Below are 115,343 nucleotides of genomic sequence, written 5' to 3' on the forward strand. Positions count from 1 at the left end.
CGGAACTTTCCTGTCAAACGCCGGCGTGCTGCAGGTCTTCGGCGTCAACGATTATGACAGCGCCCGCCTCATCTCTGATTTGCTCGGACAGGAAACGGTCGTGTTCCAGACGATGGCGAGAGCGCTCGATTCCGATAAGACCGGAATTTCCTATAGCCAACAGCATACCGGCCGGCCGCTGCTCACCCCTGATGAGGTGCGCAATATGCCCGCAAAAGGACAGCTGCTGTTCCTGGCCGGGCAACGACCGGTTTTTGCTGAAAAGCTTGTCTATTTTTCCGATCCGGAGTTCAGGGGTATGTTCGACCCGGTCTAACGGGAAGCGTGACGAAAAGGCAGTCCGGCATCTGCATCGGACCTTGTATCGCAGGCCCTTGGATATCTTCGGAGCAACGAGAAGCGGATAGATGAGCCTTCGTCCAAATTGCAGCCCTGCGGCGACGGTGGTATCGCGGCCGATGGATCGTTTTCGATCGCCCTAACAACGGAGTAATGACCTTGACAGGGCACCATAGGAGTCTAGACGGGGCTTCGTGATCATCTTGGGAGTATAGACATGAAAACGCTGGCAGCCGTTTCGGCTTTTGTAGGCAAGACCTTTGCCGCCTGGGTCATCCTGTTCGCCGTGCTCGGCTTCTTTTTTCCGGATACGTTCAAGCAGATTGCGCCGTGGATCGTCACGCTTCTGTCGATCATCATGTTCGGGATGGGCCTCACACTTTCGGTCGATGACTTCAGGGAGGTCGTAAAAAGGCCGTTCGATGTGACGATCGGCGTGCTCGGCCAGTTTCTCATCATGCCGCTTCTGGCGGTGCTGCTCACCCGCATTATTCCCATGCCGCCGGAAGTCGCGGCGGGTGTCATTCTGGTCGGCTGCTGCCCCGGCGGCACATCGTCCAATGTCATGACCTATCTCTCCAAGGGCGATGTCGCCTTGTCCGTTGCCTGCACCTCGGTCACCACGCTTGCCGCGCCGCTGGTGACGCCGTTCCTCGTCTGGCTGTTTGCGAGCCAGTTCCTACCGGTTGACGGCTGGGCCATGTTCCTCAGCATCGTCAAGGTCGTTCTGGTTCCGCTCGCCTTGGGCGCCGCCCTGCAGAAGCTGCTGCCCGGTCTCGTCAAGACCGCCATTCCGGCATTGCCGCTGGTGAGCGTCATCGGCATCGTCCTCATCGTTTCGGCGGTGGTGGGAGGATCCAAGGCGTCCATCGCCCAGTCCGGGCTGATGATTTTTGCCGTCGTCGTGCTGCATAACGGGCTTGGCTATCTCCTCGGTTACCTCGCGGCAAAGGCAACGGGCCTGTCGCTTGCCAAGCGCAAGGCCATTGCGATCGAGGTCGGCATGCAGAATTCGGGCCTTGGCGCGGCACTTGCCACAGCCTATTTCTCGCCTCTCGCTGCGGTTCCGAGCGCCATTTTCAGTGTCTGGCACAATATTTCCGGTGCAATACTGGCAAACTGGTTTTCCGGCCGTGTGGACGCAGGCTCCGCCAACAAAGCCGCCTGAAGCTCACCATCTGTCAGGCCGCCTGTCGTTCAGGCGGCCTGACCCTGCCTTAGAAAGGCATAGTCTGGCGTGTTACGGCCGGTGGATTAAGCCGGGCAAACCCCTCCTGGCGCTGATACGGGAAGTGCGGATAGGGAGCAGTCGTCGCGCTTGCCTCGTCCAGCTTCGCTACCTGTGCGGACGTCAATTCCCATCCCACGGCATCGAGGTTCTGGCGAAGCTGTTCCTCATTGCGTGCGCCGATGATGACCGTGGAAACAGTGGGGCGTCTGAGCAGCCAGTTGAGGGCGACCTGCGGAACCGTCCTGCCGGTTTCTTGCGCGACAGCGTCGAGCGCATCGATTGCGCGGTAGAGATGTTCATCATTAACCGGCGGGCCGAAGCTGGCGGTCTCATGCAGGCGGCTGCCTTCGGGCAGCGGCGTGCCACGACGGATTTTTCCAGTCAACCGTCCCCAGCCAAGCGGGCTCCAGACCATTGCGCCAAGACCCTGATCCGCGCCGAGCGGCATCAGATCCCATTCGTAATCCCGGCCGATCAGGGAGTAATAGACCTGGTTGACCACATAACGCGGCCAGCCATATCGGTCCGCGACGGCAAGAGATTTCATGATCTGCCAGCCTGAAAAATTCGAGACGCCGGTATATCGCACCTTGCCGGAGCGGACGAGCGTATCGAGCGTCGACAGCACCTCCTCAACCGGTGTGAAGGCATCGAAGGCATGGAGCTGAAGGATGTCGATATAGTCGGTCTTTAGGCGGCGGAGGGCGTCATCCACCGCGCGCAGCAGCCGGAAGCGGGACGAGCCCGCCTCGTTCGGCCCGTCGCCCATCGGCAGGCTGGTCTTGGTCGAGATCAGAACGCTGTCGCGCCTTCCCTTGACGGCTTCGCCGAGCACTTCCTCCGATGCGCCATTGGAATAGACATCGGCGGTATCGAACAGGTTGACGCCGGCTTCCAGGCAAATATCGATCAGGCGCCGGGCTTCCTTGGCGTCTGAATTGCCCCAGTTGCTGAAGAGTGGGCCGGAGCCGCCGAAAGTTCCGGTGCCGAAACTCAAGACCGGCACTTTCAGGCCGGATTGGCCGAGATGGCGATATTCCATGGGGCGTTCCTTTGTTGCTTCGAAATGGTCGCGGGCGGGGCTCTGGTAGCGCCGCGCTCTGTCCATCCCGTCATGATCTGGCAGATGAAGATTGCGATGCGTTTCAATCGCTGTCTGAAGATAGACGCTCGCTCTTCAATGAAATAGAATGCCGAAAATACTATCACTTGTGAGATGAAGTCATCATGGCGCGACTGGAGATCAACAGGGCAGGGGAGATGGAAATCTTCGTGCGGGTCGTCGAACTCGGCGGTTTTTCCCGCGCGGCCGCGGCGGCGAACATGACGCCTTCGGCGGTGAGCAAGCTCATCGCACGGCTGGAAGGCCGCCTGGGCGCGCGCCTGCTCAACCGTTCCACCCGGCAGCTTCAGATCACGCCCGAGGGCTGCGCCTTCTATGAAAGGGCCACCCGTATCCTCGCCGATCTCGAAGAGGCCGAACGCGCCGCCGGTGAGGGGGAGCAGCCTGTCGGCCGCGTGCGGATCAACACCAGCGCTTCTTATGCAACGCATATTCTTGCGCCCATCCTGCCACGGTTTCTGGCGCTTCATCCGGGCATCAGGCTCGATATCGTCCAGACGGATATGGTGGTTGATCTTCTTGCGGAACGCATGGATGTGGCGGTGCGCGCCGGGCCGCTCAAGAGCTCAACTCTCGTTGCCCGGAAACTCGGTGAGACAGGGATGATCATTGCTGCCGCCCCGGATTATCTGGAGCGCTGCGGCGTGCCGCAAACCATCGCCGATCTGGAAGATCACAATCGGCTCGGATTCGGTTATGCCCGGTCAGTAGACGGGTGGCCGTTGCGCGATGCCGGAAAGACCGTCGTCATTCCGGCGACGGGGCGCGTGCAGGTCAGCGACGGCGAAGGCCTTCGCTGTCTTGCCCTTGCCGGTGTCGGGCTGGTTCGCCTTGCCGCCTTCACAGTGCGGGAGGATATCGCCGCCGGCCGGCTCATATCGGTCCTTGATCACCTCGATACGGGTGAGACGGAGATGTTTCATGCCGTTTATGTCGGCCAGCGCGGACCGCTTCCCGCCCGCATCCGGGCCCTGCTCGATTTTCTCGGCGAGCACGGGCGAGTAAAATGACCTTCCGATTGCATAGCAAGTCGCGGCGGGGATGAAGACGGCAGGAGGCTTAAAAAAAGAACTTCCGGCTGACCGGACGCCTATGGTCTCGAACCGGACAGCGTGAAGGCGCCAACCGATTTCAGCGCTATGTGCGTCTCGCCGGCAAGTGTGCTCGGTATCGCGCCGCAAAGGCTGCCCGTCGTTACAACATTGCCCGCCTTGAGCATCTCGCCGGTGTTGAATGCCGCATTGGCAAAGGCGACCAGCGGCGCGAGCGGATCGCCATTCGGATGTCGTACCCCGGCATCGAACAGCGATACCGACCCCTCGGTAACGGTGAGCTGCGGCAGGTTCTCCCCATTTCCGGCAAAGACATCCACGATGTGCTTATCGATTTCCGGGCCGATGACGAAGCCGTGGTTTGCGAGGCGATCCGCGAGAAAAAGCGGAAACGGCACCTGATTTTTCTCCACCAGCCTGTAGCGGAGAAGTTCAGCACCGAGGTGAACCTTGTCAATAAATCCTATCAGGTCCTCCCTGGTCAGCGGTCCCGCCGCCGCCGCAGGAATATCTGACGAAAGCGTAAAGCAGATCTCGACCTCGATGCCTTCGGTGCCGTCATGCGGAAAAGAAGCGGCATTGGCTTCATCGACCCGCACACAATCGAACATGGGCGCCCCAATGGCCTCGCCATCCGCGCGGATCGCCAGTTTCCAGCCGGCAACCGGTTCGGCCCGGCTTTCAGCAATAGCCCGCTGGACCGCCATAGCCTCTCCAAGCGTAGCAGGAATGAGACCCTCCGCCTGCACCGCCGCCAGAGAAATCTTCGCCCCCTCGCGGCCCGCTGTCGTGAAGCTTTCCGCCAGTTTTTCGATTGCTACCATTGCGTTCATGGCCCCCGTTGTTCTCGAACGCCAAAATGTTGTCATGATTTGGCGCTCACTGCCAAGGCCATCGATGCCGGGTTTGACAACATCGCCGACATAAAGGATGTGCGGGCGAGGGGGCATTGTAGAGCCAGCCTCGCATGCCGCGGGCTTTATGAGAGAGCAAATTATAGTGTTTATGGTTGACAGCGTCACAAAACATAAATTCAAGCGTTTGCTTCTGGGTTTCCTTAGCGTATTCGTCCCTACCACGACGTAGAACAGAGAGTTGACTCATGACATTGCAATTTCCGAGCATCGCGCAGACGCTTGCCGAAGAGATCGGAAGATTACGCAAATGGCTGGATGAGGACGCCCTGCCCCTGTGGTGGGAGGCGGGTTCGGCCCGGCCGGATGGCGGCTTTTACGAACGTCTCGGTCAGGATGCGAAACCGGTTTTTTCCGATGACCGCCGCGCCCGCGTGCAGCCGCGTCAGGCCTATTGTTTCGCCGCCGCCGGCCAGCATGGCTGGCAGGGACCGTGGAAAGACGCGCTCCTGCACGGGCTTTCCTGGTTCGAGAAGGTCTACCGCCTTGAAAACGGCCTTTACGGCAACCTTGCCGACCAGACGGGCAGGCTGATCGACCCCTCCTTCGATCTCTACAATCAGGCCTTTGCGCTGTTTGCCGCCGCACAGGCGGCTGCAAGCCTTCCCGAGCGCCGGGACGAGATGCGCGGCCGGGCGCTCGATATCCTTGCCATCCTCGAACGCGACTACAGACATCCGGTCGCCGGCTTCGAGGAAGCGAACCCGCCGCGCACCCCGCTCTGCTCCAATCCGCACATGCATCTCTTGGAGGCGATGCTGGCCTGGGAGGTGCAGGACCCGGACGGCCCGTGGTCGGCGCTGGCCGACGAGATCGCCGATCTTGCGCTTAACCGCTTCATCGATGGCGGCAATGGCGGCTTGCGCGAATTCTTCGCCCATGACTGGACACCGCATGACAGCGACAAAGGCCGGATCATGGAACCCGGCCACCAGTTCGAATGGGCGTGGCTTCTGGGGCGCTGGGGCAGCCTGCGCGGGAATGATGAAGCGATCAGCAAGGCAAAACGCCTCTTCGAGATCGGCGAAGAACACGGCATCTGCCCACGCCGCAAGGTGGCGGTGATGAGCCTCTACGACGATTTTTCGGTGCATGACGGGCTGGCACGGTTATGGCCGCAGACGGAATGGCTGAAGGCTTCGGTGCGGCTTGCGAGCGTCACGGGCGGTGAGGAGCGTCAGCGTTACCTCGCCTCCGGTCTCAGCGCCATCGGCGCGCTGCAGCCTTTCCTCGACACGCCGGTCAAGGGCCTGTGGTTCGACAAATGGCCGGCCGACAGGCCGATGCTCGACGAACCGGCGCCGGCAAGCACGTTTTATCACATCGTCTGCGCCATATATGAGGCAGAGGCCGTGCTGGCGGTCAGTGGGTGGAGATGATGCCCATAGCCGTAGAGGAATAGCAGAAATCTGATTTTTGAATTGGGTTTTCATTTTATTCTCAGGCTTTAAATGGGATAGCGATTTTACGCTGTCGATCAGCTAAAAAGACAATACTGGGGGCACAAAAATTATGGTCACTCTTTCGAAAGGCAAATAATGGCCCTTGATCTTCTGAACCACGAGGATGAGCTAAAAACTGCTAAAGAACTCAACCACCTGTTGGCTTCAAAGTATGCCCAGGAGGTAGTTAACCGTGTTGCAAATGACGTTATATCGGCACAATCGAATGGTGTCCGAATCGGCGATGGAAAAGTGAAAAGCGACAGTGGTTTTAGGGCGACGCTTCGTTCGCTTAATCCCGAGCGCATGATACGAAGAGCGATACGGAAGCGCTTTCCAAAGCAAGCAACGGTCTCGAGGTCACCTGAAGCTCTCGATAGTCCTGAATATTTTCCCTTATGTGTTCAGGGACTTAATATTCAGTATAGTACTGCGACTTTCGTTGACAGGCGAGGTGTTGGTAGAGTTGCTCGTGAAATATTGAAGGAATTAATAAAGCGAGAGGCACTCTCAACGTTCGATGTTAGGCCGGTTTGCGAAAAACCTATTCATTTTTTCTCGTCTGTCCACTGGTGCCCAACCGAGTTACCTTCTCGATCCGTCGTTATGGTGCACGACGTTATTCCTTTGCTATTTGAGAGCATATTTCAAAAATCAACTATTAGCGAATGGAAACAAAGATACGTCCATACGATTAGAAGCGCTGATGTCATCGTGACAGTTAGCGAAAGCAGTTCGAAAGATATTTCACGAATTATTGGTATTCCAGAGGAAAAAATACACGTCGTTTATAATGGCGTTGATATTTTGGACTGGCATGAAGACGAGAGTGTGGATTTGCTTACGCCTGATGCTCCATACTTCGTCTGTATAGGTTCTAACGATTACCACAAAAATATTGACGTCGTAATTAAGGCGATGGGTTTCAGGGATGTCAGAGATTATCATCTGGTCGTTGTCGGAAAATCTCCGAAGGGATTTTCCGCGGAGTTGGCCTCTGATAGCGGAGATAGAATACATCCGATCGGTCGCCTGACGGACGGACAGTTGGCTAGAGTATTGAAGCGATCCAAAGGGCTGCTTTTCCCCAGTTTATATGAAGGTTTTGGTTTGCCTCCCTTAGAGGCGTTGACGCTTGAAGTTCCCTGCATATGTAGTGCGAGACCTGCCATGACAGAATTGCTGCCTGGTATGGTGGTTTTTTGTGAGCCGGATAAACCGCAGGATTGGGCGAACGCCATGTATCAATTGGCTAACTTCCCACCGGACATGAGTGTCCGAAGCCGAATAGCGAGCGAAATTCGGGACCAATTCAATTGGGAGAGATCTACGGACTTGCTTTTATCTGTACTTAGTAGACTTGAAGATGCTGAAAGCTGAAAATATTACGGGTGGCAGTCGGCGTGCACCTATATATTGAATATGCATACAACGGTGGTTCAACGATCAGGTTTTTCCGCCTTGACCTGCGGAGCGGAGCCGGACGCCAGTAACTCGAATGCCGTATAAATTATTACCGGCAATTCGAAATTCCCAGCTGCCCTGATCCTGCTGCCCGATTGTGAATTCGAGGCGGGTCGTGGTGGGATGGCCGTGTGGCCCGCGCAGCAGGGGCGCTGAGGTGACGAGGCCGGTTGTTGTACTGTATACCTCGACTACCGCCTCGTCGGCGCGCTCATCGAAAATTAGCGCATCCATTTCAATACGGTATTCGCCTGGTGACAGCACCATTCCGGGGCCATACAACTTATGTTTTCTTCCAGTCCCGGCCAGATCGAGAATGGGGTCTTTCACAGGACCATAACGCGTTTTCATTAGCGGTAACAGGTTGCTGTCCATCACGGGCTGCAATGATAGACCAGTACTTTCCAGTTGCTGACGCGGCAGATGTGAGGCGAGATAGAATTGCGTTCCGGCAATCCAATACAGCGTTTCGGCTTCAAAGTTTACCAACTGGTGGCGTATTTCGGCGATGCTGATACTGTTAGTATGCCAAATTAGAGTTTCGGGTGGGTTGTTGTCACTATTTGGATTATCAAGGTCGTCTTCCTGCGAAAATGCGCGTGGCCGTAGCGAAAGCATTGCCGGATCGACCTTAATGCGCCCCAAGAGAGGACGGTTTCGCTCGATGTTATCCGCCGCGCAATCTGTGGCCCTCACTACATTGCCATTCCAAGCCGGGAGAAGGGTACTCCAAGGAAAGCTTATGGCAATACCGGCTATCAAAAATAGCGGAACCAATATCTTTATGCTTGCCTGCTGCCGAAGCGTAATGGGTGCCGTAAGGTCTGATATTCGCGCTGTTCCGCTCCACCACAGAAACCAGAAAATGGCGATTTGAAAGGGAAAGGGGTAATAGACGTCCATTTGGCCAGCAGCATCACTCAATGCAGTGAAGTTGAGAAGCGACCATGGAATATAGGCCGCGTAACCGAAAAGAGGTATGGGATTACGCCAGGCGATCGTTGCCAGCAAAGCAATGACCGCAGGCTGCACTAGATAGAGCCGCTGTGTAAACAAGATGGCAATACGCTCCTGCATCAGTGACCACGTCAGGTGCGCGTAAGGTGGCGTACCACTGTAAATGCGGGTAAATGCGCCATCGGCAGGGAATTGCGAGTTGCGTATCAGCACGGCTGCCAGCGACAGACTAAAGGCCGGCAGTAGTAACGTCAGTATATTTCTTCCTGCTGTCAAACGGCGGTTGTTCCACATGGTCCATACCCACAAAAGCCCAAGAGGTGCAACGATATGGAAACCCATATCTTCGCGCACCGATAGCGCTAGCAGCAAAAACAGTGCCGCCAACGGCCGCTTGCCGCTAAAGAAGGCCGCGAGACACGCGCAGGCCATTAGTGCGCCGAACCCCTCGATATGCGGATATGCCAGAATAAACATGGCTAAACCGTTGAAGGCGAAAGCCAGCGCCAGAAGAACTCGCCAAAGCGGTTTATCCGCAAAATATGATATTCTGCCCAGAACAATCCACGCCATCAGGCCATTGCCACCGAGAATCACACCCTGAAAGCCGGCAAACCATGTTATCGGTCCCCATGGCCAGAAAAAGCTAAGCAGACCGATGGCGTAAAGTATTGGCGACAAATGCGTGCTGTAGAAAGAATTGTCGTCAATAACAGATGGATTGGTGAGGTTAAGATCTTGTGGGTGCCACATCAACGCGGCGAACCAACCGCTATCGTGTAGATAGCCACCTGATACATAGAAATGGTTCATTACAAAGCTGAAACCAGCTAGAAACGGTGCCAGAAAGGAGAAGACCGCAGCCACGCTTCCCATTACTGGCGCGCTCTTAGGCGCTTTCGGTCCAGTTGTCTGCCAAATCATTCCCATTGGTTGTTTCTCCGTCGCCGTTCCAGCGACGATCTCTTAATTGCTAGGTAAGGGCTGCGCCGGTATTGGCCTGATTGCGATCAGGTGTGTTATCTTCGCGAATAAACGTATGAGTATATGATCTTTATATCTTCATCTTTTTAAAAAGACGCTCGGGGATATTGCGGATGATTAACATGATCAGCCGCCAAACAGGACGTACGTAGACGATGTTTCTTTTGCGCAGAACGGCGCGCTCTATCGCAACTGCGACCTCATTTGGACTGGCTGTCAGGACCGCTGGCAAATCCATCCCCTCTGTCATTTTGGTCGCCACAAATCCCGGTAAAACTGTAACCACATGGACGCCGCGATTGGCTAGGCGATTGCGCAAGCCTGAAAGAAATGCGGTGAAAGCAGCTTTAGCGGAGCCGTAGATATAATTAGTTGCGCGACCCCGCTCCCCAGCAACAGAACTAATCCCGACCAGCGTACCCGAAGCACGTTGTTCGAAGCGGTTGGCAAGAAGGGCCAAGATGCTAGCCGGGCCCTCATAGTTACTGCGCATAATATGGCTTGCAGTGATGGGATCGGCTTCGCTTTCTTTCTGGTGCCCCATCAGCCCGATGGTAGATATCGCAATTTCAGGCAATTGGGGAAGGTTGTTTAGGAATTCTTGATGGGTTTCTATGGAAAGTGCGTCAAACTCATGCAACGTGACCCCAACACCGTAACGAAGTTCGATATCGCGTTTCTCAGTGTCGAGACTTTCGGCATTACGTGCTGCCAGTTGGATAGCATATCCCTTTGCGGCAAATTTATGAGCTACAGAGTTGCCAATATCCGACCGAGCACCAATAATGAGTACAGACGGTTTCGTCATATGGAGAGCCTTTCTGCCTGAGATGAAATAAAGCGGTTTCTCCAGCCATTCTCATCCCTATTCTGTACGAATTTTTCTACGCGTGCATCCGAGGTGTGTAGTGTTTGGGCCGACATACGGCTGTCTTTTGCCAGATAGAAACGCCCGCCATTTTCAACGGTGATGTCATCCAGACGGTGCAGCAAACGAAGATTTTTCCTGGATATCGGGAAATCAAGGGCAAGGGTGTAACCTTCCATGGGAAAGGAAAACTTGCTGTTTTGCGGACCAAGTCTCTTGAGAACGGCGAGGAAAGAGCCGGCTCCGGCAACGGAAATTGCGTCAAGCAGGGCGAAAATACCTTTTTCGGAAGAATCAAGAGGCAGTACGCATTGAAACTGCGCGAAGCCGCTCCGACCATAGATTCGATTCCAGCCAAGTACCGCATCTAGGGGATAAAAATATGAATCGCAATCGACAAGGTGATCGCCGTTCTTTCTGGCTCCATTTTTATAGTAAAATTGGTTGAATAGACTTACACTTACTCGATTCAAGATGCCGGATGGCAAAGTGATAGGTAATTTGATTTGACGTTTCTGCGGTTGCGCCAATGGTTTGCTCGCATGCTCTGCAGGGAGGTCTGATATCGACGCATGTTCACCCAACATAATCAGGGACCGTCCCAAATTCTTTCCGCGCCCAAGGCAATCGATCCAGGCGACTGAATAAGTGGCATCCTTGTGTTTTTCGAAGACTTCCATTGCCGCCCCCAGGTTCTGAGCAGGCACGGTTGTTTGCCTTATCCACGATGTTTCGACGTGTCGGAGGCGCAGCGCTGCGCGCAGAATGATCCCGGTCAGCCCCATGCCGCCCAAAGTGTGTTCGAAGAGGTCAATATTCATATCTCGGGAACATCGGATAATCTCTCCATTCGCGTCTAGGACATCTATCCAATCGACACACGTTCGAAAGCTGCCTTCTTTGTGGTGGTTTTTGCCGTGGACGTCAGCGGCGATCATGCCCCCCAAGGTAACGAATTTGGTTCCTGGCGTCACCATGGGGAACCAACCCCTCGGTAGAAATGTCTTGATCACGTCGCTCAGCAACACTCCGGCCTCGGCCACAAGTTGACCAGTCCGGGTTTCGAAAGAAAGCATGCGATTAAAATACTTCATTGAAATGGTGCTGAACGGATTAATCGCGCTATCGCCATAGGCACGGCCATTCCCTCGCGCTATTACGCTGTGCTTGGAATTCAGCAAGCCGCGCAGCGTTTCCACATCGCGCGGAAAATAAAGCCGGGTCTCTATCAACGGGTATCGACCCCAGCCGGATATTTTCATAGTGCGATTTCTTTGTTTTTGTCATTGAAGACAAAACGCTTGTCGAGATTGTACTTAATAATGTATCCCAAGATTAATCCCATAATAGCTCCGACTTCGCGCATGAAATTGGTTTGCCAGACTAGCCAAAAAACCGTTTCAGCCCCCCAGAATATTAGAGTAGTAAGAAGCCCCATGACTGTGTAAAGAGTGAATTTTCGGCTGTTGTTCTTCAATCCCATATTTTGATCGTAAAATATCCAATGCTTGTCGAGCGCATATTTTATAACAAGACCTACGATCGTTCCCATTCCGATTGCTGCGAAAAAATGGATTTCTGTAGTTCCAGCCTGAAGAACAATCCGTTGCGTTGCAAGGTTTGAGAAAATGGCGATAACGGCAAATATCGCATATCTGAGAGTCAGGATGCCGAGTGTCATAACAATGCACCTCCCAGCGTGAAGGCCAATATTATCGCTGCGCATATTTGACTGGTGCCGTCTTTAGCTGCGTAGACCACTGGATCGTCATGCATCAAGCCTCGGTGTGCCATCATCACGGCGCGAGTGATCCAATAGAGCAGTATCGCACAGACCCCCCACAGCGCCTCCGGACAGGCATACAACCGCACTACGGCGGGAGAATTGACATAGAGCGTCATCACGAGCACGGACACGTAACCAGCAGCAATCGCTATCATTGAGATTATAGGCAAATCATCGACGTGATAGCCTCTGCCACTCGGTTTCAGATCGCCCCGCGCTGCGCTGTCGATTAACTCGGCCTGCCTTTTGATAGCGGCTAGCGACAAGAAGAAGAAAACAGAAAACGCCAGCAGCCAGATTGAGATGCCAATCGACGTTGCTACAGAACCGGCAAAGATCCTTATCGTATAAAGTGCGGCAAGCATGCAGATATCAACAACAATCAATCGCTTAAGGTGGAGCGAATAAGCGGTCGTCAACAAATAATAGCCGATCATGACCGCCAGAAATTTCAAGCCTATAAAAATTGCGAGAAAAGAACCGAAACCTACAAGCGCTCCCGCCATCAAGGTTCCATGTGCGATGGGAACGGTGCCTGCGGCAAACGGTCGGTTTCGTTTTCGCGGGTGTGCTCTATCTGCAGAAAGATCAAGCAAGTCGTTCAAGATATACACGCCGGAAGCTATAAGGCTAAAGCACACAAAAGCCGCTATCGAGGAAGCAATTGTCGGCCCATCGAGCTGATGCGCGGCAAGCATTGGAACAACTACGAGGAGATTCTTTAACCACTGATGAGGCCTGAGGGCCTTGATGTAAGGCCTAATAATCTCTTTCTCGCTTTGGAGATGCTCAACTGTGTCGCAAAGGGCCTCGACTTTTGTGCGTACTTTCCTAGGTACATCCACCGTGATCGCTTTTTCTGCGCGTTCCCAGACGGGAAAATCAGCAGCAGTGTCCCCCATATAGAAGAAGCCTGTTTCACCGAAACGTTCTTCCAAAAATGCAGCTTTCGTGGCGCCTTTCAGATTTCGCTTGCCGTCAGAGCCGTGAACCTCATCAAAGATACCCAGGTGGTCGGCTATCCCTTGTGCAATTTGTTGGTCAGAAGCGGTGACAAGAGCGGTGCGCCCGCCTGCACGTCGCCATTTTTTGATATAGGCCAGTACCTTCGTGTTGTAAGGAAGGAAACGGGCATCGACCGTTGCCGCACATGCTAGGTGACGTTTCAAGTGGGCACGCCCACGCGGCAATGCCGAGATCGCGCTGAAAAGACACCGCCAATCCGAGCCAAAAGCCGACCAGAAGTTCTCGTATAGCATGTCAGTTCGGAGAAGGGTTCCGTCTAGGTCAACGACGAGAATTTTTCGAGTGTCGAAATTCAACGGTTCATCGCTCTTTTGTAGCACATTTTTTGCAGCGGGTCCGGATAGAAGAGGGCGCTATCGTGCATTTATGCGACCTTGGATGCCGTGGGGCGCCGTTTTTTCTGCTCGGGGCGTCCTACCGCATAGGGCGGGATCGCGCAATCAATTGATGGCCGGTTAACGCAGAAACATTCTGAAAAGATCGAAAATAATCCGAAACCTATTGAAAACTTCCAACATAATCTGATAGCTCCTGCGGGCGCATAATTGCGGATTTTTCTTGTTGGGAAGAGACACATGAAAACGGCACTCGTCTGCGGAGCAGGTGGATTTATCGGCGCACATCTGGTCAAGCGCCTGAAACGCGAAGGTTTTTGGGTGAGGGGGGTTGACCTCAAATACCCGGAATATGCCGCAACGGAGGCTGACGATTTCGTCATCGCAGACCTTCGGGAGCAATCCAATTGTCGTGCGGTGATCGATCGCAGATTTGACGAAGTATACCAGCTTGCTGCCGATATGGGCGGCGCGGGGTATATTTTTACGGGCGAGAACGATGCCGATATCATGCATAATTCGGCTACCATCAATCTCAACGTCCTGGATGCCTGTTTTCGCCGCAATATAAAGCGGGTCTTTTACAGTTCCTCGGCCTGCATGTATCCCGAACATAATCAGACGGACCCGAATGCTCCAGTAACGCGGGAAGACAGCGCTTATCCGGCAAATCCGGACAGCGAATATGGCTGGGAAAAACTGTTTTCCGAGCGTCTTTATCTCGCTTACAACCGCAACCATGGCATGGAATGCCGTGTCGCGCGTTATCATAATATCTTCGGTCCGGAAGGATCCTGGGTCGGAGGACGCGAGAAGGCGCCGGCCGCGCTCTGCCGCAAGGTCGCAGAGGCTGAATCCGGCGGTGCAATCGAAATTTGGGGCGACGGCCTACAGACACGGTCGTTCCTCTTCGTTGATGAGTGCCTCGAGGCGACTCTGCGGCTGACTCGATGCGAAACTTTCGCTGGGCCGGTGAATATTGGCTCGGAAGAAATGGTTTCGATCAATGAACTTGCCCGAATTACGATGCGGGTTGCCAACAAGAATCTCGAAATTCGCAATATCCCTGGCCCGCAAGGTGTACGCGGGCGCAATTCCCATAATGACCTCATTCGGGAGAAGTTGGGATGGGAGCCAAGCCTTACGCTTGAGCAGGGCCTGGCCCGCACCTATCCCTGGATTGCGCGCCAGGCCGAGCTTGCGCGTGGAAAAAACAAGTGACGGCCAACGGCCCGATCCGTAGCGAGATATGAAGATGAAGCCGAAACTCTCCGTTATAGGCCTGGGCAAACTTGGTGCGCCCATGCTCGCCGTTTTTGCCAAAAAGGGCTTTGACGTCATTGGTATGGATTTGAATTCCGCATTCGTGGATTCAATCAATCGTGGTGTAGCACCAGTTCCCGAGCCGCAGCTGCAGGAGTTGATCACCGAGCATGGTGAGCGCATTCGGGCAACGACTGACATGCGGGAGGCAGTGCTTTCGTCGGATGTCACTTTCATCATCGTACCGACGCCAAGTGGGCCGGACCGATTTTTCCGCAATGATTATGTGATCTCCGCTCTTGAGAGCATCGGCGCTGCATTGCATGACAAGATCGGTTATCACAACGTGGTTGTCACTTCCACAGTTATGCCTGGTTCTACGGGCGGTGTTCTGAGGCAAACGCTTGAACGTGCATCGGGTCGCACAGTGGGTTCGGATCTCGGCTTGTGTTATAATCCGGAGTTCATCGCGCTCGGTACCGTCGTTCGCGACATGCTTTATCCAGACATGATTCTCATTGGCGAAAGCGACCCCAAGGCCGGGGATATGCTCGAGACCGTCTACCGTGGCTCGACGGAGAGCGGTCCCGAATTCCAGCGCATGAACTGGGTCAATGCGGAACTTTGCAAGATCGCCGTCAACACCTACGTAACCACCAAAATCAGCTATGCGAACATGATCGCAGACATGTGCGACCATCTCGATGGTGCAGATGCAGACGTGGTGACGGATGCTCTCGGTGCAGATAGCCGTATAGGAAAGAAATACATCAAGGGAGCCATCGGTTATGGTGGCCCTTGTTTCCCGCGTGATAATAAGGCATTTGCTGCACTTGGACGCAGCCTGGGTGCACGTACGGACCTCGCAGAAGCGACGGATGTAATCAATGATCATCAGACCGAACGACTTGTTCGGGCCATATCGGCATCGGCTGATCCAGGGGCGCAGGTTGCCATTCTCGGCCTCTCCTATAAGCCGGAAACGCCGGTGATTGAGGAAAGCCAGGGACTGGCGCTCGCCCACAAGCTGATTAGCATAGGTTATCGTGTGCGGATTACGGATCCGCAAGCGCTTGTCAGCCTTCCGGATCAAATTGCCGACGGCATTGTGATCAAGATGGATGCGGAAAGCGCCATGGCGGGAGCAGATGTGGTCGCCATTGTGACGCCGTGGAAAGCCTATCGCAATCTCGATATCGCGGCAGCAGGGCCCAAGGCGGTCATTGACCCGTGGCGCGTCGTTGACGCCGCAAAGCTCTCAGCCGCAATAACGCTGATCAGGCCCGGTTTGGGGGATTGGCTCTTAGATGCCGCAGCGGCGAAACACAACCGGGTAATGCCATGATATCGATCGTCCTCTACGGAAGGAACGACAGCTACGGCTATAATCTCCACAAGCGGGCTGCTCTCAGCCTGAATTGCATGGCGGAAGTGTTGACTGATGAAAATGATGAAATTCTTTTCGTCGATTACAACACGCCGGACGATTTCCCTACCTTCCCGGAGGCGATCTGTGACACGCTGACGGATCGTGCGAAGCGCCTTTTGCGGATTATCCGCATAAGGCCCAGTCTTCACAATCAGCTTTTCGCATCACGTACGCATCTGAAGGCCCTTGAACCCATTTCGCGCAACGCTGCCGTCAGACGGTCCAATCCTGCAAATCGCTGGATATTGTCGACCAACACGGACATGATATTCGTTCCGCGGGGGTCGCAATCCCTCTCGGAGCAGTTGGCAGCGCTGAAGGACGGGTTTTACTGCGCGCCGCGTTTCGAGATACCTGAAACACTATGGGAGAGCTTCGACCGGCTTGATCCGGCCGGGGTTATAGCTGAAACCCGCGAGGCGGGAGAAAAATTTTATTTGAATGAGGTTGTGTACGGGATGGACTCCATCCTCTACGACGCTCCCGGTGATTTTCAGCTGATAAAGCGGGACGACCTTTTTTCCATCCACGGTTTCGACGAAAGGATGCTCTTGGGTTGGCATGTGGACGCGAATATTTCAAAGCGTCTCGTTATGCGCCATGGCAAGATTGAGGACGCTTTACCTTTCGTTCTTGGCTATCATTGTGATCACACCCGTCAGACCACTCCTGCTCATGCACACAAGAGCGTTGAAAATAGTGCTGACGATTTTTACCACAATCTCCAGCAGCAGGAGATACCGGATCAATCAGAAACTTGGGGCCTCGCTGGCATTGATCTGGAAGAGATCAGGCTCACTGACACCGTGAATATGGCGTATCGTCAGGCGCTTGGCAAAGCTATCGATCAGCCTCTGAAGGGGTTAATTGAAGCAAGATATCGACCGGAATCTTACGATCTGGAACTTGGAACGCCGGAGCATGTACTTCCATTTCTTGTTGATCTATTTGCGAATGCTCCGAGAAATACTAATCTCGTCTGGCTTGGCCCCAAGGATAGGATATACGACCTCTTCACGAGCTGTTGGCGACATTTGGGATTTCTGACTGATGTGTCTCACTGGCAAGACGATGGGGAAGCTATCGGTCAAGCAGACACTTTTATAATCAACTTTGGGCTCCCGAAAAAAGTAGAGGGCGACGCGGCGGCTGCGTTGATGGAGCAATTTTATACCGTCGTGACAAACGAGCGGGATCACTTGGAAGGAAATAAAGAGCCGCGCCGAATTATCGGCGTGAATGCGATTCATAATAGTTTCGAATCGCTTATGCAGCGCTTCGTTGGCTGCAGCAGAACGCCTTTTTCTGCTAGGCTGCGGCACGGTTATTTGCTTAGGTCAGCATTTGTCGACTCTCAGGATTGGACTACCGAAATGTTCCCGGGTTCTGCTGGGAAGAAAGATGGGAATATAATTCGTTCAACGGGTGCTAGCGGACATATATTTTATGGGCCTTATGCTAATTTGATGCCCGGTAATTATAGAGTTGATATAAGTCTTAGTAGAAGTTGGAACCACTCTCCAACATCGAAGCTGCACCTAGAAATTATGCAGGGCGAAAGAACGATCGAAGTCGTAAAAATCAAATTGTTTGGCCCTAGAAAAATTATCTCGCTACCGCTTCAAATTGCGGCGCGAGATTTGTCTCTTCCTATTGAAGTGCGTCTTCACTCAGTAGGAAAATCCAACGTCGCCCTCGAACGTGTAACTGTAAAAAGGGTTCGACTTGCTGATGCGTAGCCTGGTTGAAACACACCTAAGTAACTGAACTGCTATCATCATTCAATAAAAGGATTCACCTGTGACCGACCATGCAACCATTGATGACGTAAAAGAGTACTGGAATCGTCGCCCTTGCAATGTTCGACATTCAAAACTCGAAGTGGGCACGAGAGAATATTTCGATGAAGTAGAAGCCCGGAAGTACTTTGTTGAACCACACATTCCCGGATTTGCAGAATTCTCGCTTTGGAATGGCAAGAAGGTACTGGAAGTTGGGTGTGGCATCGGTACTGATGCAGTCAATTTTGCACGTAGCGGTGCGATATACTCTGGTATCGAGCTTTCGGAAGCCAGCCTTTCTATCGCCAAGACACGGTTTGAAGTGTTTGGACAAACCGGAAGTTTGCAGCAATTGAATGCGGAATCGCTCACGGAAGGTTTTCCAGAGGACAATTTCGATCTGGTATACTCTTTTGGTGTTATTCATCATACACCCAATCCGCGAGGTGTAATCGAGCAAATCCGAAAAGTTATCAAGCCGGATGGTGAGTTGAGGATAATGCTTTATGCAAAGCGGTCTTGGAAGGCTGCTATGATTGAAGCTGGTCTCGATCAACCGGAAGCACAGTCAGGGTGCCCGATTGCTTTTACGTACGATGAGCGCGACGTTCAAGAGCTTCTCTCTGGCTGCTTTGAAGCAACCGAAATTCGGCAGGACCACATTTTCCCCTACCAGATTGAACAATATGTCAAGTATGAATATGTGCGGCAACCTTGGTTTGAAACTATGCCGCCGGAATTGTTCCGTGCGCTTGAGCAGAGTTTGGGATGGCATTTGCTGATAACTGCTAAGCCCATTTGAGTCTGAGTAAGATTGACGCGAACTCTTTGAAAGTCGTTTGACAATTCGGGGTGCGGAAACAGCAATGAATAACGCCTGGTCCGTCAAAAATCGGAGGGAGCTCTATGTGTCTCCCTTCGTAACGCTCTCAGTCGAGGCTGTATCGCTACCGGATGGCCGCATTGTCGACGACTATTACCAAGTTCACTTGCCTGATTATTCGATAGCCGTGCCCATTCTGGCGGACGGCAGTATTTTAACGTTGTGGCAATATAAGCACGGCGCGCGTTGTTATTCCATGACCTTTCCGGCTGGCCATGTGGAGCCCGGTGAAGATGCCGTCGGGGCTATGCTACGGGAGCTGCGAGAAGAGACTGGTTATGTTGCGGAGCAGGCAATTGGCTTTGGCAGTTATACAGTCAGCGGAAATCAGGGCTGCGGGCGCGCGCATCTTTTTGCCCTGACGGGTTGTCGTCCTGTAGGCGTCGCTGATCATGACGATCTTGAAACTTTTGATCTCAAAGTTATGACAGTGGAGGAAATAAATGCGGCGATCGATCAGGGACATTGTACAATCCTTCCTCAGCTCGCCGTCTGGCTCGCGACCCGAGCACACTTCGGATTTTGAACAGCAACACCCCGCCGAATCTCAACCGGGTCTGGATGTTGAAGCTTCGGCCCCTGCTATCCAGCTCGATCTGGCTCCGATCTGGACGATGGTTCCCGAGGCGGAGCCAATTCGTCTCGGATCCTATTACGCGCATATGCGAGGCTACTATCCCTATTGTGAGATGCAGACAAAACGGTGGTGTGTCCGCAATATCGGTCGCGATTGGCGGATTTTTGATGTCGGGGGCAATATCGGTTATTACTCCGCCCTTTTTGGCCGTTGTGCGCCGGACGGTTTTGTCGTCGCGTTCGAGCCGACCGAAACACATCGGATGCTCAGGCATAATCTCGAGCTTAATGGGATTTCAAATGTCGAAGTCCGGCAGATCGCTATGGGAGAGACGGAAGGGAACCGTCGAGATGCGATATTCCGCGTATGGGGCAGTCCCGCGGAGGTAGAGGAGTTTCCTTTCTCTACAGTGGACGCGGAAATGCAGCGTCTGGAGTGGGACAGGCTTGATCTTCTCAAGGTTGATGTCGACAGTTTCGATCTCGAAGTGTTGAAAGGGTCTCTTCAGACACTCGATAAATTTAACCCTTGGGTTCTTGTAGAACTCAACCACGCGTTGGCGGAAAGAAAGCAGAGCGTCTCGCAAGCACTCGAGTGGTTGGCATCAGTCGGCTATCACGAGGCTCTCGTGATGGATGGCGAAAATTTCCTCTTGCGTCGTCCTGAAGGCGTACCCGTTGCAGTTGATGGTCTGAGGCTTATACATGAACGGGAACCTGTCTATGTTTCGCCGGTTCTTGTCGCGACGGCTGCATCAGCGGCTGACGTTGCTGCTACGTTCGAGTCGGCTGGTGCGGGTGTTGTAGATGAGGAAACTGGTGATCTGATTATTGATGCACCTGCCTGGGGTTATGGCCTGATCTGGAAAGTGCAACCAGTTTGTGAAGGGCCGGCAGTCGTGCGCCTGTCGGTCGGCGTGTCCGGAGCAGATATTGGAGTTCTTTGCGTAAGAGAAGGTTTTTCAGAACTCATCGGATCGGAAGCTTTTGTGCTCCCAGGTGGGGAAGCGACCATTGCTATAGCTCTTGATAACGTTGAGGACCTGCGCGGTATTGTTATCAGAAAGGGTCCTACGCTGCCTGGCGTGGCAAGAGTACGTTTCAGTGAGCCAGTTGTGCTGCAAGCCGAAGCTCGACGCAACGCGACACCGTCGCCTTCGATGAATCCTTTACAAAAAGAGATCGCCTTGAGTGAGGCCGCCAAGGGTCTCCCGTCATCGAGTTTCGATGTGCCTGAAGACAAGCTCGAAATCGTTGACGCTCATATGTTGGGAGAACGCCTCGGTTTGGATTGCTCGTTCCGCGCTCCGATAAACCTCGTTAACATGCCGCTCACGCAGTTTCGCATGGAAGTGCATGATGCGAAGGTGTTGCAGCAACTCTACCGCGCCTTTCGCCCAAAGCATCACCTCGAATTTGGAACCTGGGAGGGGTTTGGTGCGCGGCTTTGCTTACAGCATTCCGAAGCACACGTGTGGACACTCAACCTTCCCGAAGGGGAAAAGGATGCCGAGGGGCGTTCTTTGTATTCAGACGCATCGGGCGTTACGGATGGTGGAAATCGAATTGGACGCCTTTATCGCGAAGCAGGACTGGCTTCACGGGTCACGCAGCTACTGATCGACAGCAGAGAGTTTGATACCTCGGCTTTCGATAGCGATTTCTTCGACACCGCCCTGATCGACGGCGGTCACACGGCTGATGTCGTGGCCAACGACACTGAAAAGGCCTTGCAGGTGGTTCGGCCCGGTGGGCTTGTCATGTGGCATGATTTTTGTCCGGATCCTTCGATCCTGGCGGAGCAAAGTGCTGCGCAGGGCGTCGTCGAAGCGGTTTTGCTGAATTGGAAACAATGGCGTCCGCGTTTTTCTTCCTTATTTTGGGTGCGCCCCTCCTGGCTTCTCATTGGAGTGGTTGCTGATGGTGGCATGAATGCAAGTGAACACGATGACGCGTAATAAACAGGTGACACCAACGACTTTCTCTTCGGCTTACGCGCAGGGCTTTCTTCGTTGTGCCGTTGCTTCGCATCTGGTCTCGCCCGCTTCGCCTCTGGCGAATGCTGCAGCCACGATACCGCTATTGGAGGCAGCAGACGAACAGTCGGTTGGTCTTCTTGTCCTCCCCGAGCTCGGCTTGACCGGTTATTCGATTGATGATCTGCTGCATCAGCAAACGCTGCTTGATGAGGCGGAAGCAGCTCTCGAACTGCTGCGAAAGCGCACCGAGACGCTCACGCCTCTGATTCTGGTAGGAATGCCGGTGCGCTGGCAGGGACACCTTCTTAATTGCGCGGTCGTGGTGCACCGCGGTCGTCTTTTGGGTATCGTCCCTAAAACCTATCTGCCGAATTATCGCGAATTTTATGAGGCAAGGCACTTCGCATCAGGCGCAATCGTTGAAGGAGGTGCGACGATTGAGCTTTTGGGGACGACGGTTCCGATCGGAACGGACCTCTTGTTTGCTGCGCAGGATATAGAGAATTTCGTGCTGGCGATTGAGATTTGCGAGGACGTCTGGGTGCCGACGCCACCTTCGTCCCTCGCTGCCCTTGCGGGCGCCACTGTTATTGCAAACCTTTCAGCTTCCAATGCAATTATCGGCAAGTCCGCCGAACGTCACGCGTTATGCCGCGTGCAATCCGCTCGCTGCAATGCCGCATATCTCTATTCCGCGGCAGGATTTGGTGAATCAACCACCGACCTCGCTTGGGACGGCCATGCAATGGTCTATGAAGCTGGAACTCTTTTGGCAGAATCTGAGCGTTTTTCTACCAGCGCCGGCATGATCGTCACGGATATCGACCTTGAACTTCTCGCAGCGGAAAGGTTGCGGAATGGTAGCCTTGTCGCGAATCGGCGCGATCTTGCACCAAAAGATTATCGGCATATTGGTTTTCATCTTCAGCCCTCCGCAAACGATATTGGCTTGCAGCGAAAAATTGCCCGCTTTCCTTTCGTTCCAGATGACAAAAGTCAGCTTGATGCTCTCTGCGAGGAAGCTTTTCAGATACAGTCTCAAGGCCTTGCCCGTCGTTTGAAGGCCAGTGGGATCGAACGCGTGGTTATAGGCGTTTCCGGTGGATTGGATAGTTCTCACGCCCTTCTGGTTGCGCTCCACGCCATGGATTTGTTGAAGCTACCTCGCTCCAATGTTCTTGCCTGGACCCTCCCAGCTTTCGCGACAACCAACACCACGAAATCGAATGCATGGCGCTTGATGCGGGCTTTGGGAGTGACGGCGGATGAAATCGACGTAGGTCCAGCTTCGATGCAGATGTTGAGAGATATCGGTCATCCTGCCGCCGAAGGTGAAAAAATTTACGATATCACCTTTGAAAATGTTCAGGCGGGAGCCCGGACCTCGCTTCTTTTCCGGCTGGCAAATCGGCACAACGCAATTGTCCTTGGCACGGGTGATCTCTCCGAGCTTGCTCTCGGGTGGGCAACATATGGCGTGGGTGATCATATGAGTCACTACAATGTCAATTGCTCGGTTCCCAAAACCCTTATTCAACATCTTATTCGATGGGTGGCGGCGCGCGGTCTTTACGGTGAGGAAGCTTCCGAAGTTCTTCGGAATATATTGTCGACCGAAATCAGCCCAGAATTGGTGCCAGGTGATGCAGATGCACCAAGTCAGAAGACTGAAGATTTCGTCGGGCCCTATGCGCTCCAGGACTTCAATCTCTTTTACACGGTACGATATGGAATGAGGCCGTCCAAGATTGCCTTTCTTGCGTGGCACGCCTGGAGGGATGTCAAAATGGGTAACTGGCCATCCGACTTCGCGGATACTGACCGACGGGATTATGATCTGGAAACCATCAGGTCGTGGCTGAGAGTCTTCATAAGGCGCTTTTTTCAAACGAGCCAGTTCAAGCGTAGCGCCGTTCCGAATGGTCCGAAAACGAGCTCCGGTGGCTCGTTGTCTCCGCGTGGCGACTGGCGCATGCCTTCGGACGCATCGGCAGATGCCTGGCTACGTGAACTTGACGCGGCGCTTACGCCGCCCCCCAGAGGTTAGAGGGCGCAGAAGATCGTTCTGCCAGAAGGGCGCTGATTTATCGGGGAGGGGAAATCCAGATCGCCGCTTTTATCCGCAGCATATCCGCTCGTCACTTCCTTTTATAATCGTCCTCGATGCGGATGACATCATCCTCGCCGATATAGGCTCCGGTCTGGATTTCGACCAGTTCGAGCGGGATCTGCCCCTCATTGGCAAGCCGGTGCGGCTGGCCAATCGGGATATAGACCGACTGGTTCTCCGTCAGCAACTTCGTCTCTTCGCCGATCGTCACCGTCGCCGTACCCTTGACGACGATCCAATGTTCCGAGCGGTGATAATGCTTCTGGAACGAGATGCGGTGGCCGGGATCGACCGTGATATGGCCCACCCTGTAACGCTCGTCCACATACATGTGCTCGATATAACCCCAGGGGCGATATACGCGCTTGTGGGTCTGCGTCTGCGGTGCGTGTTCGCCGTCCTTCAGCGTCTCCACCAGACCCTTCACGTCCTGCACCCGGTTCTTCGGCACCACCAGAACCGCATCCTTGGTGGCCACCACCACCATGTCCCTGGCGCCCACCACCGTCGTCAGCAATTGCGTCGAATGGATGAGGCAGCCTTCGGAATCGATGAAGACGCCGTTGCCTTCCAGCGCATTGTCGTTGCCGCGCTTGTCGGCGATTTCCCAGATCGCATCCCAGCTGCCGATATCCGACCAGCGGAAATGGCCATGCACCACCGCCATGCGTTTGGTCTTCTCGATCACGGCATAGTCGATGGAGTTTTTCGGCGAGGCCTCGAAACTTGCCTGATGCAGGCGCACGAAACCGAGGTCGCTTTCATATTGCTCGACCGCCTGCGTCACCGCCGCCAGGATTTCCGGGGCGAAGGCCTTCAGTTCGGCGATCATCACATCGGAGCGGAACAGGAAGTTACCGGAATTCCAGAGATAACCCTTTTCCAGATAGGAGATCGCCGTCTTCATATCCGGCTTTTCCACGAAGGCGTCGACGGTGCTGAGGTCTTTTTCGCCGTCGATCGCCTCGCCCGGCTTGATATAACCGTAGGAGGTGCGCGGTTCGGTCGGCACTAGGCCGAAGACGACGATATTGCCCTGATCGGCGGCTTTTGCGCCGAGTTTCACGGCCTGTGAAAACTTGTCGGCATCGAGCACCACATGGTCGGCGGCAAGCGCCAGCACCAGGCATCCGGGCTCGCGGCGCTCGGCCAGCACGGCGGCGGCGGCCATGGCGGCGGCGCTGTCGCGGCGGGCGGGCTCCAGCACTACCGTTGCCGGCAGATCGATCTCTTCGGCCTGACGGCGGGCGAAGAACCGGAAATCCTCATTGGTGATCACCAGCGGCTCGGCGTAAAGGCCCTTGTCGCCCACCCGCTGCAGCGTCTGCTGATAGGTCGAAAGATTGCCGACCAGTGGCTGGAACTGCTTGGGCAACTGATCGCGCGATACCGGCCAAAGCCGCGAACCAGCACCGCCAGCAAGAAGAACCGGCGTGATCTTTCGAGAGTGTTCCTTCACAACAAAACCTTTCCAACGCGGCCTTATAGATCTGCTAAGTTTAAGCTACATCCGCATCGAACTGAATGCTGTGCAGGCGCTTATAGAGGCCATCCGCCGAGAGCAGTTCACGGCGGCTACCTTGTTCTACAACTTCGCCATTGTCCATAACGACGATCTTGTCTGCCCTGTTAATAGTGGAAAGACGATGAGCGATGACGATTGATGTCTTGTTGAGCGTGAGGCGCTCCAGAGCATCTCGGACAAGCGCTTCGGACTCGGAATCCAGGGCACTTGTCGCCTCGTCAAGGATCAAAATATCCGCGTTTCTAAGCATGGCTCGCGCGATCGCGACGCGCTGCCGCTGACCGCCGGACAGACCGGAGCCGTTTTCACCAAGCTTGGTATCGTAACCCTCGGGCATCTTCATGATAAAGTCGTGTGCATTGGCGGCCTTGGCCGCAGCAACGATTTCCTCTTCCGTAGCGTTGTCACGACCGACGGAAATATTGTGCTTTACAGTGCCGGAAAACAGGAATGTTTCCTGACCCACATAGGATACATGCTCACGCAGACTGGCGAAGGACACGTCGCGCAAATCCATGCCGTTGATCTCAACCAATCCATTTTGCGGGTCATAAAGGCGCATAATCAGATTTATAATTGTGGATTTGCCGCTTCCTGAAGGCCCAACGAGTGCCGTCATCTTTCCACCTTCGAAAAGGACACTGACGTCTTTCAAAACGGGCTGACCGGAAACGTATTCGAAGCCAACGTTTTTCAACTCCACATCGCCGCTTGCTTTTGGCAGCGGTGCGGCGTCGCTTTTCTCGCTTAAAGTCAGTGGAGCATCGAGAACCTCAAACATCATACGCACACCGATCATGCCACTTTCGATCTGGACGCGCATGCGTGCAAGACGCTTTGCCGGTTCATAAGCAAGTAGCAGGGCAGTGATGAAGGCCATCAAGTCGCCCGGAGAACCGCCTTTTTCAAGGACTGTGTAGCCGGAAACGGCGATGACAACTGCAATCGCCAGGCCAGAGAGCGTCTCCATGATCGGGCTTGTCGCCGCTTCAAGTTTCGCTATGCCATTTGCGCGATGCTCGACATCCGATACCGCTTTGTCCATGCGTTGGCGCATCAGTTTCTCGAGCGAGAACGCCTTGATAACGCGCACGCCTATGCTGGTCTCCTGCACGACATTGACGATTTCACCCAACGAGGCAAGTTCCGCCTCCATGATTTTGCGGACGCGCCGCAGAACAAGGCGAACACTGAAAATCGCAAGAGGACCGATAATCATTGAGATCGCACTCAGAAGAAAGTTCTGGGCAAACATCACGATTATGAGTCCGATAAGCGAAAAGAGATCGCGGACAAACGACGTTACGATCGTGTCGATGACGCTACGCGCAGCTTGAGCGTTATAGGTGACTCGAATGAGTAGCTCGGAGGACGGCAAGTTCTGAAAAAAAGAAACCCCCTGTTTCAGAAGCCGGTCGTAAATCTTGCGCTGTTGCTCCGCTACGATGCTATTACCAGCCTTGCTTAGATAATAGCTCTGCACGAAGGTGGCGAGCCCCTTGACGATGAAGATCGCGGCGACCGCGAACGCAATCTCAAGAACGACATCGAAGCCACGCTTCAGGTAAACGCTGTTAACGATATCGCGCATGATCCAGGCGCTAAGAGATGTCGTCGCGGCAACGACAACCATGGCCGCGATTGCCATGGAGTACCAGCCAACATGCTTCTTGAAGTTCTCTTTGAACAGTCGTACCAGCAGCTTCTTGTCGTTTTGCGACAAAAATGATCCGATCACAGCGATATTCCTAATTGGTGCAAAAACTGCAGTTGGCGAGTGTTATCACGTCAGGCAAACAAACCCAAATCAGCGGCGTGATGTTCTGTGTAACGCTCATATATGATACGCCCAAGTTTCATATTCAGAAAACTCAAAGCTTAACACCGGTTCCAAATGCCGAGGCACGTCTAATCCGAAATTGGTGTAGTGGACTTAAATGGGTGATCGTCAAGTGTCAATCTCCCTCCGGTGGTGGTGCCCAAGGACACTGGTCTTGCTGGGCGCTAGATGTGAGTAGTTCTTGGATTGGTTGTTGGTGTGAAACATCTAGTTTTGCACAGCCCGAAGGTTCTTGCCGTTGACAAGTGCGCTGTTCAAAATCTATATCCCGAACTAAGTGGTGGGCGATCGACAATGGCGCGGCATATAAGCCCGTAAGCTTTTGCAATCCAATGTTTTTTATGACGGATACGTCCGTCAGGCAGGACGGTAAATGCCCCAAGTTTTTTTTGATCTGTCGGAACTGTTCCTGAATTCAGGAGTGAAATTCAAATATTACGGAATTGCAAGAACCGTGATGGAGGTCGCTTATGAGCTGACCTTGCTGGATAAATCCGTGAGATATGTCATCTACTCACCGTTGCATCGTCGTTTTTTTGAAGTGTTTCCGCGCACCGGTGACGCGTCGCCAACGGGTGTTCTGGATCCAAACGTTCCTTCAAGCGCGACCCCTTTGCGCCTGCGGCAGAACCTTTTCGACACGAATTTTCTAAAGTCTCTGTTCTACGGTGTTGTGCGCACAATAGTTGAGCATCGCAATCGCAAACGCTGGGCAACCATTCCGGCGGGGGCCGTCCGAGAGGTCGACGTGGACGGACAGATTCTGGTCTCGCTAGGGAGGCCGAAAATCATGTCCGACTACCTCATGGCATTGAACCAACGCGGTGAAAAAGCCATCTTTATTCCGATGCTCCATGATATGATTCCGTTGCATGATTTCACACATCGGAATCAGTTTTCATTTCCGCGGAATTTCATTCACGATAACAAGGTCGCTATCGGGGCATCCGCACTGATTTTGACAAATTCTGAATTTACGGCGCGGGAGGTAGCGCATTTTTCAGATGTTGGCACATTGCCGCCAGTACCCGATGTGGTGGCTGTACCGCTTTGCAACGAGCTTCGTGAGACAGTTGAGCCGATCAACAAGAAGCCACCTCAAGATCGCTATCTGCTGGGTGTCGGCATTTACAATGGCCGCAAAAACTTGGAGTGCGTTGTTGAGGCCATGCTGGAATTGCAGGAATCAGGTGTTATTCCGCCCGCACTGGTGTTAGCTGGCGCGAGGCGGAAAAGGGTTGAAAAATTTTTAAAGCAAGAGAAGTTCCGGCCAATAGCCGACAAATTTCACTTCGTGCTTAATCCTAATCAGGCGGAATTACGCTTACTGTACGAAAATGCCTACGGCTTGGTCTTGCCGAGCAGGATGGAAGGATGGGGTCTGCCGATCAGTGAGGCTCTATGGTGCGGGACGCCGGCGTTTGCCGCGGATGTACCTGCCTTGCGGGAGGCAGGTGGAACGCTCGCGCTTTACTTCGACCCGGAAAAACCTGAGGAATTGGCGAGTCTGGTTCGCAAACTCTTGTTGGAGCCGGGTGAATACGCTTCTCTGAAAGCCAAGATTGCTGAATTTAAGCCGCAAATGCGAACATGGCGAAACGTTGCATCAGAGATACTTAAGACAATTCAAGATAGCAACAAAATAAGGGTACCGACTTAACGGTACATCGACATTCTGAGCTTGACAGTGTCGTTGTAATTTAAACCCGCTTATGCGGCCTGATCGACGCCCGCAGCTCCACCAGCCGCTCCAGCGTCTCAAGGCTTCGCTCGGGGCAGGCGGCGGAGAGGGCAAGGGCCATGGTTTCCATGGCGATGAAGGTGGGGGCGTGGAGCGCCACGCCTTCGTTTTTGGCGCGGGGCAGGAAGAGGCTGGCGTTGGCGTGTTTTTTGAGCACGCTGTCTTCCTGGCCGAGCAGCATGATGATCGGGATGTCGAGGCGGCCTGCCTCGGCTATGGCGGTCTGGGCTTCGCGGTGGGCGCGGCCGTGCAGGAGCATGATGAGGACGTGGCCGTTTTCAAGCGCGAGCAACTGTTCGGCAAGCGCGATGCCGGTGGCGTTGAGCGCATAGGAATGGACGCCCGAGCGTTGGAACAGCCTCGCGGCATAGGTGGCGATGATGCCGGAGGCGCCGATGCCGAGCACGCCGATGCCGCGCGCTTGCGAGAGGAGCCGCACGGCCGCCGCCATGGCGTCGCGGTTTTCTGCGCTTGAAAGCATCTCCAGCGTGTTTTTCTGATTGTCGAGCACGAAATCTATCGCGGCATCGCAGTTGCCGGATATGGATTTTGTCGTCGCCGCCATTTTTTCGACGGGCGAATCCGTCACGCCCAGATAGGCCTCCAGCGTTTCCTTGAGATCGACCAGCCCCTGGAAGCCAAGCGCCTGTATGGCGCGGATGACAGTCGCATCGGATGTATTGGTATCGAAGCCGATTTCCAGCGCCGATTTGGCGAGAACGGCATGGCGGTGGCCGTCAATATATTCGGCAACGGCAAGCATCCCCGGCGACAGGCGGTCGCGGCGTTTGCGAAGTTGCTCGCCGAAACGATCGGTGCGCCGGAGCCTTGATATGTGCGTTTCGCCAGCGGGCATGGATTCTTCCGTGAAGCTGAGTTTCTTACTCTTCTTCAGGAATTAGCAGCGCGTCACGCCGGGAGACAAGCGCTTTTATCAGGGGTGGTGGTGGTTGCCGTCACTTTTCGTGCGTTGGCCGCATCGTCAAATGGGACTGGACAGCAGAGACCATGAGGCTGAGCGCAGCATAGGAGTTGGAAATCGCTTCCTCGCGCGGCAGGAGGATGTACCGACCGTTGCGGCAGGCCTGAAGAAAGTTGCAGAAGCCCGGTATCACGGCTTCCATCATGTCGATCTCCGCCTGCGGCGAAGCGCCGGTATCGGAGCGATAGGGATCGAAGATGATATCGGCATCGAGTTCCGGCAAGCGTTCGGCGCTGATCTCGATACGGTCGCCATCCGGAATGGCGTCGATGATGGCGGGGAAACGAAACCCAGCGTCCCGCAGCACGCGTCCGAGCGCGCGATAGGTGTGGTAGACACTGATCTTGCCGTTGAGTGGCTGGAACACCGAAACGGTGATGGCGTCGGTATCGACAGATGCCTTCAGCGCCTCGATCTGTGCCCGATAGCGCCGGTCCAGCACGGCAAGACGCGCCTGCGTGCCCGTCAGCTCGGCCAGCACTTTGTAAATATGCGGTGCGCCGTCTTTGGTATTGTCGATGGCGACGGTGGGTGCGATCTGCGTCAGTTTTTCAACGGGAGTGGGGCGATCAGGTTCGGTCAGGATGAGATCGGGCTTGAGGGCGATAATCGCTTCCAGATCGGCATTGATGGAGCCGATATAGGCGATGTCGCTATTGTCGAAATCAACGCCGGTCAGAATGGCGCTGGAGCGCAGATAGGGTTTGCCGTCCGCCCCCATGCGACCGTGACTGCCCACCGGCGTCACGCCCAGTTCGATCAGCGGAATGGTGAGGTCGATATCGTGCAGCGTCACGATGCGCTTCGGCTTTGCCGGAATGGAAACGCTGCGGCCGAGGTCGTCGGTAAAGCTTCGGCTGGTCTCTTCGGCTTGGGCCGTGGCTGTCCCGAGGAGAAAAGCGGCCGAGAGAAGGGCAAGAAGTGTTTTGCGCATGGGGAACCTATAGGCGATGCCGGTGAAACCAGAGAAGGGCAAGGAGCGTGGGTGCGCCGACGGCGGAAAGAAGGAGGCCGGTCGGCAACTCCAGCGGCGAAAAGGCGGTTCGGGCGATGGTATCTGACGCTGCGACCAGAATTGCGCCTGTCAGACCTGCACCCAAGACAAGCCCGGGATAGGAGCCGCCGGGCAACAGAAACCGGGCGATATGCGGACCGATCAGGCCGACAAAACCGATGCTGCCGGTGAAGGAAACGCAGGCTGCGGTGAGGCTGACGGCAAGCGTGACATGAAGCATCGAAAGGAGACGGCTATGGACGCCAAGCGCCGTCGCCGCATGATCGCCGAGCGCCTGCACGTCGGCGGCGCGCGCTGTCAGGAGGAGAAGGCCAAGGGCGATGACGAGGATGACGGAGAGGATTGAAACGGCGGTCCAGCTTGCGCCCTGCAGGTTGCCGGCCATCCAGATCATCGCTGTCTGCAAATTGCGAATATCGAGCGATGCCATGAGGATAAGCAGCAAAGCTGATAAAAACCATGAAAAGCCGATGCCGGTCAGCACGAAGCGCAGGCGCGAGGTGGCGCCGGAGAGCGTGAGAACGATTATGGCACTTGCCATGCCGCCGGCAATGCCCGCAACGGGGCACAACATGACCGGCAGGGAAGGCAGCAGGAACAGGCAGCCCAGCACGGCAAGGGATGCGCCTTCGCGCACGCCGAGCAGGCCGGGATCGGCAAGGCCGTTGCGGGTCGTGGCCTGCATGATGGCGCCGGCAATGCCGAGCATGGCGCCGGCCACCATCGCAAGCGCCAGACGCGAGAGCCGGAAGTCGAGAACCACGACCGCGTCGGTCATGGCGGCATCGGTGTTGGTTGCGGTGAAAAGCGACCACAGGGCGGAGGCGGGAATATGCTGGCTGCCGGCGGTGAGAGACCACAGGGTGACAAGCATGAGGCAGAGGAAAAGCGCCAGCAGAATGGTGAGCCGCGACGGCATGACGCGGACGGAAAAGCGCCCCAGTCGGAGAACCCGGTAACGGTTCATTTCAGCACCCTGCGCACCAGCCAGAGAAACACCGGCGCGCCGACAAGGCCGGTCATCGCGCCGGTGGGCAGTTCTTTCGGCAGGAGAATGAGGCGGGCGGCGAGATCGGCGGCGATCAAGAGGACTGCGCCGCCGAGTGCTGCGATGGGTATGGCAAGCAGAAGCCGCCCCGTTTTCAGGCGTGCGACGAGTGGCGGCACCACCAGGCCGACGAAGCCAATGGGGCCGACGACGGCGATGGCCGCGCCGCAGAACAACGATATGGAGACAAGCGCCAGAATCCGCGTCGAACGGACCGGCACACCGAGCGCTGCGGCAGCGCTCTCGCCCAGCCCCAGAAGATCGAGCCGGGGAGCGACGGCGAAAGCTAGGATAAGCGCGATCGCGGCCGCGGGCAGGGCGGCGGCGATGATTGTGATCGAAACGCCGGCCGTATCGCCCACCAGCCAGAAACGCATCTGCTGCAATGTTTCCTCATTGAGAATGAGGATGGCGGAGGTGAGGGTTGCGGCAAGTGTGGAAAGCGCAATGCCGCAAAAGACGAGTTTTGCCGGCGTCAGCCCCTGCCGCCCGGCGGAAGCAAGGAGAAGCACGAGCGAGAAGCTGATGCCAGCGCCCGTCGCTGCCAGCAATGGGCGGAACAGCGGCGTTGCGATCAGCCCGAGCGGCAGTACCGTCGCCAGAACTACAGCGAGGCTTGCCCCGGCATTCAAGCCCAGAATATGCGGCTCGCCGAGCGGATTTCGAAGCAGGGTTTGCAGCAGAAGCCCCGCTGTTCCAAGGCAGGCCCCGGCCTGCATCGCAGCCAGCAGACGCGGCAGGCGCAGGCGCATCAAAACCTGCTGGTCGAAATTGCGGGCGTCATAAGCGAATATCAGGTCGTGCAGAACGTTCGGCGCGATGGGGCGCGGGCCGGTGGCCATATGCGCCAGCACCAGAAGCAGCATGGTGAGCAGCAGGAGAAGTGCTGCCGCGAGCGTGCGGCCATAGGCTCGCTCTCTAAGGGCAAGGGTGCGTCCGCTGGTTCCGTTGGGCATCATACAGCGCTGGCCCGTCCGGGCAGGGGAAGAAATACCGGCCGCGCCGTCACCGGATGTGTGAGCTGGGCAACTGCCATGTCGAAGACATCGGCAATGATGCCGGCATCGCACGCCGCCGCTGTTTCCAGCCGGTGCCGCAGCCGCCCGTCCTTCAGGAAAATCAGGTGATCGGCATATTGCAGGGCAAGATTGATGTCGTGGAGCACCGCCACGATCGTGCGGTTGTGGCGGGTGACGAGGCCGGCCAGCATGTCCAGCACCTCTATCTGGTGGTGCAGATCGAGAAAGGTCGTAGGCTCGTCGAGAAGAATTATATCCGTCTGCTGCGCCAGCGCCATGGCGATCCAGGCGCGCTGGCGTTGGCCGCCGGAAAGGCTGTCGACTACTCTTTCCGCCAGCTCGGACATGCCGGTCACGGAAAGCGCCTCTTCCACCGCGCGGGCGTCTTCCTCGCTCCATTGCTTCAGAAATCCCTGATGCGGGTAGCGGCCACGAGAGACGAGATCGAAAACCGAAAGCCCTTCCGGCGTATGGTTCTGCTGCGCCAGCATGCCGAGCTTTTTCGCCACCTCCTTGGTCGGGTGGCGGAAGATATCGCTGCCGTTGAGAAGAATATGGCCCCGCGCGGGCCGGTGCAGGCGGGCAAGCGCGCTGAGAAGCGTGGATTTTCCAGAGCCGTTCGGGCCAAGCAGAACGGTGAAGCGGTTCGGCGCGACATCGATGGACATATCCGCAAGCACCGGCGTGTCGCCATAGGCAAGCTCGATTGCCTGCGCCGCAAGGCCTCTATCCGTGCTTATGGGTCTCATGCCGTCGTTCAAATTCGTCACCGTTTAAATGCGTTGCCACCAGAATTATTGATGACTGTAGTAGTCAAGTATACAGCGTTCGAAAAAGCGGTTTTTGCCGGTCGATTTGAACAAAAAGCGGCTGTCATGGGCTGAAATGACACGCCAGGAAGCGCGAATGCACCCTTGGGTGCCGACGTTTTGCCGCGCTGAAGCGGAAATAAAGTTGACTACTACATTCATCAATTGAAAGAGCGGTGCATCGTCGCGATGACGATTTGGGACAGCCGGGGACAAGATACGATGCATGACGGTTCGATGATCATTGGGGTGCGCTCGCGGGCGCTGCTGGCGTTTCTTCTGGCCGGGGTCGCCCTGCCTGCTTATGCGCAGGAGAGTGCGGCACCGAAGAAAAATGCCGACGGGACGACCGTGCTCGAAACCATAACCGTCAATGCCGATGTCAAAAAAGGTGCGCGGGGCTATCAGCCGGTGACGACTGGCACGGCGACCCGCACTGAGACGCCGCTCCTCGACATTCCGCAATCGGTCAATGTGGTGACGGCCGAGGTGCTGCGCGACCAGCAGGCACGCTCGCTGGATGAAGCGCTGGCCAATGTCAGCGGCGTCACCCAGGCAAATACGCTCGGCGGCACGCAGGATGCCGTTATCCGCCGTGGTTTCGGCGATAATCGCGACGGCTCCATCCTCGTCAACGGGCTGAAGACGGCCTTGCCGCACTCCTTCAACGATACGGTCGAGCGGGTGGAAGTGCTGAAAGGTCCGGCCTCCACGCTTTATGGCATTCTCGATCCCGGCGGCATGGTGAATGTCGTGACGAAGAAGCCGGAAGACACGTTCACGGCGCAGGTCTATTCGCGCTTTTCCGCCTATGGGGCGGGTAAATATGGCACATCGGGCGGTTTCGATGTGACCGGCCCGATTGCGGGCACGGATTTTTCCTATCGCCTGATCGGCGAGGAGGAAAACAGCGATTATTGGCGCAATTTCGGTGAGAAGAAGAACTGGCTGATCGCGCCTTCGCTGAAATGGAGCGGCGAGGACACCGATATTTCGGTTTCCTATATGCATGAGGACTACAGCGTGCCGTTCGATCGCGGCACGATCTTCGATCCGGCGACCGGCAAGGCGATCAATGTCAGCCGCCGCCTGCGCCTCGATGAAGCCTATAACATCACCGACGGTAAATCCGATCTCGCGAGCATCGCCATAGACCGCCAACTCTCCGATGACTGGAAGCTGTCGCTGAATTACGCCTATAGCCGCAACGAATATTCGGACAATCAGGCGCGCGTGATGGGTTATAATTCCCGCACCGGGCAGGTGACGCGACGGGCCGATGCGACGCAATATTCGACGATCTACAATCACGCGCTGCGAGCGGATCTGACGGGCGAGGCGGAAATCGGCGGGCTGCGCAACGACCTGCTGTTCGGCGCGTCCTACGATTACAGCGATACCTTGCGCACCGACATGCTGCGATGCGCGAATTCCACGAATTTCAACATCAACAATCCGGTTTATGGCCGCCTGCCGGTCTGCACCACGGTAAGGGCGGTCGACAGCGACCAGACGGAACAGCTTTCCACCGCCTCGATCTATATGCAGGACGCCCTGCATCTTAACGATCAATGGATCGCGGTCGGCGGTTTGCGTTACCAGTATTACGACATCTATGCCGGCAAGGGTCGTCCTTTCGTCGTCAATACCGAGAAGGATGGCGGCGAGCTCATTCCCAATGCCGGTCTGGTTTACAAGCTCACTCCGGATGCCTCGCTCTATGCCAATGTGGCCAAGACCTTCCGTCCGCAATCATCCATCGGCGCCTATTATGGCGGGCTCGATCCGGAAGAGGGCATTTCCTACGAAATGGGCGCGAAGTTCGATCTTTTCGCCGGGCTGAACGCCAATATCGCCCTGTTCAATGCCCGCAAGCGCAATGTCGCCTATTCGGAAGATGTCGGCGGCGTCTCCACGGTGAAGGCCGCCGGCCTCGTCCGTTCGCGCGGTGTGGAGGTCGATATTGCCGGCAGCCTGACCGACGATCTCGATCTCATCGCAAGCTATGCCTATACGGATGCGCTCGTGCTCGAAGATCCCACCTATGCCGGCAAGCGTCTGCCGAATGTGGCGCGCCACACTGGCTCGCTCTTCCTTGCCTATGATGTCGGCGAGGTCGGTCCGAACGGCAATACGCTGCGCGTCGGCGGCGGTGTGCGGGCGGTGGGTGAGCGCGCCGGCATCAACGACAATTCCTATAATCTGCCGGGCTATGCGGTCTTCGACGCCTTCGCCACCTACACGCTTCAGTTCGAAAAGCCGGTGACGCTGCAGCTCAATCTGAAGAACATCTTCGACAAGACCTATTATACCTCGTCCATTGGCTCCACCAGCTATGCCAATGCCGTGGGCGAGCCCTTCAATGTCAGCCTCACGGCCAGCGTGAAGTTCTGACATCGCCAGTCATGAGAGCGGGGTGAACGCCCCGCTTTTTACTTCCACATGGCCCGCATCCGAGCACCCACATCGATGCGGATCTGCTGCGCGCTGCGCTCGGAAGCGGCGGCCGACACCAGTGGCCAGGTTGCCGTTTCGAAGAATTGCAGCAATGTAGCCGGGATGAAGCGGGTTCTTGCGGCGTAGACATGCCTGTCGCCCTGCTGGTTCTGCCCGCCGGTGAAGAAACGTTGCGGCGTGATCAGCGCGAGACTGTCCTTGGCGCGCGTCATGGCGACATAAAGCAGCCGGCGTTCTTCCTCCAGTTCCTGCGTGGTGCCGACCCCGAGATCGGAGGGAATGCAGCCATCGACCACATTCAGGATAAAGACTGAACGCCATTCCTGGCCTTTTGCCGAATGGATGGTGGAGAGGCTGAGATAATCCTCGTCAAGAAGCGGCACGCCGGCCTGATCGCTGGTGGCGTCCGGCGGATCGAGCGTCAGCTCGGTCAGAAAGCGCTCGCGTGAGGGGTAGCCGCCGGCGATCTGCTCGAGCTGGAGCAAATCGGCCTTGCGGGTGTCCGCATCCTCATGGATGCGTTCCAGATGCGGTTCGTACCACAGCCGCGCCTGCCCGATCTGGCCCGGCCAGTCGTTCGGCGCCTGTCGCAGGCCCACCAGCATTTGCGTGAAGGTTGTCCAGTCGTCGCCGGTCTTCGGCGGCGGCGGAATTTCGGCAAGGGCAAGCAGCGGCTCGGGGTCTGTCGCAATCGCATCGAGAATATTGCCGGCCTTCTTCGGTCCGATGCCGGGCAGCATCTGCAGCAGCCGAAAACCGGCGACGCGGTCGCGCGGGTTCTGCGCGAAGCGCAGCACGGCCAGCATGTCCTTCACATGGGCGCTGTCCAGGAATTTCAGACCGCCAAACTTGACGAAGGGGATGTTGCGGCGGGTCAGTTCCACCTCGAGCGGGCCGCTATGGCTGGAGGTGCGGAACAGCACGGCCTGCTGTTTCAGCGTCATGCCGGTTTCGCGGTTGGCGAGGATCTGGTCGATGATGAAATTCGCCTGTTCGGTCTCGTCCTTCACCGTCACGAGTTTCGGGCGCTCCAGCGACTGCCGCTCGGTCCAGAGGTTCTTGGTGAACCGCTCGCGCGCCAGATCGATGACGCCGTTGGCGGCCGCAAGGATCGGCTGCGTCGAGCGATAGTTGCGGTCAAGCGTGATGATGTCGGCAGCAGGGCTGAAGGACGCCGGAAAATCGAGGATGTTTCGCACCGTCGCTGCCCGGAAGGAATAGATCGATTGCGCATCGTCACCTACCACGGTCAACCCGCGGCCACCGGGTTTGAGCGCCATCAGCACCGAGGCCTGTAGCCGGTTGGTATCCTGATATTCGTCGACCATCACATGGTCGAAGCGGTTGCCGATATCATCAGCAAGGACGGGATCGCTCACCATCTGGGCCCAGTAGAGCAGAAGATCGTCGTAATCGAGCACGTTCTGGACCTGCTTGGCCTCCACATAGGCTGCGAACAGCTCTTTCAGTTCACTCTCCCAGTTGGCGACCCAGGGATAATGCTGGCGCAATATCTCCTTGAGCGGCGTCTGGGAATTCACCACGCGCGAATAGATCGCAAGACACGTACCCTTCGTTGGAAAGCGGCTTTCGGTTTTGGAAAAGCCCAGCTCATGCCGTGCGAGGTTCATCAGGTCGGCGCTATCCTCGCGGTCGTGGATGGTGAAATCGATGTTGAGCCCGATCTGCTCGGCATAGATGCGCAACAGGCGCGCGCCGATGCCGTGAAACGTGCCGGACCAGGCCAACGCGTCTGTCATGATTGCCGAATTCGCCCCGATAACGTGTTTGCAGATACGCTCGACCCGTCGCGACATTTCCGTGGCGGCACGTCTGGAAAACGTCATCAGCAGGATGCGGCGGGGATCGGCGCCATTCACAATCAGATGCGCAACACGGTGGGCGAGCGTATTGGTCTTGCCCGAACCGGCCCCGGCGATGATCAGCAGCGGCCCAGCCGTGTGCCCGTCTGCCAGCCCAACGCCATGCTCCACCGCCCTGCGCTGCTGTTCGTTGAGCTTTTCCAGATAGGCAACCGCCATGCCAGCAATCCTTAGATAACCTGCCTGTCCTCAGGGGTGAGAACCTTCTTGTTCAGAGATGGCAGTCGTCGGAATGTCCGGCCATTGTCTGCCCTGTCGTCGCAATGATTAGCAAAGACTCAAACAGCAATCCAGAACAAATGCTGAACGCATTGTTCCGGTGGTTTGCGCGCAGTCGGTGGTGAGATTTGTCGGCCCAAAAGGTCGCCCGTCCCCTGCCTGCGATTGGCCACTGCCGGGCAGGCGAAATCCCCGAAATTGCGCCACGGGAGAAGGCGGGGCGGCCGTGGATGGGCCGCCCGGTGTTGCCGTCGGGCGGTGATCGTTACAGGAAACTGCTTTCGAACAGCTCGCCTGAATAGGCCGAATGGGTAACGCCTGCTTCAAGGTCGGCCTTGGTCAGCTCATCGACAAAATCGCCGTTCTGCATGACCAGCACCCGGTCGCACATATGGGCGATCACCGCGAGGTCGTGGCTGACGAGAACAAAGGTGAGGTCGCGTTCTTCGCGCTGGTCGGCAAGCAGGTTCAGGATTTCCGCCTGGATGGAGACGTCGAGCGCGGATGTCGGCTCGTCGAGCAGCAGGATCGGCGGTTCGAGGATCAGCGCGCGGGCGATTGCCACGCGCTGGCGCTGGCCGCCGGAAAGTTCATGCGGGAAGCGCTCGGCGAAATGTGCGGGCAGGCCCACCTGTTGCAGGGCGGCAGGCACTTTCGACCAGCCATCGCCAAGTCCCATGGCGCGGATCGGTTCGGCGAGCGCCCGGCCGATGCGGTGGCGCGGGTGCAGCGAACCGTAAGGGTCCTGAAACACCATCTGCGCCAGTTTCAGTTCGTCGCGACTGCGGGTCTTGCCAACCGGTTTGCCGTTAAAGCTGATGGAGCCGGTCCAGCCGGCCTCCAGCCCCGCCAGCGACCGCAGCAAGGTCGACTTGCCGCAGCCGCTTTCGCCGACGATGCCGAGCGTTTCACCCCTGTTGACCGTGAGGCTGACGCCGCGCACGACGTGATTGCGGTTTTCCTTCGCGCCATAGACGACGTCGAGCTTGTCTACCGTGATCATCGCATCACCTCCGCATCGATGGCCTGACGGTCCAGCACCTTGAGACGCCGCACCGGATTGCGGGGATCGGGCATCGCCGCGATCAGGCCCCGCGTATAGGGATGTTGCGCATCCTCCAGCTTCGTCAGCGTTTCCACGACGCGCCCGCCATACATGACCAGCACGCGTTCGCAGAAGGCCGCGACCATGCGGATGTCATGGCTGATGAGGATCAGGCCGGAATTATTCTCCCGCACCATCTCGTCCAGAAGCAAAAGCACATCCTTGCGGACGCTGACATCGAGGGCCGAGGTCGGTTCGTCGGCAATGACCAGCTTGGGCTTTGCGAGCAGCATCATGGCGATCATCACGCGCTGTCCCATGCCGCCCGATATCTGGTGCGGATAAAGCGCCATCACGCGGTCGGGATCGTTGATGCGCACGCGCAGCAACATGTCCCGTGCTGCACCTCTCGCTGCCTTTCCGGTCAGCGCCAGATGCAGTTCGGCGGCCTCCGCCACCTGCTTTCCGATGGGCAGCACCGGGTTCAGCGAATAACGCGGGTCCTGCATGATAAGCGCCATCTCGCTGCCGCGGATTGCGCCCATCTGCCGCTCGGATTTTTCCAGCAGCGGCTCAGACAGGAAATCCATCCGCTCCGCCGTCACCGTGGCGCTTTTCGGCAGGAGCCGCATGGCAGCCCGGCCGGTGGTGGATTTTCCGGAGCCGGATTCACCGACGATGCCGACCCTTTCGCGCCCGACATCGAAATTGACATTGGACACGGCGGGAATGGTGTTGCGGCCGAAACGGACATTGAGGTCGCGGACCGAAAGGATGGGGGAGCTATCAGGAACGGGCATGACGCGGATCCAGAAGGTCGCGCAGCGTATCGCCGGCGATGTTGAAGGCAAGGCTCGTCAGCAGGATGGCAATGCCGGGCATGACGGCGACCCACCAGTAGTCGAGCATGAACTTTCGGCCGCTGGAGATCATCGCGCCCCATTCCGGCAGCGGCGGCTGGGCTCCGAGACCAAGGAAGCCGAGTGAAGCGGCGGTCAGGATGATGCCCGCCATGTTCAGCGTCAGGCGAACGATGACCGAGGGAATGCACATCGGCGCAATGTACAGAAACAGGATGCGCAGCGGCGAGGCGCCATAGAGGCGGGCGGCGGCGACGTAGTCGGTATTGCGCACGACAAGCGCTTCCGCACGGGCAAGGCGCGCAATCGGCGGCCATGCCGTCAGCGAGATCGCGATGATCGCCGTGCCGAGGCCGGCGCCCATGGCGGCCGCAAAGGCAAGCGCCAGCACGAGCGAGGGGAAGGACAGGACGATATCGGTCGCGCGCATGAGGATCGCGTCGGTTCGTCCGCCGAAGAAACCGGCCATCACGCCAATGGCAAGGCCGATAGGACCGACGATGACCGAGACCGACAGTACCGTCTGGATGGTGATGCGGGTGCCGTATACGAGCCGGCTGAAAATATCGCGGCCGAATTCGTCGGTTCCGGCCAGATGTGTCCAGCTGGGTGGTTGAAGCGCGTTTTCGAGCGCCTGGCGCGCAGGATCGTAAGGCGCGATGAGCGGTGCGAAAATGGCGACCAGAACCAGAATGGCCAGAATGGCGAAGCCGAACATTCCAAGCGGTTCGTCCGCGAGCTTTCGAAGTGTCCGTGCGGTGGTATTCGAGATGCGCGACAGGGCGCTGGGACGATCAACGGTATTGTTGTGCGCGATATCGGTCATCATGCGGCCTCCCGTGTACGGGGATCGAGCGTGGTGTAGGCCAGATCGGCGAGGAAGTTGAGCAACATGAAAATGAAGCCGATGACGATCGTGGCGGCCAGAATCGCATTCATGTCGCCGATGAGCAGCGCATTCGTCATGTATTGGCCGATGCCGGGCCAGGAGAAGACGATCTCCGTGACCACGGCGCCTTCCAGCAGGTTGCCATAGGAGATCGCCAGCACGGTGATGAGCTGCACGGCGATGTTGGGCAGCACATGGCGCGTTATGGTGCGTGCGGGGCTGACACCCTTGGCCCTTGCGGCGATGACATAATCCTGGCTGAGCTGTTCGAGGGTGAAGGCCCTCGTCATGCGGGTAATATAGGCCATGGCCATATAGGCGAGGATGATCGCCGGCAGGATGATGTGTCCAAGCGCGTTCCAGAAGATTTCCGTCTCGCCCGCAAGCAGGGTGTCGACGAGCATCAATCCCGTTTTCGGCTCCACGAGGCCTTCGTAGAAGACGTCGACCCGGCCGGGGCCGGCGACAAGGTTGAGGTTCGCGTAAAAAATCACCAGCCCGACGATGCCGAACCAGAAGACCGGTATCGAATGTCCCACCAGCGCAAAAACGCGCGCGAACTTGTCGATGAAGGTGTCGCGGAAGAGGGCGGCGGCGAGACCGAGTGGGACGCCGACGACCGTTGAGATGATGATCGCCAGCGTGGCGAGTTCGAAAGTGGCGGGGAAAGCCTGCGCCAGATCGCGGGTCACGGGGTTGCCGGTCAGGATCGCAATGCCGAAATCGCCATGCAGCAGGCCGCGCAGATAGATGAAGAATTGCTGGTAAAGCGGCAGGTCGAGCCCCAGCCGCGCTCGCATGGCCTCATAGGCCTTGGGATCGGCAAGTTCGCCGACGATTGCCCCGACCGGATCGCTCGGCATGACCCGGCCGATGATGAAGGTGATGCAGAGCAGGATGAAGAGGCTGACGATCAGTTGCAGAAAGCGATGTCCAAGCCCGCGCAGTGAGATTTCCGTCATTGCTGGCCGCACTTCCCTGTGAGAACGCTGTCGGCAGTGGAGCCTTTGCACGCTGCTCGCCGCAGACGCGCAATTCTCCTTTGCAAAAACTCTTGATGGTACTTCATCCCAACTCCTCCCTGAGCTAACATGAAAACATATGATGTGCGGCCGTGTCATCATATGAGTAGCGAAGGGATTCGTATTCTGCAAGGGGGAAGAGTGGCATGATGGGCGACAAAACGAGGCCGCGGGAGAGGCGGGCACAACAGATCATCGATAATCTCAGCGCAGAAATTCGCAGTGGAAAACTGAAAAACGGTGATCAAATTCCCACCGAACCGGAGCTTGAACGCAGCTACGGCGTGAGCCGCACCGTGGTTCGCGAGGCGATCGCGGATTTGCGTTCCGCCGGCTATGTCGTTCCCATCCAGGGCAAGGGGGTTTTCGTCAGCAATGCCAGTGAATGGGCCGGCGTGAAACTGACGCAATCCGAAGTCGGAACCATTGCGGAAACGCTGGAAATGCTGGAGTTCCGGCTTGCGACGGAAGGGGAGGCGGCGGCAATCGCCGCCTATCGCCGCACCGCCCAGCAGGAAGCCGCAATCTCTGCGGCGCACCGGAAAATGGCCCGCGCCATCGATGCGCGTGAAACCACCGTCGATGCCGATTACGAGTTTCACACGGCCATCGCGATCGCCACGAACAACCGCTTTTATCTGGAGGCTCTGCGTCAGTTCGGTTCGCGCTCAATCCCGCGCGGGCAGTTCCCGACGCTGCCGGAAACCGGTGATGCGAATTATCTTCGCAAAGTTCAGGCCGAGCACGAGGCAATCCTGCGCGCCATCGTCGAACAGGATCCGGAAGCGGCACGAAAAGCTATGCGCGAACATATGCTTGCGAGCCAGCGGCGATACAGGTTGCTGTCAGAAGCGCAATAGCATCTCGACACTCATCTTATTTCATGCGATGTCATATGATGACTTGCATGGAGAGAGGAGAGAATCGATGTATGTCGGCACCCAGGTTGCTGCGCGCGATGACGAGGATTTTAAGGTTTGGGCGCAGCTCGGCGTCAAAAATATCAACGCGGATCCGCCCGGAAAGCCCGCGAGCTGGACTTTCGAGGATTTTGAGCGCCACCGTGACAAGGTCGAAAGCTTTGGCCTCGTTCTCGACATGGTGCAATTGCCGCTGCCGTCGCGGCCCATCGAACAGGCGTCGTATCCCGATATCCTGCTTGCCGGCCCTGATCGCGACCGGCAGATCGATGCCGTCTGCACGATGATAGAGAATATCGCCAGGGCCGGAATCCCTGCGGCGAAATACAATCTCAACCTCATCGGCATTCCGCGCACCGAAATGGAGCGCGGCCGCGGCGGCTCCCTCAACGAGGCCTGGCGCTGGGACAAGGCGGACCATGATGCAGCGCCGGGTCTCGCGGGCGTTCTTTCCGAAGACGAGAACTGGGGACGCATCGATTACTTCCTCGAGCGTGTGGTGCCGGTTGCCGAAAGCAACCGTGTGCGTCTGGCATGCCATCCGCATGATCCCTATACGCCGCCGGGCTACAGGGGCGTCACCCGCGTTCTCGGCACGGTCGAAGGGCTGAAGAAATTCGTGCAGATGCGCGAGAGCCCCTATCACGGCCTGAATTTCTGCCAGGGGTCGATCGGCGAAATGCTCGACAATCCGCGCGAGGAAATCGACGACATCATCAGGTGGTTCGGCAGCCGCGACAAGATCTTCAACGTCCATTTCCGCAATATCAGCGGCGGCAAACTCTCCTTCATGGAAACATTCCCCGATGAGGGCGACATGGACATGGTGCGTTCGCTGAAACTCTATCACGAATTCGGCTATCGCTACATGATCATGCCAGACCATGTGCCGACGATTGCCGGGCGCGATGCCGTCGGTGTCGCTTTCGCCTTCTGCTACGGCTACATCGCCGCGCTGATAGAAGCGCTTGATAACAAACATCTTTGACCATTCTGGCCCGCGACGCCCCGCTGCGTCGCGGGCTTTTTTCCCAAACGTGAATTACCGAACTGTACGAGGAGCAGGTATGAGAAAATCATTGATCCGTCTCGCATTCACCACGGCCCTGGGCGCCATGCTGGTGCAGGCAGCGCCAGCCGTGGCCAAAACACCGAATGACCAGCTTGTCATCGGAACCTCGCTGGCTCAGGTGCTGTCGCTTGATCCGCATCAGGCCACCGAAGGAAAAGCCAACGAAATCATGTCCAACCTCTATGACCGTCTTATTTCGGTCGATGGTTCGGGCAAGGTTTCACCGCAGCTTGCCGAGCGCTGGGAGATAGATGACAAGGGCATCACCTTCCATCTTCGCGAAGCCAATTTCGCGTCGGGCAATCCGGTAACCTCGGCAGATGTCGTCTATTCGCTCAGCCGGCTGTTGAAGATGAACCAGGCGGCCGCAGCCAACCTCAAGCGCGTTGGTTATAATGCCGATAATGTCGACAAGCTGGTGAGCGCGCCGGATGAAAAAACGGTACGCATCGATCTTTCCGGCGAAACGACGTCCGAGCTGCTCCTTTACCGTCTGGCCATGGTCATCGCCAGCGTCGTCGACAGCAAGGAACTCAAGTCGCATGAAAGCAGTGGCGACTGGGGCAATGGCTGGCTGAGAACCAATTCCGCCGGTTCCGGTCCCTTTACGCTTAATCGCTGGTCACCGAATGAGATCATCATTCTCGAGGCCAACAAGAATTATGTGGCCGGCAGCCCGAAAATGCGCCGCGTCATCGTGCGGCATGTGCCGGAAAGCCAGGTGGAGCGCCTGATGCTGGAGCGTGGCGATATCGACATCGCCAGTGCGCTGACGGCTGCCGACCTTGCAACCTTCAACAACAAGGAAGGCTTCCAGATCCAGCGCGTGCCGACGGGCGGCTTTTACGTCCTGTCCATGAATGCCGGCAAGGAGCCTTTGTCCAACCCCAAGGTCCGCGAAGCGATTGCCTATGGCATCGACTACAAGGGCATGGAAAAGACCATCATGGGCCCCTATGGCCGGGCGCGCACGGTGCCGGTGCCGGAAAACTTCGAATACGCCATTCCGAGCCCGGACTGGAAGCTCGATGTCGAGAAGGCGAAGGCGCTCCTCAAGGAGGCCGGTTATGAGAACGGCTTCACGCTTAATCTGAAGACGATCGCGCAGACGCCGCGTATCGATCTCGCCACCGCGATCCAGGCCTCACTCAGCCAGATCGGCATCAAGGTCAATATCCAGCAGGGTAACGGTTCGGACGTGATTGCCGCCCACCGCGCGCGGGATTTCGATCTGCTCATTCCGCAGACCGGCGCCTACATGCCGAATGTGCTGGGCTCGATGGAGCAATTCTCCAGCAACCCCGACAATTCGCTGGCAGCCAACAACGCCGGCAATTTCGTCTGGCGCTCGGCATGGGACATTCCGGAACTGACGGCGCTCACGGCAAAGGCTTCGCTGGAGCCGGACGCCAAGAAGCGTGGGGAAATCTACACCCAGATGCAGGAAATGTTCGTCGCCCAGAAGCCGGCGGTGCTGCCGATGTTCGAGAGGTTCGAGCCGATCGTGCTGAATGCGCGCGTGAAGGATTATGTGGGCCACCCCAGCCAGACGACCCGGCTGGAAAAGGTTACGAAGGATTAAGGGCAAACTATAGTCTTTGGAACCTGCGACGGGCGGTTTTACCGCCCGTTTTTTTATTGGCGGTTAGGTCCGTACCCCTGAAAGCGTCCTCCATGACGCGCCTCCGGCTCTTCGCGGACACGAAACTAGTCGCAGCAGGTGGTTGTCGCACGCCATCCAGTAATTTCAGGGGGTTTTCTCAAGGACTTCATCGGTTTAGACCACCGATGACTATTCCTTCCATCGGGCGAGAGTCGTGAACTCCGCTCACCCACCTCCCGAAGAATGCGTTGATGACCATGAACCTTGCACAGATAAAACTTCCGTCTCGGCCGCTGAGCCTCAAACGTGGCGTCATTTCAGTGCCGGCAGCTTATTATTTTTCCGTTCCGGTGCTTCTGGTCATCACGGCCGTCATGCTCGTCGCCGAAGGTCCGGGCATATTGCGCGACTATCAGATCAGCAAAGATCCGCTGGAGATTGAAAACGGCGATATCAGCGGTAGCTGCAAGACGCGCAAGGCAATCTTCACGACCTGTGAGGCGGATCTTTCCTATGACCATGCGGGCGTGAGCTACAAGAAGGATGTCGAGGTCATGTTCGTCGATTTCCATTCCGGCGATTATGAAACCGGACTGGTCATCTCCGCGAAGAACCCGGAACTCGCTACGATTTCGCTGGGCCTCGACATGCTCTGGAACCGCATCATCACACTTGGGGTGTTCGTTGCCCTGCTCGGTTTCGGCAGTTTGGCGATGCTGTTCACGCTTATCCGTGTCCTGCGGGTTCGCCTGGAGCTGCGCAAGCCCGCACCGTTGACCGTCATTCCGGTGGCGCTGACGGCGGTTGCCGAAAAGCGCAGCCGTCTCTTCGTCACCTATGCCGATACGGTCAGAGAAGACAAGACCAAGCGGCAGTCCTTCACCCATCTGGAGAGGGGGCGAATCCCGGTCGTTGTTGGCCATAACGGAAAACACGATGTTGCGCTGGCAGTCTGGCACGGCAAGACCGCGCTGCCGGTTCTGCTCGACGACCGGCTGGAGCGGATCGAGCTATCGGAGCAGGAAAGGGCGGAGGCTCTCGCATCGCTTGCCCCGATGCTCGCGAACCAGACACCGGAGGGCGCCTCGGCTCCGGGCGCGACGAGTGCGAAAGGGCCGGGCCTTCTGCGCAGATTGGGGACTTTCGTTGCCATCGTGGCCGTCATCGCCGTCGCGGTTATCGGTTACTGGCTGTGGTACGTTACCAGCGCCCCGTCGCAGTTCAACTCGCCCGGCATGGACCTCAACAACATGATGCCCGCAGCAATTAACGAGTGGGGATGCGCCCGTCTGCAGGAGCGTTTCTCCGATGGCCCGGCGCCTTTCGGATGCACCGCAGCCGATTATCGAAGCTGGAAATAAACGGCTTTTCCTATAGTCCCGGCCGGGCCGCGCGCGAAAAAGCTTACGGGTTGCCGCGTGCGGCCCGTTCCTTTCTGTACGTTGCAGGACAGATCGTTCAGTTTATCAATAGTTGCATTAGAGATTTATAAATAAACCACTCCCATAGTGCCACCGTGAGCGGTTCTTCAGAGGCTGGGAGAGTGCGTCATGTTCACGGTTCTGGAATGCGTTGTCGTACAACACGACCGGGCGGTCGTGCTTCTTGCGGCTGTTATCTGCCTGCTTGGCATGTTTGCTTTTTTTCATCTTTTATTGCGCGCGGAGGAAAGTCCGGCTGGCCGCAAACCCTATTGGGTGCTGGTTGCCGCCTTTGCCGGAGGGCTCAGCGTCTGGGCCACGCATTTCGTCGCCATGCTCGCCTATAAGGGCGCGGTCCCGATCGGTTATGATTTCGCCTTCACGGCGTTTTCGGCGGTTCTTGCGGTTTTCGGTTTCTGGCTGGCGCTCACCAGCCGTTCGCAGGCCGCTTACAGCCCGGCGATCGTCGGCACGCTGGTCACGCTCTCGGTTGCCGTCATGCATTTCGTCGGCATGGCGGGAATGGATGTCGCCGCCACGATCAGCTATCGGTGGGGGCCGGTGCTGGGTGGTTTTGCTGTTGCCTGGGCGTCTTTTCTCCTCGCCTTTTTCCTTTTTCGCCGCCTCGGCTCCTGGCAGCGCATCGCCGCGCCGGCTGGATCGGCGATCTTCGCGATCTGCGCGCTGCATTTCACGGCCATGTCGGCCACGGTGCTTTCGCCCGATCCGTCCGTATCGGGGCCTGATCCCGACAATGTCGCCCGGCTGATCATGATCTGCGCCATTTCCGGCGTCACGTTCCTGATCCTGTCCACCACCGCTGCCGCTGCTCTTGTGGATCGTTACCTTGTCGATCTCAAGGGTCTTGTGGATGCGACGCTCGATGGTCTCGCCGTCGTTCGCGATGGGCGGATCGTGGAGCTTAACACCCGTTTTGCCGGCCTTCTGGGCCGGGAGGAAGCGTCGCTGGTCGGACAAAACCCCGACGATCTCTTCAAGGCCATCGACGGACAACCCGCCTATCTGCCGCGCCATGCACCGGTGGAGGCGGTGCACGAGCGTGCCGGGCAGGCGCAGATATTCGAGCTCGGCGTACGCACGATCGAATATCGCGGCCGCCCCTGCGAGGTGATGGCCATTCGTGACCTGACGGAAAAGCGCGAAGCGCAGCGGGAAATCGAATATCTCGCCCGCCACGACGTCCTGACGGGCCTTTCCAACCGCACCATGTTCCAGACCCGTCTTCACCAGCAGATCGAGCATTGCGACGAGGAGGACGAATTCGCGCTACTGGCGCTCGACCTCGACCGGTTCAAGGCGGTCAACGACATATTCGGCCATGCCGAGGGGGATCGCGTCCTGAAAAAGGTCGCCGCCATTCTCGATGAATGCGCAAGGGCAGGCGATGTGGTCGCCCGTCTCGGCGGCGATGAATTCGTCATCCTGACTACCCGGCACACCAGAGCGGAAGAGGCGCGCCTGCTGGCTGAGACGATCCTTGGCATGTTCGCACTGAAGATGAATGTTGCCAACGATCCGACCTCCGTTGGCGTAAGCATCGGCATCGCCGTCTTCCCGCGGGACGGAAAGGACGATGAAAGCATCATGCACGCCGCCGATCTGGCGCTTTACCGCGCCAAGATGGGCGGGCGTGGCATATTGGCTTTCTACGATCCGGTAATGGATCAGGAGGCGCGCGAACGCCGCCAGCTCGAAACGGATCTGCGGCTTGCCATCAATCGCAACGAGTTGCTGTTGAATTATCAGCCGGTGCTGTCAGTCGAATGCGGCCAGGTCGTGGGTTACGAGGCGCTGGTGCGCTGGCAACACCCGACACGGGGTGTGGTGCCGCCGGATGTTTTTATTCCGATTGCCGAAGAGAGCGGCATCATCATCTCGCTCGGCGAATGGGTGCTGCGCGAGGCCTGCCGTCAGGCGGCCGGCTGGGCACCGCACCTGAAGATCGCGGTGAACGTTTCGCCATTGCAGTTTTCGCTGGCCAATCTCGGTCATGTCGTCTGCACCGTGCTGATGCAGACCGGACTTTCGCCCAACCGGCTGGAACTGGAAATCACCGAAGCCGCGCTTCTGAAAGACCGAAGGGCGACATTGATCATCCTCAACCAGTTGAAGGCGCTCGGCGTCGCCATCGTCATGGACGATTTCGGCACCGGTTATTCCTCGCTCAGCAACCTGCAGAGCTTCCCCTTCGACAAGATCAAGATCGACCGCAGCTTCATCGCCGCCATGAGCGACGATGACAATGCCCGCGCCATCGTGCGCGCGGTGATCGGCCTCGGCCGCAGCCTCGATCTGCCGGTGACGGCGGAGGGAATTGAAACGGATGCGCAATACCGCATGGTGGTCGACGAGGGCTGCGCGCAGGCGCAGGGTTATCTCTTCGGCAAACCGGATGTCGCGCCCGCTCAGGTCGTCAGCGCCACCACACGGAAGAAACATTCCGTTTGATAAGAGATGCGGCGGCACAATGGTGTCGTCGCCCTCCTTTCCCATCTCCGATGGAACGAGAGCCAAGGCAGATCGTTAGGTTAGCGTGTGGCGCGTCCATGCCGCTGTCAGCCCGACCGGGCGATATGCCTGCTGTGTCAGCGAATGCGCCACGGATGGACATCTATCTATGGGAGAGACCGCGATGACAGACCGCCTCGAGCCACAGGACCCGCGCAGCCAGTATCCGCGCCCGCCTTTTTCGACCCCAACCCAGGAAATGCCAGGTCTGGTGACGAATATGACGCCTTTCCCGGACCATGGTGAAAAGACCTATCGCGGCACCGGCAAGCTAGCAGGGCGCAAGGCGCTGATAACCGGCGGCGATTCAGGCATTGGCCGTGCGGTCGCCATCGCTTTTGCAAGGGAAGGCGCGGATGTGGCGATCTCCTATCTTCCGGAAGAAGAATCCGACGCGGAGGAAGTCGTGGCGCTCATTGAGGCGGAAGGCCGCGTGGCGGTCGCGCTGCCCGGTGATATTACCGACGAGGCCTGGTGCCGCGAACTGGTCGAGAAAGCGGCTGGTGATCTCGATGGGCTGGATATTCTGGTTATCAACGCGGCAAGGCAGCAATATCGCGACGATATAGAAGAACTGTCGACGGACGATTTCGACCGCACCATGAAAACCAATCTTTATGCCCTGCACTGGATTGCGCAGGCGGCTGTTCCCCATCTCAAGCCGGGGTCGTCGGTAATTACCACGGCGTCGATCCAGGCCTATGAGCCCTCCGCCATCCTGCTGGACTACGCCACCACCAAAGCCGGTATCGTCGCCTATACGAAAGCGCTTGCAAAGCAGCTTATCGAAAAGGGTGTGCGCGCCAATTCCGTTGCTCCCGGCCCGTTCTGGACGGTTCTTCAGCCGAGCGGCGGCCAGCCGGACGAGAAGGTGAAGAATTTCGGCAAGGACAGCGATTTCGGCCGCCCGGGACAGCCGGTGGAACTGGCGCCCGTCTATGTGCTGCTGGCATCGCAGGATGCGAGCTTCATCAATGGCGAGGTTTATGGCGTGACCGGCGGCAGGGGCATTGCCTGAGGCGATGTCCGCCAATGCCGGATGGGCCTTTGAGGATTTCGAGATGAAACGGCAGGCAGAGCGTTCCGACAGAAGTTTGAAGAGCTTCGATGTTCGCGACCGGCTGATACTGGCGCTTTATGCGCAGTTGAAAGCGGAGCGTCAGACCCGTGAGGCCATGGAATGGGTTATCCGCAATGGCGGGCTGTCGCCGGAGGTGCTGGAAGCCATGGCGTCCGACCCGGTGCCGGTTCTGGCGGAGGCGGATGTGCCCGCCATCGAGCGCATTCTGGCCAAGGGCCGACGCGGAGACATGTCCTCCCGCAGCGATGACGAGGGACGACGGACATGAACCGGAGAGCGAGCTGGAGGGGCCATCTGAGCTTTGCCGATTTCAACTGCGAAGTCGGTCTTTATTCCGCACTGACCTCGGCGGAGAAAATCTCCTTCAATATCGTCAACCGCAAGACCGGCCACCGCGTCGAGCGGCAATATGTCGATAGCGACACCGGCGAGGCGGTTCTTCGCGAAGATCAGGTCAAGGGATACGAACTCGATAATGGCGACCATATCGTCATCGAGGGAGACGAGATTGCGAAGCTGATGCCGGAAAGCGACAAGGTCATCCGCATCAGGCACTTCCTGCCCTGTGACGAGATCGACAAGCTTTATTTCGACAAGTCCTATTATCTCGCGCCGAGCGGGGAGGACGGCGAAGGGGCGCTGACGCTTCTTGCCAGGGCAATGGACGATGAGAATGTCGCAGCTCTCGGCGAAGCGGTGCTTTTCCGCCGCAACCGTGTCCTGCTGATCCGTCCGAGCGGTAAGGCTCTCGTCGCCACGACGCTGAATTTCAGCTACGAGGTCCGTTCGCAGACATCTGTCTTCAAGTCGATCCCCGATATCGAGTTCGATGAGGAAATGCTGGAGCTGGCCGGTCACATCATCGAAAAGCGTGCGGGCACATTTGACCCGGCAGACTATAGCGATCGATATAATGATGCACTCGCAGAACTCGTGAAAGCCAAGATCGAAGGCCGGGAAATCGCCAAGCCGCCGCCGCGCAAGGAAGACAATATCATTGATCTCAAGGAGGCCCTGCGTCGCAGCGCGGGGGCCGAAGCGGGCAGCAGAAAAAGGGCGACGGCAGGGGGCCGGAAGGCCCCGCGGAAAGCGAGCTGATCCATGGGATTGCAGACCTATAACGCCAAGCGCAGTTTCGACAAGACGCCGGAGCCCAAAGGGACGACGGCCGAACAGCAGGGCTCCAGCTTCGTGATACAGAAACACGATGCCCGCCGTCTGCATTATGATTTTCGGCTGGAAATGGACGGTGTGCTGAAAAGCTGGGCGGTGACGCGCGGCCCGAGCCTCGATCCCGAGGACAAGCGCCTTGCCGTGCATGTCGAGGACCATCCGCTCAGCTATGGCGATTTCGAGGGCGTCATCCCGAAAGGACAATATGGAGGCGGCACCGTGATCGTCTGGGATCGCGGCACCTGGCAGCCGATCGGCGACGCCCGGAAAGGTTATCGCAAAGGCCATCTGGAATTCGAACTGGACGGCGAAAAGCTCAAAGGCCGATGGCATCTGGTACGCATGCACGGAAAGCCCGGAGAAAGCCGGGAGAACTGGCTGCTTATCAAGGGCGATGACGAGGAGGCGAGGCATAAGGGCGGCGCGGATATTCTCGAAGAACGGCCGGAATCCGTAAAGACCGGGCGCAGTGTCGCGGAAGTTGCAGCCAAACCGAAGGATACATGGAACTCCAAAACGGTATCGAAAAAGACCGTGGCTTCTGCCTCCGGCAGGAAACAGGCGCATGCGCTGCCTAAAGGCGCACGCAAACTGGCCATGCCATCTTTCGTGCCGCCGGCGCTCGCCACGCTCAAGCCGAAACCGCCCAACGGAGATCGCTGGCTGCATGAAATCAAATTCGACGGCTATCGTCTGCAGGCGCGCGTCGATCGGGGCAAGATTCAATTGCTGACCCGCAGCGGGCTGGACTGGACGGAGAAATTCGGCCGGGCCGTGACAGGAGCGCTCAGGGCGCTGCCGGTGGAAACGGTGTTGATCGATGGCGAAATCGTCGTCGAACGCGACAGCGGGGCCTCCGATTTCTCCGCCTTGCAGCAGGATCTGAGCGAAGGGCGCAGCGACCGCTTCGTATTCTATGCCTTCGACCTTCTTTATCTCGATGGCAGCGATCTGCGCGGTGCGGCATTGAGCGAACGAAAGGCGCTGCTCGAAAAGTTGCTGCCGGCAGGTGACCCTCATCTCCGCTACAGCCAGCATTTTGAGGAAAGTGGCGCGCTTGTTCTGGACCATGCCTGCCGGCTCAGCCTCGAGGGTGTCATTTCTAAAGTCAGGAACAGCAAATATGTTTCGGGCCGCAAGGGCGAATGGGTAAAATCCAAATGCTCGATGCGACAGGAATTCGTCATCGGCGGTTATACCGTCTCCTCGACATCCGACCACGCGATCGGATCGCTGGCGCTCGGCGTTTATGAAAATGGCAAGCTGCGCCATGTCGGCCGTGTCGGGACAGGTTATACGGGTGAAGTGGCGGAGATGCTGCTCGGCCGGCTGAAGCCGCTTGAGCGCAAGGAAAGCCCGTTCGGTGAGAAACTCACCGCGCTTGCCCGCCGCGATCTTCATTTCGTCAAGCCGGAACTGGTCGCTGAAGTGGAGTTTCGTGCATGGTCTGGAGATGGCAATCTGCGTCACGCCTCCTTCCGGGGGTTGCGCGAAGACAAGCCCGCAGCAGAAATCGAACGCGAGGAGAAGGCCGTGTCCGATACCCAGGCGCCGCAATCGAAGATCAAGTTCACCCATCCGGACCGGCTTTATTGGCCGGAGGACGGCGTGACGAAGGAGGGGCTTGCCGACTATTATGCGCAGGTCTGGCGGCACATGGCGCCCTTTGTCGTTAACCGGCCGCTGGCATTGTTGCGCTGCCCGGAGGGCATAGAGGGGCAGCGATTCTTCCAGAAACACGCCTGGCGCGGCATCAACAAGGCCGTCGAGCAAATCAAGGATCCCAAGGACAAGGGCGGAGAACCGCTGATCCGCATCACCGATTTTGATGGCCTGATGGCGCTCGTGCAATCCGCCGCGCTCGAAATCCACCCATGGGGCGCGACCACTGCCAATTGGGAAAAGCCGGACATGATCACCATGGATATCGACCCCGGCGAGGATGTGGCGTGGGAAGAGGTGATCGAAGCGGCGCTGGAGCTGAAGCGGCGTTTCGAAGACGCCGGGCTTGCCGCTTTCGTCAAGACCTCCGGCGGCAAGGGCCTGCATGTTGTCGCACCCTTGAAGCCACAGGCGGGCTGGGCCCCGGTCAAAGCCTTCGCCAAGGCCATGGCGGCGGATATGTCGAAGGCCGAGCCGGAGAAATATCTCTCCGTCGCCACCAAGGCGAAACGGCAGGGCCGCATTTTCATCGACTATCTGCGCAATGGCAGGGGCAATACGGCGGTTGCGGCCTATTCGACACGTGCCCGGCCGGGAGCCGCCATTTCAGCACCGCTCGAATGGTCGGAACTCACTGCCGAGATCGGCCCGGCCCATTTCACCGTCAACAATATCGGAGCGCGTCTTTCCGCGCTGAAAAAAGACCCTTGGGATGGATTTTTTGCCGCTGCCGAGCCGCTTCCGAAAAAGGCCCGCTGAAGGCGTCGAGCCTCAGCTTCTCTTTTCGGAAGCAAGGCTTTTCTTCAGGGCGTCCATGATGTTGATGACATTGCCCCCGGCGCGGGCCTTCGTGCCGGTTTTCTTTTTCGAGGAGGAGACCTCGTCGCCCTTGGTCTTCAGCAGGGACTTGATCTTCTTCTGAATGGGGTCCTGCACCAAAGCCGGTTTCCAACCCGTCACCTGTTTGCCGATGCGTTTTTCCATGGCGTCCAGCAGCGGCCGGTCGATTTTCATCTTCGGCTCCAGCGCGTCGATGCTTTCGCGCACCTCTTCGCCATAATGCAGCGTCCACAGGATGATGCCTTTCCCCGACGGTTCGAGGAGCACAGCCCTTTCACGACGGTAGATTACGAGGCGCGCGATGCCGAAAACATCGTTCACCTTCATGGCTTCGCGAATGACGCTGAAGGCTTCGGTGCCGATCTTGTCTTCCGGGCGCAGAAAATGCGGACGGTCGTACCAGATCCAGTCGATCGATCCTTTTGGCACGAAGGTCTTGATATCGATCGTCCGGGTGCTTTCCAGCGCTACCGCGTCGATCTCGTCATCCTCCAGAATAACGTAATCGTCCTCGGCGCGGGGAAAACCTTTTACCTGGTTTTTGGCGGCGACCGGTCGGTGGGTGATGCTGTCGATATAACGGCTTTCGACGCGATTGCCGGTTTTGCGATTGAGGATGTGGAAGGTGTATTTGTTGCCTTCCGTCGTCGCGGGCGTCAGCGAGACGGAGGCCGTCACCAGCGACAGCTTGAGATAACCCTTCCAGAAAACCTGTCGTGCCATGTCCGCGATCCGCATTGGTCCCCCGGAACAACAGCCACGGGGTGGCTTTTGTTCCGGGAGGAGCGGCAAATCGGGGCAGGGATGGAGCGTCACCCGAACAGCGACGTCAGCCCGTAAACCGCGGCGGAGATCAGCGCAGCCGCCGGCATGGTCACGATCCAGGCGATGACGATGTTGCCGGCAAGGCCCCAGCGCACCGCCGAGACGCGGCGGGCAGCGCCGACACCGACGATGGCGCCGGTGATCGTGTGGGTGGTCGAGACCGGAATGCCGAGCCATGTCGCACCGAACAGCGTCAGCGCACCGCCGGTTTCGGCGCAGAAACCCTGCATCGGGTTCAGCCGGGTGATCTTCGATCCCATCGTATGGACGATGCGCCAGCCGCCGAACAGCGTGCCGAGCGCCATGGCCGACTGGCAGGAAATCACCACCCAGAAGGGCACGTAGAAGCTCTCGCCCAGATGTCCCTGGCTGAAGAGCAGCACGGCAATGATGCCCATGGTCTTCTGCGCGTCGTTGCCGCCGTGTCCCAGCGAATAAAGCGAGGCGGAGATGAACTGCATCACGCGGAAGGTGCGGTCTACGGCAAAGGGCGTCTGCCGCACGAACAGCCAGGAGACGGTGAGCACCAGAAGCAGGGCGAGGAAGAAGCCGATGGCTGGCGACATGAAGATGGCGCCCACGGTTTTCAGCAGGCCCGACCAGACGATGGAATTGAAACCCACCTTCGCAAATCCAGCACCGACGAGCCCGCCGATCAGCGCGTGCGACGAGCTGGAGGGAATGCCGAAAATCCAGGTGACGATGTTCCAGACGATGGCGCCGATCAGCGCCGCGAAGATCACCTGCGGCGATACGATGGCCGGATCGATGATGCCGGTGCCGAGCGTTTCGGCCACATGCAGGCCGAAGAACAGGAAGGCGATGAAGTTGAAGAAGGCCGCCCAGGCGACCGCATATTGCGGGCGCAGCACACGGGTGGAGACGATGGTGGCGATGGAATTGGCGGCATCGTGCAGACCGTTCAGAAAATCGAAGAACAGCGCGATGGCGATAAGGCCGATTAGCAGCGGCAGGGCAAGTGCGACATCCATCAGACGTTCTCGATAACGATGCCGCTGATCTCGTTGGCCACATCCTCGAAGCGGTCGACGACCTTTTCGAGTTCGCCGTAGATCTCGCTGCCGATCATATAGGCCATGGCATTGCCGCTTGCGCCGTGGCGGCGGAAGAGGTCCTTGAGACCCAGATCGTGAAGTTCGTCGGAGCGGCCTTCAACGCGGGTCACCTCTTCGGAAATGGATGACAGGCGCTGCGCATTCGTGCCGACCTTGTTGAGAAGCGGAATGGCTTCCGCGATGAGGCCGGCTGCGCGCACGATCTCATGCCCCATTTCCTTCATCAGCGGATCGAATTCCGTTTGCTCGAAAAGACGGATGGTCTTGACGGTCTTATGCATCATGTCGATGGCGTCATCCATCGACTGGATGAGATCCTTGATGTCGCCGCGGTCGAAGGGGGTGATGAAGCTGCGCCTGACGGCGAGCAGCACCTCGCGGGTGATGTCGTCCGCCTGATGTTCAAGGGCGACGATGAGGTCGCAGTTCTTCTCGACGTCGATGCCGCTCAATAGTTGGTCAAGGGCCTCGGCCGCTTTGATGACGGTTTCGGAATGTTTGCTGAACATGTCGAAGAAACGGTCCTCGCGCGGCATCAGCTTGCGAAAAATACTCATCATGCGAATTGGCCCTCAATGGCGCTTTATTAGTTGTGTGGGGTGATTGTCATAAAACTGTCATAAATGCACGCGGGGCATTGATGCAACCCGGAAAATCAGCACTATCAACGGATATGAAACCCACCAAGAAAAGCCGGAAAACCCGCCCGGCTCGTGCACTGACATTGCTCCAGCAGCTTGCTGCGGTTCCGGAAAAGCTCTTCACCGGCGCTTTCCGGCAGCAATATGCCGCGCTTTGCTTCCGTTATGCCGGCAATGGCGAGGATGTCGAAATCCTCCTTGTCACGTCCCGTACCAGTGGACGCTGGATCATTCCGCGCGGCTGGCCGATGAAACGCAAGAAGCCGCACGAGGCGGCGGCAATCGAGGCGTGGGAGGAGGCGGGCGTGCGCGGCCGGGTGAAAAAGAATGCGGTTGGCCGCTATACCTATCTCAAGATGCTAGACAATGGCGATGTCGTACCCTGCATGGTCGATGTATTCCAGATAGAGGTGACGGAGGCGGAAACCAGTTTCAAGGAACGCGGTGAACGCCTGCTGGAATGGGTGCGCCCGGATGAGGCGGCAAGGCGCGTTCGCGATATCGAACTGAAGTCGCTTCTTGTCGATTTTCGTCCGAAGGGCAAAAAGAAGCGTCAGGGAAGCGAGAGGCCGTAACAGCACCCGTCCCGCATCCGCTGCTGTGCCCAGGACTGTAATGCCGCCGCAATGGGCGATCTCCAACCTTGCCTGATGATTGTCGTCAGGTGCCGTTGCATGAAACCATGTCGTCTCGCTCTCCGCTTTTTATTGCATTATCTCCATCCCATCATCGTCCTCGCCGTGCTTCTGGCGGGGCCAGCCGCCATTCTCCTGTTGAGATGACGGCAGTCCTTTGGATGCAAACCGGCCTTTTCAGGCCGGCTGCTTCTGGGAAGGTTGCGCCTGATGGTTCGAATGCCCCGTTCCGTCCGGCGCTTTCGGCAACAGGCGGGTAAAACGCCTGACGATGCTGTCTATATAGGACAGGATGGTCGGCACCACGATCAGGGTCAGCAGCGTGGAACTGATGAGACCGCCAACCACCGCATGGGCCATCGGCGCACGCTGCGCGCCACCGCCGCCGACGGCGAGACCGAGCGGGATCATGCCGAAGATCATCGCAAGCGTCGTCATGATGATCGGGCGGAAGCGGATGACGCCGGCATTTTCCAGTGCCTCGTTCAGCGAAAGCCCACGCCGCCGCTCGCGATTGGCAAAATCGACCAGCAGGATGCCGTTTTTGGTCACGAGGCCCATCAGCATGATGAAGCCGATCAGCGAGAACATGTTGATCGTACTGCCGGCCACCATCAGCCCGATGAGGACGCCGACAAGCGAAAGTGGCAGGGACGCCATGATGGCGAGCGGTTGCATGAAATTGCCGAATTGAGAGGCGAGCACGATGTAGATGAAGATGACGGCCATGGTAAGCGCCGTGACCATGTGGCCGATGGTCTCCTGCATGGTTTCGGCGTCACCGCCGAAGCGGATGCGATAGCCGTTCGGCAGGTCAAGACCGGCGGTCAGGCCCTGCAACGTCTCCGTGACCTCGCCAAGCGTGCGGCCGGCGATATTGGCCGAAACCAGTATCTCGCGGCGATTGTCGATACGGCGGATTTCGGCGGGAGCCGGCATGATGCCGATATCGGCAACCTGATCGAGACGCACCATCAGCGGCGCGCCGTTCGTGGCCGTGCGGCCGGTTGCGATCATCAATTCACCGAGACCTGACGCGTCAGACCGCCGCTCGACGGGCAGGCGAATGACGATATCGTAGCTGTTGCCGTCCGCATCCGTCCATTTCGACACATCCTCGCCGCCGATGAGGGGGGAAAGCGCTGCGGCAAGATCGGAGCGGGCAATGCCGAGATCGCTCGCCGCCGCAGGCTTCAGGCGGACCGAAAGAATGGAGGTCACATCCTTGGCGCTCGAGGTCACATCCACGAGGCTGGGAATTTTCTTCATGTCTTCGACCAGACCGGTGGCGATTTTTTCGAGGACCGCCCGGTCGTCGCCGAGGATGCTGAGCTGCACCGGGCTTTCGCCGCCGCCAAGGCCATTCTGCAGGATCGTGACCTCTATGCCCGGTATGGCTGACAGGCGTTTGCGAACCGGTTCGGCAAGGGAGAGTGGAGTCCGGCTCCGCATGTCGAGCGGCACCAGCCCCACCAATATGGCGGCCCGATGCTTGCCGGCGGCGCCGCCGGTATTGACGGTGGAATAAAGCGTCTCGACTTCCGGAAATTCCTTCAGGGCCTTTTCCACCTGCCGCACCTTCGTTGTCGTATAGTCCAGCGAGGAGCCGACCGGCGCGGTAATATTGACCTGGAAGCGGCCCTCATCGGCATTCGGAACGAATTCCGTGCCGACCAGCGGCACCATGAACAGGCTGCCGATAAAGATGCCGGCCGTGGCAAGCAGGGTGACGAGCCGATGCCGCAGGGTCCAGCCGATGGCCCGGCGATATTGCCCGGCCATCCATTCGAAGCAGCGGTCGAAACGGGCGATCAGGCGGCCCACCGGCCCGCGCTTCGCATCGGGCTGGGCGTCGGGATCGTACCATATGCTGGACAGCATCGGGTCGAGCGTGAAGGCGACGAAGAGCGAGATCAGGACGGCGGCGGAAACGGTGACGCCGAATTCGTAGAAAAACCGGCCGACAATGCCGTCCATGAAGGCGACCGGCAGGAAGACTGCCACGATTGTCGCCGTTGTTGCGATTACCGCAAACCCGATTTCATTGGTGCCGTCGAGGGCCGCGCGCAGATGCGATTTACCCATGTGAAGATGGCGGGTGATGTTTTCGCGCACCACGATGGCGTCATCCACCAGAATGCCGATGGAAAGCGTCAGCGCCAGCAGGCTGAGCGTATTGAGCGTGAAGCCGAGGAAATGTATCACCGCGAGCGTGCCGATGATTGCGATTGGCAATGTCAGCCCGGTAATAACCGTGCTGCGCCAGGAGTTTAGAAACAGGAAGACGATGGCGACGGCGAGCGCCGCACCTTCTATCAGCGTCGTCTGTACCTGATTGACGGATTCGCGGATGGGTATCGACGCATCCGTGACGACGCGCAATTGCACGTTCTGCGAGGCAAGCTCGGCATTGAGCGCATCGAGGCGCTTCCTCACATCCGTCGCGACCTGAACCGTATTGGCGTCCTGAACCTTGACGATGTCGATCGCCAGCGCCGTCTGGCCATTATAAAGGGCGCGGTTTTCGGCATCGGCCGCTCCTTCGGAAAGCGTGGCGACATCGCGAAGCGCAATGGCCGCGCCGCCGCGCCTTGCCACGACCATATCCAGCAGCGCCTGCGGCTCCTCGATACGCCCCTGCACCTGGATCGTGCGTTCGGAGACGGGATCGATGACGCTTCCGGCCGGGCTGTTGCTGTTGCCGGTGCGCAGCGCATTCACCACCTCGTTGATGCCGATCCCGAGGGCGCGCATGCGCGTCTCGTCGATTGTCACATCGATCTGCCGCTTGCGCGCGCCGACCAGCGTTGCCTGGCCGACGCCGGCAACGGTCGTCAGCTGCCGCACCACCTTCTGATCGGCAAGGCTGGTGAGAGCGGGCACATCGAGCGATGTCGAACTGATCGCCACCGACAGGATCGGCTCGGCGGCGGGGTCGAACCTCGATATGACGGGCTTTTTGGCGTCTTCCGGAAAATTCGCCTCGATGGCGGCGATCTTGTCGCGCACCTCCTGCGCGGCGGCTGAACTGCGCACCTCAAGCTTGAATTTTGCGACGACGACGGAGCGCCCCTCATAGGAGGTGGAGGTGACCTCATCGAGACCACCAATGGCGTTTAGTGCATCCTCGACCGGGCGTGTCACCTCGGTTTCCACCGTCTCCGGTGTCGCGCCCGGATAAGAGGTGACGACCACCACCACGGGAACGTCGACATTGGGATATTGGTCGAGGCCAAGCCTTTGCAGGGAGAAGGCGCCCATGACCAGAAGCGCCACCATCATCATGGTGGCGAAAACGGGGTGGGTAACGGATATGCGGGTCAAGAACATGTCAGCCTGCCTTGTCGACGGTGACGGCCATATCGGGCCGCAATTGCGGAAGCGGCGCGGTCAGGATGGTCTCGCCATCCTTCAGCCCGGCGGCGATCTCGATCAGGTTGCCGCCGTTCCAGCGCGCTCCCACCGTGACCGTCTGGCGGCGAAGATGGCCGTCCAGCACCTTGAGCACATGATAACCGGCCTCATCCTTGCGCAGCGCGATGGCGGGAACGACGAGCGCATCGTTTTTCTCGCGCAGCAGGATCGATCCGCTGGCGAACATTCCGCCCCACAGCCGGCCGCCACGATTGGCAAGCCGCAGATAGACGGCGACGAAGCGGGTGCCGTCTTCGGCAACCGGGCTGATGCGGTCGACCGTGGCTTTGACGATCTGGCCGCCAAGGCCGTCAATCTCCAGTTCCGCCGTCTGGCCGAGGGCGACGCGCGGAACATCGCGCGTGGCGACAAGAACCTTCGCCTCCAGCACGCTGTTATCGACCAGCGTGAGAAGCTCGCCATCCGCACCGACACGCGATCCCGCCTCGGCAAGCCGCCGGGTGACGGTGCCGCCGAAGGGCGCGCGGATTTCGGCATAGCGAAGGGCGAGGCGAGCAATATCCGCCTGCGCCGAAAGGCTCTGGAGCCTTGCCGTCTTCACCGCCACATCGCTTTTCGCCTTGTCGAGCTGTTCTGCCGAAGCGATGTTTTTCAGGGCAAGCTGTTCGGTTCTCGTCAGGGCCTGCATTGCCAGCATCAGCTCGGCCTCGGCCGCATCCCGGTCGCTCTGCCGCAGCAAAAGCGTCGATTGCAGCTCGTCGGTTTCGAAACGCACGAGCAACTCGCCCGCCTGTACCGCGTCTCCGTCGCGGACATTCATCTCGACGATCTTGCCGGCTTCACGGGCGCGGATCACCACACGGGTGATGGGCTGAAGCTCGCCGCTGATGCCAAGCCGCTCCACCATCGGGCGCGTGCCGATCTTCGCCGTTTCAGTCGCCGTCAGTTCGAACGGAGTGCCTGCCGGGCTCATCGCGGCAGTCTCGACGAGCCCGTTCACGATGCCTTTGACACGCTCATTCGCATCGACGCTGCCGCGCGCCGGATCGAGAGCGGTGACAACGAGAACGCAACCTGCAAGCGCGATCCCCGCCTTGATGGTCCTCTTCACCCACATGCTGAAATCCTTTCCATACCGGGACCGCCGCTCGGGCGGTCGCATTGCCTCTCTTGAGGCGTATGGCATCTGGATAGGCGTCCATAATTGCAGCAGCATTACCCTTGCGAACGCAGCTGCTTAAACAGCAGGGTCCGATGTTCCATCGCCCTGTTTTTACGCCTTTTCGGAGGGGAAACGGACATGCACGGGGTTGGAAATGCTCAGGTGTCTTCTTTGCCGCAATACTGCCGCAACCTTTCTGGCAGACAAGGGAATGCGAAGGGACGGTGACGCATGAGACTTCTGTTGATCGAAGACGAAAAGGCAATGGCGGATGCGCTGACGGCGACGCTCGGCAGGCAGGGCATCGTCATCGACCATACGATGTGGCTCGGCGATGCGATGGAGCTGACGCGCCAGCACGTCTATGACGCCATCCTGCTTGATCGCCGCCTGCCGGACGGGGAGGGACTTGCCTTCATTCCGCAGCTGCGCCATGCCGGCATTGACACGCCGATCATACTGTTGACGGCACTGAACGAACCGGAAGACCGCATAGCCGGACTGGATGGCGGCGCCGACGACTATCTCGGCAAGCCGTTTCTCGTCGGTGAGCTGCTGGCGCGGGTGCGTGCGGTTCTGAGACGGCCGGCAAACCTTGCGCCGGCCGAAATCACAGCCGGCCGCATCGTTATCGATCCGCTCCATCTCAGCGTCACGATCAATTCCGCTCCCTTCGATCTGCCAAGGCGCGAGCTTGCGATTCTCGTTGCGCTGGCGAAACGCAAGGGCAAATCCGTGCTGCGTTCCACGCTTGAGGCGGCCGTCTACAATTACGAGGAAGAGATCCAGTCCAATGCGCTCGACGCGCATATATCGCGGCTGCGAAAACGCCTGCTCGATGCCTCCGCAGGCGTTGGCGTCCATAATATTCGCGGCATCGGTTATCTGTTGAAGGAAGAGGCATGAAAGCGCAGGGCACCTCCAACTCGTCCTTGTGGTGGAAGTTGAGCTGGCAGCTCAGCGTCGTCGTCTCCGCCATGATTGCCGTGGTCATCATCGGCCTCTGCTTTTACGGCATGACGATGCTTTCGCCCAATATTGCGCTCTGGGACGATCTGTCGGCAACACTCGATGAGTCGCTTTCCCTCGATCCGCAAAAAGGATTGGTCGTTACCAATGGCCCGTCATTGCAGGCCCTGAAGGCGGAGAACTCAACGCTCTGGTTCGTGGCTTCCACGCTGGACGGGCGGGTGGCGAGCTATGGCGCCGTGCCTGCCGTTTATGAGGAACTGTCGCCGTATCTGCATTTGCTGACGGATGCCGATATTCGCGGAGGAAAGGGCATCTCCGAGGTCGCCCTGGTTGAAAGCATGGAGACGAAGTGGGGTTCCGTAAGGGTCATGTTCGGCGGAACCACGCATATGAGGGGGCAGTTTTTGGCGCTCCTTGCCGGAACCTACAAGATTTACGTTCCCCTCCTGGCTGTCATCTTGCCCGCCGTGTTCTTCTCGGTTCCCCGCATCGTGCGCGAGGCGCTTGCCGGCCTCAATTCCGTCGTCAAAAAGGCTCCCGAGATCGATCCGCGCCGGCCGGGCTCGAAGCTTCCGGTCGAGGATGTACCGCGGGAGGTGGTGCCCCTGATCCTTGCCTTCAACGGCATCCTCGAACGGCTTGAAGAGCAGTTTCGGGCGCGGCAGCGTTTTCTCATCGATGCGGCGCATGAGCTGAGAACGCCGATTGCCATCATGCAGACCCGGATAGAGGGCCTGCCGGGGCCGGAGCAGCAACGCCTGATGGAGGATGTCGCGCGGCTTGGGGAAACCACCGAACAGCTTCTCGCCTTCGAAAGAAACGATCAGGTGAACGACCGGCGCGAAACGCTGGACCTCGTCGAGACGGCGCGCACTGTCGTTGCCGATCTCGCGCCGCTCGCGCTTTCGGCGGGCTACGATATCTCCTTCGAAACGCAGGTCGCGCGATATGAAATACTGGGCAACCCGTTCACCTTGCCGCGCGCCATCAGCAACATCGTGCGCAACGCCATCGACCATGGCGGAAACAGAGGGATGATCCACGTCTCGATTCTCGCCACTGGCGAGATCGCGGTTTCCGATGAGGGACAGGGGATAGCCGAAGATCAGCGGGAGCGGATTTTCGAGCCCTTTTATCGCGTTACACCGCGCAGCACCGGGGCCGGCCTTGGCCTCAGCCTCGTCAAGCAGATCGTCGCCAACCATAACGGGCGAATCTTTCTGGACAGCAGCGCCTTCGGAAGCACCTTCCGGTTGCGTTTCTGATCCTGCGTTGCGCGCGCTTTCAGGGGCGGGCAATTGTAATGTTGCCGCAATTTTCACTGTCGTACCGTGTGGGGCACAGGATCAACCATGCCAACTGGAGTACGTGCAGTGAAACAACAGTGCAGTCTGTTTGCCCGGGCTTCCGGCGACAGGGCCTCCCGCAGTCGCGGCGTCGCCTTCGCCACCTTGCCCTTTGCCATCATCATGTCCGGCTGCACGTCCGTGCCGCTCAAGGAAGGCGGTACGCTGACCTCTTATGCGCAACTCAGCCCGGTCAAGGGCAAGTTCACCAAATCGCGCACCTTCGTGGACGCCAACGGACTGGCCGGCGTCAAGACCGTCGCCATCGTGCCGACCACCTTCTCCTTTGCGGCCTCGTCGCGGGTCACATCGGAAAAGGACCGTGTCCTTGTTTCGAATGCGCTGGATCGCGCCATCTGCGTGGCGCTCAGCGATAAATATCGGATTGCCGCGCTGGGCCAGCCGGCGGACATGACGGTGCGCACGGTCATCACCGATCTGGTGCCGACCGACAAGACCATGGCCGGGGTATCGACGGCCGTGACGCTCGGCAGCGGCTTCGTCCTGCCGGTCAGCGTGCCGCGTCTTCCATTCGGGCTTGGCGGCCTCGCCGTCGAGGCGGAGGCGGTGGACAGCACCGGCGTCCAGCGCGCTGCGGCCGTCTGGTCCAAGGGCGCGAATTCCATCACGGGCAACGCCCGCGTCTCGGAAATCGGAGATGCCTACGAGCTTGCCGCCGATTTCTCCAACTACTTCTCGCGCATTCTGGTGACAGGCAAGGTCTCGGACGGGCTGAACCTCTCTATCCCCTCCGGCCATCGAATCCGGTCCGCCCTGGGTGGAAAACCGAAATATGTCGAATGCGATGCCTATGGCCGGTCGCGCGGCCTGCAGGGCATGGTGGCCGACAAGTTCGGTGCGCCACCCGAATGGACCGACAGATCCGCAAAGGCCGCGTCGCGATAACATCAGCGGTTGATATGCGAGACGGTCGCGATCCCGCTCGCAGAATGAGCGGTTTGCGCCCATAGCGTTTGCGCCATCGTCTTGAGTTGCAGCGATTCCACCCATCTGTCGGTGGAATCGCTGCCGTCCCGGCCGGTGATGGCATAGGGGCTGGGGCCGAGTTCACAGGTGAAGACCAGCTCACCATTATCTGGCGCAAGCGATCGCCAGTGGCGGAATCCATAGTCCCACCAGTTCAGAAACAGATCGACCCATGGGCGGTGATGGGCGAAGGAAATCTCGATCTGGATTTGCTCGCAGGAGCCGATCCGTCCGTGAAAGGCCTGCGCATTGCGAAGGATGCGGCGGATCTGCCGCTGGCTTTCATCTTCGACTGGAAAGGCGAATTCGCGGGCAACGAGATAGTGGGACAGATCGGCCAGCAGCGGCAGTTCGGGCCGCCGTTCCAGAAGGTCGAGCGTGAACAGGAGATCGCTGGTCATCCGGTTGCGATGGGTTTCGATGAAGACGGGAACGCCCGCCTCTTCGGCAAGTCGCATCCAGCCGTCGAGAAGCGGCAGACAATCTTCCACCCGGCGCGGACGGATATCCGCCTGCAGATCGATATGGCTGACGGGAAACTCCTGCGCCAGCGCCAACGTGTGTCGCAGATCCTCGATACTGCGCGGAAAGCAGACACCTTCGATCCGAAGGCCCGTGCCACGGATCGCCCTATTGAGACGCTGCACATCCGCACGGTCGGTATAATGCGCGCTGACGCCATCGAAACCGGCTGCGGCGATCCGGGCTATGTTTTCCTCAAGGCTGGGTTCATGGCTATCGCCGGAGAGCCTTTCCATGGCCCACAGCGATTGAAAGACGAGCAGCTTCTGCATCAGGCCGCCCGCGCGCTTTTCAGCAATGATTTGAGATTGACGCCGGGGTCGGCAAGGGCCGACGGGTCGGGATTGATGCCGGCGGCGATCAGCATCTCGGCCAGTTTTATGTCCCTGGCGACGCTGTTGCCGACGCCCAGCCCGGCGGCGGCGACAAGGCGGCCGTCCTGAAGGTAGAATTCCAGTTCGCCCTCGCCCAGCGGTCGGGTGACGCTCTGATGCTCCGGCTGCGGCAGGCCCGCGACCTGAAGGCCGAGATCATATTGATCCGACCAGAACCAGGGCAGGGCGGCGAAGGCCTCGTTTGCGCCAAGAATGTTACGCGCTGCGACCTCCGCCTGGCTGCGTGCATTGCGCCAGCTTTCAAACCGGATATGTCCGCCGGCGGCTTGCGAGACGGCCGCGCAATCGCCCGCCGCGAAGATATGGGGATCGCTGGTGCGCAGGAAAGCATCGGTCAGAATGCCGTTTCCGGTCGCAAGCCCAGCCGTTTGCGCCAATGAGACATTGGGCAGGACGCCGATGGCGGAGACGACTATATCGGCCGGCACGCGCGCGCCTTCGGTAAGCGAAACTGCTTCCGGCGTGATTTCCGAAACGCCCTTTCCCAGATGGAAATTCACGCCCTCTTCGAGATGGCGCTTGTGTATCCTTTCGGCAAAACGCGGGGGAACCGCACGGCCGAGCGGCCGTGTTGCGGCCTCGATAATGTTGACCGCAACCCCCTTGCCACGCAGAACCGCTGCAAGTTCCATTCCGATAAGCCCGCCGCCGATGATCGCGATCCGGGCGCCGCTATTTGTGCGGGAGAAAATCGCCTGCGCATCCGCGTGGGTGCGGAAATCCAGCGCCAGCCCCGCGCCGGGGCATGTTAATTTTCGCGGCTGTGCCCCGGTTGCAAGCAGCAGCCTGTCATAGCCGAGCGTCCGCCCGTCATCGAGTGTCACAAGACGGTCTTTCACATCGATCCGGGTCGCCGATACGCCCTGACGATAGGAGATGCGGGCAGTCTCCAGTGCTCCGTCGCCGCAGATGGGTTTCATCCGCACCGCACCTTCGAGCGGTTTGGAGAGCGGCGGCCGTTCATAGGGTGGGTGCGGCTCCGTGCCGACCAGCGTGACGTTGCCTGCAAAGCCCGCTTCGCGCAGCGCAAAGGCGGCACGTGTGCCCGCCTCGCCGGCGCCGATGATGACGATTGCGTCCATGGTATCTCCGTGAGAAGGGACCGGCGCGCTTTTCAGGGTGCACCGGCTGGGGGAGGATCAGTTTCGGCTGGCGTAATCGGTCATGTTCTTCCGCGTCACCAGTTCGAACGGAACCATGACCTGTTTGTCGACCGGCGTGCCGCGTATCAGGGCGACGGCGGCATCGAGCGCGCTTGTCGATTGCCCCTTGGCGTTCTGGAACACCGTGGCGTCGAGATCGTCAGCGGCCATGGAGGCGAGACCGTCCGGCGTGGCGTCGATGCCGATGACGATCACATCGTCCATCGAAACGCTGGCCGCCTTCAGCGCCTGAACCGCGCCGATCGCCATCTCGTCATTATTGGCGAAGACGACGTCGATCGGTCGGCCGGCGGTGATCCAGTTTGTCGTCATGTCCATCGCGGTTGTCCGTGTCCATGCGGCCGATTGCTCGTCGGCGATGGTGACGGCCCTGCAGTCGCCGGATGTGAGCGCCTGCTTGAAGGACGAGGTCCGGTCGCGCGAGGCCTGATGGGCGAGATCGCCCATCAATATATAGGCCTGCGCGTCGGCGGCCTTTCCCTTCTCCTTGAGCAGCGAACAGGCCGCTTCGCCGGCCAGCCGCCCCGCATCGGTTTCCCGTGAGCCGACATAGGCCTGCTTTTCCGGCAGTTTGGCGACATTGTCCGGTTCGAGATTGAGGTAGACCAGCGGAATGCCCGCCTTGGCTGCGGCATCGCTGATGCCGGGTGCGGCCGAGGTGTCTGCCAGCGTCACGATGATCGCGTCGACGTTTGCGGCGATGAAATTATTGACCTGGTTGAGCTGCTTGGAAATATCGGCCTGCGCGTCCTCGACCTGGATCTTGACGCCGTCGATCTCCGATGCCCGGGCGCCAAGCCCTTCGCGCAGCAGGGTCTGGAAATTATTGTCGAAGCTCTGCATTGAAACGCCGATGGTCTCGGCCGATGCCGTGCCGGCGAAAAGGACCGCCAGAGCGGCCATGGTACAGATGGATTTCATGTTTGTCCTCCCTTGGGGCGCCGGGCCGCCCGGGTGCATTCCGGAGGCCCTTTCGGGCCTGCTCGAAAGCCCGGCCTAGCCGATGGTGATGCGTACTTCGCCGTCCACCACCTGCGCCGGATAGGTCTTCAGGTTTTCGCAGGCGGGCAGCCGCAGCGCCTCGCCGGTGCGATAATCGAAGGCGCCGGAATGCTTGGGACATTCCACCTCGAAATCCATCACCAGCCCTTCGGCGAGATGGATGGCCTCATGGGTGCAGAGGCCGGCTGTGCAATAAACGCTGTCATCCGGACCGCGGTAGATCGCATAGGTGCGTCCGGCGTGGTCGAAGCGGATCGCGCCTTCCTGTTCGATGTCTTCCAGTTTGCAGGCTGAAACCCAGTTCATTCGGCTGCCTCCCCGATGGTGTTGCGCGCCTTGCGGGCCGCGAGTTTTTCTTTGCGTTTGCGATAGCGTTCCTGCATGCGGGCTTCTCCCTCCGCCGAGCCGTCGTGCCAGGTGCCGAACCACCTATCGAGCGGGATGAGGGCGTCGCCGTAATTCACCTCGAAATATTTGTGGTGGAGGTAATGCGCATAGGCATGGCTATCGACCAGCTTGTCCTCGCCGATCTCGACCTTGTCGAAGCCGACATGGCCGGGGATCGCGCCGAAGCCCGCATAATGCAGCTGGTAAAGCATGAGGACCGGGTTGGACGGCAGGACCAGGTGATAAAAGGCGGTGCCGAAATAAAGCAGATGCTCGACCGGATGCATGGATAGCGACGACCAGGGCGACGGGTTCACCGAATTGTGGTGGACGGAATGCACCCATTTATAAAGCAGCGGCGTGTGGATGAGCCGGTGAATGCAGAAGAAGTGAAATTCGTGGATGATCGGCACAACAAGCGCCACGGCTGCGAGCGTCCATGGATTTTCGGCAAAGCTGAGCCATGGCGCATAACCATTGGCATAGGCCCACAACATCGCCACTTCGATGGCGGTCCAGATCGTCACGCCGGAAAGGAAGGTGCGCAGGATGTTGTCGAGGTTCTGGCTCTCGAACCAGAAGGCCTTGCTCTTCTGTTCGGCGGGAAATTTGCCGTTATATTTGAAGCGGTTTTCCTGCCGCTTCAGAATATAGAGATGGAGTTCGAAACCGCCGTAGAAGAGAAAGACGCAGACCGCATTGACCGCATAAAGCCAAGCGATCCAGCCGAAGCCAAGCGTGGCCATGGTTTCGACGGGCGGAATGACAAAAGCCCAGTAGCCGACTGCAGAAAGCGCGAAGATCGCATTCCACGGAAAAAAATAATGCGGCAGCCACTTTAAAAGCGCCACGAGGCGCGGCGGAAAGGCAAAGAGCGGTGCTGTTTCCACCGGCTGGTGGGGCGCCCAGTCGCCGCGCTTGTTACGCGTTCCATATTTCAGATCGTCCATAGCGCTCTCCTTCGGACGATCGCTCCCGATGCGCCCGCGCAAGTTTTCACGATGAAGAAGGGCGTTTACACGCCATGGCCGCCGGCACTCTCGCGCTCTGCGGCTTTCCTCCCTGAAGAGAAATTAGCAGGGCGGGCGGTGAACGCCGAAGCCTTCGTTGATCAAATCAGATCAAAGGCTTTCGGCGGTGATGGTGACGAAGCGAATGGGCGCGTTATCGGGCTCAATATCGGTGAGACCGATCCGGCGAAGGACGAGATCCAGCGCCCGGCGGGCCTGCGCCTCGGGGGCCTGATCAAGCACGATATCCATGATGCCGTCATTCAGCGCCTTGCGGGTATAATCGGTCAATTCATGGCCGACGAAGAATATCTCGCTGCCGCGCGGATGCCGGCGAAGAACGTCGATCAGGGCGGCATTCGCGCCGCCGGCATTATAGAGTCCGGCCATGTCGGGATAGAGATCGAGCGCCATGCGCAGGGCCTCGGCGCCGTAATATTCGTCGTCGCGGGTAAAGCCCAGCCATTCGAAGCGATGTTCACTGGGATGATCTCGGAAGTAATCGGAAAAGCCGCCGATACGGTCGCGGTGGACCTGATAGATCGGATGGCAGAGCGCGATGACCGGGCCGGGCTGGCGCGCCATGCGGGTGATGAAATGCGCCGCCGTCCGTCCCGCCGCGCCATTGTCGATGCCGATGAATTCGCCCTTTTCCGCCGAAGCGCGCGTGACGACATGCACGACCGGCACGCCGCGCGCCACCGCCGCCTCGACGGCGGCGCTAACCGCCGCGCTGCTCGGACTGGCGAGGATAAGGCCCGCGCGCGCCTCTGCGGCGGCGGTGATGCGGCTCGCCAGCTCGTCCGGCTTCATCTCTTCGGCGAAGCTGCGGTGGACAACGACGAGAGGGTCGAGCGTTGCCGCAATTCTTTCGAAGGCCTTGGAAAGCCGCCGGTAAAAGGTGGTGTCCGGGCGTACCATCAGCACTTCTATGCGCAAGAGGCCTCGGTGGGTCTCCGGCAGGGTGCGCGGATAATCCAGTGTGCGTGCGGCAAGAACGACCTTTTCCACGAGTTCGGCACGAACGCCGCCGCGCCCGTTTAGCACCCGCTCGACCGTGGCGGTTCCAACGCCTGCGAGGCGGGCGATATCGCGGTAATTCGGCCTGCTCACATTCGCTTTCCTGATATTGATGTGTCTGTCGTCTTCAAGACTGGCCGAGTTTCTGAAGGCCGCATTCGCGGACGATTTCGGCGATATGGCTGAACTGCGCCGAGAGCGGATTGCTCTTGCGCCACACCATGCCGATGGTGCGCGACGGGCGCGGTTCCGCCAGCCGGAACACCGAGACGGTGGATTGCCGTGTCTCCATATCGACGGCCATCTGCGGAATGAGTGTGACGCCGATGCCGGCGCCGACCATCTGCACGAGGGTGGAGAGCGAGGAGCCTTCCATCAGCACGCGCGGCGGCGCATTGGTCGTGCTGCAGAAGGAAAGCGCCTGGTTGCGGAAGCAATGGCCTTCTTCCAGCAGCAGCAGGCGCATTTCGCCCAGCTTGTCGGCGCTCGGCACCGGCATGCCCGCATCCTCCATCGGCCGCACCAGAATGAATTCCTCCGAAAACAGCGGAACCTCCTCCAGCGCCGGTTCCGAGACGGGCAGGGCGACGATCGCCATGTCGAGCCGGGCTTCGAGAAGGTCTTCGATGAGCTTCTGTGTCACCGCCTCGCGCGGGCGTGCTTCGAGTCCGGGATAATGCCGGGTCAGCGTCTTGATCACCTGCGGCAAAAGATAGGGCGCGACGGTGGGAATGACACCGATGCGCAGCCGACCGCTGAGAGGGCCGTGCCCCGCACGCGCCAGATCCTGCAACTCGTCCACCGAACGCAATATCGAGCGGGTGCGTTCGGCGAATTCCTCGCCAAGCGCGGTCAGCCTGATCTGGCGGCTGCCGCGTTCGACGAGCGGCGCACCGATCAATTCCTCCAGTTCCCGGATCTGCAAAGATAGTGCAGGTTGGGAAATCGCGCACGCCTCCGCCGCCCGACCGAAATGGCCGATCTTGGCCAGAGCGTCGAAATAACGGAGATGTTTCATGGAGAGCGCAATCATAAGCTCAGCATATCGCAGCCTTTAGAATATACAATTGGAAATTATGGAACCCGGCTGTTAGTCATCTTCATGACAGAAAGAAGCTGTAGCTGTGAGAGGTTACCAGCGTCGCTGCACGGTTTTCCCATGACCTGCCGCTGGCTCTGGCTCTAACGCTGCACATGTCGAATTGATTATTTCGTTTAATTGTTAAACCCATCGGAGGGCGAAATGGACGCAACTTCAAAACCGGCTGGCAAGTGTCCTGTCATGCATGGAGGCAATACGGCCTCGGGTAAATCGGTAACCGAATGGTGGCCGAATGCGCTGAACCTCGACATCCTGCACCAGCACGACACCAAGACCAATCCGCTCGGCACCTCCTTCAACTATCGTGAAGCCCTGAAGACGCTCGATGTCGAAGCGTTGAAAGCCGATCTGCGCGCGCTGATGACCGACAGCCAGGACTGGTGGCCGGCCGACTGGGGCAGCTATGTGGGCATGATGGCGCGCGTTACCTGGCATGCGGCGGGTTCTTACCGCGTGACTGACGGCCGCGGCGGCGCCAACACCGGCAACCAGCGTTTTGCGCCGCTCAATTCCTGGCCGGACAACGTGAACACCGACAAGGGCCGCCGCCTCCTGTGGCCGATCAAAAAGAAATACGGCAACAAGATTTCCTGGGCAGACCTGATCGCGCTCGCCGGCACCATTGCCTATGACGTCGCCGGTCTGAAGACCTTCGGCTTTGCTTTCGGTCGCGAAGATATCTGGGCTCCGGAAAAGGACACCTATTGGGGTGACGAAAAGGAATGGCTGGCGCCGAGCGACGGCCGTTACGGCGACGTGACCAAGCCCGCGACGCTGGAAAACCCGCTCGCTGCCGTGCAGATGGGCCTCATCTACGTCAACCCGGAAGGCGTGAACGGCAAGTCCGATCCGCTGGCGACGGCGGCGCAGATGCGCGAAACCTTCGCCCGCATGGGCATGGATGACGAGGAAACCGTCGCTCTCACCGCCGGCGGCCATACCATCGGCAAATCGCACGGCAATGGCAGCGCCGCCAACCTCAGCCCCGATCCGGAAGCAGCAGGCCCGGAATTTCAGGGTCTCGGCTGGATCAACACCAAGGGCCGCGGCATCGGTCGCGACACCGTGGTATCCGGCATCGAGGGCGCGTGGACGAGCGAGCCGACCAAGTGGGACAACGGTTTCTTCGATATGCTGTTCAAGCATGAGTGGACGTTGACGCACAGCCCCGCCGGTGCATCGCAATGGGCGCCGATCACCATTGCCGAGGAAGACAAGCCTGTCGACGTCGAGGATGCCTCGATCCGCACCATTCCGATGATGACCGATGCCGACATGGCCCTGAAGGTCGACCCGATCTACCGCGAGATTTCGCTGAAGTTCAAGGACGATCAGGACCATTTCTCCGAGGTCTTTGCCCGCGCCTGGTTCAAGCTGACCCACCGCGACATGGGGCCGAAGTCCCGTTATTTCGGCCCGGACGTTCCGGCGGAAGACCTGATCTGGCAGGATCCCATCCCCGCAGGCTCCACCAGCTACGATGTCGCCGCCGTCAAGGCGAAGATCGCGGCTTCTGGCCTTTCCGTTGCCGATCTGGTCTCGACCGCCTGGGACAGCGCCCGCACTTTCCGCGGTTCTGACAAGCGCGGCGGCGCCAATGGCGCACGCATCCGCCTTGCACCGCAGAAGGACTGGGAAGGCAATGAGCCCGCCCGTCTGTCCCGAGTGCTTTCGGTTCTGGAACCGATTGCCCGTGAAACCGGCGCGAGCATTGCGGATGTGATCGTTCTGGCCGGCAATTACGGTGTGGAGCAGGCGGCGAAAGCGGCCGGCTTCGACATTGCCGTGCCTTTCGCGGCCGGCCGTGGCGATGCTTCCGCCGAGCAGACGGATGCCGACAGCTTTGCCCCACTTGAGCCGCTGGCGGATGGTTTCCGCAACTGGGTCAAGAAGGACTATGTCGTCAGCCCCGAAGAACTGCTTCTGGACCGCGCGCAGCTTCTCGGCCTGACTGCGCCGGAACTGACAGTGCTGATCGGCGGCCTGCGCGTCATCGGCGCCAATTATGCCGGTACGGCGCATGGCGTGTTTACCGACAAGCCCGGCGCGCTGACGACGGACTTCTTCACGACGCTGACGGACATGGCCTATTCCTGGGTCCCGACCGGCAACAACCTCTATGAGATTCGTGACCGCAAGACCGGGGCAGCCAAGTACACGGCGACCCGCGTGGACCTCGTCATCGGTTCGAACTCCATCCTGCGCGCCTATGCGGAAGTTTATGCGCAGGACGACAGCAGGGAGAAATTCGTGCGTGATTTCGTCGCCGCCTGGACCAAGGTGATGAACGCCGACCGTTTCGACCTTCTGTAAGCAAAGGCCGACTTTTTATTGATGATGCGCCTCCCTGAGCGATCGGGGAGGTGTTTTTCTGTCTGGGTTGGCGAGGACGCATCAGCGACCGCTTGATCCGGCATGCTACCGCCGGTCAGAAGCCGCAATCGGTTTGCCGGATGAAGATTTTTCCGCCTTTGCCGAGGGAGCTTTGCCGCTCTTTTCGTTTTCGTGCGCATCCGGCCCGGCAACGATAACGCCACGGCCCTTCTCTTCGCGTTTCTTGTCCGCGAAGTTGCCCGGTTCCTTTTTGCTGTCCATTGATGAATCTCCCGTGTTGCGTTCCTGTCAGGAGTTCAACGGACGTTTCGCTCAGAGGTTCCATAGCTGTCGCGTCAGCGAATGTTTCTCTTTATAACGATCTTTGCTATTAACATGAATTGATAAGTCATGTTATTGGGGCTGAGCGCGATGACTGGCGCAGCGCGCGTGTTTCCATACGCTCACCCCAGACCCGACAACCGGACGGTACCCGCATTGAGTTTCTGGCATTCCATGACCTGGCACACGGAAGGGATTAGCGTCACTGCGCCGGTGAAGTGGCGCCAGTTCGACGGGCTGGTCAGTGCTTTCTGGGAAGCGGAAAGCCAGATGGGAGCCAAGGGTTATTATCTGGCCGCCGATCCGCGCATTATGATCTTTTTCAACGATGTCTCCTCGCGCATCAGCATGTCCAACCGCAATGGCGAGTTCACCAACCATTCGCGGCCGATGACACGGGCGGTTTATGTGCCGGCCGGCGTTCCGATGTGGACGAGCAGCAGCGCCACGCACCGATTCTCGCATCTTAACCTGCATATTCACAAGGACCGCCTGTTGCGTTTCCTGTCGCCCTCGGTCGGCAGTTCGGCGGCGATGACGGCGCTGCGCCGTCCCGTCGAGATACAGGATATCGGCTCGGTGGAAACCCTTGCCGGCCTGCTGGTCGATGAGCTGGCTGAACCCTCGAAACATGCGGTCTATGCGGAAAGCCTCGTCGGCAGCATCGTTGCCGGCCTGCTGGATATTCCCGGCCCTTCGCCGGAGCAGGTCAATGGCAGGCTGACGCAGGCGCAGTTGAACAAGCTTCTTGCCCAGGTCGAAAAGCGTGGCGACGACCGTATGACGGTTGCGGAGATGGCCGATATTGTCGGTCTTTCGGAAAGCTGGTTCGCCACCGTATTTCGCCAGACCACCGGCAAGACGCCGCTGCAATGGCAATTGGAGCGGCGCATCAATGCCGCCCAGAAACTTCTGCTGGAAGGCGATCTGACGGTGGCCGATATCGCCGCCCAGCTTGGCTTTTCCGATCAGGCCCATCTGACCAAGGCTTTCCGCCAGTCCGTGGGAAACACACCCGCCGCCTGGCGACGGCTGCACAGGCTGCTTTGAAGCTGGGTGAGGTCGATGCGCAGTGTTTTGGTGAGGCCGCAAACCTCACCTTTCCTCATCATGGGGCTTGTCCCGAGGATCTGCGACCTTCAGACTTGATGAGGCGTGGTTAGATCCTCGGGACGAGCCCGAGGATGACGTGGTGCATTAGGGAAATTATTCAATATATTGAAAATTATTGCTAATATCGATTTTCACCATGTCTTTCGCAAAGTTACGGAAAACGCCCGGCCGGGATTGTAAAAGTCAGCGCCGAACCCGCCATAAGAGACGTGTTTTTCGTTAAAGATGTTGGAAACATTGACGTCCAGCGAGGCGGTTTCCTGAATCTTGTAGCTGAACGCTGCATCCACGGTCACGCTGCTTCCGGTTTCGACCTTGTTGGCATTGTCGAAATAATAAGCGCCGGTATAGCGGCCGCCGAGACCGAAGGTCATGTCGCCGAAATGGTCGTTGCCCGCAAGCGTGTAGTTGACCCACAGCGAGGCCTGATGCTCGGGCACGAATTGCGGCCGGTTGCCGACATTGCCGCCGGTGCCGTTTTCAGTGATTTCCGCGTCGAGATAGGAATAGGCCGCCGTCAGGCTGAGATTGTCGGTCACTTCCGCCTTGGCTTCGAGATCGAGACCGCGCACACGCACCTCGCCGATGGTCGTCGGCAGGCTGGTGATCGGGCTGGTGACGGTGATGTTGTTCTTCTTCAGATCGTAGATCGACGCGGTGAACAGGGCCGGGAAAGCGTCCGGACGATATTTCACGCCGAGTTCGATCTGTTCGCCGCGTTCGGGCTCTACCGTAAGACCAGATGCCGGCACCACCGACTCGGCGTAACTGATATAAGGCGCGATCTCATTGGTGACCTTGTAGGATACGCCGATACGCTTGGTCAGTTCGCTGATGTCGCCGCTCGCCGTCGTGCCGTTCAGCCGGTTGGTCTGGTCGGTGTCGATCCAGTCGTTGCGCAGGCCGGCGCTGACGATCAGCCTGTCGAAGAAGGTCAGGTCCTGTTGCAGGTAGATCGCTCTAGTCTTCTGGTCGGTCAGCGAGTTGGAGAAGAGCGGCACCGTGGAGGGGGCACCGGTATAGACCGGGTTCGTCCAGTTTATGCTCGGCGCAGCGCCGAAGTAGTTTTTGCTGCCGGAGGTGTAGTCATTGTAGAAGACGCCGACGAGGCTGCGGCTTTCGACATTTTCAAACCGCGTATCGTATTGCAGGCGCGTGTCGACCAGGAAGTTTTCGGTCTCGGTGTCGTTGCCGAAATAGGACCGGTTGGCGATTGTCGAACCGTTGGTCGGTGTGGACGAGATATAGGCATAACCGAAGTCCGTATTCGCCTTGCTGTAGCGGGCGTTGGAACTCAGCGTCAGGCCGGAGCCGAAATCGTGGTCGAACATCACGCTCAGCGAATTGCGGTTTGTGCCGCGATAATTGTAGTCCGGTTCGCCGAAGAAACGGCTCCGGTCGAAATGCGAGCCGACCGGATGGCCGCCGCCGCCCGGAACGCCATCCTTATTGAGGTGGTCGTAAACTACGGTAAGGCTGGTCACGTCCGTGGGACGCCATGTCAGGCCGCCCATGAAGAATTTCTCGTCGTCGCGGGAATAGTCATATTCCGCATCGGCATTTCTGAGCTTGCCGGTCAGGCGATAGGACAGCGTGTCGTCGCTGGTGATGTTGTCCCCGAAATCGAAGCCGGTTTCGGCGCGGCCATAGGAGCCGCCGGTGACATAGGCTTCACCGAAACGGGTGCGTTTCGGCACCTTGGTGGAATAATTCACCGAGCCGCCGGGATCTGAGACGCCAAAGGTGGTGGAATTGCCGCCCTTCAGCACTTCAACACGCTCATAGGCATAGGTTTCCTCGCGCAGCGCGCCGAAGGGACGGCCAAGCGTCAACCCGTCGCGATAGGTATAGGCGTCGAAACCGCGAATCTTGAAATAATCGAACCGGTCGTCGGAGCCGTAAAAATCCGTGGTCACACCGGCGGTATATTGCAGCGCTTCTTCCACGCTCTGCACCCCGCGCTGCTGCATTTCCTTGGCGGTGATGACGGAGACCGAGGCCGGTGTGTCGAGAATATCGGTCGCCATCTTGCTGCCACTCGTCGTGCGGTTGGCGACGATGGACTTCTGGTCATTGTCACCGCTTTCGATGGTGATCCGTTCCAGAACCGTGCTGCCGTTTGTGTTGGCAGCTTCCTGCGCCAGCAAGGCGCCGGGCAGGGTGGCGACAAGCGCCGTGCAGGCAAGCAGCGTCGCGTCCTGATAACGACGTCGCGCGGTTTTGCGGTGTCTGCCTTCGGTTTCGATATTCATTGGTATGTTCCAGAAGTTGATGCCCCGATCGCCGCTTCCACGGCCCACTCTCGAAGCGCCCAATAACTTGAGAAAGTTTGTCCGGTATTGTAACTTTTTGCGGTTTTGTACAAAACCCCGGAAATTTCACCGCTGTTGCAACGGCATTTCTTGCCTGGGCTTGACGGAGGCAATTGAAGCTGAGAGTTCAAGTCCACTTTTGAACTTTTGAGAGCTCGCCAATGCTTCGCCCATTCCGCTGCCTCCTCCCGGTATTTGTGCTTTTCCTGTCGCTGATCGCGCCGAATATGGCCTCGGCGGAGGAGACGACCAGCTATCCCGTCGTCATCAAACATGCTTTCGGCACGACCACGATTGCGAAGAAACCGCAGCGGGTCGCAACTGTCGCCTGGGCCAACCATGAGGTGCCGCTGGCGCTCGGCATCGTGCCCGTCGGTTTTGCGGCGGCCAATTTCGGCGATGATGACGGCGATGGCCTGCTGCCATGGGTGGCGAAGCGGCTTACCGAACTCAACGCGGCAAAGCCCGTGCTGTTCGACGAGGGTGACGGCATCGACTTCGAGGCGGTGGCGGCGACGCAGCCGGATGTCATCCTTGCCGCCTATTCAGGCCTCAGCCAGTCCGACTACGATACGCTGAGCCAGATCGCCCCTGTCGTTGCCTATCCCGTTTCTCCCTGGGCGACGGACTGGCGCGAAATGATCCGGCTGAACAGCGCCGGCCTTGGCATGGTTGCGGAAGGTGAGGCGCTCATCAAACGCATCGAGGGTGAGATCGCGCAGGTCGTTGCCGGCCGCCCGCAGCTGAAGGGCAAATCAGCCATGTTCGTCACCCATCTTGATGCCACCAATCTCAGCGTTGTCAATTTCTATACGGCCAATGACACCAGGGTGAAGTTCTTCGCCGATCTTGGACTTGCCTCGCCGAAAAGCGTCGTGGAAGCCACGAAGCCGGGGCAATTCGCCGCCGGCGTGAGCGCCGAGCGTGTGGACGCCTTCGACGACGTCGATATCGTCGTGACCTATGGCAGTGAGCCGCTGCTGAACGCCATGCGCGCCGATCCGCTTCTCGCCCGCATGCCGGCCGTTGCCAACGATGCCATCGTCATGCTGGGCCGCGACCCGCTCGGCACCGCCTCCAATCCCACGCCGCTGTCGATTTCGTGGGTGTTGAAGGACTATGCCGATCTTCTGGCAAAGGCTGCGGATAAATCCTCCGGGAAATCGCAGTGACGATGTCTGGACCCGGCAAGGCGACGGCCGTGCTGCTCGCGGGCCGCTCCAACCGCGCGCGAACGGCCTGGCTCGGCGCGGTGCTGGCGCTTCTCTCGCTGCTTTGTGCGCTGTCCGTCGCCATCGGTACGCGTGACGTCTCTTTTGCGGATATTGTTGGCGGGCTCAGCGGCCGCGTCGGGACGGTTGCCGAGGCGGCGGTTGCCGTGCGTTTGCCGCGCACGCTGCTTGCCCTGCTCTCCGGCGCCGCACTCGGGCTGGCCGGGGCCATCATGCAGGGTGTCACGCGCAATCCGCTTGCCGATCCCGGCATTCTCGGTGTGAACATGGGGGCGTCGCTCGCCGTCGTCATCGGCATCGTCTGGTTCGGCATCGCCTCGGCTCAGGCCTTCATCATGGTCGCAATTGCCGGGGCGGGGGTATCAGCGGTTTTCGTTTATGTTGTCGGCTCGCTCGGGCGAGGCGGGGCGACCCCGCTGAAACTCGCACTTGCGGGCGCCGCCACCTCCGTCGCCTTTTCCTCACTCGTCATCGCCGTCGTTCTGCCGCGCAGCGATATTGCCGGCGGCATCCGCTCCTGGCAGATCGGCGGCGTCGGCGGGGCGACTCTCGAGCGAATCGAGACCGTGCTGCCCTTTCTGGCCGCCGGCTTCATCGTCAGCCTGCTTTCGGCGCGCAAGCTGAATTCTCTGGCGCTTGGAGATGAACTCGCCGCCGGGCTTGGCGAGAATGTTGCGGTCGCCCGAGCCGTGGCCTCCTGCGGCGCCATCCTGCTCTGCGGTGCGGCCACCGCCATTTGCGGGCCGATCGGTTTTGTCGGGCTGGTGGTGCCGCATCTCTGCCGTCTGCTCGTCGGTGTGGACAATCGCTGGCTGCTGCCGTTCTCGGCGCTCGGCGGGGCATGTCTGCTGCTTGCCGGCGATATTGTCGGGCGCATCGTGGCGCGGCCGTCCGAACTCAATGTCGGCATTGTCACCGCCCTTGTCGGCGCGCCTTTCTTCATCTGGATTGTCAGGCGCCAGAGGGTGCGTGAATTGTGACCATATACGCTCCCGTCATCGACAATCTCGTCTTCAATCGCCATGCCCGTCAGCGCCGGCGTCGCCTTGTCATCGCCGCCCTGTCGGCGCTCCTGATTGCCGCTTTCGCAACAACGCTGATGCTCGGGCAGTCCTTCACGCCGCCCGGCGATGTCATTCGCGTTCTGTTGGGGGAGGACATTGCCGGGGTAACCTTCACCGTCGGGCAGTTGCGCCTGCCGCGCGCGCTGCTGTCGATTCTGGCAGGCTTGAGCTTCGGGCTTGGCGGCGTCGCCTTCCAGATCATGCTGCGCAACCCGCTCGCCAGCCCCGATATTATCGGCATTAGTTCCGGGGCGAGCGCGGCAGCCGTTTTCGCCATCGTCGTCCTGCAGATGAATGGGCCGCTGGTCTCGGTCTTCGCCGTCGCGGCCGGTCTTGGCGTCGCGCTTCTCGTCTATCTCCTGTCTTTCCGCAACGGCGTGGCCGGAACGCGGCTGATCCTTGTCGGCATCGGCGTTTCAGCCATGCTGGAGAGCTTCATCGCCTATATCCTCTCCGTCGCGCCGGCATGGACGCTGCAGGAGGCGATGCGCTGGCTGACCGGCAGCGTCAACGGCGCGAAAATCACGCAACTGCTGCCGCTCCTCATCGCGCTCATCCTTTTCGGCGGCCTGCTCCTCAGCCGTGCGCGTGATCTGGAAGCGTTGAGACTGGGGGACGATGCCGCCGCAGCGCTTGGTGTGAGGGTGGGGCGAACGCGCATCATCGTCATCATTGCTGCCGTGGGCATGATCGCCTTTGCAACGGCGGTCTCGGGTCCCATCGCGTTTGTCGCTTTCCTCTCCGGGCCGATTGCGGCGCGCATTGTCGGCAGCAACGGCTCGCTGCTCCTTCCTGCGGCGCTTGTTGGGGCGGCGCTGGTGCTGGTGGGCGATTATTGTGGCCAGTTCCTGTTGCCGGGCCGTTACCCGGTCGGCGTCGTTACCGGCGCGCTCGGTGCGCCCTATCTGATTTACCTGATCGTGCGGGTCAACCGCAGCGGAGGCTCGTTATGACCGGCCACTCCCTTTCCGTGAACGGCCTGTCGGCAGGCTACGGCGAAAACCTCATCATCGACGGGCTGGATCTTACCATTCCGCGCGGGAAGATCACCGTCATCGTCGGCGCCAATGCCTGCGGCAAGTCCACCCTGCTGCGCAGCATGTCGCGGCTCATTGCGCCGCGCGCCGGTCAGGTTCTGCTCGATGGAAAATCGATCCATCGTCTTCCCTCACGCGACCTCGCACGGCGCATGGGCCTTTTGCCGCAATCGCCGATAGCGCCGGAGGGCATCGTGGTTGCCGATCTCGTCAGCCGTGGCCGGCACCCGCATCACGGCCTGTTCGCCCGCTGGTCGCGACAGGACGACGAGGCCGTCGCCGCAGCCCTTGTCGCCACCGATACGGTGGAACTGGCCGAGCGGCCGGTGGACGAGCTTTCCGGCGGCCAGCGGCAACGCGTCTGGATCGCCATGGCGCTCGCCCAGCAGACAGACATATTGCTGCTGGATGAACCGACCACCTTCCTCGATATCAGCCACCAGGTCGAGGTGCTGGACCTTCTGACCGACCTCAACCACGCCCGCGAAACCACTATCGTCATGGTGCTCCACGATCTCAATCTCGCAGCCCGTTATGCCGATCATCTCGTCGCCATGAGGGACGGGAAGTTGCATGTCTTCGGCACGCCGGAGGACGTATTGACGGAGGAGAATGTCCGCCACGTCTTCGGCATCGAAAGCCGGGTCATCGAAGATCCGACCTCGGGCAAGCCGATGATGCTGCCGATCGGGCGGCACCGGACGGTGGCGGGGGTGGCAATAGGCGTATCTCTTTAAGATACGGTCCTGTTGACTTCTGTGCGTATCTGTTTATGATACCAACATCACGAGGCCAGCAATGATCCGTTCTTTCAAAAACAAGCTGACCGCATCGATTGACGACGGATCTGTGAAGAAGGGCTTTCCCGCCGATCTCGTACGCCGCGCCCAGCAGCTGCTCACGATCCTGGATGCGGCGACCACGGTAGAAGACCTTCGCTCACCGCCCGGCAATCGTTTGGAAAAGCTGTCCGGCGATCGTGAGGGCCAATATTCGATCCGGATCAACAAGCAGTGGCGCATCTGCTTCGTCTGGATGGAAGCAGGGCCGGAAAGCGTGGAAATAACCGACTATCACTAGTCTGGAATTCTCGTGGAGAGGCTCATGAAAAATCGGCCAAGGAGGGCCAGCGAGCATGACAATCAGTAAATCGCCTCCGATCCATCCGGGCGAAATCCTGCGGGAACTCTATCTTGAGCCGCTGGGGATGTCGGCTTACGCTCTTGCAAGGCACCTCAATGTTCCGCGCACCCGCATAGAACGGATTGCGGGAGAGAAACTTGGTATCACCGCCGACACCGCCTTGCGCCTTGCAAAGTTTTTCAAGACCACGCCGGAATATTGGCTGAACTTGCAGAACGCCTTTGACATTAAGGCGGCGGCTGTGAGGCTGGAAGCGGAACTTGCCAATATCAAGGAACTGGAAGCGGCCTAATTCTCAGCCGCCCGTCAGGTCAAGGCCAGGCCGCATAAGATGGCGGCGGCACGTTCTGCATTCGCGTTGCCGTTCTCCTGAACCGGCCGGGAGACGTACCCTCGTTGCGGGTGAAGAAGCGATTGAAATAACCGGGGTCCTGAAATCCTAATCGGAATGCGATTTCAGCAACTTGCAGAGATGAGTTCAGAAGAAGGTCACGCGCTTCGGACAGCAGCTCCCGATGAATATAGGCCTGTGGCGAAAGTCCCGTCGCCTTGCGCACCGCAAATCCCAGCCGTTCGCGGTTGACGCCGAGTTGCCTTGCATAATCTTCCACGCCCCATTGATCGCGTTTGTGCTGGCTGACCAGCAGCACAAAGCGCTCGGTGAGGCTGCCGGGCGTTGAGACGGCTGCGGCAATATCGGCTATGGCGTGCTGGCAGATGCGAATGAGGGTGACGGAGAGCAGGCTGGCGATGATCGTGTCCGAACCGGTTGTCGCGCGGACATTTTCGCGGGCGATGGTCTCGAGATAACCCGCAAGTTCCTGCCGGTCTTTCTCCGCCGGCGCCTGCGTCAGAACACGCTGCAATATATTGCGCACGGCGCTTGCGCTCGTGCCGGTGGGCATCGCATGGGCAAGCCCGATTTCGCTCGTCCTCAGCAGCGATCCACGGCTTCCGGCAGTCAGCCGCAGGCGGCCGGCGGGGCCGATGGGCAGCCAGACGAGCTCCGGTGCCACAACGGGCAGCGTCTTTTCACCTTGGAGAATTTCCGCTTCCCCGGCGGACAGGAGAAGCAGATGGGCGCTGTCCGATTCCAGCCGGAATTCGGAGATGCGCAGCGTCGAGGCGAGGGTGCGCGCCGTGATCTCCACGCGATGGCCGGCAATCTGGCGATGCAGCGGCATACGGCCTCCAAAAGTGCAATAATGCACTACACTAGTGCATTTTATATGCGGCTGTCATTGCTAAACTTTGGTCAGCGCAGGGGAAAGCCTTGAGGAGAACGGCAACCCCGATAAGGCGCTTTGGGAGGAACATCATGAATAATCTGAAGCGCAGAACGCTGTTCTGCCTGCTCTCCGGTGCTGCCTTGTCGGCGGTATCTTTCGGTCACGCCATTGCGCAGGACCGTACCTCGGTGAAGATCGGTTATGCCGTTTCGAAAAGCGGTGCCAATGCCACGGGTGCTGGCATAACCACCATTCCGAACTACAAATTATGGGTGAAAGAGGTCAACGACGCAGGCGGCCTCACCCTTCCGGATGGCAAGCGCCTGCCGGTGGAAGTGGTGGAGTATGACGACCGGTCCTCGGCCGAGGATGCCGTGCGGTTCACCGAGCGTCTGGCCAGCCAGGACAAGGTCGATTTCATCCTGCCGCCCTGGGGCACGGGCTTCAATCTGGCTGTTGCGCCGCTTTACGACCGTTTCGGTTATCCACAACTGGCCGTGACCGGCGTTACCGACAAGGCGCCCGATTTCGCGGCGCGCTGGAAAAAGAGCTTCTGGATGCTCGGCGGTGGTCATGACTATGCTAATGCACTGGCCGATGTCTTGAAAGCCGCACGCGAGGCCGGCCAGATCAACGATAAGGTCGCGGTGATTTCCGTGGCCGACGGTTTCGGCATCGATCTCATCAAGGCCGCGCGGCCGGCGCTGAAGGAAGCGGGTTTCACGCTTGCCTATGACAAGACCTATCCGGTCGGCACGTCCGATTTCGCAGCACTTGTGAACGAGGCGGCGGCGAGCGGTGCGGACAGCTTCATCGCCTTTTCCTATCCGCCTGACAGTTTTGCGGTGACGAAACAGGCGCAGACGGCGAAGTTCAACCCGAAGGTCCTTTATGTCGGCGTCGGCGGTGCTTTCCCGATCTTCCCGAAGGTTTCCGATGGCAAGCAGGAGGGCGTGATCAGCATCGGCGGCGTCGATGGCAGCAGCGACAAGATCGAGGATTATTTCAAACGCCACGAAGCCTTCATCGGCACCAAGCCGGACAGCTGGGCAAGCGCCATCACCTATGCGAGCCTTGAAATGCTGGCCCAGTCCGTTCAACGCGTTGGCCTCGACAAGGCGGCGGTGGCAAATGAACTTTCGACGGGAAGCTTCGAGACTGTCATCGGCCCGGTCAAGCTTGAAGACAACCAGCTTCGCCAGCTCTGGTGGGCGGGGCAATGGCAGGGCGACCGTTTCGTGGCGATTGCGCCCGCAGACCGCGCAGGCGCGGCCAAGCCGGTCATTCCGAAGCCGCAATGGTGAGCCTTTGCCGGCCGGGGTCGTGAATCCCGGCCGGAAGGCTTCGGCCATCTTCCATACTGGAGACATTCCCTTGTTTTTATCCACCCTCATCTTCGGCTTGATGCTGGGAGGGACCTATGCGCTGATCGCGCTTGGACTTTCGCTGCAATATGGCATTGCCCGCATCATGAACCTTGCCTATGGCGAGGTGTTGATTGCGGCTGCCTTCATCACCTTCGTGCTGTTTTCCAGCTATGGCCTGTCGCCGCTCTGGTCGCTCTTCATCATCGTGCCGCTCGGTTACGCCCTGTCTTTCGTGATCTACCGGGTCATGATGCGGCCGCTGGTGCGCCGTTCGGGCGGCTCCGGCCGTCTGGAAGTCGATTCCATTCTGGCGACCTTCGGGCTGCTCTTCGTTATCCAGGGCATTATGCTCGTGGCGTTCGGCGGCAACTACCATTCCTATTCCTATCTATCCGATGGCGTCGACATCTTCGGCACGACGGTGGCGCTGAACCGGCTCCTGTCGTTCATCCTGTCGGTCGCAATCGGCGGAGGGCTTTATCTGGCGCTCACCCACAGCCGCTGGGGCCTCAACCTGCGGGCGGTGGCGCTTGCGCCCAAATCCGCGCCGCTGGTTGGCATTGATGTGAACCGTGTGGCCTCAATTGGCTTTGCGCTTGGCGGCGCACTCGCCGTGGCAGGCGGGGTGATGATTTCGATGTACCAGACCTTTTCCGCCTCCTATGGCGTGGTTTTCACCATGAAGGCGCTTGTCGTCGTCATCATGGGCGGTGTCGGCAATCTGCTTGGCGCGCTGGTGGCCGGCCTGCTGCTCGGCCTCGTGGAAACTTTTGTGCTTGTTTATGTCGATCCCGGCCTCACGCTTGCCGCCACCTATCTGCTCTTTCTCGTGGTGCTGCTCTGGCGTCCGGAAGGCATCTTCGCAAGGAGGGGCAAATGATCCCGCTTCTCATCGGCCTTGCCGCAGCCGCGCTGCTGGCGCTTTCCCCTTTCTTCTTCGATGCCTATGGTGTCGGCGTCATCATCGGCCTTCTCGGTTATGCGACGCTTGCCTCCGCCTGGGCGATGTTCTCCGGCCCGACGCGCTATATTTCGCTCGCCACCGTCGCCTTCTTCGGTGTCGGGGCCTATACGGTCGCGGTGCTGAGCGAGGTTTTGCCATGGCCGCTGGTGCTGCTGTGCGCGGCCCTTGTCGGCGCGGCGCTGGCGCTTGTCGTCGGGCTTTCCACACTGCGCGTCGCGGGCATTTATTTCGTGATCTTTTCCTTTGGCCTTGCCGAGCTTATCCGCCAGCTCATCACCTGGTATGAGGTAAATGTGACCGGCACGCTCGGGCGTTACATTTTCCTGCCGCTGGAGCCGCAGCATGTGCTGTGGCAATTGCTGGCGCTGGCTGTCATCACTCTCCTGCTGGCAATCCTCATCGACCGCAGCAAGCTCGGACTGGCATTGAAGGCAATCGGTGACGACGAGGTCGTGGCCGCCCATGCGGGTATCAATCTGGCCCGCACCAAGCTGACGCTCTTCGTGCTGTCGGCCACGATCATCACGCTGGTCGGCGCCATTCAAGCCCCGCGCTGGGTCTATATCGAGCCGGCCATCGTGTTTAATCCGCAGGTCTCGTTCCTCACCGTCATCATGGCCCTGCTTGGCGGAGCCACACGCCGCTGGGGACCCATTCTCGGTGCGGTGCCGCTGTTCCTGCTGTTCGAGTGGCTGGGCGCGAACTTCCCCAACCATTTTTCCATCATCCTCGGCGCTCTCTTCATCCTCATCGTCTTCGTGCTGCCGGATGGCGTGCTGGCGGCGCTGGAGAAATCGCGCAAAAAGGAGAAAGCCGCATGAGCGCCGTTCTCGAAATCACCGATATCCGCAAGACCTTCGGCGGGTTGAAGGCGGTGGATGGCCTTGGCCTCACCATCGAGGCTGGCGAGGTCGTCGGGCTGCTCGGCCCGAACGGTTCCGGCAAGACGACGCTGATGAACCTTATCTCCGGGGCGCTGAAGCCCACTGAAGGGTCTATCCGACTGAAAGGGCAGGAGATTGCCGGCCGGCGGCCGGATGTGATTGCGCGCGCCGGCGTGGCGCGCACCTTCCAGCTTGTGCGGCTTTTGCCTTCGCTTTCCCTGCTCGAAAACGTTGCCGTATCGGCCATGTTCGGCCCGCAGCGGCTTTCACGCCCCGAGGCGGAGAAGGTCGCGCGCGCCTGCCTCGAAAGAATAGGCCTTGCCGGGCGGGAAACCATACCGGCCGGCGATCTAACCTATATCGACCAGAAACGCCTTGAACTGGCGCGTGCGCTGGCGGGCGAACCGAAGCTTCTGCTTCTCGATGAATGGCTTGCGGGCCTCAACCCCACGGAGCTGCAGGAAGGAATAGCGCTGATCCGGCGGCTGGCATCCGAGGGAACGACGATCCTGCTGGTGGAACATATCATGGCTGCTGTGCGCGCGCTTTGCCCGCGCTCCGTGGTCATGGCGGCGGGTCGCAAGATCGCCGACGGGCCGACGGCAGCGGTGCTCGACGATCCGCAGGTCATTTCCGCCTATCTGGGAGCGGCACATGCTTGAAATAGATGCACTGACAATCCGTTACGGCAAACATCTCGCGGTTGACGGCATATCGCTCAATGTCGCCAAGGGCGAAACGGTGGTGCTGCTCGGCGCCAATGGTGCGGGCAAGTCGTCACTGCTGAAAGCGGTCGGCGGCATGGTGGCGTCGGCCTCGGGCGACGTGCGCGTCAATGGCGCGTCGCTTGCCGCTGTCCCCGCCCATCAGATCGTGGAACGGGGCGTGGCATTGGTGCCGGAGGGACGCGGAATTTTCGCGGCGCTGACGGTGGAGGACAATCTCCGTCTCGGGGCCAATCCCCGCCATGCCCGCTCAGCGGAAAAGGCGACACGAGAGCATATTTTCTCGCTGTTTCCCCGCCTTGCCGAGCGGCGGCAGCAACTTGCCGGCACCATGTCCGGCGGCGAACAGCAGATGGTCGCCATCGGCCGCGCGCTGATGTCGGCACCCGATTATCTGCTGCTGGACGAGCCGAGCCTTGGCCTTGCGCCCATCGTCACGCAGGAACTTTTTGCCGCTTTGGCGCAGATCAAGAAGACCGGCCTTTCCATTCTGCTTGTGGAGCAGAATGTGCGCGAAAGCCTCGCACTTGCCGATCGCGGATATTTGCTGGAAGCAGGGCGGATTGTCGGGGCAGGCACGGCTGAGGCCCTGTCCGCCGATCCCGCCGTGCAACGGGCGTTTCTTGGCGGCACCACCGCCGCCATTGTCTGAATTCAGGAGGAAGACCATGCAGACAGTCAATCTTTTCATCGGCGGCGACCATTGCCCGGCCACAAGCGGCAAGCGTTTCGAACGCAGCAACCCCATCACCGGCGATGTGGCGACGAGTGCTGCGGCGGCAACGGTGGAGGACGCCACCCGGGCAGCCGATGCCGCGGCGGCAGCTTTCCCGGTCTGGTCGGCAACGCCGCCCGGTGAACGCCGCCGCCTGCTTCTGGCTGCCGCGCAGGCGCTTCTCGCCGCCGGGCCTGACATTACCCAGGCGATGAAGGAAGAAATCGGCGCAACCGATGCCTGGGCCGGTTTCAACGTCAAACTGGCAAGCGACATGCTGGTAGAGGCGGCAAGCCTGACGACCCAGATCAAGGGAGAGGTCATCCCTTCCAACCGTCCCGGAACCATGGCGATGGCGCTGCGCCAGCCCGCCGGTGTCGTGCTGTCCATCGCGCCGTGGAACGCGCCGGTCATTCTCGGCGTGCGCTCCATCGCCACGCCGCTCGCCTGCGGCAATACGGTTGTCATGAAGACCTCGGAACTGTGCCCGCGCACCCATGCGCTGATCATTGAAGCCGTCGCTTCGGCGGGTCTGCCCAAGGGCGTGCTCAACGCCGTCTCCAATGCGCCCGAAGATGCGGCAAAGATCGTCGATACGCTTATCGCACACCCCGCCGTCAGACGCGTGAATTTCACCGGCTCGACCCGCGTTGGCCGGGTGATTGCCGAAACGGCCGGCCGTTATCTGAAACCCGCTTTGCTGGAGCTTGGCGGCAAGGCGCCGTTCATCGTGCTTGATGACGCCGATATCGATGCGGCTGTCGCGGCTGCCGCTTTCGGCGCTTATATGAACCAGGGCCAGATCTGCATGTCGACGGAGCGCATCATCGTGCTCGACAGCGTCGCCGATGCATTTGTGGAGGCCTTCGCCAAGAAAGCTTCGAGCCTTACTGCTGGCGATCCGCGTGAAGGCAAAACACCGCTCGGCTCGCTGGTCAGTGCGGAGGCGACATCCCGCATTCGGTCGTTGGTGGATGACGCTGTCTCCAAGGGCGCTCGGCAGGTTGCCGGTGGCGGCGGCAACGGCACGATGCTCGATGCGATTGCCGTCGATGGCGTCACTCCCGCCATGCGGCTCTATGCGGAGGAAAGTTTCGGTCCTGTCGTCTCCATCATCAGGGCCGGCAGCATCGATGAGGCGGTGAGCATCGCAAACGAAACCGAGTTCGGTCTTTCCGCCGCGATTTTCGGCAGGGATCAGGCACGGGCGCTTGCCATTGCCGCCCGCATCGAAAGCGGCATATGTCACATCAACGGCCCCACCGTTCACGATGAGGCGCAGATGCCCTTCGGCGGGGTCAAGGCTTCCGGTTACGGCCGCTTCGGCGGTACGGCGGGCATTGCGGAATTCACCGAGCTACGCTGGGTCACGCTGCAGGACGGGCCGCTGCATTTTCCGATCTGAACAGGAAACGGTACAGGGTGGCGGGCGGCGTCATCGCCGCTCGTCGATCAGCCAGCCGGTGAGTTTCCTCACCGCGCTGTCGCTGCTTTTCGGCCGCATCAGCCAGTAGCCGCGTCCCGGTGCGTCAAGGCTTGGGCCTGCCGTCACCAGCACGCCGGCCTCAAGCAACGGATCGACCAGTCCCGCCCAGCCGAGCGCGAAACCCTGTTCGCCGATGGTTGCCTGCACCACCATGGTGTAATTGTTGAAGCTGATGTCGCCGCCATCATGCTCGGCACCGCGATGCACGCCAAAATGCTTGAAATAGGAAGGCCAGTCGAACCAATGCGCCTGCGAGGTATTTTCGAGGTGGATGAGCTTCCGCCGCGAAAAATCCGCAACGGTTGCGGGTGCCGGTGTCCCGGCCAGCAGGGCAGGCGAGCAGACCGGCGTGACCTTTTCCGAAAGCAGCAATACCGCCCCGTCGCCCGCCTCCTGCCGCGTTCCGAAAATAATCATCACGTCGCTATCGTGTTTGCCCTGGCCGAGCGGGTCCTGCGTTGCGACGATCTGGATATTGATGTCAGGATTGAGCGCGCGAAAACCATGCATTCTCGGGATGAGCCACAGGGACGAGAAGGCATAGTCCGTGTGCAGGCGGATGGTCTGGCGCTCCTCCGTCCGGCGCAGCTGCTGTGCGAGAAGGTCGATGGCGTCGACATTGCGCGAGACGATCTCGAACAGCCGCTGGCCTTCGGCCGTGAGTTCGATGCCGCGATGTTTGCGCCGGATGAGGGTTACACCCAGCTCATCCTCCAGCCTGCGGATCTGATAGCTGACCGCAGGCTGCGTCAGCCGCAGGGATGATGCCGCCGCCGTCAGGCTGCCGCGGCGGGCAACCTCGGTGAAAATGCGCATCCATCCCAGATCGAGCGGCCTGTCTGACATTAAAATTCCTTATATCAACCATCGAAAAATACCCGCTTCACAGGCAAAAGCAACGTGGTGTTCAATAAACTGGATTGATAAAAGGGGAGCCGCAATGAAAACCATTTCTCATCTGCATCGCATCGCCGCCGGTCTCATTCTGTCCGTGACGGCCTTCTCCACCCCGCTTCAGGCGGCCGATGACGCGGCCTGCAAGACGATCCGTCTCAGCGATCCCGGCTGGACCGACATTACCGCCACCAACGGCGTCGCTTCCGTTTTGCTCGATGCGCTGGGTTATGAGGCTGACGTCAAGACGCTGTCGGTGCCGATTGGCTATCAGGCGATGAAGAACGGCGAAATCGATGTTTTCCTCGGCAACTGGATGCCGGCGCAGAAATCCTTCGTGGACGATCTGAACGCCGCCAAGGCGGCCGAGGTGATGACGAAGAATCTTGAAGGCGCAAAGTTTACGCTGGCAGTGCCATCTTACATGGCGGAAAAGGGCGTCAAGGATTTCGCCGATCTCGCCAAACATGCCGATGAATTCGAAAGCAAGATTTACGGCATCGAGCCCGGTGCGCCCGCCAACCAGAATATCCAGAAGATCATCGACGCCAATGATTTCGGCCTGAAGGGCTGGCAGCTCGTCGAATCCGGCGAGCAGGCGATGCTGGCGCAGGTGGAGCGGGCGGGCAGGGACAAGAAGGCCGTGGTCTTCCTCGCCTGGGCGCCGCATCCGATGAATGAGAAGATCGATATCGCCTATCTCTCTGGCGGCGACGCCTATTTCGGTCCGAATTTCGGCGGCGCGGAAGTCTATACGCTCGCCCGCACCGGCTGGCCGCAGCAATGCCCGAATGCGGCGACGCTGTTCAAGAACCTGAAATTCGATATCGGTATGGAAAACAGCCTGATGGGCTCCATTCTTGGTGGTGAGGATTCGAAGGCGGCGGCAGCTGCATGGCTGAAGGCCAATCCGAAAGCGCTGGATGGCTGGCTGCAGGGCGTTACCACGCTGGATGGCAAGCCGGGTGCGGACGCCGTCAAAGGCAAGCTTGGTCTGTAAGCCGGAAAGTGGAAATGCCGCGTCCCAATATCCTGATCCTGATGGCCGACCAGTTCAACGGGACGTTTTTTCCCGATGGTCCGGCCGATTTTCTGCACGCACCCCATCTTAAAACACTGGCGAAGCGGTCTGTCCGCTTCGCCAACACCTATACGGCAAGCCCGCTCTGCGCGCCGGCCCGTGCCTCCTTCATGTCCGGGCAATTGCCGAGCCGCACGCGGGTTTACGATAATGCCGCCGAATTTGCTTCCGATATTCCGACCTATGCGCACCACCTGCGGGCGGCGGGTTATTACACCGGCCTTTCAGGAAAGATGCATTTCGTCGGCCCGGACCAGCTGCATGGCTTCGAGGAGCGTTTGACGACGGATATCTATCCGGCCGATTTCGGCTGGACGCCTGATTACACCAAGCCCGGCGAGCGCATCGACTGGTGGTATCACAATCTCGGTTCGGTCACCGGCGCAGGCGTCGCCGAAATCACCAACCAGATGGAATATGACGACGAGGTGGCCTATCACGCCACCCGCAAGCTCTACGACCTGTCGCGTCGTCTAGACGACCGGCCGTGGTGCCTGACAGTCAGCTTCACCCATCCGCACGACCCCTATGTGGCGCGGCGCAAATTCTGGGACCTTTACGAAGACTGCCCCGAGCTTGATCCGCAGACACCGGCGATTGCCTTCGAGGAGCAGGACCCGCATTCGAAACGGTTGCTGGAAGCCTGCGATCACGAAGCTTTCGATATTTCACCGGAGCAGATACGCCGGGCACGGCGCGGATATTTCGCCAATATCTCCTATATAGACGAGAAGATCGGCGAAATCCTCCAGGTGCTGAAGGCGACGCGGATGGAGGAGGACACGATCATCCTCTTCCTGTCCGACCATGGCGACATGCTGGGCGAGCGCGGGCTGTGGTTCAAGATGTGTTTCTTCGAAGGTTCCGCCCGCGTGCCCTTGATGGTGGCCGCGCCGGGCTGGCAGCCGGCCCTGATCGACACGCCGGTCTCAACGCTCGATGTGACGCCGACGCTCTGCGGTCTGGCGGGGCTCGATATCACCTCGCTCAAATGCTGGACGGATGGTGAAGATCTGGCGGCGCTGGCGGCGGGAACTGGCGAGCGCGGCCCGGTGCCGATGGAATATGCCGCCGAAGGCTCGATAGCACCGCTCGTCGCCCTTCGCGACGGCCGCTACAAGCTATCGGTCTGCGAGGCCGATCCGCCGTTGCTCTATGATATCGAGGCGGACCCCAAGGAACGCACGAACCTTGCTGGCGATCCCGCTTTCAGCGACGTTCTCTCATCGCTTTCCGCTGAAATCGACCGGCGATGGCAGCTCCCGGTTTTCGACGCGGCGGTGCGGGAAAGTCAGGCACGGCGTTGGGTGGTCTACAAGGCGCTGCGCAACGGCGCTTATTACCCGTGGGATTACCAGCCTTTGCAGAAGGCCTCCGAGCGCTATATGCGCAACCACATGGACCTTAACGTGCTGGAGGAAAACCAGCGGTATCCGCGCGGGGAATGAAGCGGGTAGGGCCTATCGCGTCGCCTTTTGAGCTTTGGGTTCGCCCCCAATGGGACGACTTACTTTTCATCGCTGCGACGCGAAAAGCCGGAGCCTGACCCAGTTCAGCGCTGCAAGTTTGAAGCGATCGTAAAATGACCGTGCGAAACGTACATAGCGCATGATCCATGCGAGCCAGGGATAGGTGAGGAGCTTTTCCCGGCCGGCGTGATAAATACGCTCGACGATGAGGAATGTCGCGAGATGGGCAAGGACCGTCAGAACCAGCCCCGCTTTGACGGCGCCATGGGCAATGAGGACGAGACCGATGATCTTCATGGGTTCGGCGATGGCGAAGGGCACTGCAAGGCAAAGGAGAATGGCAAGACGCGGCAATCGCGCGATCCGGCTTTCCAGTCGCTTGATGAATGTCAGCCTGGATATGGCCCTGATGACGGGCCGGTAGAGCGGGCGGAAAATGCCGTCGAGGATGAGGGCGAAAACGATGATCGCCCGAAGCGGAAAGACGAGGATCGTCCGGATTATGCTCTTCACCTCGGCGGGTCTCCAAAAAGGGCGTAACGCCCATCCTTAATCGCCTGAAACATGTCAAAACGAAGTCGTTTTGTCGTTCAGCTCTGCCGCACGCTCGCATACATGCCGGTGGTGCGGAATTCGCTCGGATTGGTGCCGTAGAGTCGGCGGAAGACCTTGGAGAAATAGTTCGGATCCTCGAAACCGCACAGCACCGACACCTCCTTGATGGGAAGGTTGGCTGCCGAGGTGAGAAGCTTGGCCGCCCGGCGCAGGCGTCGCTGCAGCACGAATTCCGCTGGCGAAAGGCCTTCGCTTGCCGCGAAGATGCGGGAAAAATGCGCGCGGCTGAGGCCTGCCACCGCCGCAAGGTCGCTGACCGAAAGCCGTTCGCCGAGATGGCTGTCTATGTAGCTCAGCACCTGTTGCATGGTGCGATATTCACCGCCGAAAGAAGGATGAGAACCGAAGACATCGTCATAAAGCATCATCGCCGCCTCATAAGCGACGGCGGAGGCGGCGCCTGGCGTTTCCGCGCCATTGACGAGGCGCGAGCAGCATTCGGCAAGATGATCCACGGTCTCGGGCTGGAGTTTGAGGATAGGGCCGGTGACGGAGAGGATATTGCGGTGAATGCGCAGGGCTTCCTCGCCATTCATGGAAATCCAGAAGAATTCCCACTCCTTGCCTTCTTCCAGCCAGTAGCGGTGATTGTGCGGTATGAGCAGCAGCAGGGTTTCGCCCGGCCTCACCACATAGTGGCGGTTCTCGTAACGCAGGTTGCCCTGTCCGGCGATGCAATATTGCAGCACGGTAAAAGGCGTCTGGCCGCGTTTGCGCCCGTCCCAGTCGTAATTGCCACTGCGGCGGATTTCATAACCGCTGCTGGTCGGCATGGTGTGCAGCGTCTGGCGGCCGCGCGGCAGCGAGACTGTTCGCATGCCGGGTCCCTGATCGATCAAATCGCGCAGCACAAAATTACCCATGAAAGCATAATCCTTCTCTGGTCCTTACCGATATTATACGCATAATCCCCATCCGAGGAGACAGCCAGCAGGATATTGTTGCTGAAAAATAGGAAAGGAAGGCCGGTTTTCCGGGATTCTTACGGGTATTTTTCTGTGGTGCCATATTTACGATCCTGCGGCCCGTTTCACCCGTTCGATTTGCAACAGAGGTGGCGTTATGAGTTTCAAAATCGCTATTATTGGCGCAGGCAGCGTCGGTTTCACGAAAAAACTGTTCACCGATCTCCTGTGTGTGCCGGAGTTTCGCGATATTGAAGTCGCGCTGACGGATATCAGCCAGCACAATCTGGATATGATCAGGGCGATCCTTGAAAAGATCGTTGAGGCCAATGGTTTCCCCGTCAAGGTGACGGCCGATACCGACCGCAGGCGGGCGCTGGAGGGCGCGAAATATATCATCAGCTGCGTGCGGGTCGGCGGTCTCGAAGCCTATGCGGACGATATCCGCATTCCGCTGAAATACGGCATCGACCAGTGCGTGGGCGATACGATCTGCGCCGGCGGCATTCTCTATGGTCAGCGCAACATTCCGGTCATTCTGGATTTCTGCAAGGATATCCGCGAAGTCGCCGCACCGGGTGCGAAATTCCTGAACTATGCCAACCCTATGGCGATGAACACCTGGGCAGCCATCGAATATGGCAGGGTGGATACGGTCGGTCTCTGCCATGGCGTTCAGCACGGCGCGGAACAGATCGCCGAGATTCTCGGTGCGAAAAGCGTGTCCGAGCTGGATTACATCTGCTCCGGTATCAACCACCAGACATGGTTCATCGATCTGAGGCTCAACGGTCGCAAGATCGGCAAGGACGAGCTGGTCGCCGCCTTCGAGGCGCATCCGGTCTTCTCGCAACAGGAGAAGCTGCGCATCGATGTGCTGAAGCGCTTCGGTTTCTATTCGACGGAAAGCAATGGCCATCTCTCCGAATATCTGCCGTGGTATCGCAAGCGGCCGGAGGAAATCGCCCGCTGGATCGACATGTCCGACTGGATTCACGGCGAAACCGGCGGTTATCTGCGCCACTCCACCGAAACACGCAACTGGTTCGAAACCGAGTTCCCGCAGTTTCTTGCCTCGGCCGCCAAGCCGATCGATCCGGCGAAGCGCTCCAATGAACATGCAAGCCATATTCTTGAAGCGCTGGAGACGGGGCGTGTCTATCGCGGTCATTTCAACGTCAAGAACAATGGCGTCATCACCAATCTGCCATCGGATGCCATCATCGAATCCCCCGGTTTCGTCGACCGTTTCGGCATCAACATGGTCTCGGGCATAACCCTGCCGGAAGCCTGCGCAGCCACCTGCATGGCCTCCATCAACGTGCAGCGCATGTCCGTGCATGCGGCGGTGAGCGGCGATATCGATCTTTTGAAGCTTGCCGTGCTGCACGATCCGCTGGTCGGCGCCGTCGCCACACCGGAGGAGGTCTGGCAGATGGTGGACGAAATGGTTGTCGCGCAGGCGCGCTGGCTGCCGCAATATGCCCATGCCGTGCCGGCGGCGAAGGAGCGGCTTGCGAAATCCAGCGTCAAGACCCGCGACTGGGCCGGTGCCGCACGCCGCAATGTGCGCTCCATCGAAGAATTGCGGGCCGAAAAATCGGCGCTGAAAAAGGCTGTTTGAAGGAAAAGGCATGGGAACAGGCCGGGCGGCGGAAGGGAGTTCGCCGCCACGGCCAGAACGATCACAGAGGGTGGGCGGTCGAAGAGCTGCCATTTGGGAGGAATGACGATGTTACTTCAACGCAGGATCGGTATCATCTCGGCACTGGGTCTCGGTGTTTCGATGATCGCACTCAGTGCGAATGCCTTCGAGACCGCTACTCCGCCGGAGCCGCCGCAATTTCCGGCCGAAGGCAAGATCAACTATGTGGCGCGCGACTCGATCCTCGAATTCAAGGCGCTGCCGAGCTACAGCGAGCCTGACTGGGTCAGCGAGAAATTCGAAAAGACCGGCAAGCTGCCGCCCTTGAAAGAGCGCCTGCCGGAAGAACCGCTGGTCTACAAGACCGGCAATATGCCCGACGGTATGGGCGTTTACGGCGATACGATGCGCCATGTGGTCGGCGGCAGGCCCGAGGGCTGGAACTATATTGCCGGCCAGAGCCAGGGCTGGGGCGGCATCGATATCGCCCTTTCCGAATGCCTGACGCGCACGGCACCGCTCTTCCAGGTGGATGCCAAGGATACCGAGCCGCTGCCCAATCTGGCGAAAAGCTGGGAATGGTCCGAGGATGGCCACAAGCTGACGATGCATCTCGTCAAGGGCGCCAAGTGGTCGGACGGCGAGCCCTTCAATGCCGATGACGTGATGTTCTACTGGGAAGATGCGGTCGTCGATCCCAATGTTTCACCGCTTGGCGGCGGCGCATCGCCCGAGGCTTTCGGTGAGGGAACGACCCTTAAAAAGATCGATGATTACACCGTCGAATGGACCTTCAAGGCAGCTTTTCCCAAGCAATATCTCTATACCATGGCCTATCCGAGCTTCTGCCCCGGGCCGTCGCATATCCTGAAACCGCAGCATCCGAAATATTCCAAGAATACCTATAACCAGTTCAAGAACGCTTTCCCGCCGGAATATATGAACATGCCGGTCATGGGGGCATGGGTGCCGGTCGCTTACCGGCCTGATGACATCATCGTGCTGCGACGCAATCCCTATTACTGGAAGGTGGATGAGAAGGGCCAGCAGCTGCCTTATCTCAACGAGGTCCATTACAAGCTTTCCACCTGGGCCGACCGTGATGTGCAGGCCGTGGCGGGATCGGGCGATTTCTCCAACCTCGAACAGCCGGAGAATTTCGTCGCCTCGCTGAAACGCGCCGCCGACCCCAATGCGCCGGCCCGTCTTGCCTTTGGGCCGCGGCTTATCGGCTATAATCTGCAGATGAACTTTTCCGCCAATGGCTGGGGCAATCCGGACGAGCGCGGGCAGGCCATTCGCGAGCTGAACCGCAACGAGGTGTTCCGGCAGGCGGTCACATCGGCCATCGACCGCAAGGCAGTCGGCGACTCGCTGGTGAAGGGGCCGTTCACGGCGATCTATCCGGGCGGCATTTCGTCTGGCACCAGCTTCTATGATCGCGCCTCCACGGTCTATTACCCCTTCAACCTCGAGGCCGCCAAGGCCGCACTCGCCTCGATAGGCCTGAAGGACACGGATGGCGATGGTTTCCTGAATTTCCCGAAGGAAACGCTGGGTGGCCGTAATGTCGAGATTACCCTTCTCGTCAATAACGGTTACGCGACGGACAAGAGCCTTGCGGAAGGTCTTGTTGGCCAGATGGCGAAACTCGGCCTTCGCGTCGTCATCAACAGCCTCGATTCCAACCAGCGCGATGCGGCCCATTATGGCGGGCAGTTCGACTGGCTGGTGCGCCGCAACTCCACCGAGCTTTCATCCGTGGTGCAGAATACCGAGCAGCTTGCCCCTGTCGGCCCGCGCACCAGCTGGAACCATCGCTCGCCTGAAGGCAAGGAACTCGATCTGATGCCGTTCGAGAAGGAGATGGCCGATCTCGTTCGCAAGTTCATCTCCTCGCAGGACAATGCAGAGCGGGCCGAACTGATGAAGCAGTATCAGAAGGTCTATACGCAGAACCTCTATACGATCGGTCTCACCGAATATCCCGGCGCGCTGATCGTCAACAAGCGGTTCTCGAATGTGCCGCAGGGCACGCCGATCTTCATGTTCAACTGGGCCGAAGATTCCATCATCCGCGAACGCCTTTGGGTCGCAGCGGATAAGCAGGGCAAATACGAACTCTTCCCGCAGCAGCTTCCCGGCAAGCCGGGTGAGGGCGGGCCGATTAACTAGAACTCCTCCCGGAGAAAACCCGGTACCGGTCGCGCGTGAAGCGCGGCCGGAGATACACGGCCCATCCAAACCGAGGAAGACCGTTCGATGCTGAGATTTCTGACGATACGCGTTGCATCCGCCATTCCGGTATTGTTGATCCTGAGCGTGGTGACCTTCGCCATCATTCAGGCGCCGCCCGGCGATTATGCCGACTACATTCGCTCGCAGCTGATGAACCAGGGCGGCGCGTCTTTCGAACAGGCGGAAGCGCAGGCGCAGGCCTACCGCATCGAACACGGGCTCGATAAGCCGCTCGTCATTCAATATTTCAACTGGATCGGGGGCATCGTCACCCGCGGCGATTTCGGCTACAGCTTCTATTACAACAAGCCGGTCGCCGATGTGGTTGGCGAACGCCTGCCGCGCACCATTGCGCTGGCGCTGGTCTGCCACATCCTCGCGTCCGTTCTCGGTATCGCCTTCGGCATCTGGGCGGCCACGCGGCAATATTCATGGGTCGACAATCTTCTGTCGACCGTTGCCTTCCTCGGCATGACGATCCCGCGCTTCCTGATGGCGCTGATCCTTGTCTACCTCATGGTGTTTCATTTCGATGTGTCTGAGATCGGCAGCTTCTTTTCGCCGCAATATGGCGGTGCGCCGTGGTCATGGGCCAAGTTCGTCGATCTCGTCAGCCATGTCTGGCCGGTGGTCGCCATCGCCGTCTTCGGTGGGCTGGCCTATAATATGCGGGTGATGCGCGGCAATCTGCTCGATACGCTGAATGCGCAATATGTCGAGACGGCGCGCGCCAAGGGTCTTTCGGAAGGCGCCGTCATCATGCGCCATGCGGTGCCGAACGCCGTGCACCCGCTCGTCATGTATCAGGGCGTGGTGCTGCCCTACATGCTGAGCGGCGAGATCGAAACCGCGATCATCTTCGCGTTGCCGACCGTCGGCCCGGCCATTGTCGGCTCCATGGCGGTGGGGGACGTCTATGTCACCGCGACCTTCATGATGGTGCTGGCCGCCACGCTGATCGTCGGCAACATCATCGCCGATATGCTGCTCGCCATGCTCGACCCGCGCGTCCGCGAATTCGGGAGGGCCTGAGATGATGGCGTTTGACGAGATGAAAACCGAAACCGCCACCCCCGCAAAACCCGACCGTTCCGCCCATGGTAACGAGACCTATCTCGCACTGGTCTGGCGGCGTCTCAGACGCTCCTTCACAGGCATGGTCGGGCTGGTGCTGGTGGCGCTGTTGATCCTGATCGCCATCTTTGCGGATTTCTTCGCGCCGATGAACCCGCTCGAAACCCATGGCAGCTTCTCGCCGCCACAGGTGGTTCGTTTCACCGACAAGGACGGCAATTTCAGCCTTGCACCGCGCGTCTATGCCATCGCCGAAACGGAAGAGCTTGATCCGGTCACCTTCCAGCCCATCGTCGGGCCGGATTACGACAATCCCGTCCATCTCGGCTTCTTCGTCAAAGGTGCGGAATACAGACTGCTGGGCCTTATCCCCACGAGCCGTCACTTCTTCGGTTCGACCGACGGCCAGCCGGTGCATTTTCTCGGCACCGACAAGTTTGGACGCGACGTGCTGTCGCGCGCCATTTATGGCTCGCGCATCTCGCTTGCCATCGCCTTGAGCGTCGTCGCCATCGTCACCGTCATCGGCACGAGTGTCGGTCTGATTTCCGGCTATTTTGGCGGGCCGCTGGATGCCTGGGTGCAGCGCTTTGTCGAGGTGGTGCTCGCTTTCCCGCAATTGCCGCTTTACCTTGCGCTGACCTCACTCATCCCGGTAACCGCACCCACTACCGTTTTCCTTGTCTTCGTGGTCGGTGTCATGTCGGCGCTTGGCTGGGCGCAGATGTCGCGCGAGGTGCGCGGCAAGACGCTGGCGCTGGCGCGCATCGATTATGTGCGGGCGGCGATTGCCGTCGGGGCCACGGACCGGCGCATCATTTTCCAGCACATCCTGCCGAATGTGATGAGCCATGTGATCGTCGCCGTGACGCTGCATATTCCAAGCGTCGTGCTGCTCGAATCCTTCCTCGGTTTCCTCGGCTTTGCGGTGAAGCCGCCGCTCATCTCCTGGGGGCTGATGCTGCAGGATACGGCGACCTATTCCGTCATCGGTTCCTATCCCTGGATTCTCGCGCCGGTCGGTTTCGTGCTGGTCACGGTCTTCGCCTTCAACGCGCTCGGCGATGGCCTGCGCGATGCCGTCGATCCCTATTGAGAGGAGCGTAATATGGTTGCTGCTGCACAGAACAACACGTACGCGCCCGCCATCCGCTTCGATGCCGATGACCGAAACGACGCCGCCATCATCGATGCCCGCAACATTGCCGTGACCTTCAAAGTGGAGCACGGCACGGTGGAGGCGGTGAAGGGCATTTCCTTCCAGCTTTATCGCGGCGAGACGATTGCCATCGTCGGCGAATCCGGTTCGGGAAAATCCGTCACGGCCCGCACCATCATGGGGCTTTTGACGAAGCGGGCGTCCGTTGCGAAATCCGCGACCGTGCGTTTCAACGGCGACGACATTCTGAAATTTTCCAGCCGCCAGCGGCGGGCGCTGCGGGGCAACCGCATCTCGATGATCTTTCAGGAGCCGATGAGTTCGCTGAACCCGATCTATACGATCGGCAGCCAGATCGTCGAGGCGATCCGCGTTCATTCGAAACTCAGTCGGAAGGAGGCCGAGGCGAGGGCGCTCGATCTTCTGCGGCAGGTGCAGATACCGGAGCCGGAAGCGCGGCTCAAACAATATCCGCACCAGCTTTCAGGCGGCCAGCGGCAGCGTGTGATGATCGCCATGGCGCTCTCCAACGATCCTGACGTGCTGATTGCCGATGAGCCAACCACCGCGCTTGATGTGACGGTGCAGGCGCAAATCCTCAACCTCATCCGCGATCTCCAGAAGAAGCGCGGCATGGCCGTGGTTCTCATCACCCATGACCTGACGATCGTGAAGCAGTTTTCCGATTACGTCTATGTCATGCAGCATGGTGAGATGCGGGAGCACAACGACACGGAAAATCTCTTCGAAGCCCCGCAGCACCCCTATACGAAAAAGCTGCTTGCCTCCGAACCGCATGGCACGGCAAAGCCGCTGCCGGAAAATTCCGGCGTGCTGCTGACGGCGAACGGCGTGCGCGTCTCTTTCATGATGCGTTACGGTGGGCTGTTTAAACCCGAACTGAAGGAACTGATCGCCGTCGACAGTCTGGGCCTCACCCTCAATCGGCACGAGACGCTGGGGCTCGTCGGTGAATCCGGTTCCGGCAAGACGACCTTCGGCCAATCCCTGCTGCGGCTGAACGAACCGGTTGCCGGGGAGGTGATATTTGACGGGGAGAGGGTGGATGGCCGCTGCCGCGCTGAAATGCGGCCTTTGCGTTCGCGTATGCAGATCGTCTTTCAGGATCCCTTCGCCTCGCTCAATCCGCGCATGACCATCGGCCAGATCATCGAGGAAGGGTTGATCATCAACGGTCTCGGCAAAACGAAAGCCGAGCGGCTAGACCGGGTGCGTGATGCACTGGAAGCGGCGGGCATGCCCGGCAATATCCTCTCGCGTTTTCCGCACGAATTTTCCGGCGGTCAGCGCCAGCGCATCGCCATTGCCCGTGCGGTGGCGCTGGAGCCGGAATTCATCCTGCTCGATGAGCCGACCTCGGCGCTCGATCTTTCCGTGCAGGCGCAGATCATCGATCTCCTGCGCAAGCTGCAGGATGAGCGGGGCCTGAGCTATCTGTTCATCTCGCACGACCTGAAAGTGGTCCGCGCGCTCTGCCACCGCGTCATCGTCATGCAGCGCGGGCAGATCGTCGAGCAAGGGCCTGTCGAGGATGTGCTGACCAATCCGAAAACCGAATATACTCAGCGGCTTGTGCGGGCCGCCTTCGAAATCGCTTGAATTCCCAATGCTGGAGGTAGACATGGCAAGAGATCCCAAGATCACATTCATCGGCGCAGGCTCCACGGTGTTCATGAAGAACATCATCGGCGACGTGCTGCAGCGTCCGGCCCTTTCGGGCTCCACCATCGCGCTGATGGATATCAACCGTGAAAGGCTCGAAGAAAGCGCCATCGTCGTCAACAAGCTGATTTCGACGCTTGGCGCAAAGGCGAAGGCCGAGACCTACACGGACCAGAAAAAGGCGCTTGCCGGTGCTGATTTCGTCGTCGTCGCCTTCCAGATCGGCGGCTATGAACCCTGCACGGTCACCGATTTCGAGGTGCCGCGCAAATATGGCCTGCGTCAGACCATCGCCGATACGCTCGGCGTCGGCGGCATCATGCGCGGCCTCCGCACCGTGCCGCATCTGTGGAAAATTTGCGAGGACATGCTGGCCGTCTGCCCCAACGCCATCATGCTGCAATATGTGAACCCCATGGCGATCAATACCTGGGCGATTGCGGAGAAATATCCGACGATCCGGCAGGTCGGCCTTTGCCATTCCGTGCAGGGCACGGCCATGGAACTCGCCCATGATCTCGATATCCCATACGAGGAAATCCGTTACCGTTCGGCCGGCATCAACCACATGGCGTTTTTCCTCGAATTCGAGCACCGCCAGCCGGATGGAAGCTACAAGAACCTCTATCCCGATCTCGTGCGCGGTTACCGCGAAGGCCGTGCGCCAAAACCCGGATGGAACCCGCGCTGCCCCAACAAGGTGCGTTATGAGATGCTGACGCGGCTCGGTTATTTCGTCACCGAAAGCTCCGAGCATTTCGCCGAATATACGCCCTATTTCATCAAGGAAGGACGAGAGGACCTGATCGAGAAATTCGGTATCCCGCTCGATGAATACCCGAAGCGCTGCATCGAGCAGATCGAACGCTGGAAGGGGCAGGCGGCGGCCTATCGTTCGGCCGAGAACATCGAGGTAAAGCAGTCAAAGGAATATGCCTCCTCCATCATCAACTCGGTCTGGACCGGCGAACCCTCGGTGATATACGGCAACCAGCGCAACAATGGCTGCATCACCTCGTTGCCATCGGATTGCGCGGCGGAAGTTCCCTGCCTTGTCGATCATAACGGCGTGCAGCCCACCTTTATCGGCGAATTGCCGCCGCAGCTCACCGCCCTTATGCGCACCAACATCAATGTGCAGGAACTGACGGTGCGGGCGCTGATGAGCGAAAACCGCGAGCACATCTTCCACGCGGCGATGATGGACCCGCATACGGCGGCGGAACTGGATCTCGACCAGATATGGTCGCTGGTGGACGATCTGCTGCTGGCCCATCGCGACTGGCTGCCGGAATGGACGCAGGTGGAGGTGAAGCGGGCGCGGGCGGTGTAAGGCGCCGGTCGCTGCGACAAAATACGAAGGTGCAGACCATCTCCTCCGTCATGCCGGACTAGATCCGGCATCCAGCCACGGCGCGTCTGCGTCGTGAGAAGACTCTTCCGCGATCAAGGACTTGATCGCGCTGGACCCCGGATCAGTCCGGGGTGACGGGGTGCGGATGATGCGGTTTTGCCAAACGAGGCCGTTTCATAGGGCTTTGCAACCCACGAGGTTTGCCATCATCATCCGGTTTAGGCGTCTGTCCGAAACCCTCAAAGCATTTGACTTGTGTCAAGGCCACAAAACACCTTGACGTCTAGACATCACCTGAACCCGATCTATCCCCTCTTAAATAGGAGAAATGTCGGGTGCGAATACTAAACGCAAAGGTGGCTGGCTTCTTCGGTTTCATCGTATTAGGGTTGAAATTCGAAGGGTTCATGGGGAAGACGGATGTCTAAAAAAGGCTTGCTCGTTGGTCTGGTGATTCTGGTTATTGCCGGTGTCGCCTATTTCTCCTGGTCAAAGCTGAAGGGTGAGGGACTTCCCGCCGGTTTCGTGGCCAGCAACGGCCGTATCGAGGCCGTCGAGATCGATATTTCCACCAAGACCGCCGGTCGCCTTCAGGACATCATGGTGCGTGAAGGCGATTTCGTGAATGCTGGGCAGGTGCTTGCCCAAATGGATACGGCGCAACTGGAGGCGAGGAAACGTCAGGCGGAAGCACAGTTTCGCCGTGCGAAAATAGCAATCGATACGGCCCACAGCCTTGTCGCCCAGCGGGAGGCGGAAAAGACCTCGGCACTGGCAGTGGTGGAACAGCGCAAGGCCCAGCTCGATTCCGCCTCCAAGACCTATGCGCGCTCGAAACAGCTGCTGACCGGCAACGCCGTCTCGCAGCAGATCGTCGATGACAGTGAAGCCGCCGAGCAGTCCGCCCGCGCCACGCTCGCTTCCGCCGAGGCCTCGCTTGCCGCCTCCGATGCCGCAATCAACGCCGCCAAGGCGCAGATCGTCGATGCCGAGGCGGCGGTGGATGCCGCGCAGGCCGATATTGAAAGCATCGAGACGGATATCGCCGATGCGACGCTGAAATCGCCCCGCGATGGCCGCGTGCAATATCGGATCGCCCAGCCCGGTGAGGTGCTGTCCGCCGGTGGACGGGTTCTGAACCTCGTCGATCTCGGCGATGTCTATATGACGTTCTTCCTGCCGACGGCCGAGGCCGGCCGCACGTCCATGGGCTCGGATGTGCGCCTGATATTGGATGCCGCCCCGCAATATACCATCCCCGCCAAGGTTTCCTTCGTCGCCGATGTCGCGCAGTTCACACCGAAAACGGTCGAAACCGAAGAAGAACGCCAGAAGCTGACATTCCGGGTGAGGGCGCAAATCCCGCAGGAGCTGCTGCAGAAATATATCCAATATGTCAAAACCGGGCTGCCCGGGATGGCCTATGTCCGGCTTGATCCGCAGGCCGCCTGGCCGGAAAACCTCGAACGCAATCTCGTCAAGTGACGGTGGCCACCATGGTCGCGCCTCCCGCAACGAATGACAGGCATGCACCGGTCGCGCGATTGGCCGATGTGCGGTTGACCTTCGGAAGCACCATTGCGCTGGCCGACATATCGGTCGAGATCCCCGCCGGGCGGATGATCGGGCTTATCGGGCCTGACGGTGTGGGCAAATCGAGCCTGTTGTCGCTCGTCTCCGGCGCGCGCGCCATCCAGAGGGGAAAGGTGGAAGTTCTGGGCGGCGATATGTCCGATCCGCGCCACCGCGAGGATACCTGCCCGCGTATCGCCTATATGCCGCAGGGTCTCGGCAAGAACCTTTATCCCACCCTGTCCGTCTTCGAGAATATCGATTTCTTCGGCAGGCTGTTCGGACAGGGCGGCAGGGAGCGGCAGGCGCGCATTGCCGAGCTGCTGAAAAGTACCGGCCTCGAGCCCTTCGCCGACCGCCCCGCGATGAAGCTTTCCGGCGGCATGAAGCAGAAGCTGGGGCTCTGCTGCGCGCTGATCCACGATCCCGACCTGCTCATTCTCGATGAGCCGACCACGGGCGTCGACCCACTGTCGCGGCGGCAATTCTGGGAGCTGATCGATTCCATCCGGGCCGGGCGTCCGGGCATGAGCGTTATCGTTGCCACGGCCTATATGGAAGAGGCCGCCGGTTTCGACTGGCTGGTCGCCATGGATGGCGGCAAAATACTCGCCACCGGCTCGCCTGCCGAACTTCTCCAGCGCACCTCCGCACCCAATCTCGACGCCGCCTTCATCGCGCTCCTGCCCGAAGAAAAGCGCGAAGGCTACCACGAAGTCCATATCGCGCCGCGCAAGGTGGCGGGTGAGGGTGATTATGCCATCGAGGCGTCGCATCTCAGTATGCGTTTCGGCGATTTCACCGCCGTCGACAATGTCAGCTTCAAGATCCCGCGTGGCGAGATTTTCGGTTTTCTCGGCTCGAACGGTTGCGGAAAATCCACCACCATGAAAATGCTGACGGGGCTTCTGGCCGCCAGCGAAGGCGAGGCGAAGCTTTTCGGGCACAGGGTGGATGCCAGCGACATGGCGATCCGTCACCGCGTCGGCTATATGAGCCAGGCATTCTCGCTCTATTCCGAACTGACGGTGCGGCAGAACCTCGATCTTCACGCCCGCCTGTTCAAGCTGCCGGAAGAAACCATTCAACCGCGTATCGCCGAAATGGCCGAGCGTTTCGATCTCGGTGCGGTCATGGACACACTGCCGGACGACCTGCCGCTTGGCATCCGGCAGAGGCTGTCGCTGGCGGTGGCGATGATCCATTCGCCTGACATTCTCATCCTCGACGAGCCGACCTCCGGCGTCGACCCGGTGGCGCGGGACGGGTTCTGGCAAATCCTTGCCGATCTCTCCCGCAACGACAATGTCACCATCTTCATCTCCACCCATTTCATGAACGAGGCGGAGCGCTGCGACCGGATTTCGCTGATGCATGCCGGCAAGGTACTGATCAGCGATACGCCTGACGCGATTACCAAGAGCCGAAATGCCGCAACGCTCGAAGAGGCTTTCGTCGCCTATCTCGAGGATGCTTCGGGCGTCAAGAAGGCGGAGCCTGCGGCAGCGCCCGTCGCGACAGCGCAGGTGCCGGCGACGCAACATGCTGCATCCAATCGTAAGCGGTTTTTCGATTTCAGGCGCATGTTCAGCTATACGCGCCGCGAGGCGCTGGAGTTGCAGCGCGATCCCATTCGCGGCACGCTGGCGGTGCTCGGCAGCGTCATCCTGATGTTCGTCATCGGTTACGGTATCAATCTCGATGTCGAGGACCTGACCTTCGCGGTGCTGGATCGCGACGATTCCACCATCAGCCGCGATTATGTGCTCGACATTGCCGGCTCGCGTTATTTCATCGAGAAGGAACCGATCCGCGATTATGCCGATATGGACCGGCGGATGCGTGACGGGGAACTGAGCCTCGCCATCGAAATCCCACCTGGTTTCGGCCGCGATGTCCTGCGCGGCAAGACGGTGGAGGTGGGCGCCTGGATCGACGGCGCCATGCCGCAGCGGGCAGAGACCGTGCGCGGTTACGTGCAGGGCATGCACCAGACATGGCTGGCGCGCAAGGCCGCCGAGATTTACGGCAGCGCGGCCACGCAAAGCAGTTTCAGCATCGAAACGCGCTATCGATACAATCCGGACGTCAAGAGCCTTGTCGCCATGGTGCCGGCGGTCATTCCGCTGCTGCTCATGCTCATTCCCGCCATGCTGGCGGCGCTCAGCGTCGTCAGGGAAAAGGAGCTCGGCTCCATCGTCAATCTATACGTGACGCCGACCACGCGGCTGGAGTTCCTGATCGGCAAGCAGCTTCCTTATGTCGCCCTCGGCATGCTCAATTTCCTGCTTCTGACGGCCTTCGCCATCTTCATCTTTCAGGTGCCCTTCACCGGAAGTTATCTCGCCTATGCGACGGGAGCGCTGCTCTATGTCATCATCGCCACCTCCATCGGCCTTCTCATGTCGTCCTTCATGAAGAGCCAGATCGCGGCGATCTTCGGCACGGCCCTGCTGACGCTCATTCCGGCAACGCAATATTCGGGCATGATCGATCCCGTTTCGTCGCTACAGGGGGCAGGCGCCTTTATCGGCAACATTTATCCCGCCACCTATTTCATGACCATTTCGCGCGGCACCTTCTCCAAGGGGCTGGATTTCGCCGGGCTCTCCGGCTCGTTCCTGCCGCTTCTCATTGCCATTCCGCTGCTTCTCATTGCCGGCGCCGCCCTTTTGAGGAAACAGGCGTCATGAAGCTGTTTTCGTCCAACATCTTCCAGCTCGGCATCAAGGAACTGCGCGGCCTTGCGCGTGACGGCATGTTGCTGCTGCTCATCGTCTACGCCTTCACACTGCAGATTTACACTGGCTCCAGTGCGCTGCCGGAGACGCTGAACAATGCCGCCATCGCCATCGTTGACGAAGATCAGTCGCCGCTTTCAGGCCGCATCAGCACGGCTTTTTATCCGCCTTACTTCTCCCCGCCGAAGCAGATTTCCATTGCGGAAATGGACAAGCGCATGGATGCGGGCCTCGATACCTTCGCGCTCAACATCCCGCCGGATTTCCAGCGCAGGTTGATGGCTGGGCAACAGCCGGCCATCCAGCTCAATATCGACGCCACCCGCATGAGCCAGGCTTTCAGCGGCGGCGGTTATGTGCAGAGCATCGTGACGAGCGAAGTTCAGGAATATATCAACCGTTATCGCGGTGCGACGTCGGTGCCGGTGGACCTGACGCTACGCTCCCGTTTCAACCCGGAGCTCGACAAGTCGTGGTTCGGGTCGATCAATAACATCATCACCGCCATCACCATGCTGTCGATCGTGCTGACGGGGGCCGCGCTCATTCGCGAGCGCGAGCATGGCACGGTCGAGCATCTGCTGGTCATGCCGGTCACGCCGCTGGAAATCATGCTCAGCAAGGTCTGGTCCATGGGCCTTGTCGTGCTGGTGGCCTCCGCATTTTCCCTGTTCGTCGTCGTCAGGGGCCTGCTCGCCATTCCAATCGAAGGCTCGCTCTTGCTCTTCCTGCTCGGAACGGCGTTGCAGCTCTTCGCCATGACGTCGATGGGTATCTTCCTTGCGACCGTTGCAGGCTCCATGCCGCAATTCGGCATGCTGCTGATCCTGTTCCTGCTGCCGTTGCAGGTGCTCTCCGGCGCCATGACGCCGCGTGAAAGCATGCCTGATATCATCCAGTACATCATGCTTCTCGCACCCAACACCCATTTCGTCATACTGGCGCAATCGGTGCTTTTCAGGGGGGCGGGGCTGGATGTGGTCTGGCCGCAATTGCTGGCGCTGCTGGCCATCGGCTCCGCGCTTTTCGTTTTCGCGCTTCGCCGTTTCAGACGTTTCCTGCGCTGATTCCGCCTGTTTCCGCGCAAGTTGAATTAATTGTGTTCGGTAACGGTATGTTCGCGTTCCGTGAATATGCCTATGAGGACGGCTGGGTAAGCGGGCTTTGTTCAGGAGTAGCAAAATGAATATTGCAGCACGTCTGTCACTGGCAGCCATGATCGCACTGGCGGCAACGCCATCTCTTGCGTCAGAAGATATGACGTCGGAGACGAGCGAAGCGATATTCGGTTTCGGCGGCGTCCTGACGAAAGAGGACATGCTGAAAAGTGCAGCCCTCATTCCGGTGGAATATGAGCGCAACGCCATTCTGGGCGGCGGCTATCAGTTCTACCCCTACCACATCGGCAACGTGAAACTCGGCGGCGAAATCGGCGTCGCCGCCAGATTTGGCAAGGGCTTTACCGGTGAAGTCTGGGCGGGTCCGGTTGCACGTTACGAGCAGATCAGGCTCGGAGAGCGGCTGTTCATCACGCCGAGCTTTACCGCCGGCCTCAGCCTCGTCACGGATGCGCAGCGTGGCCGCGAGCGGGAACAGGAAATCAAGGACAACGGCAACGCGAATGTCCTGTTTTATCTGGGACCGGAAATCAACGTGTCCTTCAGCGAGGATTCTTCGACGGAATTCTTCTGGCGTCTTCACCACCGCTCCGGTGGCGGCAAGACGCTCGGCAACATGAAGGGCGCGACAAACGCCAATGTCTTCGGCGTCCGCTACAAGTTCTGAGCGGCAGGGGGCGGTTCCAGGCCCGGCGAACCGTCTGAATTTTAGTCACGTTTCTTTTTCGTCGCAAAGCGTCATGGGGAACCCTTGCGTCTGGCGCATGGGTGGATTGCCTTATTCTGCCTGTTAATTCGTCATCGAAAAGCGCATATAGGGGGCATCAAAGGACGCCGGAACGAAAAACGTTACTGACGTCACCTAAACCTCAGAAAGGGTAATGTCATGAACGTAGCACGCAGCTTCAATAACTGGCGCAAATATCGTCAGACCATCAACGAACTCGGCCGTATGAGCACCCGTGAACTGCACGATCTCGGTATCGATCGTAGCCAGATCACCAGCGTCGCCCGCGCCGCCGTTGGCAGGTAATCAAGGCGATATTGCCTCTTTTGAATGCCCAAACGCCCGCTCAGCGGGCGTTTTTGTTTTGGGAATAGGGGATGCTTCTGCCGCGAATATCCGCCAGATAATCCGGCGATGTCGAAGTGCGAGCCGAAGGGTGGGGTTTTCTCGACCTCAGGCGATGAATATCGCCATGCAATGAATGCATATCTGTACTGCAAGCTTATGCCTGTCAAATGCGCAGAAAAATGTTATCTTCCAATCATCGAAAGGGATGTACCTCCTCCCACATCCTTTTGGTAAAGCGGGTGATCCTTACTCCTCCTCCCAAAGGATTGCCCCGGGGACAGCGGTTTTCCTCCTCCCATATCGCTGTTCATCTTTTCAAAAAGCCTGCCGCACCTCCTCCCGCGGCGGGCTTTTTTGTTTTCAGAAACTTGCCCTTGTCTTCAGGAAATATCTCAGTCGAAAGCCATCATGCCGATGGGCGTCACGGCGTGGGCGCCTGCACGTTTGGCAAGGGCATAGGCGAGGCACTGCTCCACGGCATCCTGCGGCACGGGTTTGGCGATTACGCCGGCGCCGATGCCGAGATTGACGACGACTTCGGGGTTTGCCGTCATGAAGATCACCACCACGCCATGATCTTGGGAAAGCCGCCGTCCGATCTCCGGGCCGGTCTGTCCGTCGGCAAGGTTGACGTCGACGAAGGCGATATCGGCGCGGCTGCCAAGCGCCACGGCGTCTTCCAGCCGGTTGGCGATGCCGATGACATCGGCCTCTTCTTCCGCCTGCAAAATGGAATCCTCTATATCCATGGCGATGAGGAATTCGTCTTCCACGATCAGCACACGCGGCTGTTCCGTGCGGAAACCCGGTTCGTTTTGCAAGACGTCTGCCAACATATGCCTGCCTCCATTCTGTGTTTCAGAGCAACGGATTGAAAACTGAATCGCGGTTGCGGATCATCCGAGGCTTCAACTAAACCCGGAGCGGCGGGACCGGTTCCGTTTTATTTCCCGCCGCTCCAGCGCGGTCGGCATGCAAACACTTCTCGGCGCAACTCGTTCCAAAGTGAGATAAACATAGTGAATGGAGTGTAAACGGTGTGCCTTTTCGGCTATCACCTTTCAACAGCGAAGCAGTTGATTCGGTTCGGTTTTCATCCGGGGAAGGGGTCGGAGAACGTCGCCGTGGAGCATCTTTCGCCCCCTGGAACACCGTTCTTTCGCCATTATGGGGTGAAAGGCCGGCATGGAAATTCAAAGCGTTACAGCCTCTTTCCCCATCGGGGAGGAAGCGCTGGAACCTTGCCGATCATTCGCGTGCCGCAGTCAAAGAACGGCGCGGGACCCTATGAGTTTAGAAAGAGAATAAGACGATGACCCAGTCTCCGCGCGCCACCATTGCCCGCAACACGCCCAATATCGCCGTCGTCGGCGTCGGTGGCGGTGGCGGCAACGCGATCAACAACATGATTGCCGAGGGCATCGGCGGCGTCGATTTCATCGCCGCCAATACGGATGCGCAGGCGCTGAAGAAGACCAACGCGCCGCGGCTCGTGCAGCTCAGCTCCGAACTGACCGGCGGGCTTGGCGCAGGCGCCGATCCCGAGGTTGGCCGGCAGGCAGCGATCGATTCCCTCGACGAGATCATGGATCACCTGAGCGGTTATGACATGTGTTTCATCACCGCCGGCATGGGCGGCGGCACCGGCACGGGCGCTGCTCCCGTCATTGCCGAAGCCTGCCGGGCGAAGAACATCCTGACCGTCGGTGTCGTGACGCTTCCCTTCAGCTTCGAAGGCGCGCGCCGCATGCGGGCTGCCGAATATGGCTTCGCCAACCTGCTCAACACGGCAGATACCGTCATCGTCATCCCCAACCAGAACTTGCTGCGCATTGCCGATGCCGGCACGACCTTCGAAAATGCGCTGAAGACGGCTGACAAGGTTCTGTCGCTTGGCGTGCGCTGCATCACCGATCTCATCCTGCGCGAAGGCCTGGTCAATCTCGATTTCGCCGATGTGCGCTATGTCATGAAGAATGGCGGCCGGGCGCTGATGGGCACGGCGCAGGCCAAGGGTGAAAAGCGCGCCTCGGAAGCGGCGGCCGCAGCCATTGCCAACCCGCTGCTCGGCGAACCGTCGCTGAAGGAAGCGCGCGGCGCTCTTGTTTCCATTTCCGGTGGCAACGATCTGACGCTTTACGAGATCGATGAGGCAATGACGCTGGTGCGCGAGGCGGTGAGCGAAGAAACCGATGTGGTGATGGGCGCTTCCTTCGACCCGACGTTGGACGGCGCTTTCAAGATTTCGGTCGTCGCCACCGGCCTGCGCAATTGATGCTGGCTTGAGGAGCGCGGTCCTGATTAAATCGCCTTCTTTAGTCGGCGATGCCCTATAAACAGCGTCCACGCCACAAACTGAACGTTCAAAAGCCGTCGCGGGCAATTTTCGCGACGGCTTTTTGTTGTTTTTGAACAATTATTCCGCCATTCGAAGAGGCTGCGGCGCTGCGCGGCGTTGATCGGGAAAAAATATAATAGTACTCTTTATGTCGACAAGAGGGATTTGATGATGACGGATATAATTGCTTCTGCCGAGCGCAAGCGCGGCTCCGGCGTGAAGATGGTCTATGATCTGCTGCGCGACGAGATTCTCGATCTGGTTCTGCCGCCGGGCAGCCCCATCGATGAGGTGCAACTTGCCGAAAGGTTCAAGATGTCGCGCACGCCGATCCGCGAGGCGCTGGTGCGGCTTTCGGGCGAGGGGCTGATCGATACGTTGCCGAACCGTTCGACCATGGTGTCGAATATCGATTTCCTCAACATGCACACCTATTTCGATGCGCTGGTGTTGATGTATCGGGTAACGACGCAGCTTGCCGCGCAATATCACCGCCCGGAAGATCTGGCCGGCATCCGCGCCCACAATGCGGAATTTGCCATTGCGGTTGAGGAGCAGGACGCGCTGGCGATGATTTCCACCAATGCCGCCCTTCATCTCTCCATCGCCGAGGCCGGGCGGAATCCCTATTTTACCAGCCTGTTCAAGCGGCTGCTGGACGAGGGACGACGCATCCTCCGGCTTTATTATCAATCCTATGACGATCGTCTGCCCAAGCGCTTCGTCGATGACCATGAAGAGATGATTGCGGCCATTGCCGCGCGCGATATCGCTCTTTCCGAAAGGTTGGCGCGGGAGCACGCCGAACAGATCGTGCGGCAGGTGCAGAAACTGCTGGTGCGAAACGAACGGCTGGAAATAAATCTTTAGCTTGTCGATTTCTTGTCGACAAATAAAATACAAGATTGTAATGTCCTTGTCGAAAAGGGTGGCGCGGAGGTGCGTCCATTCCCGAAAAACATGTCCCTTAGGAGCTTGAAATGACGGCCAGCATTTTTTCCGGCGTGATTCCCGCCTTGATGACCCCCTGCAAGGATGATCGCACCCCTGATTTCGATGCGCTTGTTCGCAAGGGCAAGGAACTGATCGCTGATGGCATGTCGGCCGTGGTTTATTGCGGTTCCATGGGCGACTGGCCGCTCCTGACGGACGAGCAGCGCATGGAAGGCGTGGAACGCCTGGTGAAAGCCGGCATTCCGGTCATCGTCGGCACCGGCGCGGTCAACACGGCATCTGCCGTCGCCCATGCCGCCCACGCCCAGAAGGTTGGCGCCAAAGGCCTGATGGTCATTCCGCGCGTCCTGTCGCGCGGTTCGGTCATCGCCGCCCAGAAGGCCCACTTCAAGGCCATCCTCTCGGCCGCACCGGAAATCCCGGCCGTCATCTACAACAGCCCCTATTACGGCTTCGCCACTCGCGCCGATCTCTTTTTCGCGCTGCGCGCCGAGCACAAGAACCTGGTCGGCTTCAAGGAATTCGGTGGCCCGGCCGATATGCGTTACGCTGCCGAAAACATCACCAGCCGCGATGACGAGGTGACCCTGATGATCGGCGTCGATACGGCTGTTTTCCATGGCTTCGTCAATTGCGGCGCCACCGGTGCCATCACCGGCATCGGCAATGTTCTGCCGAAGGAAGTCATTCACCTCTGCAAGCTGTCGCAGGCCGCCGCCAAGGGCGATGCAGATGCCCGCGCCCGCGCGCTGGAGCTGGAACAGGCGCTCGCCGTTCTCTCGTCCTTCGATGAAGGCCCGGATCTGGTTCTCTATTTCAAGCACATGATGGTGCTGAAGGGCGACAAGGAATACACGCTGCATTTCAACGAAACCGACGCCCTGACCGACAGCCAGCGCGGTTATGTCGAGGCGCAGTTCAAGCTGTTCAACAGCTGGTATGCCGACTGGAGCAAGCTGCCGGGTGCGGTGCAGGCCTGCAAGGCTGCCTGATCAGTCGCTGAAGTGAAAACAAAAGGCCCGCAACTGCGGGCCTTTTTTGTATGTGATGAGATTTGATGTCTCTTTTCCGTCATGCCGGACTAGATCCGGCATCCAGCCACGGCGCGTCTGCGCCGTGAAAGGAATCGTCCGCGATCAAGGACTTGATCGCGCTGGACCCCGGATCTAGTCCGGGGTGACGGAGAGGGGATGCTATGCAGTCGCAAAGAAAGCTGAGTGACGCTGTCGTTATGAGAGAGCCCGCGATCGCGGGCCTTTTTCATTTCCACATCCAAACGCGCTCAGGAAACCGCATCCAGCCCCTTCTCCAGCAACCGGTCGAGCCCGGCCATTTCGGCGGCGGTGAGGGTAATGCCTTCGCTTTCGGACTTCGCGCGTGCAGTGAAGCGGCGGCCCGAGGGCAGGCGGGCGCCCTGGCCGATGATGGCGTCGAACAGCACTTCCGCGCGCTGAAAAGGATCGCCGGGGCGCCCCTTGGCGAAGGTCTCAGGCGAAAAAGCGACGATCAGCTCGCCATGGGTCGGGGCAAGCGTGGTGGTGCCGAGAAATTCGAGCGCTTCGGGGCTGGTGAGATCGCCGATCATGATGCCGGCGAGAAGCTCGATCATGGTGCCGATGGCCGATCCCTTGTGGCCGCCAAAGGGCAGCATGGAGCCGGCAAGGGCCGCTTCCGGGTCAGTCGTT

Annotated in this window: 96 protein-coding genes (2 of these 96 cut by a window edge); 57 read left to right on the top strand and 39 right to left on the bottom strand. The window is 59.0% G+C overall.

Features of this window, described 5'->3' with window-relative positions:
* Both PIB16_RS11440 and PIB16_RS11445 read left to right on the top strand, forming a co-directional pair.
* Positions 1-316, top strand: partial view of a type IV secretory system conjugative DNA transfer family protein gene (locus PIB16_RS11440; protein ID WP_174000593.1) — the end only. The gene continues 1,349 nt to the left of window position 1, outside the view; only the last 316 of its 1,665 coding nucleotides appear in the window; the start codon falls outside the window, past its left edge; the stop codon is at positions 314-316.
* A gap of 240 nt (positions 317-556) precedes the next feature.
* The gene (locus tag PIB16_RS11445; RefSeq protein ID WP_142846659.1) at positions 557-1,507 is read left to right on the top strand and encodes a bile acid:sodium symporter family protein; all 951 of its coding nucleotides are present in this window, start codon (positions 557-559) and stop codon (positions 1,505-1,507) included.
* A 49-nt stretch (positions 1,508-1,556) separates the two neighbouring features.
* On the opposite strand, the gene PIB16_RS11450 is transcribed toward PIB16_RS11445, so the two are convergent.
* Positions 1,557-2,612, bottom strand: coding sequence for an aldo/keto reductase (locus PIB16_RS11450; RefSeq protein ID WP_142846657.1), 1,056 nt, complete (start codon positions 2,610-2,612; stop codon positions 1,557-1,559).
* A gap of 185 nt (positions 2,613-2,797) precedes the next feature.
* Here PIB16_RS11450 and PIB16_RS11455 point away from each other — a divergent pair, with 185 nt between their 5' ends.
* Complete coding sequence (locus tag PIB16_RS11455) at positions 2,798-3,703, top strand: LysR family transcriptional regulator (RefSeq protein WP_142846655.1); 906 nt, start codon at positions 2,798-2,800, stop codon at positions 3,701-3,703.
* Positions 3,704-3,783: 80 nt separating this feature from the next.
* Here the strand turns inward: PIB16_RS11455 and PIB16_RS11460 are convergent, their stop codons facing one another.
* A complete protein-coding gene (locus PIB16_RS11460) occupies positions 3,784-4,569 on the bottom strand; it encodes a 2-keto-4-pentenoate hydratase (protein ID WP_174000607.1) in 786 nt (261 codons plus the stop codon).
* 278 nt (positions 4,570-4,847) lie between these two features.
* Here PIB16_RS11460 and PIB16_RS11465 point away from each other — a divergent pair, with 278 nt between their 5' ends.
* Positions 4,848-6,038, top strand: a complete 1,191-nt coding sequence (locus tag PIB16_RS11465; RefSeq protein ID WP_271045633.1) for an AGE family epimerase/isomerase — start codon at positions 4,848-4,850, stop codon at positions 6,036-6,038.
* A gap of 159 nt (positions 6,039-6,197) precedes the next feature.
* On the top strand, positions 6,198-7,481 hold the full coding sequence (locus tag PIB16_RS11470) for a glycosyltransferase family 4 protein (protein WP_174000611.1): 1,284 nt from the start codon (positions 6,198-6,200) through the stop codon (positions 7,479-7,481).
* Positions 7,482-7,547: 66 nt separating this feature from the next.
* Here PIB16_RS11470 and PIB16_RS11475 read toward each other — a convergent pair whose 3' ends face one another.
* The 5 genes from PIB16_RS11475 to PIB16_RS11495 all read right to left on the bottom strand — a co-directional run bounded on the left by PIB16_RS11475 (position 7,548) and on the right by PIB16_RS11495 (position 13,482).
* On the bottom strand, positions 7,548-9,452 hold the full coding sequence (locus PIB16_RS11475) for a hypothetical protein (protein ID WP_174000613.1): 1,905 nt from the start codon (positions 9,450-9,452) through the stop codon (positions 7,548-7,550).
* Between the two features lie 124 nt (positions 9,453-9,576).
* Positions 9,577-10,314: an SDR family oxidoreductase gene (locus PIB16_RS11480; protein ID WP_174000615.1), complete on the bottom strand. Its 738-nt coding sequence runs from the start codon at positions 10,312-10,314 to the stop codon at positions 9,577-9,579.
* Positions 10,311-11,636, bottom strand: coding sequence for an FAD-binding oxidoreductase (locus PIB16_RS11485; RefSeq protein ID WP_174000617.1), 1,326 nt, complete (start codon positions 11,634-11,636; stop codon positions 10,311-10,313). The genes PIB16_RS11480 and PIB16_RS11485 overlap by 4 nt, the downstream gene beginning before the upstream one ends.
* A complete protein-coding gene (locus PIB16_RS11490) occupies positions 11,633-12,055 on the bottom strand; it encodes a GtrA family protein (RefSeq protein WP_174000619.1) in 423 nt (140 codons plus the stop codon). Before PIB16_RS11490 ends, PIB16_RS11485 begins: the two co-directional genes overlap by 4 nt.
* Complete coding sequence (locus tag PIB16_RS11495; protein WP_174000621.1) at positions 12,052-13,482, bottom strand: UbiA family prenyltransferase; 1,431 nt, start codon at positions 13,480-13,482, stop codon at positions 12,052-12,054. Before PIB16_RS11495 ends, PIB16_RS11490 begins: the two co-directional genes overlap by 4 nt.
* Before the next feature lie 279 nt (positions 13,483-13,761).
* On the opposite strand from PIB16_RS11495, the gene PIB16_RS11500 reads away from it, so the two are divergent.
* The 7 genes from PIB16_RS11500 (at position 13,762) to PIB16_RS11530 (ending at position 23,479) form a co-directional block, all read left to right on the top strand.
* Positions 13,762-14,742, top strand: coding sequence for an NAD-dependent epimerase/dehydratase family protein (locus PIB16_RS11500; RefSeq protein ID WP_174000623.1), 981 nt, complete (start codon positions 13,762-13,764; stop codon positions 14,740-14,742).
* Between the two features lie 34 nt (positions 14,743-14,776).
* A complete protein-coding gene (locus PIB16_RS11505; RefSeq protein ID WP_271045634.1) occupies positions 14,777-16,129 on the top strand; it encodes a UDP-glucose dehydrogenase family protein in 1,353 nt (450 codons plus the stop codon).
* Positions 16,126-17,952, top strand: a complete 1,827-nt coding sequence (locus PIB16_RS11510; RefSeq protein WP_271045635.1) for a hypothetical protein — start codon at positions 16,126-16,128, stop codon at positions 17,950-17,952. Before PIB16_RS11505 ends, PIB16_RS11510 begins: the two co-directional genes overlap by 4 nt.
* A gap of 61 nt (positions 17,953-18,013) precedes the next feature.
* Positions 18,014-18,796, top strand: coding sequence for a class I SAM-dependent methyltransferase (locus PIB16_RS11515; RefSeq protein ID WP_246669695.1), 783 nt, complete (start codon positions 18,014-18,016; stop codon positions 18,794-18,796).
* Between the two features lie 64 nt (positions 18,797-18,860).
* Positions 18,861-19,403 (top strand): NUDIX hydrolase, encoded by a 543-nt coding sequence (locus PIB16_RS11520; RefSeq protein WP_271045636.1) that lies wholly within the window; start codon positions 18,861-18,863, stop codon positions 19,401-19,403.
* A complete protein-coding gene (locus PIB16_RS11525) occupies positions 19,321-21,411 on the top strand; it encodes a class I SAM-dependent methyltransferase (protein ID WP_271045637.1) in 2,091 nt (696 codons plus the stop codon). The genes PIB16_RS11520 and PIB16_RS11525 overlap by 83 nt, the downstream gene beginning before the upstream one ends.
* Positions 21,386-23,479, top strand: a complete 2,094-nt coding sequence (locus PIB16_RS11530; protein WP_187772256.1) for an NAD(+) synthase — start codon at positions 21,386-21,388, stop codon at positions 23,477-23,479. The genes PIB16_RS11525 and PIB16_RS11530 overlap by 26 nt, the downstream gene beginning before the upstream one ends.
* A gap of 91 nt (positions 23,480-23,570) precedes the next feature.
* Here PIB16_RS11530 and PIB16_RS11535 read toward each other — a convergent pair whose 3' ends face one another.
* Both PIB16_RS11535 and PIB16_RS11540 read right to left on the bottom strand, forming a co-directional pair.
* The gene (locus tag PIB16_RS11535) at positions 23,571-25,001 is read right to left on the bottom strand and encodes a mannose-1-phosphate guanylyltransferase/mannose-6-phosphate isomerase (RefSeq protein WP_174000636.1); all 1,431 of its coding nucleotides are present in this window, start codon (positions 24,999-25,001) and stop codon (positions 23,571-23,573) included.
* Between the two features lie 40 nt (positions 25,002-25,041).
* On the bottom strand, positions 25,042-26,805 hold the full coding sequence (locus PIB16_RS11540) for an ABC transporter ATP-binding protein (protein ID WP_174000638.1): 1,764 nt from the start codon (positions 26,803-26,805) through the stop codon (positions 25,042-25,044).
* A gap of 475 nt (positions 26,806-27,280) precedes the next feature.
* Between PIB16_RS11540 and PIB16_RS11545 the strand changes: the two genes are divergently transcribed.
* The gene (locus PIB16_RS11545) at positions 27,281-28,567 is read left to right on the top strand and encodes a glycosyltransferase (protein WP_174000640.1); all 1,287 of its coding nucleotides are present in this window, start codon (positions 27,281-27,283) and stop codon (positions 28,565-28,567) included.
* A 40-nt stretch (positions 28,568-28,607) separates the two neighbouring features.
* Here PIB16_RS11545 and PIB16_RS11550 read toward each other — a convergent pair whose 3' ends face one another.
* The 5 genes from PIB16_RS11550 to PIB16_RS11570 all read right to left on the bottom strand — a co-directional run bounded on the left by PIB16_RS11550 (position 28,608) and on the right by PIB16_RS11570 (position 33,461).
* A complete protein-coding gene (locus tag PIB16_RS11550; protein ID WP_174000642.1) occupies positions 28,608-29,504 on the bottom strand; it encodes a MurR/RpiR family transcriptional regulator in 897 nt (298 codons plus the stop codon).
* Positions 29,505-29,604: 100 nt separating this feature from the next.
* On the bottom strand, positions 29,605-30,564 hold the full coding sequence (locus PIB16_RS11555; protein WP_174000644.1) for an ABC transporter substrate-binding protein: 960 nt from the start codon (positions 30,562-30,564) through the stop codon (positions 29,605-29,607).
* 7 nt (positions 30,565-30,571) lie between these two features.
* Positions 30,572-31,612 (bottom strand): FecCD family ABC transporter permease, encoded by a 1,041-nt coding sequence (locus PIB16_RS11560; RefSeq protein ID WP_174000645.1) that lies wholly within the window; start codon positions 31,610-31,612, stop codon positions 30,572-30,574.
* The gene (locus tag PIB16_RS11565; protein WP_127757176.1) at positions 31,609-32,652 is read right to left on the bottom strand and encodes a FecCD family ABC transporter permease; all 1,044 of its coding nucleotides are present in this window, start codon (positions 32,650-32,652) and stop codon (positions 31,609-31,611) included. Before PIB16_RS11565 ends, PIB16_RS11560 begins: the two co-directional genes overlap by 4 nt.
* Positions 32,649-33,461 carry an ABC transporter ATP-binding protein gene (locus PIB16_RS11570; RefSeq protein WP_174000649.1) on the bottom strand — a complete coding sequence of 271 codons (813 nt, stop codon included), beginning with the start codon at positions 33,459-33,461 and terminating at the stop codon, positions 32,649-32,651. Before PIB16_RS11570 ends, PIB16_RS11565 begins: the two co-directional genes overlap by 4 nt.
* A 282-nt stretch (positions 33,462-33,743) precedes the next feature.
* Between PIB16_RS11570 and PIB16_RS11575 the strand changes: the two genes are divergently transcribed.
* Positions 33,744-35,915, top strand: coding sequence for a TonB-dependent siderophore receptor (locus PIB16_RS11575; protein WP_174000650.1), 2,172 nt, complete (start codon positions 33,744-33,746; stop codon positions 35,913-35,915).
* Positions 35,916-35,953: 38 nt separating this feature from the next.
* On the opposite strand, the gene PIB16_RS11580 is transcribed toward PIB16_RS11575, so the two are convergent.
* From PIB16_RS11580 to PIB16_RS11600, 5 genes are all read right to left on the bottom strand, one after another.
* The gene (locus PIB16_RS11580; protein WP_174000652.1) at positions 35,954-38,020 is read right to left on the bottom strand and encodes an ATP-dependent helicase; all 2,067 of its coding nucleotides are present in this window, start codon (positions 38,018-38,020) and stop codon (positions 35,954-35,956) included.
* A 325-nt stretch (positions 38,021-38,345) separates the two neighbouring features.
* Positions 38,346-39,083 carry an ABC transporter ATP-binding protein gene (locus PIB16_RS11585; RefSeq protein ID WP_020809290.1) on the bottom strand — a complete coding sequence of 246 codons (738 nt, stop codon included), beginning with the start codon at positions 39,081-39,083 and terminating at the stop codon, positions 38,346-38,348.
* Positions 39,080-39,925 carry an ABC transporter ATP-binding protein gene (locus PIB16_RS11590; protein WP_003505590.1) on the bottom strand — a complete coding sequence of 282 codons (846 nt, stop codon included), beginning with the start codon at positions 39,923-39,925 and terminating at the stop codon, positions 39,080-39,082. Before PIB16_RS11590 ends, PIB16_RS11585 begins: the two co-directional genes overlap by 4 nt.
* Positions 39,912-40,811, bottom strand: coding sequence for an ABC transporter permease (locus PIB16_RS11595; RefSeq protein WP_174000809.1), 900 nt, complete (start codon positions 40,809-40,811; stop codon positions 39,912-39,914). Before PIB16_RS11595 ends, PIB16_RS11590 begins: the two co-directional genes overlap by 14 nt.
* The gene (locus tag PIB16_RS11600) at positions 40,811-41,836 is read right to left on the bottom strand and encodes an ABC transporter permease (RefSeq protein ID WP_174000654.1); all 1,026 of its coding nucleotides are present in this window, start codon (positions 41,834-41,836) and stop codon (positions 40,811-40,813) included. Before PIB16_RS11600 ends, PIB16_RS11595 begins: the two co-directional genes overlap by 1 nt.
* Positions 41,837-42,042: 206 nt before the next feature.
* Between PIB16_RS11600 and PIB16_RS11605 the strand changes: the two genes are divergently transcribed.
* The 9 genes from PIB16_RS11605 (at position 42,043) to ligD (ending at position 54,116) form a co-directional block, all read left to right on the top strand.
* Positions 42,043-42,756 (top strand): FadR/GntR family transcriptional regulator, encoded by a 714-nt coding sequence (locus PIB16_RS11605; RefSeq protein ID WP_174000655.1) that lies wholly within the window; start codon positions 42,043-42,045, stop codon positions 42,754-42,756.
* Positions 42,757-42,823: 67 nt separating this feature from the next.
* Complete coding sequence (locus tag PIB16_RS11610) at positions 42,824-43,804, top strand: mannonate dehydratase (protein WP_271045638.1); 981 nt, start codon at positions 42,824-42,826, stop codon at positions 43,802-43,804.
* A 127-nt stretch (positions 43,805-43,931) separates the two neighbouring features.
* Positions 43,932-45,470 (top strand): ABC transporter substrate-binding protein, encoded by a 1,539-nt coding sequence (locus PIB16_RS11615; protein ID WP_223215586.1) that lies wholly within the window; start codon positions 43,932-43,934, stop codon positions 45,468-45,470.
* Between the two features lie 278 nt (positions 45,471-45,748).
* Positions 45,749-46,852 (top strand): hypothetical protein, encoded by a 1,104-nt coding sequence (locus PIB16_RS11620; RefSeq protein ID WP_174000810.1) that lies wholly within the window; start codon positions 45,749-45,751, stop codon positions 46,850-46,852.
* A gap of 189 nt (positions 46,853-47,041) precedes the next feature.
* Positions 47,042-49,381: a bifunctional diguanylate cyclase/phosphodiesterase gene (locus PIB16_RS11625; protein WP_174013351.1), complete on the top strand. Its 2,340-nt coding sequence runs from the start codon at positions 47,042-47,044 to the stop codon at positions 49,379-49,381.
* Between the two features lie 184 nt (positions 49,382-49,565).
* Entirely contained in the window at positions 49,566-50,459 is an 894-nt protein-coding gene (locus PIB16_RS11630; RefSeq protein ID WP_080858010.1) for an SDR family oxidoreductase, read from the top strand.
* A 43-nt stretch (positions 50,460-50,502) separates the two neighbouring features.
* Complete coding sequence (locus PIB16_RS11635) at positions 50,503-50,790, top strand: hypothetical protein (protein WP_031233563.1); 288 nt, start codon at positions 50,503-50,505, stop codon at positions 50,788-50,790.
* Positions 50,787-51,620, top strand: a complete 834-nt coding sequence (gene ku / locus PIB16_RS11640) for a non-homologous end joining protein Ku (RefSeq protein ID WP_271045639.1) — start codon at positions 50,787-50,789, stop codon at positions 51,618-51,620. Before PIB16_RS11635 ends, ku (PIB16_RS11640) begins: the two co-directional genes overlap by 4 nt.
* Positions 51,621-51,623: 3 nt before the next feature.
* The gene (ligD, locus tag PIB16_RS11645; protein ID WP_271045640.1) at positions 51,624-54,116 is read left to right on the top strand and encodes a DNA ligase D; all 2,493 of its coding nucleotides are present in this window, start codon (positions 51,624-51,626) and stop codon (positions 54,114-54,116) included.
* A 12-nt stretch (positions 54,117-54,128) separates the two neighbouring features.
* Here the strand turns inward: ligD and ku (PIB16_RS11650) are convergent, their stop codons facing one another.
* The 3 genes from ku (PIB16_RS11650) to PIB16_RS11660 all read right to left on the bottom strand — a co-directional run bounded on the left by ku (PIB16_RS11650) (position 54,129) and on the right by PIB16_RS11660 (position 56,658).
* Positions 54,129-54,920, bottom strand: a complete 792-nt coding sequence (ku, locus tag PIB16_RS11650; protein ID WP_162934239.1) for a non-homologous end joining protein Ku — start codon at positions 54,918-54,920, stop codon at positions 54,129-54,131.
* Between the two features lie 89 nt (positions 54,921-55,009).
* Positions 55,010-56,014, bottom strand: coding sequence for an inorganic phosphate transporter (locus PIB16_RS11655; RefSeq protein ID WP_003521775.1), 1,005 nt, complete (start codon positions 56,012-56,014; stop codon positions 55,010-55,012).
* Complete coding sequence (locus PIB16_RS11660) at positions 56,014-56,658, bottom strand: DUF47 domain-containing protein (protein ID WP_174000663.1); 645 nt, start codon at positions 56,656-56,658, stop codon at positions 56,014-56,016. Before PIB16_RS11660 ends, PIB16_RS11655 begins: the two co-directional genes overlap by 1 nt.
* A gap of 113 nt (positions 56,659-56,771) precedes the next feature.
* Here PIB16_RS11660 and PIB16_RS11665 point away from each other — a divergent pair, with 113 nt between their 5' ends.
* On the top strand, positions 56,772-57,314 hold the full coding sequence (locus tag PIB16_RS11665; protein ID WP_059758602.1) for an NUDIX hydrolase: 543 nt from the start codon (positions 56,772-56,774) through the stop codon (positions 57,312-57,314).
* Between the two features lie 237 nt (positions 57,315-57,551).
* Here PIB16_RS11665 and PIB16_RS11670 read toward each other — a convergent pair whose 3' ends face one another.
* Both PIB16_RS11670 and PIB16_RS11675 read right to left on the bottom strand, forming a co-directional pair.
* Positions 57,552-60,704: an efflux RND transporter permease subunit gene (locus PIB16_RS11670; RefSeq protein ID WP_174000665.1), complete on the bottom strand. Its 3,153-nt coding sequence runs from the start codon at positions 60,702-60,704 to the stop codon at positions 57,552-57,554.
* 1 nt (position 60,705) lies between these two features.
* Positions 60,706-61,866, bottom strand: coding sequence for an efflux RND transporter periplasmic adaptor subunit (locus PIB16_RS11675; RefSeq protein ID WP_174000667.1), 1,161 nt, complete (start codon positions 61,864-61,866; stop codon positions 60,706-60,708).
* Between the two features lie 276 nt (positions 61,867-62,142).
* Between PIB16_RS11675 and PIB16_RS11680 the strand changes: the two genes are divergently transcribed.
* From PIB16_RS11680 to PIB16_RS11690, 3 genes are all read left to right on the top strand, one after another.
* On the top strand, positions 62,143-62,817 hold the full coding sequence (locus PIB16_RS11680) for a response regulator transcription factor (protein ID WP_020809306.1): 675 nt from the start codon (positions 62,143-62,145) through the stop codon (positions 62,815-62,817).
* A complete protein-coding gene (locus PIB16_RS11685; RefSeq protein WP_174000669.1) occupies positions 62,814-64,148 on the top strand; it encodes a sensor histidine kinase in 1,335 nt (444 codons plus the stop codon). Before PIB16_RS11680 ends, PIB16_RS11685 begins: the two co-directional genes overlap by 4 nt.
* 108 nt (positions 64,149-64,256) lie before the next feature.
* Positions 64,257-65,135, top strand: coding sequence for a DUF3313 domain-containing protein (locus PIB16_RS11690; protein ID WP_078053540.1), 879 nt, complete (start codon positions 64,257-64,259; stop codon positions 65,133-65,135).
* A gap of 2 nt (positions 65,136-65,137) precedes the next feature.
* On the opposite strand, the gene PIB16_RS11695 is transcribed toward PIB16_RS11690, so the two are convergent.
* The 7 genes from PIB16_RS11695 to PIB16_RS11725 form a co-directional block, all read right to left on the bottom strand.
* The gene (locus tag PIB16_RS11695) at positions 65,138-66,010 is read right to left on the bottom strand and encodes a sugar phosphate isomerase/epimerase family protein (protein WP_174000671.1); all 873 of its coding nucleotides are present in this window, start codon (positions 66,008-66,010) and stop codon (positions 65,138-65,140) included.
* Entirely contained in the window at positions 66,010-67,215 is a 1,206-nt protein-coding gene (locus PIB16_RS11700; protein ID WP_174000673.1) for an NAD(P)/FAD-dependent oxidoreductase, read from the bottom strand. Before PIB16_RS11700 ends, PIB16_RS11695 begins: the two co-directional genes overlap by 1 nt.
* Before the next feature lie 57 nt (positions 67,216-67,272).
* Positions 67,273-68,217 carry a substrate-binding domain-containing protein gene (locus PIB16_RS11705; protein ID WP_080858022.1) on the bottom strand — a complete coding sequence of 315 codons (945 nt, stop codon included), beginning with the start codon at positions 68,215-68,217 and terminating at the stop codon, positions 67,273-67,275.
* A 75-nt stretch (positions 68,218-68,292) separates the two neighbouring features.
* Positions 68,293-68,604 (bottom strand): MocE family 2Fe-2S type ferredoxin, encoded by a 312-nt coding sequence (locus tag PIB16_RS11710; RefSeq protein ID WP_020809312.1) that lies wholly within the window; start codon positions 68,602-68,604, stop codon positions 68,293-68,295.
* Positions 68,601-69,635, bottom strand: a complete 1,035-nt coding sequence (locus PIB16_RS11715; protein ID WP_174000675.1) for a sterol desaturase family protein — start codon at positions 69,633-69,635, stop codon at positions 68,601-68,603. Before PIB16_RS11715 ends, PIB16_RS11710 begins: the two co-directional genes overlap by 4 nt.
* 171 nt (positions 69,636-69,806) lie before the next feature.
* Entirely contained in the window at positions 69,807-70,808 is a 1,002-nt protein-coding gene (locus tag PIB16_RS11720; RefSeq protein WP_174000677.1) for a LacI family DNA-binding transcriptional regulator, read from the bottom strand.
* 34 nt (positions 70,809-70,842) lie between these two features.
* The gene (locus PIB16_RS11725; RefSeq protein WP_174000679.1) at positions 70,843-71,748 is read right to left on the bottom strand and encodes a hydrogen peroxide-inducible genes activator; all 906 of its coding nucleotides are present in this window, start codon (positions 71,746-71,748) and stop codon (positions 70,843-70,845) included.
* Positions 71,749-71,958: 210 nt separating this feature from the next.
* Between PIB16_RS11725 and katG the strand changes: the two genes are divergently transcribed.
* Positions 71,959-74,130, top strand: coding sequence for a catalase/peroxidase HPI (gene katG / locus PIB16_RS11730; protein WP_125146887.1), 2,172 nt, complete (start codon positions 71,959-71,961; stop codon positions 74,128-74,130).
* Between the two features lie 105 nt (positions 74,131-74,235).
* On the opposite strand, the gene PIB16_RS11735 is transcribed toward katG, so the two are convergent.
* The gene (locus PIB16_RS11735; RefSeq protein WP_174000681.1) at positions 74,236-74,412 is read right to left on the bottom strand and encodes a hypothetical protein; all 177 of its coding nucleotides are present in this window, start codon (positions 74,410-74,412) and stop codon (positions 74,236-74,238) included.
* Positions 74,413-74,628: 216 nt separating this feature from the next.
* On the opposite strand from PIB16_RS11735, the gene PIB16_RS11740 reads away from it, so the two are divergent.
* A complete protein-coding gene (locus PIB16_RS11740) occupies positions 74,629-75,522 on the top strand; it encodes a helix-turn-helix domain-containing protein (RefSeq protein ID WP_020809316.1) in 894 nt (297 codons plus the stop codon).
* Between the two features lie 194 nt (positions 75,523-75,716).
* Here PIB16_RS11740 and PIB16_RS11745 read toward each other — a convergent pair whose 3' ends face one another.
* Positions 75,717-77,837, bottom strand: a complete 2,121-nt coding sequence (locus PIB16_RS11745) for a TonB-dependent siderophore receptor (protein WP_174000682.1) — start codon at positions 77,835-77,837, stop codon at positions 75,717-75,719.
* Positions 77,838-78,058: 221 nt separating this feature from the next.
* Between PIB16_RS11745 and PIB16_RS11750 the strand changes: the two genes are divergently transcribed.
* The 6 genes from PIB16_RS11750 to PIB16_RS11775 all read left to right on the top strand — a co-directional run bounded on the left by PIB16_RS11750 (position 78,059) and on the right by PIB16_RS11775 (position 82,665).
* Entirely contained in the window at positions 78,059-79,069 is a 1,011-nt protein-coding gene (locus PIB16_RS11750; protein ID WP_174000684.1) for an iron-siderophore ABC transporter substrate-binding protein, read from the top strand.
* A gap of 2 nt (positions 79,070-79,071) precedes the next feature.
* The gene (locus PIB16_RS11755) at positions 79,072-80,109 is read left to right on the top strand and encodes a FecCD family ABC transporter permease (RefSeq protein ID WP_442866780.1); all 1,038 of its coding nucleotides are present in this window, start codon (positions 79,072-79,074) and stop codon (positions 80,107-80,109) included.
* The gene (locus tag PIB16_RS11760; RefSeq protein ID WP_174000687.1) at positions 80,106-81,146 is read left to right on the top strand and encodes a FecCD family ABC transporter permease; all 1,041 of its coding nucleotides are present in this window, start codon (positions 80,106-80,108) and stop codon (positions 81,144-81,146) included. Before PIB16_RS11755 ends, PIB16_RS11760 begins: the two co-directional genes overlap by 4 nt.
* Positions 81,143-81,967, top strand: a complete 825-nt coding sequence (locus PIB16_RS11765; RefSeq protein ID WP_174000689.1) for an ABC transporter ATP-binding protein — start codon at positions 81,143-81,145, stop codon at positions 81,965-81,967. The genes PIB16_RS11760 and PIB16_RS11765 overlap by 4 nt, the downstream gene beginning before the upstream one ends.
* A gap of 61 nt (positions 81,968-82,028) precedes the next feature.
* A complete protein-coding gene (locus PIB16_RS11770) occupies positions 82,029-82,310 on the top strand; it encodes a type II toxin-antitoxin system RelE/ParE family toxin (protein ID WP_125146192.1) in 282 nt (93 codons plus the stop codon).
* A 55-nt stretch (positions 82,311-82,365) separates the two neighbouring features.
* Entirely contained in the window at positions 82,366-82,665 is a 300-nt protein-coding gene (locus PIB16_RS11775; RefSeq protein ID WP_174000690.1) for a HigA family addiction module antitoxin, read from the top strand.
* Positions 82,666-82,684: 19 nt separating this feature from the next.
* On the opposite strand, the gene PIB16_RS11780 is transcribed toward PIB16_RS11775, so the two are convergent.
* Positions 82,685-83,557: a helix-turn-helix transcriptional regulator gene (locus PIB16_RS11780; protein ID WP_174000692.1), complete on the bottom strand. Its 873-nt coding sequence runs from the start codon at positions 83,555-83,557 to the stop codon at positions 82,685-82,687.
* Positions 83,558-83,691: 134 nt separating this feature from the next.
* Here PIB16_RS11780 and PIB16_RS11785 point away from each other — a divergent pair, with 134 nt between their 5' ends.
* From PIB16_RS11785 to PIB16_RS11810, 6 genes are all read left to right on the top strand, one after another.
* Positions 83,692-84,906: an amino acid ABC transporter substrate-binding protein gene (locus PIB16_RS11785; protein ID WP_174000694.1), complete on the top strand. Its 1,215-nt coding sequence runs from the start codon at positions 83,692-83,694 to the stop codon at positions 84,904-84,906.
* A gap of 70 nt (positions 84,907-84,976) precedes the next feature.
* Entirely contained in the window at positions 84,977-85,849 is an 873-nt protein-coding gene (locus PIB16_RS11790) for a branched-chain amino acid ABC transporter permease (RefSeq protein ID WP_065657665.1), read from the top strand.
* Positions 85,846-86,754, top strand: a complete 909-nt coding sequence (locus PIB16_RS11795; RefSeq protein ID WP_174000696.1) for a branched-chain amino acid ABC transporter permease — start codon at positions 85,846-85,848, stop codon at positions 86,752-86,754. The genes PIB16_RS11790 and PIB16_RS11795 overlap by 4 nt, the downstream gene beginning before the upstream one ends.
* A complete protein-coding gene (locus PIB16_RS11800; protein WP_174000698.1) occupies positions 86,751-87,479 on the top strand; it encodes an ABC transporter ATP-binding protein in 729 nt (242 codons plus the stop codon). The genes PIB16_RS11795 and PIB16_RS11800 overlap by 4 nt, the downstream gene beginning before the upstream one ends.
* The gene (locus PIB16_RS11805; RefSeq protein ID WP_174000699.1) at positions 87,472-88,194 is read left to right on the top strand and encodes an ABC transporter ATP-binding protein; all 723 of its coding nucleotides are present in this window, start codon (positions 87,472-87,474) and stop codon (positions 88,192-88,194) included. Before PIB16_RS11800 ends, PIB16_RS11805 begins: the two co-directional genes overlap by 8 nt.
* A gap of 16 nt (positions 88,195-88,210) precedes the next feature.
* Positions 88,211-89,662 (top strand): aldehyde dehydrogenase, encoded by a 1,452-nt coding sequence (locus PIB16_RS11810; RefSeq protein ID WP_125146199.1) that lies wholly within the window; start codon positions 88,211-88,213, stop codon positions 89,660-89,662.
* Positions 89,663-89,692: 30 nt separating this feature from the next.
* Here the strand turns inward: PIB16_RS11810 and PIB16_RS11815 are convergent, their stop codons facing one another.
* A complete protein-coding gene (locus PIB16_RS11815) occupies positions 89,693-90,589 on the bottom strand; it encodes a choline sulfate utilization transcriptional regulator (protein WP_065657670.1) in 897 nt (298 codons plus the stop codon).
* A 94-nt stretch (positions 90,590-90,683) separates the two neighbouring features.
* Between PIB16_RS11815 and choX the strand changes: the two genes are divergently transcribed.
* The gene (choX, locus tag PIB16_RS11820; protein WP_174000701.1) at positions 90,684-91,637 is read left to right on the top strand and encodes a choline ABC transporter substrate-binding protein; all 954 of its coding nucleotides are present in this window, start codon (positions 90,684-90,686) and stop codon (positions 91,635-91,637) included.
* Positions 91,638-91,651: 14 nt separating this feature from the next.
* Positions 91,652-93,166, top strand: a complete 1,515-nt coding sequence (betC, locus tag PIB16_RS11825; protein ID WP_174000703.1) for a choline-sulfatase — start codon at positions 91,652-91,654, stop codon at positions 93,164-93,166.
* A 66-nt stretch (positions 93,167-93,232) separates the two neighbouring features.
* Here betC and PIB16_RS11830 read toward each other — a convergent pair whose 3' ends face one another.
* On the bottom strand, positions 93,233-93,700 hold the full coding sequence (locus tag PIB16_RS11830; protein WP_174000705.1) for a hypothetical protein: 468 nt from the start codon (positions 93,698-93,700) through the stop codon (positions 93,233-93,235).
* Between the two features lie 77 nt (positions 93,701-93,777).
* On the bottom strand, positions 93,778-94,665 hold the full coding sequence (locus tag PIB16_RS11835; RefSeq protein WP_174000707.1) for an AraC family transcriptional regulator: 888 nt from the start codon (positions 94,663-94,665) through the stop codon (positions 93,778-93,780).
* A gap of 199 nt (positions 94,666-94,864) precedes the next feature.
* Here PIB16_RS11835 and PIB16_RS11840 point away from each other — a divergent pair, with 199 nt between their 5' ends.
* The 11 genes from PIB16_RS11840 (at position 94,865) to PIB16_RS11890 (ending at position 110,324) form a co-directional block, all read left to right on the top strand.
* Positions 94,865-96,331, top strand: a complete 1,467-nt coding sequence (locus PIB16_RS11840; RefSeq protein WP_174000709.1) for an alpha-glucosidase/alpha-galactosidase — start codon at positions 94,865-94,867, stop codon at positions 96,329-96,331.
* A 108-nt stretch (positions 96,332-96,439) separates the two neighbouring features.
* Entirely contained in the window at positions 96,440-98,527 is a 2,088-nt protein-coding gene (locus tag PIB16_RS11845; protein ID WP_174000711.1) for an ABC transporter substrate-binding protein, read from the top strand.
* 87 nt (positions 98,528-98,614) lie between these two features.
* A complete protein-coding gene (locus PIB16_RS11850; RefSeq protein ID WP_174000713.1) occupies positions 98,615-99,622 on the top strand; it encodes an ABC transporter permease in 1,008 nt (335 codons plus the stop codon).
* Between the two features lies 1 nt (position 99,623).
* On the top strand, positions 99,624-100,760 hold the full coding sequence (locus PIB16_RS11855) for an ABC transporter permease (protein ID WP_174000715.1): 1,137 nt from the start codon (positions 99,624-99,626) through the stop codon (positions 100,758-100,760).
* Between the two features lie 12 nt (positions 100,761-100,772).
* Positions 100,773-102,443: an ABC transporter ATP-binding protein gene (locus PIB16_RS11860; RefSeq protein ID WP_271045642.1), complete on the top strand. Its 1,671-nt coding sequence runs from the start codon at positions 100,773-100,775 to the stop codon at positions 102,441-102,443.
* Positions 102,444-102,465: 22 nt separating this feature from the next.
* The gene (locus PIB16_RS11865) at positions 102,466-103,839 is read left to right on the top strand and encodes an alpha-glucosidase/alpha-galactosidase (RefSeq protein WP_174000718.1); all 1,374 of its coding nucleotides are present in this window, start codon (positions 102,466-102,468) and stop codon (positions 103,837-103,839) included.
* Between the two features lie 441 nt (positions 103,840-104,280).
* Complete coding sequence (locus tag PIB16_RS11870; RefSeq protein ID WP_174013326.1) at positions 104,281-105,345, top strand: HlyD family secretion protein; 1,065 nt, start codon at positions 104,281-104,283, stop codon at positions 105,343-105,345.
* Between the two features lie 11 nt (positions 105,346-105,356).
* Positions 105,357-108,125 (top strand): ribosome-associated ATPase/putative transporter RbbA, encoded by a 2,769-nt coding sequence (gene rbbA, locus PIB16_RS11875; RefSeq protein WP_174013324.1) that lies wholly within the window; start codon positions 105,357-105,359, stop codon positions 108,123-108,125.
* On the top strand, positions 108,122-109,240 hold the full coding sequence (locus tag PIB16_RS11880) for an ABC transporter permease (protein ID WP_059756311.1): 1,119 nt from the start codon (positions 108,122-108,124) through the stop codon (positions 109,238-109,240). Before rbbA ends, PIB16_RS11880 begins: the two co-directional genes overlap by 4 nt.
* Before the next feature lie 115 nt (positions 109,241-109,355).
* Complete coding sequence (locus PIB16_RS11885; RefSeq protein ID WP_020811652.1) at positions 109,356-109,958, top strand: hypothetical protein; 603 nt, start codon at positions 109,356-109,358, stop codon at positions 109,956-109,958.
* 219 nt (positions 109,959-110,177) lie between these two features.
* The gene (locus PIB16_RS11890) at positions 110,178-110,324 is read left to right on the top strand and encodes a DUF1127 domain-containing protein (protein WP_003521716.1); all 147 of its coding nucleotides are present in this window, start codon (positions 110,178-110,180) and stop codon (positions 110,322-110,324) included.
* 434 nt (positions 110,325-110,758) lie between these two features.
* Here PIB16_RS11890 and PIB16_RS11895 read toward each other — a convergent pair whose 3' ends face one another.
* Positions 110,759-111,202, bottom strand: coding sequence for a response regulator (locus PIB16_RS11895; protein ID WP_065657684.1), 444 nt, complete (start codon positions 111,200-111,202; stop codon positions 110,759-110,761).
* Between the two features lie 476 nt (positions 111,203-111,678).
* Here PIB16_RS11895 and ftsZ point away from each other — a divergent pair, with 476 nt between their 5' ends.
* The 3 genes from ftsZ (at position 111,679) to PIB16_RS11910 (ending at position 114,650) form a co-directional block, all read left to right on the top strand.
* A complete protein-coding gene (gene ftsZ, locus PIB16_RS11900) occupies positions 111,679-112,641 on the top strand; it encodes a cell division protein FtsZ (protein WP_003521714.1) in 963 nt (320 codons plus the stop codon).
* A 234-nt stretch (positions 112,642-112,875) separates the two neighbouring features.
* On the top strand, positions 112,876-113,574 hold the full coding sequence (locus PIB16_RS11905) for a GntR family transcriptional regulator (protein ID WP_003505651.1): 699 nt from the start codon (positions 112,876-112,878) through the stop codon (positions 113,572-113,574).
* Positions 113,575-113,684: 110 nt separating this feature from the next.
* Entirely contained in the window at positions 113,685-114,650 is a 966-nt protein-coding gene (locus tag PIB16_RS11910; RefSeq protein WP_142846053.1) for a dihydrodipicolinate synthase family protein, read from the top strand.
* 290 nt (positions 114,651-114,940) lie between these two features.
* Here the strand turns inward: PIB16_RS11910 and PIB16_RS11915 are convergent, their stop codons facing one another.
* Positions 114,941-115,343, bottom strand: partial view of an Ldh family oxidoreductase gene (locus PIB16_RS11915; protein WP_174000723.1) — the final stretch only. The gene runs 635 nt beyond the window's last position; only the last 403 of its 1,038 coding nucleotides appear in the window; its start codon lies off the right edge, out of view — the gene reads right to left on this strand; the stop codon is at positions 114,941-114,943.

The organism is Agrobacterium sp. ST15.13.015, from assembly GCF_027871645.1.
GTDB lineage: Bacteria > Pseudomonadota > Alphaproteobacteria > Rhizobiales > Rhizobiaceae > Agrobacterium > Agrobacterium leguminum.

What these genes read in the sequence shown, in the direction of transcription:
- PIB16_RS11445 (WP_142846659.1), top strand. Translation starts at nt 557, where the DNA reads ATGAAAACGCTGGCAGCCGTTTCGGCTTTTGTAGGCAAGACCTTTGCC.
- PIB16_RS11450 (WP_142846657.1), bottom strand. Translation starts at nt 2,612, where the DNA reads ATGGAATATCGCCATCTCGGCCAATCCGGCCTGAAAGTGCCGGTCTTG.
- PIB16_RS11455 (WP_142846655.1), top strand. Translation starts at nt 2,798, where the DNA reads ATGGCGCGACTGGAGATCAACAGGGCAGGGGAGATGGAAATCTTCGTG.
- PIB16_RS11460 (WP_174000607.1), bottom strand. Translation starts at nt 4,569, where the DNA reads ATGGTAGCAATCGAAAAACTGGCGGAAAGCTTCACGACAGCGGGCCGC.
- PIB16_RS11465 (WP_271045633.1), top strand. Translation starts at nt 4,848, where the DNA reads ATGACATTGCAATTTCCGAGCATCGCGCAGACGCTTGCCGAAGAGATC.
- PIB16_RS11470 (WP_174000611.1), top strand. Translation starts at nt 6,198, where the DNA reads ATGGCCCTTGATCTTCTGAACCACGAGGATGAGCTAAAAACTGCTAAA.
- PIB16_RS11475 (WP_174000613.1), bottom strand. Translation starts at nt 9,452, where the DNA reads ATGGGAATGATTTGGCAGACAACTGGACCGAAAGCGCCTAAGAGCGCG.
- PIB16_RS11480 (WP_174000615.1), bottom strand. Translation starts at nt 10,314, where the DNA reads ATGACGAAACCGTCTGTACTCATTATTGGTGCTCGGTCGGATATTGGC.
- PIB16_RS11485 (WP_174000617.1), bottom strand. Translation starts at nt 11,636, where the DNA reads ATGAAAATATCCGGCTGGGGTCGATACCCGTTGATAGAGACCCGGCTT.
- PIB16_RS11490 (WP_174000619.1), bottom strand. Translation starts at nt 12,055, where the DNA reads ATGACACTCGGCATCCTGACTCTCAGATATGCGATATTTGCCGTTATC.
- PIB16_RS11500 (WP_174000623.1), top strand. Translation starts at nt 13,762, where the DNA reads ATGAAAACGGCACTCGTCTGCGGAGCAGGTGGATTTATCGGCGCACAT.
- PIB16_RS11505 (WP_271045634.1), top strand. Translation starts at nt 14,777, where the DNA reads ATGAAGCCGAAACTCTCCGTTATAGGCCTGGGCAAACTTGGTGCGCCC.
- PIB16_RS11510 (WP_271045635.1), top strand. Translation starts at nt 16,126, where the DNA reads ATGATATCGATCGTCCTCTACGGAAGGAACGACAGCTACGGCTATAAT.
- PIB16_RS11520 (WP_271045636.1), top strand. Translation starts at nt 18,861, where the DNA reads ATGAATAACGCCTGGTCCGTCAAAAATCGGAGGGAGCTCTATGTGTCT.
- PIB16_RS11525 (WP_271045637.1), top strand. Translation starts at nt 19,321, where the DNA reads ATGCGGCGATCGATCAGGGACATTGTACAATCCTTCCTCAGCTCGCCG.
- PIB16_RS11530 (WP_187772256.1), top strand. Translation starts at nt 21,386, where the DNA reads ATGCAAGTGAACACGATGACGCGTAATAAACAGGTGACACCAACGACT.
- PIB16_RS11545 (WP_174000640.1), top strand. Translation starts at nt 27,281, where the DNA reads ATGCCCCAAGTTTTTTTTGATCTGTCGGAACTGTTCCTGAATTCAGGA.
- PIB16_RS11550 (WP_174000642.1), bottom strand. Translation starts at nt 29,504, where the DNA reads ATGCCCGCTGGCGAAACGCACATATCAAGGCTCCGGCGCACCGATCGT.
- PIB16_RS11555 (WP_174000644.1), bottom strand. Translation starts at nt 30,564, where the DNA reads ATGCGCAAAACACTTCTTGCCCTTCTCTCGGCCGCTTTTCTCCTCGGG.
- PIB16_RS11560 (WP_174000645.1), bottom strand. Translation starts at nt 31,612, where the DNA reads ATGAACCGTTACCGGGTTCTCCGACTGGGGCGCTTTTCCGTCCGCGTC.
- PIB16_RS11565 (WP_127757176.1), bottom strand. Translation starts at nt 32,652, where the DNA reads ATGATGCCCAACGGAACCAGCGGACGCACCCTTGCCCTTAGAGAGCGA.
- PIB16_RS11570 (WP_174000649.1), bottom strand. Translation starts at nt 33,461, where the DNA reads ATGAGACCCATAAGCACGGATAGAGGCCTTGCGGCGCAGGCAATCGAG.
- PIB16_RS11575 (WP_174000650.1), top strand. Translation starts at nt 33,744, where the DNA reads ATGCATGACGGTTCGATGATCATTGGGGTGCGCTCGCGGGCGCTGCTG.
- PIB16_RS11580 (WP_174000652.1), bottom strand. Translation starts at nt 38,020, where the DNA reads ATGGCGGTTGCCTATCTGGAAAAGCTCAACGAACAGCAGCGCAGGGCG.
- PIB16_RS11585 (WP_020809290.1), bottom strand. Translation starts at nt 39,083, where the DNA reads ATGATCACGGTAGACAAGCTCGACGTCGTCTATGGCGCGAAGGAAAAC.
- PIB16_RS11590 (WP_003505590.1), bottom strand. Translation starts at nt 39,925, where the DNA reads ATGCCCGTTCCTGATAGCTCCCCCATCCTTTCGGTCCGCGACCTCAAT.
- PIB16_RS11595 (WP_174000809.1), bottom strand. Translation starts at nt 40,811, where the DNA reads ATGACCGATATCGCGCACAACAATACCGTTGATCGTCCCAGCGCCCTG.
- PIB16_RS11600 (WP_174000654.1), bottom strand. Translation starts at nt 41,836, where the DNA reads ATGACGGAAATCTCACTGCGCGGGCTTGGACATCGCTTTCTGCAACTG.
- PIB16_RS11605 (WP_174000655.1), top strand. Translation starts at nt 42,043, where the DNA reads ATGATGGGCGACAAAACGAGGCCGCGGGAGAGGCGGGCACAACAGATC.
- PIB16_RS11610 (WP_271045638.1), top strand. Translation starts at nt 42,824, where the DNA reads ATGTATGTCGGCACCCAGGTTGCTGCGCGCGATGACGAGGATTTTAAG.
- PIB16_RS11615 (WP_223215586.1), top strand. Translation starts at nt 43,932, where the DNA reads ATGCTGGTGCAGGCAGCGCCAGCCGTGGCCAAAACACCGAATGACCAG.
- PIB16_RS11620 (WP_174000810.1), top strand. Translation starts at nt 45,749, where the DNA reads ATGAACCTTGCACAGATAAAACTTCCGTCTCGGCCGCTGAGCCTCAAA.
- PIB16_RS11625 (WP_174013351.1), top strand. Translation starts at nt 47,042, where the DNA reads ATGTTCACGGTTCTGGAATGCGTTGTCGTACAACACGACCGGGCGGTC.
- PIB16_RS11630 (WP_080858010.1), top strand. Translation starts at nt 49,566, where the DNA reads ATGACAGACCGCCTCGAGCCACAGGACCCGCGCAGCCAGTATCCGCGC.
- PIB16_RS11635 (WP_031233563.1), top strand. Translation starts at nt 50,503, where the DNA reads ATGAAACGGCAGGCAGAGCGTTCCGACAGAAGTTTGAAGAGCTTCGAT.
- ku (WP_271045639.1), top strand. Translation starts at nt 50,787, where the DNA reads ATGAACCGGAGAGCGAGCTGGAGGGGCCATCTGAGCTTTGCCGATTTC.
- ligD (WP_271045640.1), top strand. Translation starts at nt 51,624, where the DNA reads ATGGGATTGCAGACCTATAACGCCAAGCGCAGTTTCGACAAGACGCCG.
- ku (WP_162934239.1), bottom strand. Translation starts at nt 54,920, where the DNA reads ATGGCACGACAGGTTTTCTGGAAGGGTTATCTCAAGCTGTCGCTGGTG.
- PIB16_RS11655 (WP_003521775.1), bottom strand. Translation starts at nt 56,014, where the DNA reads ATGGATGTCGCACTTGCCCTGCCGCTGCTAATCGGCCTTATCGCCATC.
- PIB16_RS11660 (WP_174000663.1), bottom strand. Translation starts at nt 56,658, where the DNA reads ATGATGAGTATTTTTCGCAAGCTGATGCCGCGCGAGGACCGTTTCTTC.
- PIB16_RS11665 (WP_059758602.1), top strand. Translation starts at nt 56,772, where the DNA reads ATGAAACCCACCAAGAAAAGCCGGAAAACCCGCCCGGCTCGTGCACTG.
- PIB16_RS11670 (WP_174000665.1), bottom strand. Translation starts at nt 60,704, where the DNA reads ATGTTCTTGACCCGCATATCCGTTACCCACCCCGTTTTCGCCACCATG.
- PIB16_RS11675 (WP_174000667.1), bottom strand. Translation starts at nt 61,866, where the DNA reads ATGTGGGTGAAGAGGACCATCAAGGCGGGGATCGCGCTTGCAGGTTGC.
- PIB16_RS11680 (WP_020809306.1), top strand. Translation starts at nt 62,143, where the DNA reads ATGAGACTTCTGTTGATCGAAGACGAAAAGGCAATGGCGGATGCGCTG.
- PIB16_RS11685 (WP_174000669.1), top strand. Translation starts at nt 62,814, where the DNA reads ATGAAAGCGCAGGGCACCTCCAACTCGTCCTTGTGGTGGAAGTTGAGC.
- PIB16_RS11695 (WP_174000671.1), bottom strand. Translation starts at nt 66,010, where the DNA reads ATGCAGAAGCTGCTCGTCTTTCAATCGCTGTGGGCCATGGAAAGGCTC.
- PIB16_RS11700 (WP_174000673.1), bottom strand. Translation starts at nt 67,215, where the DNA reads ATGGACGCAATCGTCATCATCGGCGCCGGCGAGGCGGGCACACGTGCC.
- PIB16_RS11705 (WP_080858022.1), bottom strand. Translation starts at nt 68,217, where the DNA reads ATGAAATCCATCTGTACCATGGCCGCTCTGGCGGTCCTTTTCGCCGGC.
- PIB16_RS11710 (WP_020809312.1), bottom strand. Translation starts at nt 68,604, where the DNA reads ATGAACTGGGTTTCAGCCTGCAAACTGGAAGACATCGAACAGGAAGGC.
- PIB16_RS11715 (WP_174000675.1), bottom strand. Translation starts at nt 69,635, where the DNA reads ATGGACGATCTGAAATATGGAACGCGTAACAAGCGCGGCGACTGGGCG.
- PIB16_RS11725 (WP_174000679.1), bottom strand. Translation starts at nt 71,748, where the DNA reads ATGATTGCGCTCTCCATGAAACATCTCCGTTATTTCGACGCTCTGGCC.
- katG (WP_125146887.1), top strand. Translation starts at nt 71,959, where the DNA reads ATGGACGCAACTTCAAAACCGGCTGGCAAGTGTCCTGTCATGCATGGA.
- PIB16_RS11735 (WP_174000681.1), bottom strand. Translation starts at nt 74,412, where the DNA reads ATGGACAGCAAAAAGGAACCGGGCAACTTCGCGGACAAGAAACGCGAA.
- PIB16_RS11745 (WP_174000682.1), bottom strand. Translation starts at nt 77,837, where the DNA reads ATGAATATCGAAACCGAAGGCAGACACCGCAAAACCGCGCGACGTCGT.
- PIB16_RS11750 (WP_174000684.1), top strand. Translation starts at nt 78,059, where the DNA reads ATGCTTCGCCCATTCCGCTGCCTCCTCCCGGTATTTGTGCTTTTCCTG.
- PIB16_RS11755 (WP_442866780.1), top strand. Translation starts at nt 79,072, where the DNA reads ATGTCTGGACCCGGCAAGGCGACGGCCGTGCTGCTCGCGGGCCGCTCC.
- PIB16_RS11765 (WP_174000689.1), top strand. Translation starts at nt 81,143, where the DNA reads ATGACCGGCCACTCCCTTTCCGTGAACGGCCTGTCGGCAGGCTACGGC.
- PIB16_RS11770 (WP_125146192.1), top strand. Translation starts at nt 82,029, where the DNA reads ATGATCCGTTCTTTCAAAAACAAGCTGACCGCATCGATTGACGACGGA.
- PIB16_RS11775 (WP_174000690.1), top strand. Translation starts at nt 82,366, where the DNA reads ATGACAATCAGTAAATCGCCTCCGATCCATCCGGGCGAAATCCTGCGG.
- PIB16_RS11780 (WP_174000692.1), bottom strand. Translation starts at nt 83,557, where the DNA reads ATGCCGCTGCATCGCCAGATTGCCGGCCATCGCGTGGAGATCACGGCG.
- PIB16_RS11785 (WP_174000694.1), top strand. Translation starts at nt 83,692, where the DNA reads ATGAATAATCTGAAGCGCAGAACGCTGTTCTGCCTGCTCTCCGGTGCT.
- PIB16_RS11795 (WP_174000696.1), top strand. Translation starts at nt 85,846, where the DNA reads ATGATCCCGCTTCTCATCGGCCTTGCCGCAGCCGCGCTGCTGGCGCTT.
- PIB16_RS11800 (WP_174000698.1), top strand. Translation starts at nt 86,751, where the DNA reads ATGAGCGCCGTTCTCGAAATCACCGATATCCGCAAGACCTTCGGCGGG.
- PIB16_RS11805 (WP_174000699.1), top strand. Translation starts at nt 87,472, where the DNA reads ATGCTTGAAATAGATGCACTGACAATCCGTTACGGCAAACATCTCGCG.
- PIB16_RS11810 (WP_125146199.1), top strand. Translation starts at nt 88,211, where the DNA reads ATGCAGACAGTCAATCTTTTCATCGGCGGCGACCATTGCCCGGCCACA.
- PIB16_RS11815 (WP_065657670.1), bottom strand. Translation starts at nt 90,589, where the DNA reads ATGTCAGACAGGCCGCTCGATCTGGGATGGATGCGCATTTTCACCGAG.
- choX (WP_174000701.1), top strand. Translation starts at nt 90,684, where the DNA reads ATGAAAACCATTTCTCATCTGCATCGCATCGCCGCCGGTCTCATTCTG.
- betC (WP_174000703.1), top strand. Translation starts at nt 91,652, where the DNA reads ATGCCGCGTCCCAATATCCTGATCCTGATGGCCGACCAGTTCAACGGG.
- PIB16_RS11835 (WP_174000707.1), bottom strand. Translation starts at nt 94,665, where the DNA reads ATGGGTAATTTTGTGCTGCGCGATTTGATCGATCAGGGACCCGGCATG.
- PIB16_RS11840 (WP_174000709.1), top strand. Translation starts at nt 94,865, where the DNA reads ATGAGTTTCAAAATCGCTATTATTGGCGCAGGCAGCGTCGGTTTCACG.
- PIB16_RS11845 (WP_174000711.1), top strand. Translation starts at nt 96,440, where the DNA reads ATGTTACTTCAACGCAGGATCGGTATCATCTCGGCACTGGGTCTCGGT.
- PIB16_RS11850 (WP_174000713.1), top strand. Translation starts at nt 98,615, where the DNA reads ATGCTGAGATTTCTGACGATACGCGTTGCATCCGCCATTCCGGTATTG.
- PIB16_RS11855 (WP_174000715.1), top strand. Translation starts at nt 99,624, where the DNA reads ATGATGGCGTTTGACGAGATGAAAACCGAAACCGCCACCCCCGCAAAA.
- PIB16_RS11860 (WP_271045642.1), top strand. Translation starts at nt 100,773, where the DNA reads ATGGTTGCTGCTGCACAGAACAACACGTACGCGCCCGCCATCCGCTTC.
- PIB16_RS11865 (WP_174000718.1), top strand. Translation starts at nt 102,466, where the DNA reads ATGGCAAGAGATCCCAAGATCACATTCATCGGCGCAGGCTCCACGGTG.
- PIB16_RS11870 (WP_174013326.1), top strand. Translation starts at nt 104,281, where the DNA reads ATGTCTAAAAAAGGCTTGCTCGTTGGTCTGGTGATTCTGGTTATTGCC.
- rbbA (WP_174013324.1), top strand. Translation starts at nt 105,357, where the DNA reads ATGGTCGCGCCTCCCGCAACGAATGACAGGCATGCACCGGTCGCGCGA.
- PIB16_RS11880 (WP_059756311.1), top strand. Translation starts at nt 108,122, where the DNA reads ATGAAGCTGTTTTCGTCCAACATCTTCCAGCTCGGCATCAAGGAACTG.
- PIB16_RS11885 (WP_020811652.1), top strand. Translation starts at nt 109,356, where the DNA reads ATGAATATTGCAGCACGTCTGTCACTGGCAGCCATGATCGCACTGGCG.
- PIB16_RS11890 (WP_003521716.1), top strand. Translation starts at nt 110,178, where the DNA reads ATGAACGTAGCACGCAGCTTCAATAACTGGCGCAAATATCGTCAGACC.
- PIB16_RS11895 (WP_065657684.1), bottom strand. Translation starts at nt 111,202, where the DNA reads ATGTTGGCAGACGTCTTGCAAAACGAACCGGGTTTCCGCACGGAACAG.
- ftsZ (WP_003521714.1), top strand. Translation starts at nt 111,679, where the DNA reads ATGACCCAGTCTCCGCGCGCCACCATTGCCCGCAACACGCCCAATATC.
- PIB16_RS11905 (WP_003505651.1), top strand. Translation starts at nt 112,876, where the DNA reads ATGACGGATATAATTGCTTCTGCCGAGCGCAAGCGCGGCTCCGGCGTG.
- PIB16_RS11910 (WP_142846053.1), top strand. Translation starts at nt 113,685, where the DNA reads ATGACGGCCAGCATTTTTTCCGGCGTGATTCCCGCCTTGATGACCCCC.